A 111,598-nucleotide genomic window follows, 5' to 3' on the forward strand; every position below is an offset into this window, starting at 1 on the left:
ATATGGGGTCAACTTTCCGCGCCGATTGACAAGCAAGCGGGCGACGGTTTAGGGGGTGGTGTCGGAAACAAGCCCTTGCTCCAAGGGAGCGAGCAATGCCTGCAATTGGTCTCCTACCAGCCGACCGTCGCTCTCCAGGGCCTTCGCGAGCGCGAGAACGACATCGCGGTGGGACTCAAGTGTCTGCTTTGCCCGCTTATGTTCCGTCTTCAGCAAGAAATCGACCTCGCGCTGGAGGCCAGGATTGCGCTCGAAAAGGTGCTCGTCGGCGGGGTCGAGTAGGCGGCCCGGTATCACGCCCAGGGATCTTCCCATCCCGTACGTACCGATCATCCTTATGGCGAGTTCAGTCACTAGGGACAGGTCGCTTCTTTCCGAACCTCCGGATGTTGTTGATCTGTCTCCGAGGAACAGCTCTTCCGCGACCATGCCGCCGAGCCGCATGGCGATATCGCCACGGAGGGATGTTTCGCTTTCGAGCAATGCGTCTGGCTTCGCCAGGATCACTTGCCCATGAGCCTGATCCGGGCTTAGTTCTGTCGGATGGTCGCCGGTTACGACCTCGACGGACGCGATCACGCCGACGTTGAACAGCCGAGCGAGCACCGCGTGCCCAGCCTCATGCACGCATACACGCCATAGATCCCTTTTGCTCAAATGGACCCGAGGAGGAAGCTCTCGAAGAAGGTCGTTGCTTGAGACCGGTCGGCCTTCCGTGCGGGCGATTCTTCTAGCCCGCCGAGCGAGATATTCTATGTCCGCCCCAGTCGCACCCTGAAGGCGTCCAGCAGCTTCTCGGATTGCTTCAGGGCTGATATCGGGGAGATAGAGTTCGATAATCGCCGCTCGAGCAGCCAACGTGGGTCGTGGAAGCTCGATATGACGCTCAAGCCTGCCCGACCTCAAGAAAGCTGGATCGATCCGATCTGGATAATTGGAGGCGGCAACGACAACGACACCTTCTCGGTTCATCGTCCCATCGAGCGCTTCCAGCAGGGCATTGACGACCTCCGTACAGTATTGCGCGGATTGACCCGAAAATTTACGGCGATCGCCCAGGGCATCCATCTCGTCGATGAAAAGAACCGAGGGCGTGTCTCCACGGGCTTTGCTGAAGTCCGCGTACATGACGCGCAGGAGGTCGCCTAGGTGCCCGGCGCTTTGCCATTGCGCGAGGGAAGCCGATACCAAGGGAACACCGAGATGCGCCGCCAACGACACGGCGAATGATGTTTTGCCCGTGCCAGGCGGTCCATGCACGAGAACGCCTCGGTCGATTTCGCTCCACGGAATTGCGCCTGCTTGCCAAGCCCGGAGATCCGCTTGGAGATTCTCGGCCCAAATTCCCGCTTCCCCAAAGGTAGCGAGCGGCAAATGCTTGCCGGATTTCTTCCTCTTGTAGGTTAGCTCGCTCAATCGAGCAATCATCGGGGCGGAGGGTCGGCCGACACGGAAAACCGAGTCCATGAAGGCAGCCTGCTGTCGTCGCAGGAATTCCTTTTCATCATCATTGTTGACGCCGGTTCCAAGAAGCTTTGCAAGGGCGTCCAGGTGTTTGTTTGGCGACAGGTCCAGAGCGAGAACGGCATCCGCTGCCGCCTCAATCTCGGGATGCAGTTCCGCGCCATGCAAAGCGAAGACCAATACCTTCGGATAGGCTAGTTGCACCTGCGGGGTAATGTCCCAGAGGCCTTTCCTGTTGCGCGCCGTCGGGTGGCAGAATGCATTGAAGCGAGTGGTATTTCGATCTTCGTCTTTGAAGCACATGCCTGCAAGGTGTTCCATGTCCTCAAGCGACCAGTTCCTTGGGACCGTGACGACGACCACTGAGCTCTTTCTCGCAAGGAATTCCGGATAGGATTTTAAAAGCCGGACAAGGGCGCAGTATCCCAGGAATAGTCTGGGAGCGCTCGCAAGAACCTCGCGCGCGGCGTGCCGGTTCAGCTTCAACGGTCGCTTGGTGACAACATCGCGGTACGCATTAGTGGCGCGGCGGAACCTCTCGGTCGCTTCCCTAAGAGCCTGCGCAACAATATCGGCCTCATTCATTGGCGGGTCCCCTCGATGGGGAACATTGGTTCGCCAAGGCGGTACCATCTGTTTTGCGATCGAGCGAGGCGGTGCTCCAGACTGAAGAACATAATCTGGGTTGAGACCGCAACATCGCCATCCTTAATGCTTGGATGACCTCTCACTACTCCCAAAAGTGCGGGAACAGCTCGTTTGGCGATCGTCCAGCCAGAAATGTTGGTCTCGGCGTCCACCGCACCCGGACCAAGGTCAACATATAACTCCAGGTCGTCCGCGAGCTTTCGCAGCGACCTGATCAGCTCGACAGTGCCCGCCCTAGGCGTGTTGGGCAGCTCAAAGCTCATGTGAACCCCTAATTGATTCTTGATCCGAAGGACGAGCAAACGCGCCCGGTTGACATAAAGGAAAGGATTCTTTCCTTCATGTCAATCAAGATTGCCATTTTTGACTAATGTTGACATTTTTTAGCGGCGTGCGTTTCTCATGCCATGGCCGTCTATTATTCCCCAGATATTCTCAGAGCCGCACGGGCTCTCACCGACCTTCCAGCCGCAGATTTCGCGGCCAAGGCCAAGGTGTCTCGGCCAGCGCTTCGAAACGCGGAGACAGGGGAGAAGCATGTCACTCTTGAAACCATTGAGCGGATCCAACGAGCGTACGAAGAGTTGGGCGTCGAATTCACGTTGCCGGGGCCCGACCATGGAGCTGGCGTGAGATGGAGGACTCCGCAGGCCAAGTCGTGACTAGCTTTTAATTGTCGGGCGGCCGTCACGGCAGCGCGCTGGCATTAGCAAGAGCAAGAACGATGTTCAGTTTCCGCCGCCGCATGGGACGGCTTCGAGGTGCCGGTTCCCTGTGGACCGGGTACGGGCGTCGCGCTAGGTCAGCTTGCTGTAGCTACAGCGCAATTGGAAGCACGCGGCAACAGACTGACGCAATCGATGCAGATAGCTCCCTACCATTCCAGGCACGTACAAGCAGGTCGGCGGACTTCTTTGGCATGCCGCCGGGTGCGAATTTGCAACGTTTTCTTCCATGCGGCCAGCTCCGCCAGCAGAACTATAGCCGGTTAGGACATCCTGTTGACGTCATTGCGGCTTGGCGGTTGCCAAGGAAGAACACCCAAGTTCTAATCTGGCTTCCGCGTATTGTCCGCCACAAGACGGAGGTAGGGAGCTCGCTTGGTAAGAGCGGACAGGTCAATCAGGCCACCAGGGTTCAGTTCGCTTTCTTCCATTGCACCGGCGAGTATCTCAAACAGTTCGCAGTCCTTGGGCATTTCGGAAAACACCTTGATCGCGGTGCCGCACAGCTTAATACGGTCATCGTCGAGCAGGTCCTTACTGTCGCTTTCGAGCAGCATGTCACATACCCTCATAACCTTGTCGCGCTGCCGTTTATTCTCAAGCCCCGTGGCGGTTGCCACTGCCAGGTTGGTGTAGTGCTGGGTGGTGGTGTTGACCTTCGCATGTCCCAACGCGTCGGCAACCTCCGACAACACCGTGTTTAGAACCGCGTGAGTGAAATACCCGAAAAGTTGAAGGTTGCGTGTGAGAATTTTTGCCGCGATGTTCGTGGCATAGTTCTTACGGAGATCATGTCCGCTGCCGCTAACGTTAGCGTCGATGAATGCCTGTAGCATGATGTCGCTAACCGCGCCGTCCGTAAGTGGCTTACCAGTCTTGAATGAGAGGAACAGCGTGTCCTCGGGAATGTATCCTGGATCGGCTGCTTGCCAACGCTTGATCAAACTGTTTCGTCCTCCCCAGATGACCACGGTCAGCAGGTCATAGAGAAGATCGATGGTGAAACCCGCTCGTCGCTCCTTGCTGCCCTTGCCGACAACAGGGACACCGATATACAGCCGCTTTCGTTTGTCCGTGAAGCGTTTGAGTTCCTTTAAAACGATCTTCTGGGCCTCGGGGTCATCAGCAAGTTCGGCGACGGACCGCAAGGCGGCGGTGCGCTCCCGGTTCAGCCCTCGGAACAGTTGCTCCTCCTTCATGGCCTTGGTGAGGTCCAGCAGTGAGACCGTGGGAACCTCATGTGCACGTAGCCCTGCACCCGCCATTATGCGGCCCATTCCCCAGTCTCGCTCACACTTTATGATGCTATCTGCATCGTTCATGTCCTTTTTCCGTTTCGACGGGGAACGGAGCTCCGAAAGAACGAGATCACGATCATCGTTCACCAGAACGACCAGGTTAGGCTTCATTTGCTTCATCGGCTTCGACCCCGACCAAACTGTCAGCCAATCACCGGTTCTCGTTTTGACCTCCTTCGTCGATATCGGGAACCTAGGTGGTTCTGCCCGCTTGTTCTCGCCGACGAACTCTGGCGTCATGGTCCCATCTGTCTGATAAACCATCGCGTCCGGTATGTGGCGGTAGAAATGAAATACCCGCCGTAATTTTGTTTCGACCTGCTCCGGACTGACGCCGTTATCACGCTGATGCTGCCGCCACTGGTGCATGGTTAGATCATCAGCTTGGTCCCACGGAACGCCATTTTGCCCGAGATAAGCAAACCACTCGCGCAGGGAGTACGCCCTAGGCTCCATTGACTTGATTGCTTCGAAATTTTTTCTGCACAAATGCCCGAAGAAAAATATGAGTGGCTCGCAAAGCGCACCATTCGGCCACCTGATAATCGGCATCCCAGGTCGTCTCTCTCCGAACCACTCAAAATCGGGCCCGGCAAAAGTCATGGACAGGTCGCTGCTCGGGAGAGGTTTACCGTTTGGCATCGCTTTTCCCCATGCTCGCCAATAGCTTATATATTCTATTTAGCAGTTCCAGGTTTTGTCGCTCGAGTTCGATGATCACCCGGCTTTGCTCGTCTAGCCGCTCCCGCAGTTTGAAATTTTTGCCTTTATCGGCGGCTTCAACGGCTGCGAGGGATTCAAAGTAAAGGGCGATTAGCTCACCGTATCGACCATCAGGTTTGTCGATGAGGGGGTCTTTCCAGGGCCAAAGCCCGCGGCTGGCATCCATCCAACCTCTCAGAGCAGTCCGGTCTTTATAATAATCCCGGGAAATATCGGCACGGAGCGGTTGGTCATCGATCATGTCGATAAGCAAGCCGACCTTCCTCATAACCGATACTAGGGTGCGCTTTCCTTTGTCTGAAGGGCTGGTTTTGAAAACGTCAGCCTGGTCCATGGGGCGGTCCCATATTTCAGAGGTATCGCGGCGACTGACGCCAACCTTCGCCTCGAAAAGCTCCAATCGGCGTCGAATGTCGGCGGCAAGCTCCGAGCCGCGAGGCTTCGCCGCTAACTTGAGCCGCGTTTTCACGGCAAGTGATGGTGATCGACTTGCCATCATGCGATCTCCGCTGCTTCACGCGCCGCGCGATACGCTTCACGGCGGCGTGCAAGCGCTGCTCGGCGTCGTTCCTTCTCGCGCTCGTGCGGAGCCGTTTCAATGGCCGCCTCCTCGTTCGTCAACCGCTGTTCGACGATGCGCTGGTTCGGTTTAAAGAGAACGCCATAGATGCAGTTCAGGCACGGGTAGATGCCACTGAACGCCAGATCTACCTTGGAGTAGCGGCCTGTTCGCTCGTCCGCGCCCGGCGATTTAGCGGCTGCGGAAAGTTTGTTACATTCGGCGAGCGAGAGGTCATCTCCACCTTTAAGATTTGCCGTGCAGTGGGCCACGCCACCCGGTACAGGTTCTAGGAACCTGTTTGCCGCCTGCGTTGTCAAGCGCTTCGCGAGCGCCTCCCTGAACGTTCCCTCATCATTAGTGGCGGAGGTAATTCTGACGTCGGCGGCGGCGGCCGCGACCATCGTCTCCAAGTCGAGCTTGAGCCGGGTGACGCCCCGGCCAATAGCATGATCATCCCCTTTTTGCTGACTGATCATGCGGCGAACATATGCCCCGACGCGGACCTCATCGAATTCATCCACCACGTTCCTGAGATCAGCGATTTGTTCTTTAGTCTTGTCCGTCCAAGCCTTGAGTTCCTTCGAATACTTCTCCTTGGCTACGCTCGATCGTGCCCGCAATTCATCTTCCAGGCGTGCTACTTCCCCGGCTATTGCTTCGGTCACATAAACGCGGGTCATTTCCGGATCAAAGTGACGGAGCATGTAAGCGAGGGAGTCTAGATCCATCCATTCGAAGCCGTAGTAGTAGTAGATGGCGAACCCTCGCCGTAACTGGTGACTAGCAAGGTCCCACTCTGCTTCGGGATTGGCGGGCCGGAGTCCTGTGTATTCCACAAAGTCCTTCATGTTCTGAGTGAATTCGAACGAAACTCTGCTGGTCAACTTCAAGAAGTTGAACAAGGGGGCATAGGCTTGGTCGTATCCGCTGCCTTGTGAAAGCCTATGGAGCATTTCGACCGCCGCCGAGACCATTTTGGGCACGGGGATCTTGTCGATGCCTTGCAGCGTTTTCTCAATATATACCTTGAGATAGTAATGTGCTCCGACCTGCGTGATGCAGTTCGATCGAAGCATCTGGATCTCTCCGCCTCTTCGGGCGGAAAAGCATCCAATGATAATCGCACAGGACGCCAAGAGGAGCTTCACCGCCGAACCAAGCGATATCCGGCCTTCCGCCTCGGACCCTGGGACTTCGGGCATTGTCCAGCCATAGTGTAGTTTAGGCGCGCCCTCCGGACGCAAGGGGTCGATGCGGGCCACAAAGCGCTTGCCGTGAGCTTTTATGGGGCCACTAGTGTGAGCGCGTCGTGCCTCGACGGCCTCACAAATGTAATCGCCGTATTCAAAGACCCACTTCGAGGCTTCTTTAAGAAGCCCTACGAAGTCCTCCGGCTCAAGAGTGCTTGTCCGTTGGGCTTGTCGAAGCTGGAGACTCCTAACAACCTGTGTTGGTGTGCGCTTTTCGAAAGCATTGAATGTCAATACGCCACTGTTCAGCACTCCTTCGACCGCTAATCTGTAGAGTTTCATCCATGGATATAAACGTTTTTGGACGCTCGATTCCGCGTAATCATCGCGGTCTTCCCGATCACCTTTTCTGTTGAGGGAATCAACCAGTTTTGGAACCAAAGGATGGTCCAGTGATCCGAGGCGGTCGATCAACTCCGCAACGAACGTGCGGGACGTGGAAAGATGAATCTTGGTTGTACCCAGCAGCTCGGCCAGCTTGGGCCAGTCGAAATACTGTCGGTGATTTTTCGCGTCTTCCTTGTAGAATTCACTGATGTGAAGCTTGCCTTGAGCGATTTCTCTGAAAAGGAAGTCAAGCCGGTCCATGATGGGAAGGAAGTTTATGGGGTCGCCGGACATGTCGTCGCAAAACGTTTCAAAGTGGTGTTTCGTGAGATTGTCGTTGTGTTCGATGCCATTGCTCAGTCGCCATCTGACGAATTGGTCGTACTGGCGGGACCGGTTTATTGCCAATAGGGGTGCTGTCGGCTTTTCCCCGGTCGCGCCGAGGTTTGAAAGCACCAAGACCTTTTTGACGGTGTAGTCCAGCTTGCGACGTGGAGCCGTCAACCGCACACTTCGGACATCGACCACATTGTCGAAATCGAACCACATGATCTTTTCATCGCCTCGACCAACGATTTGACGTACACCCCAGTGGTTGTGATGAATATTCATCTGATTGCCCTCAAGGATACGACCGTCAGGAGTTTTTCTTGATGCAATCACAAGAGGCGGAAGGCGAAACTTGGAGACCGTCTCCTGGTGGAAGCGCTCCATTTCGACGATGTTCATTTCAAAACTCATCTTCAGAACTCCAGCATTTCAGGGAGGGTTACGGTTCCGGACCTCAACAAGCCGTCCGCGTGTCGCGCAGCGGCCCAGTAGTCTCGGCCGAGGCCCTTGGCGAAGACGGTTCTGCCAAGCCCTTTGATGATGGCCATGAGTGCCTGACCCTGGATAACCCATCGATGGTGTGGAAGCTCCCAGCGCTGCTTTTTCAGTCCTCTGTGGCAAAGGTAGAGATCGATAAGACCCGAGAATGTGGGCTCGAATACAAAATCATCCGTTACCTCCCCATCCAACTCAAGTGGGGTCAGCCCGGCGGCGCTCATGACACCGGTATGGAGCGCGACCATCCGAAAGTGATCGCGCGTTTCGTCGTTTATGTTCAGCCTGAGCGCGAGACGTTTGTTGAGAATGAGTTCTTGGATACATCCCTGAATCACCCTTACGGAGTCTTCGTAGGTACGGGCCGCTTGCTGGTCCACGAAGTAGTTCTTGGCCAGTACGCTTCGGGAACGGTGCCCCGCGATCTCGGCGATGAAGCTTGGTTCGAATCCTGCCGTTGACAACGTATTGAGGAACGATTTGCGCATCGCCGAGAACGTCGCGCCCTTCCGGGTTAACGGACCTTCCGGCATCAAGAGACCTGGATCGCGGTTAGCTTTGACAACGGATCCGGTACGTTGGCTTAGCACGTAGAAGAATAAGCTCTCTGTTTCGCCTTTCGCCCAGGCACGGCTCAATGACTGCAGCTTTTCAAACCGATCCAAGATCTGGATCAATGGAGCTTCGTGTGCCATGCTCGCTTGTTCGTCAGCCTTGCTCAACCGGAGTTCATTGGCCACGTCCTCCCAATGCGATTTTAGATCCAGCTCCGCTATTCCACGGACTACAGCCGTCATCTCAGTCCCAGCGTGGACCATATGTCCCGCTCGGTTTTTGAAGTTCGTCAGGACTTTTTCCGAGCCGAGGAGAACTGAAGAATCCGTGCGAAACGCATAGGGGTGTCGCGGCAATTCTTGTATAGGCTGACGGTTCCAGCCTGTATCCGCGCAGAAGATCACTTGCACTGCCTGGTTAGCACGGAACGTAGGGCCAACGCATGCAAGTACTAGGTCCGCTACGGCGGTGGGCTGCAGATTATCCCTATTGCCCCAAACGTAGAGCCCGAAGCTTCGCCATATTTCAGGATCTCTGAGCTGATCGATCCCATCACTAAGCGATACGGACCATCGGATGCTAAACTGGGATCGTCCAGTCTTTTCCCACGAGCTTATTTCATCCCCAATCAGCCTACGTAGCGTTTTGACCGCACGCTTATTTTTCACCCCTGAGCAGTCATCTCCCAGCACGCGTTGTCCAAACTGGTAGATTTTTTCGTATCGTTCAAACACCTCCAACGCCGCGCCTCGTAGTACGGAGAGCGCGACGGCGTCACGACGCTCGGGCTCTACGCCCTCGAATTCGGGCCAGTCCAATGCACTCAACGTTGTGAAATTCCCGCCGTCGTGATGAGCTCCCATGGGCATTGACCGAGGATCAATGCTTGGAAAGCTCCCGGGATCGAATTCACGAAGTTTCTCCAGCGCTTTCAGGAGATGATCACGCTGTGCGCGAATTGAACCGCTTTTCCAGATGCCGAGTTCCTGTAGGCTATCAACCCAGCGAAGGATCGCGCCACGGATCGCTCCGACGGTTGCATGCGAATCCACATCCCGGTTGTCATTGGCTACATAGCTGCGCATCCATTCGGCCTCGGATGTCTCTGAGGTCGCGACCCATCCAAAGAATCGTTTCGCCCCTGCGGTCTTGGTGCCGGTTCCCACAAGCTTCTCTAATGTAGCGATAACTGGGTGATCAAACTTTTCTCGGACCTCCTGCCAGGTCGGTACCGGATCTAACGCTGCTGCCATCGTGCTTCCTGTTGCGAAGGTATAAAGTTTGCGCCTTGGTCGTTGCCATAATATATTGAATTCATTACGGAAACGTTGTCGGCGACTCATACCTTTTGTTTGAGCAAAACGGGAAAAGGAATTCGTCTCGCAATGGGGGCATGATTTCCGCCCCGAGTACCGGGAACTCGGACACCTCGCCGACAGCTATCCGGGCGTGCCGCGCATGGCGCTGACGGCGACGGCCGATCCGCACACCCGCGAGGACATCATTGACAGGCTGGCGCTGCGTTCGGCGGAGGTCTTCACCACCTCCTTCGACCGTCCCAACATCGCCTATGAGATCGTCGAGCGCGACCAGCCGCGCCAGCAGCTCCTGCGCTTCCTCTCGCGCCACAAAGGATCGAGCGGCATCGTCTACTGCCTCTCGCGCGCCAAGGTGGAGGAGACGGCCGAATGGCTGAACGGGCAGGGCATCCGCGCGCTCGCCTATCATGCCGGCATGGATCGGTCTGTGCGCGACACCAATCAGGATGCCTTCCTCAAGGAGGAGGATCTCTGCCTCGTCGCCACCGTCGCCTTCGGCATGGGCATCGACAAGCCGAACGTGCGCTATGTCGCCCATCTGGATCTGCCGGGATCCGTGGAGGCCTACTACCAGGAAACGGGCCGCGCCGGGCGCGATGGCCTGCCGTCGGACGTCTGGATGGCCTATGGCATGGCCGACGTCATCCAGCGCGGCCGGATGATCGACAGCGGTCAGTCGAGCGAAGACATCAAGCGGGTCGAGCGCGCCAAGCTCAATGCGCTCTTGGCCATCTGCGAAACGCCCGGCTGCCGCCGCCAGTCGATCCTGGCGCATTTCGGCGAGGCGCATCCGGGCGCCTGCGGCAATTGCGATACCTGCCTGAAGCCCGTCGAGACCTGGGACGGCAGCGAGGCGGCGATCAAGGCGCTGGCGGCCATCTATCGGACCGGCGAGCGCTTCGGCACCGGCCATCTGATCGATGTGCTGCTCGGCAACGAGAACGAGAAGACCAGCCGCTTCGGTCACGTCGAGATGCCGGTGTTCGGCGCCGGCAAGGATCTGCCGTCGAAGACCTGGCAGTCCGTCTACCGGCAGTTGCTGGCGGCAGGCCTCGTAACGGTCGACCACGAAGCCTTCGGGGCGCTGAAGCTCGGACCGGAAGCACGGGCCGTCTTCCGGCGCGAGCGCGAGGTCCGGTTCCGCAAGGACCGGCCGACGTCCGCCAAGGCGTCAAGGGGCGCGTCCTCCAGTGGCGCCAATGCCAGGTCGTCGCTCGAGGGCGCCGACATGGAGCTCTTTGAAGCCCTGCGCCAGACACGCCTGGAGATCGCCAAGGGGCTGTCCGTGCCCCCCTATGTGGTCTTCCCGGACACGACGCTCGTTGCCTTCGCGACCCAACGGCCGACCAGCCCCGACGAACTGCTCGGCATTTCCGGCGTCGGACAGTCCAAGCTCGAACGCTATGGCGAGGATTTCCTGGAGGTCATCCGGGCGCATACGCGGTAGTTCAGGCGACCGTCTCGCCGATCCGCTGGGGCGGCAGTTCGACCAGCGGCGCCGGCACGTCACAGGTCTTTTCCGGCGACTTGCAGAGGTCGGCGATGACGCAGTGCTCGCATTCGGGCTTGCGCGCCTTGCAGGTGTAGCGCCCGTGCAGGATCAGCCAGTGGTGGGCGTGGTAGAGATATTGGTCGGGGATGACCTTCAGGAAGCGTTCCTCGACCTCGTCCGGTGTCTTTCCCGGCGCCATCAGCAGGCGGTTGCCGATGCGGAAGACATGTGTGTCGACGGCAAGCGTCGGAATGCCGAAGGCCATGGACATCACCACGTTGGCGGTCTTGCGACCGACGCCCGGCAACGTCACCAGTTCGTCGAGCGTCTTCGGAACCTCGCCGCCGAAATCATCGATCAGCTTCTGCGACAGGGCGATGACGTTCTTGGCCTTGTTGCGGTAGAGGCCGATCGTGCGAATATGCTGCGTGACGCCCTCCTCACCTAGGGCCAGCATCTTCTCCGGCGTGTCGGCGATCCTGAACAGCTCTCGCGTCGCCTTGTTGACGCCGGCATCGGTCGCCTGCGCCGAAAGCGCCACTGCGACGACCAGGGTGAAGGGGTTGGAGTGTTCCAGTTCCCCCTTCGGCTCGGGCCGCTGCACGGAGAAACGGCGGAAGATCTCCTCCATTTCCGCCTTGGAATAGCGGCTGCGAATATGCCGGCGGGCGCGGCCTGCGGTCGCATTTGACTTTTGTGAAGAAGCTGTGCTGGATTTGGGTTTCGAAATGGCCATATGGCTTCTATAGCCAGCCCACGCGAAGGAAAGCAACGTGGAGATGTCCGAGGATCCGACGGTCTTTGCGGCCGAGCTCACCCCCTATCGCTCGCTCGGGCGCCGGGGCTTCCACGTGCTGCTGGCGCTGTCGGGCGGTGTCTGCCTGATCTACGGCGTCTTCTTCATGGTGACCGGCGCCTGGCCGATCGGCTTCTTCCTCGGCCTCGATTTTCTCGGTCTCTACATAGCCCTGCGGCTCAGCTACCGCTCGGGCCGCGCGAAGGAAGAGGTCACGGTCTCGCGCACCAATCTTTCGATCCGCAAGGTCTCGCCGGCGGGACGGGTAGTGGAGCACCGCTTCAACCCGTTCTGGGCCCGCTTCGGGGTCAACCGCCACGAGGAGTTCGGCATCACCTCGATGTATGTGACGGGCGAGGGGCGCTCTACCGACGTCGGCTCTTTCCTCAACCCCGACGACCGGGAAAGCTTTGCCAAGGCCTTCCGCGGCGCGCTGGCGACCGTTACCCAAAGACTGTGAGGGCCGCAAGAAACGGGTGGCCCGGACGCGGGTGAGGGGGCATTGTACGGGCAAAGGAGACCGGCGATGAACGCATTTGCCCAGATCGCAGAACCCGCATTCGACGCGACGCCCGAAGGCGACGACTACGAGACCGTGCGCCGGGTGATCGAGCTCATCACCATCGACTACCGCGCTCAGCCGTCGCTCGAAAGCATCGCCGCCGAGATCGGCCAGTCACCGACGCAGCTGCAGAAGGTGTTCACCCGCTGGGCCGGGCTGTCTCCCAAGGCCTTCCTGCAGGCCGTGACGCTCGACCATGCCAAGCGGTTGCTCGGCCACGAGGGCCTGCCACTGCTGGAAACCTCCTATGAGGTCGGCCTGTCGGGACCCGGCCGGCTGCACGATCTCTTCGTCACCCACGAGGCGATGTCGCCCGGAGAGTGGAAGGCGCGCGGCGGCGGGCTTACCATCCGCTACGGCTTCCATCCGTCGCCCTTCGGCGTGGCGCTGGTGATGGCGACGGAGCGTGGACTGGCGGGGCTCGCGTTTGCCGATTTCGGCGGCGAGAAAGCCTGCCTCGACGACATGACCTGCCGCTGGCCGAATGCGGCCTACGTCGAGGACCTCGAGATGACGGCGCCCTACATCCGGCGGATCTTCGACAAGTCGCTCTGGTCGGCCGAACAGCCGCTGAAGGTCGTGCTGATCGGGTCCGACTTCCAGGTGCGCGTCTGGCAGAGCCTGTTGAAGATCCCCTTCGGCAAGGCCGTCACCTATTCGCATGTCGCCCGCGACATCGGCCAACCGACCGCCAGCCGCGCCGTCGGCGCCGCCATCGGCCGCAACCCGATCTCCTTCGTGGTGCCCTGCCACCGAGCGCTCGGCAAGAGCGGCGCATTGACCGGCTACCACTGGGGGCTGACGCGCAAGCGGGCGATCCTCGGGTGGGAAGCGGGGAACGCGTGATTTGGCTTGGCGAGCCGGCTATGGTTATGCGAAGATCAGGGCATGAAAAGCAGCATCGAGCTTTCCGACGACCTGGCACGACGGATCGACCTTCTGGCCGAGCGTACGCGGCTGACCCGCAGTCAGATCGTAGAGGATGCGCTCTCGCACGGGCGCTCGCTGGCGTGGCAGGAGAAGTGGGCTGCCGGCGTGCACGCCGGTATCCAGGATGCCGATAACGGCAACTTTGCTTCGGAAGCGGAGATTGCGGCTGTCCTGAACAAGTTCGGCGCCGCGTAGCGGTGATGCGGATCCTCTGGACGCAGCGCTATCTCAGCGAGCTCCAGACAATTGGCGACTACATCGCCGAAAGAAACCCGCGTGCCGCCTCCCGCATCGTTGGCGAGATCCATTCCAGAACCGCTGTTCTTCTCTCGGAAAACGCCTTCATCGGGCGCCCCGGCGATATCGAAGGCACGCGCGAACTCGTGGTGCCAGGGACACCCTACGTGGTTGCCTATCGGGTCGGCGTTGATCGTGTGGAGGTTCTCTTCGTCCAGCATGGAGCTCGTCTTTGGCCAGACGAAGCCTGATAGGTTCAGGTTGCCAGCCGCACCAGCTCCCGTGCCGCGCTCTCGTCGGTGATCAGCGTGTTGCAGCCGATGCGGCGGATGGTGGCGCGGATGGCTATGGCACGGTGGGCGCCGCCGGAGGAGAGGACGATGTGCTTGGCCGTCTTCAGCGTGTCGAGGTCGACGGACATCACCCTTTCGTTGATCGGATGCTTCACTGAGCGGCCTTCGGCGTCGAGGAAGTTGAACATGGTGTCGCAGACGCAGCCGGCGGCGATGAGCTCGTCGAGTTCCGTCTTGGAGATGAAGCCCTCCGACAGCGAGGTCGACTGCGGGCCGATGTCGCCGCAGCTGACGACGGCCAGGTCCATCTTCTCGGCGAGCTCATAGATCGCCTTCAGGCCGCATTCCTCGATCAGTGCCCGCTTGGTCTTGACCGAATCCACCAGCAGCGGCGCCAGGAACATGTAACATTCGGCGCCGAACTGGCTCGCCAAGCGCCAGGTGTAGTCGATCGGGTTTGTCTGGTGTACGGCGACGATGCCGCCCAGCAGCGAGACCACCTTGCAGCCCTGGCGGCGCGGCGGGCGGAAGCTTGCCAGCGACGCCGTCATCGTCCGGCCCCAGCCGACGCCGATGGTCATGTCGTCCTGGATCACCTCGGACAGGAATTGGCCGAGCGCCAGCCCCACCGCAGCGGCCAGGGCCTCGGCGCCCGCGTCCTTCGTCTCGGGCACGACGATCGCCTCGTCCAGGCCATAGGCCTCTTCCAGCTGGGTGGCGAGCGACAGGCACTCGTCGATGCCGGCATTGATCCAGATCTGCACCTCGGACCGCTTCATCGCCTCGTCCAGCATGCGGATCACCGTCGACCGGCTCACGCCCAGCCGCTCGGCAACATCCTTCTGCGTCAGGCCCTGGTTGTAATAGAGCCAGGCGGCGCGCAGCCGCAGCGACGAGGCTTCGGCTATGCTGGGATGGGTTTCGCGTCTGAGTTTGGCCAAGGGGGCTCCGGCATTGCGTGAACTGGCATAGTGTACGACATGATACTTATGTCGATCCAATTGCGCAAATGTCTTGACTTCGCCATGTTCGGCTGATGATAGTTCCTGAAGGGCGCGTCTCCAGAGGGATGCGATCGGCCAACCATTTACCACCACTGTCCAAGGGATATGCCGGGATGACCTCCAAACTCGAACAGCTCCGTTCCATGACCACGGTCGTCGCCGATACCGGCGACATCGAGGCGGTTGCCCGGCTGAAGCCGGTGGATTGCACCACCAACCCGACGATCGTCTTGAAGGCACTCGGCACGCCGATGTTTGCCGATGCCGTCAAGGAAGCGATCACCTGGGGCAAGTCGCAGAACGGCGGCTCCGACGCCGTGGTCGCGGCAGTCGCCGACCGGCTGGCGATCTCCGTCGGCGCCGCCCTCGCCAACATCGTTCCGGGCCGCGTCTCGACGGAAGTCGACGCAGATCTCTCCTTCGACACCGAGGCCTCGATCGCCAAGGCGCATGGCATCATCACCGCCTACAAGGAGCGCGGCATCGAGCGCGAGCGTATCCTGATCAAGCTGGCCTCCACCTGGGAAGGCATCAAGGCCGCGGAAGTGCTGCAGACCGAAGGCATCGACTGCAACCTGACGCTGCTCTTCTCCAAGGCCCAGGCGATTGCCTGCGCCGACGCCAAGGCCTTCCTGATCTCGCCCTTCGTCGGGCGCATCCTCGACTGGTACAAGAAGTCGACCGGCCAGGAATACACCTCGGAAACCGATCCGGGCGTCGTTTCGGTGCGCGACATCTACAACTACTACAAGGCCAACGGCATCGAGACGATCGTCATGGGCGCGTCCTTCCGCAACGTCGGCGAGATCGAAGCGCTCGCCGGCTGCGACCGCCTGACGATCAGCCCGGCGCTGCTCGACGAGCTGGACAAGGATCAGGGCACGCTGGAGCGCAAGCTCTCGCCCGACAACATCACCGAGGATGCCTTCTTCCCGATCGACGAGAAGAAGTTCCGCTGGATGCTGAACGAGGATGCGATGGCGACCGAGAAGCTGTCGGAAGGCATCCGCTCCTTCGCCAAGGATCTCGTCGGCCTGCGCGAGATGGTCAAGAAGGAACTGGCCGCGGCCTGATCTGCCAGACGCACTCCCATCGAAACGGCTCGCCTCATGGCGGGCCGTTTCTGCGTTCAGGCGAGGAATGTCAGGTGGACGCCGTCCTGCCCCTGCCGGCCAGCATCGTCTTCACGAACGCGATGATGAAGATCGCCGTCATCACGAGCACGATCGTCGGGGCGGGCGCGCTGTCGATGAGGAAGCTCGCGTAGATGCCGGTCAGCGACGAGCCGAGCGCGACGGCGATGGCGACGAGCAGCATGCTCTCGAACCGCTTCGTCAGCAGGAAGGCGATGGCGCCGGGGGCGACGACCATGGCGATCGCCAGGATGATGCCGACGGCCTTCAGCGCGCCCACCACCGTCAGAGACAGCACGGCCAGCAGCCCGTAGTGCAGAAGCCGCGTCGGCAGGCCGATCGCCTTGGCATGCTGCTCGTCGAAGGCATGCAGCAGCAGGTCCTTGCGCAGGGCCACCAGGAAGGCGAGGCTTGCCAGCGCGATCAGGCCCGTCTCCAGGAGGTCGCGCGGCAGGATGCCGAGCATGTCGCCGAACAGGATGTGGTCGAGATGCACATCGCTCTGCACCTTTACGTAGAGAACGAGACCCAGCCCGAACATGCCGGAGAAGACGATGCCGAGTACCGTGTCTTCCTTGATGCGGCTGTTTTCCTTGAGGAAGCCGGCCGCGAGCGCGCAGGTCATGCCGGCGGCGAAGGCGCCGACGGCGAGCGGGATCGACAGGATATAGGCCAGCACGATGCCGGGAAAGACCGCGTGCGAGACCGCATCCCCCATCAGCGACCAGCCCTTCAGGACGAGGAAGCAGGAGAGGATGGCCATGGGTGCCGCAATCATCAGGGTCACCAGGAAGGCGCGTTGCATGAAGTCGATCTGGAACGGCAGGATCAGCAGCTGAAGCGTCTCGTTCATGCCGTTTCCTCCAGCGTCCGCCGCAGGCGCCGGCGCGCTGCCAGCATGCCGTGCTTGGGGGCAAACACGAAGGCGGTGAGGAAGATCAGCGTCTGCATCACGACGATGATGCCACCGGTGGCGCCGTCGAGGAAGTAGCTCAGATAGGCCCCGACGAAGCTGGTTCCCGCCCCGATCAGCAGCCCGAGGACAATGACGCGCCCGAAGCGGTCGGTCAGCAGATAGCCGGTGGCGCCCGGCGTCACGACCATGGCGACGACCAGGAAGGCGCCCACCGTCTGCAGGGCGGCGACCGTGGAGGCGGCCAGCAGCGTGAAGAACAGCACCTTCAGGAGGTCGGGCTTCAGGCCGATCGAGCGGGCATGGTTCTCGTCGAAGAAGGCGACCATCAGGTCCTTCCACTTCAGCGTCAGGATCACCAGGCTGACGCCGCCGATGATGACGAGCTGCAGCGTGTCGCCGGGCGTGATGGCCAGGATGTTGCCGAGCACGATGGTCTGGATGTTCACCGAGGTCGGCGACAGCGACACCATGAACAGGCCGAGCCCGAAGAAGGACGTGAAGATCAGGCCGATGATGGCGTCTTCCTTCAGCCGCGTGCGCTGGTTGAGGAACAGCATGGCGGCGGCGGCAAGCCCGCCGGAGACGAAGGCGCCGAGCGCAAAGGGGAGGCCGAGCATGTAGGCGCCGGCAACCCCCGGCACGATCGAGTGGGAGAGGGCGTCGCCGATCAGCGACCAGCCCTTCAGCATCAGATAGGCGGAGAGAAAGCCGCATACGCCGCCGACCAGCGCGCTGACCCAGATCGCGTTCAGCATGTAGCCGTAGGTGAAGGGCTCAAGAAGCGTCTGGAGCATCCGCTGCCGGCTCCTTCTTCTTGCGGCTGCCATTGCCATAGGTCACATAGGGTCGTTCGTCGTCGGTGATGACGCGGACGTGGCGCGCATCCTCGTCATCGTGCAGTTCTGGCCCGCCCAGCACGAAGTGGCGCAGCACACCGCCGAAGGCTTTCTCGAGGTTCTCCTCGTTGAAGGTATCCTCGGTCTTGCCATAAGCGAGCACGGTACCCTTGACGAAGACGGTGCGGTCGCAGAATTCGGGAACGCTGCCGAGATTGTGGGTGGAAACCAGCATCACCCGGCCTTCGTCGCGAAGGCTGCGCAAGAGTTCGACGATCTGCTCCTCGGTCGTCACGTCGACGCCGGTGAAGGGTTCGTCGAGCAGGATGATCTGGCCTTCCTGCGCGAGCGCCCGGGCCAGGAAGACGCGCTTGCGCTGGCCGCCGGAGAGTTCGCCGATCTGGCGCTTGCGGAACTCCGTCATGCTCACCCGTTCCAGCGCCTGCGCCACCATCTCGTGGTCGCGGCGGGAGGGAATGCGCAGGAAGTTCATGTGGCCGTAGCGGCCCATCATCACGACGTCCTCGACCAGCACCGGGAAATTCCAGTCGACCTCCTCGGCCTGCGGCACGTAGGCCACCAGGTTCCGGCGCAGCGCCTCGCGCGCCGGCATGCCGAGGATCTCGACGGAGCCTTCCGTCAGCGGCACGAAGCCCATGATCGCCTTGAAGAGGGTCGACTTGCCGGCGCCGTTGACGCCGACGAGGCCGGTGATGGTTCCCTTCGGTACCTGGAAGCTCGCATGGCGCAGGGCGGTCATGCCGTTGCGATAGGCGACCGTGATGTCGTTGACGACGAGGCCTTCCGCGGCCTTCTTCACCTTTCCCATGATCATCCGGCGAGCCCTGCGGCGATCGTGCTGGCGGTGACGGCAAGAAGGTCGAGATAGGTGGGAACCGGCCCGCCGTCCTCGCTGAGGGAGTCGACATAGAGGATGCCGCCGTAGCGGGCACCCGTCTCGCGCGCCACCTGCTCTGCCGGATCGGCGGAGACGGTGCTTTCGCTGAAGATCACCTCGATGTTGTGTTCCCGGATGGCATCGATGACGGAGCGGACCTGCTGTGGCGTGCCCTGGCTGTCGGCATTGACGGGCCAGAGGAAGAGCTCCTTGAGGTCGAAGTCGCGGGCGAGATAGGAGAAGGCGCCCTCGCTCGTCACCAGCCAGCGCTTTTCCTCCGGCAGGCCGGCAAGCTTGGCCCGGATCGGGTCGATCTCGGCGCGGATCTTGTCGGCATAGGCCTTGGCGTTCGCTTCATAGGCCGCCGCATTGGCGGGATCGATCTCGCTCAGCCCCTTGCGGATGTTGTCCACGTAGAGGATGGCGTTCTCCGGCGACATCCAGGCATGCGGGTTCGGCTTGCCTTCATAGGAGCCGCCGGCGATCGACATGGGCTCCACGCCGTCGGAGACCGTGACGCTCGGGATGTCGCCGAGGTTGGCGAGGAATTTCTCGAACCAGAGCTCCAGGTTCAGTCCGTTGCGCAAGACGAGGTCCGCATCGCGGGCGCGCAGGATGTCTCGCGGGGTGGGCTGGTAGTTGTGGATCTCGGCGCCGGGCTTGGTGATGCTTTCGACCTCGGCCAGATCGCCGGCGACGTTGCGTGCCATGTCGGCGATGATGGTGAAGGTGGTGACCACCTTCGGCTTCTCCTGCGCCATGACTGCGCCGGGGAAGGCGAGCAATGCGGCACCGATGAGAACGCCCAGTCTCGAAAGAATTCCTGCCATGACCGGTCCTTGTTGCAATTCATTCGCAATCTAACTTAGCCCGGAAATGCCATCTGTCAATGCTATTGCAAATCATTCGCAAAAGATCCCGCGTTGCCGGAAACAGGAGGCCTTAAAAGTTTCTAAAGGAGAATGCGCGAGGGTGAATTCTGCATTCCATCAGGTACTGCGTGAAGTGGGGTAGGCATGTCGGAGTTTGGCGCGTGAAGGGTTTGAAGATCCGGCTGTCGCGGACACTTCTTCTGATCATCGGCGGCGTGACCATCCTGGGCGGCGGGAGCGGCGCGGCGGCGGTCTTCATCGGCACCGAACGGCTGCTGGGGCCATCCTACGCGTCGCTCAACGGGCTTGGCTGTACAACCGTCGCAACCGTCAGGATCAAGAAGGCAGACCGCTTCTGGATCCGCAAATACGTCACGACGGACGAGCCGGGAGACGGAATCTCGCGGCTGAAGACCGCGCTGCGCGTGGCTCGCAAGGTCCAGGAGGCGGAGCATTCCGACCTCGTCCAGGTGACCGTGCTCGACCCGGCGGGCCCGACCGAACGCTCGAAGATGCGGGGACGCGCCATCGGCGCGCAGGTCGTCTACATTCCCGATCTCGCCAAGGCGCCGGAAGGTGCATCGGCGCAGCCGATCAAGGCCTACTACGTCGACGGATCGGCAGATGGCAGCGGCGACTTCTGGGGCCTGCGGATCGATCTTCCCCTGGAGGATGCCGAACATCTCGCGACAAGACTGACCGATGACGCGGACTGCATGGATCCGGTCGTCGAAGGCGAAGACGCTGCGGCAGGTCATGGTGCGGCCGCCGGGCCTGGCGAAGCCAACGGCCATGATGCGCCGTCCGGCCACGGCGAGAGCGAAACGCCCGACGCTGGCGGCGACGGCCACGGCGCCGAGCCTGCCGCTGGCGCTCATGGCGAGGAAACACCTGTCGCCGAGCACGACGGCGGTGAGGAGACCGGCTGGATGGCGTCACTGATGGGTATGGTCGGCCTCGGTGGTGGAGAGGGCGAAGCCCATGACGCCGCTGCCGAATCCGGCCACGAACCACCCGCCGAAGACGAACCTGCCCAGGGCCACGACGCTGCTGGCAAGCAGGGCGCCGCGGACCATGCGCCCGCAGCGGATGCTGCAGCCCATGGAAGCGAGCCCGCGGAAGAGGGCGTCGCCGCCCATCCGCCCGAAGAGGTTGCTCCCGTCGAGGACAAAGGCTGGCTTGCGACCGTCAAGGGCATAATTGGGCTTGGCGAGACCGTCGAAGAGGAAAAAGTCGAAGCCGCCACCGGCGCGCATGAGGATGCGCCGGCTGCAGCGGAGGCTGCTCATGCCGCACCAGCGGCGGAGGCCGCTCCTGGCGTCACCGAAGCGGAAGCCCACGCCGAGGATGCGCCGCCGGCGAAGGCCGACGAGCATGGTGCCGCCTGGCTTGCCAAGATGCGTGCCCAGCCGCTGACGCCCGCGGCCGACAGTCCCGCCGCCGCGTCGAGCGAAGAGGGCCATCCGCCCGCCGCTGGCGACGATCATTCCGCGACCGAGGCGCCGGCCGACGGCGAGAGCGTGCAACATGCCGAGGCGTCGCATGCACCGGTGGTCGCCGAGGAGGACGACCCGGAGCTGCACCGCAGGAAGCCCGCCGCGCCCGCCGCGACGCATTGATCTTGGCGGTTAACGCTGTCGTCAGCGCGCGCCCGCGGGATGCTGGCCGACTGCCCGTGCCGCCGCTGCCGCCAATTGAAGGATGTTGCGGGGCTCGTCCGGAGTCAGTCGCCGCAGATCGCTGCCAGCGGCCTGCAGGAAGCCTGCCGCCGATGCGGAATAGATCGACATCAGCATGGCGGGCTGAAACGGCAGCAGAGGCGGCACCGTCAGGCGCTGCCGCGCGGCGGTGAGGCTTTCCGGCAGGTAGTCGACATCCAGTTCCCGCGCCAGATCGGCTATCGTGAACGCGTCCGTGCCGGCCAGCTCGTAGATGGCGCCGGCATGCGAGGCGGGATCGGCCAGCACCGTCACCGCGGCATCGGCGAGATCCTCGCGCGCCACGGCAGAGATCGACGCGCTGCCGAAGGGGGCGCGGATGACGCCATCCACGGGCACCGCAAGGCTGCCGATCAATTCCGCATAGAGCCCGTTGCGCAGGATGGTCCAGGCCATTCGGCTCTGCTGCAGGCGCCGCTCGGTCCACCGATGCGCCAGCGCGAAACCAAGGTGGTCGCCGGTTTCGGTGAGGCTGGTATAGACGATGTGGCGGACGCTCTGACGTTCCGCCGCGGCGATGACCGCACCATGCCGTTCGATGACGACGTCGTCTTCCGCATAGCCGGCGGAGACGAGCAACAGGGTCTCGACCTCGCTGAAATCGAGGGAGCCGGGGTCGTCGAAATCGATCCTTCGGATGTCGTGCTGTCCGCCGGCCGCGTGCCGGCTGCCGGTGGCGAAATGCAGTCCGGCGACGCTGGCCTTTTGTGCAACAAGGGTGGAGAGGTGGCCGGAGCCTCCGGTGATCAGTATCATGTCTTGTGTCCTCTTGCTTGGGGGCACATCTACCTATTGCGGCTGTCAGCCGGGCGTAAGGAGGCACATTGATGTTCGCTGAAGACGATGTTTCAGAAGAGATACTGGAGCCCTGCGGCACGCCGGATCACGAGGACTGCGGCCTGCGGCTGATCCTCGACCGCCTCGGCGAGAAATGGACGGTGATGACGGTTGCGGAGCTTGCGGGTGGTCCGCGACGCTATCGGGAGATCGAGCGTTCGCTGTCGGGCGTGACCCAGCGGATGCTGACGCTGACGCTGCGCCGGCTGGAACGGGACGGCTTCCTCAGCCGGACCGTCGAGCCCACCAATCCACCGTCGGTGACCTATGCGCTGACGGCAAGCGGGCAGAGCTTTGCCAGGATGGTGACGCATCTGGTCGACTGGTCGCGGTCGCACAAGGACACAATCCGGCTGGCGCAGCAGGATTTCGACCGGCACCACGTAGGCTAGCTCTGCTGCCGCGGGAGGGCGGCAGCAGCGGACCTCCGGCTCGTCAGTCCGCCTTGCCGCGGCGGGCCGGGAAGAGGATGACGTCGCGGATCGAGGGAGCGTTGGTCAGGAGCATGATCAGGCGGTCGACGCCGATGCCGAGGCCGCCGGCCGGAGGCATGCCCTGGTCGATGGCGTCGAGAAACTCCTCATCAAGCTGCTTTTCCTTCTCGCCGCGCGCATGCGCCTGCTCCAGCTGCTCGACCATGCGGGCGCGCTGCTCTTCCGGATCGTTCAGCTCGGAGAAGGCGTTGCCGATCTCCCAGGTGTTGCAATAGGTCTCGAAGCGTTCCACCAGGCGCGGCTCGCCGGGGACTTCCTTGGCAAACGGCGAGATGTCCTTCGGAAAATGCGTCACATGCGCCGGCTGGATCAGCGTCGCCTCGACCTTCTCCTCGAAGATGAAGGCCAGGCATTCGCCCCAGGTCCAGTCCTTCTCGACCTCGAAGCCGGCGGCCTTGGCGGCAGAGCGGGCTTCCTCGTCCGTCTTCATGGCGAGGAAGTCGATGCCGGTCGCCTCCTTGACGGCGTCGGGCATGGGCACGCGGCGGAACGGCCCCTTGAAGGAGATTTCGGTCTCGCCGTACATGAACTCGGTCGTGCCGTGGATGGCGGTGGCAAGCTCGGCGTAGAGGCGTTCCACGAGGTCCATGATGTCCTCGTAGTCGGCATAGGCCCAGTAGCACTCCATCATCGTGAATTCGGGGTTGTGCCGGGTCGAGACGCCTTCGTTGCGGAAGTTGCGGTTGATCTCGAAGACCTTGTCGGAAAGACCGGAGACCAGCGTCCGCTTCAAAAACAGTTCCGGCGCGATGCGCAGGTACATGTCGAGCTTCAGCGTGTTGTGGTGCGTCTTGAAGGGCTCGGCCGTGGCGCCGCCGTAGACGGAATGCAGCATCGGCGTCTCGACTTCCATGAAGCCGTCGTTCTCCATGAAGCGGCGGATGCCGGAGACGATCCTCGAGCGCTGCTGGAAGCGCAGCTTGGAATCCTCGTTCGTCAGGATGTCGAGATGGCGCTTGCGGTAGCGCTGCTCGATGTCGGACAGACCGTGGTACTTCTCCGGCATCGGCAGGAGCGCCTTGGTCAGCATGGTGATCTCTTGCGCATTGATCGTCAGCTCGCCGCGCTTGGTGCGGCGCACGATGCCGGTGACGCCGATGATGTCGCCGAGGTCGATCAGGGGCAGCAGCTCGCGCGCCGCTTCCGGCGTCGTGTCCTTGTGGGAAAAGATCTGGATCTTGCCCGAGGCGTCGCGCAGATCGATGAACATGCCGGAATTGCGGGACGAGAAGACGCGGCCGGCGACCGTCACCACATCCTGCGTCTCGACGTCGTCCTCGAGCCCCGCATATTTCTCGGCGAGCTCGGCATTGGTCATCGTCCGGTGGAAATGCGCCGGATAGACGTCGCCGACCTTGTCGCGCAGCAGCTTGAGCTTCTGGGCACGGACTTCCGTGACGTCGGAGGAGAGGGCGGTTTCGGTCTTCTGGTCGGTCATTTTTATCTCGCCTACTTCGGGCATGGAATACTCAGCGGTGCGGCTGGCTCGGCCTAACCCTCCCCCTTGTGGGGAGGGTCGGAGCGAAGCGACGGGGAGGGGTTTCCTCAGCTTAGGAAGAAAGACCCCTCCCTAACCCTCCCCACAAGGGGGAGGGGACCCGTCGCGTATGTCGCTACTTTCCGTCGCCCACCATGGACGCCACCACCGTTGCCGCAATCTTCAGGCGCTGGCGCACGACGGAGCGGCCGAGCAGCGCCATGCTATCAAACAGCGGCAGCGAGCGCGACGAGCCGGACATGGCCACGAAGAGCGGCGGGGTGACGACGCGCAGCTTCTTGCCGAGCTTGTCGGCAACGGCACGCAGTTCCTGGTCGATCGCCTCGACGTTCCATTCGAGGATCTTCTCGAGATCCGCCTGGACCGTGTTGATGATCTCCAGCGTCTCGGCCGGGCTCGTCTTCAGTCCGGCAAAGGAAGCAGGCGTCAGGCCGACGTCGCTGGCCAGCAGGAAGCCCGCCAGCTGCGGCAGTTCGCCGAGCTTGGAAATGCGGCTCTGCGACAGCTTCAGGCCTTCCGTCAGGCGCTGGTTCTCGGACGCCCATTCGAGGGTGCGGGCAATGAAGTCCTCCGGCGTCAGCTTCTCGCGCAGCCAGCGGCCGTTCAGCCAGTCGAGCTTCTGGATGTCGAAGATGGCGCCCGCCTTGGAGAGGTTGTCGGGATCGAACTTCTCGATCAGGTCATCCATGGTCAGCAGTTCTTCGCCCTCGGCGATCTGGATGAAGAACAGGCCGAGGAAGTTCATTAGCGCTTCCGGCAGGTAGCCGAGCGCCGAGTAGTAGGAGATCGATGTCGGGTTCTTGCGCTTCGACAGCTTCGACTTGTCGGCATTGCGCATCAGCGACAGATGCATGAACACCGGCTGCTCCCAGCCGAAATAACGGTAGAGCAGGATGTGTTTGGGCACCGAGGCCAGCCACTCTTCGCCGCGGGCGACGTGGGTGATCTTCATCAGGTGGTCGTCGATGACATTGGCCATGTGATAGGTCGGCATGCCGTCGCCCTTGATCAGGACCTGCATGTCGACCGAATCCCACGGGATCGAGACGTCGCCATAGACGCCGTCGGTGAAGTCGCAGGACCCTTCGGTCGGGATCTTCATGCGGATGACCGAGCCTTCGCCGGCAGCCATCTTTGCGGTGACTTCCTCGGCGCTGTAGCGCAGGCAGAGACCGTCGTACTTCGGCGGCTTGCCGGCAGCGCGCTGGCCCTCGCGCATCTGCTCCAGCCGTTCGGGCGTGCAGAAGCAGCGGAAGGCGTGGCCCTTGTCGAGAAGCTCCTGCGCGTAGGGCTGGTACATGTCCTTGCGGTCGGACTGGCGGTAGGGACCGTAGGGGCCGCCGACATCCGGACCTTCCGCCCAGGTGAGGCCGGTCCATTTCAGTGCGTCGAGCACCTTCTGCTCGAACTCCGGCGTGGAGCGCGTTGCGTCGGTGTCCTCGATGCGCAGGATGAACTCGCCGCCCATCTTCTTGGCGAAGAGGTAGTTGAACAGCGCGATGTAGACGGTGCCGACATGCGGTTCGCCGGTCGGCGAGGGGGCGATGCGGACGCGGGGGCCGGAAGTGCTCATGGATAATGCTCGATTTGGCGCCTTCAGTGGCGCTGACCTGCGTGTCTCGGGATAGCAGGCCTTAGCGCATATTCAGCGTCGAGCGTCAAGACTCAAGGGTCGGCGAGAGGGCGACTAGCCCACCGGCCAGACCCAGAGCAGCGTCGGCACGCTGACCAGCACGATGATGAAGGAGAGCGGCAGGCCGAGGCGCGGGTAGTCGCTGAACTTGTAGCCGCCCGGTCCCATGACCAGCGTGTTGCACTGGTGGCCGACCGGGGTCAGGAAGTCGGAGCCCGCGCCGATCGCCACCGCCATCAGGAAGGCCTCCGGCCGATAATCGAGTGCCGTCGCGAAGCTTGCCGCGATCGGCCCCATGACGAGCACGGTCGCCGCATTGTTGAGGAAGGGCGTGACGCCCATGGCGGTGACCAGGATCAGTGCCAGCGCCGCCCAGGGCGGCAGGCCGGTCGCCATATTGCCAAGCGCCCCGGCGATCAGCTCGCTTGCCCCGGAGGTTCGCAGCGTGTCGGCGACCGGGATCAGGGCTGCCAGCATGATGAGGATCGGACCGTCCACCGCCTTGTAGAGGTCGGTCAGCGGGATGGCGCGGAAGACTGCCATTCCCAGCGCCGCCGCGAAGAAGGCGATGGCGACGGGCACCCAGCCGAGCGCCGTCGAGATCATCGCCGCTGCGAGGATGACCAGCGGGATGAAGGCCTTGCGCTTGGTGCCGAGCATGACTTCCCGCTGCGCCAGCGGCAGCAGGGCGAAGTCCTGCATGACGCCGGGAAGCGCATTGCGGTTACCCTGCAGAACGATGACGTCGCCCGCCATCAGCGTCAGGTCGCGCAGGCGCTCGCTGAGGCGCTGGCCGCGCCGGCTGACCGCCAGAAGATTGACGCCACGGGTATAGGAGAGAGCGAGCTCCCGCGCCGACAGGCCGGAAAGGGGCGATTCACGCGAGATGATCGCCTCGATGGAAATCAGGTCGTCGAGCTGTTGCCCGCGCCCCTTCAAGGGCTTGCCGGAGAGCTGCAGCTTGGCACCCGAGACGACCCGGTCGATGGCCGCGGAACGGCCTTCGAGGATGATCGTGTCGTTCTCGCGCAGGTTCAGGTCAGGAAAGGGCGACATGCGCGTCGCGCCCCGCAGGATGGCGGTCGCGATGACCTCGCCGTCTCCCCGCTTCAGCAGTTCGCCGAGCGGCCTGCCGACGACGTTGGACTGGGCCGACACGGTCGCTTCCGAGGTGTAGTTGGCGATCTCGACCGCCTCCTCCAGAGAGGTATTCTGCCGGGTCCGCGACGGCACCAGCCAGTGGAAGAACAAGAGGAAGGTGATGCCGACCAGGGTCAGGATGGCGCCCACGGGCGTGAAGTCGAACATGGTGAAGGGCGTCCCGGTGAGATCGGCCCTCAGCTGCGAGACGACGATGTTGGGGGAGGTGCCGATCTGCGTCATCAGGCCGCCCAGCAGCGCGGAGAAGGCCATCGGCATCAGGTATTTCGACGGCGAAATGCCGGAGCGCTTGGAGAACTGGAAGGCCACCGGCATCATGATCGCCAGCGCGCCGATGTTCTTGATGAAGGCTGACAGCACCGCGACGACGATCATCAGCAGGGCAAGCTGCGTCCTGATCGAGGTGAGATTGGGGAAGAACTTCTTGATGGCGATGTCGACGATGCCGGAGCGCGCGACCGCGGCGCTGACCACCAGGGCACTGCCGACGATGATGACGATGTCGTCGGAAAAGCCGGAGAATGCCTCTTCGAAGGGGACGATGCCCACCGCCACCGCAGCGATCAATGCGCAGCAGGCGACCATGTCATAGCGAAACCGGTCCCAGATGAAGACGACCATCATCAAACCGATAATGGTAAAGGCGAAGATCTGCTCTGTTGTCATATGACCCCGGAAGAAACGTGAAGCGGTCCTGCTTCACCGCGCGCCTGCGCTGGAAGAGTTGCACAACGTGGCGGTCACGGAAAGGTGCCCGTGGTCCGCACAATAAAATGGCCCGCTTGCGCAGGCCATTTTCGACGTGTCCCTCAATGGACGGAGGTGCCGGATTTCCGTCGCTTGCGGGCGAACATGTTGAGCACCTCGACCAGGGCGGAGAAGGCCATCGCGGCATAGATATAGCCCTTCGGCACATGGAAGCCCATGCCTTCGGCAATCAGTGTCGTGCCGATCATCAGCAGGAAGCCGAGCGCCAGCATGACAATGGTCGGGTTCTTCTCGATGAAGTTGGCGAGCGGTGTGGCCGCGATCAGCATGACCGTGACGGCGGCGACGACGGCAATGATCATGATCGGCAGATGCGGCGTCATGCCGACCGCGGTGATGATGCTGTCGATCGAGAAGACGAGGTCGAGCAGGAGGATCTGGCCGATGGCCGCACCGAAGGTGATCGAGGCGGCGCCGCCGACCATGTCTTCCTTGTGATCGACGGGATCGACCGAATGGTGGATTTCCTTCGTCGCCTTCCAGACCAGGAAGAGGCCACCGGCGATCAGGATGAGGTCCTTCCAGGAGAAGGCGTGGCCGAAGACCTCGAAAAGCGGTTCCGTCAGCTGCACGATCCAGGCGACAGTGCCCAGAAGCGCAAGGCGCATGACCAGCGCCAGGCCGATGCCGATCTTGCGGGCACGCTCCCGACTTTCGGCAGGAAGCTTGTTGGTGAGGATCGAAATGAAGATCAGGTTGTCGATGCCGAGGATCACTTCCATGATCACAAGAGTCACCAGCGCCACCCATGCGGCTGGATCCTGAGCGAGCGTGATAATTCCCTGCATCCGATGTTTTCCCTCGAGGTAGCGGCCGATGAACCGCCGCGGTGGCGCAAGATGTAAGGGAAGTTGGCCCGATAGCAAGAGCTTCTGGCGGTGCAGCAACGACCGCGATTTTTGATTTACGTACCTCAGAATTTGATCTATCACATCCGCGGGAGGACGAATGAAGCCTACGGTCCACGATATCGCTCGTTCGGCGGGCGTCAGCCTTGCCACCGTCGACCGTGTCCTCAACGGTCGCCCGGGTGTGCGCAGCGTGACCCGGGAGAAGGTGGAGCAGGCCATCGTGGCGCTCGGCTACGTCCGCGACCTGGCCGCCGCCAATCTCGCCAAGGGCCGCACCTACAGCTTCTGCTTCGTGCTTCCGGCCAACGACAATTCCTTCATGATCCGGCTCCGCGAAGAGGTCCAGGATGCGATCCGGCGGTCGGCGCCGGAGCGCGCGCGGATAGAGATCGCCGAGGTTCCGGCCTTCGATGCCGCGGCGCTGGTAACTGCCCTGGACGCCATTCGAGACCAGGGGGCCGACGGCGTGGCGCTGGTCGCGGTCGACGCACCCGAGGTTCGCGCGGCGGTCGAGCGTCTGACGCAGGCCGGGATCGCCGTCGTCACGCTGGTCTCGGACCTCGGCGCCTCGAGCCGCGACCATTACGCGGGGATCGACAACAGCGCTGCCGGCCGGACCGCCGCCAACCTGATGGGGCGCTTCCTCAGCAAGGTCGACGGCCGGGTGGCGATCCTCGCCGGCTCCATGCTGGTTCGTGACCACCGGGAACGGCTGGAAGGGTTTCTGTCCGTGCTGGGCGAGGAGTTTCCGCGCGTGGCGATCCTGCCTGTCATCGAGGCGCGCGACGATCCGGCGCTGGTGGAGACGATGGTCCGCGAGGCGCTGCGCCGTCATCCTGAAATCGCCGGTATCTACAGTCTCGGTGCCGGCAACCGCGGCCTCATCCGCGTGCTGAAGGAAAAGGGCACGGCCAGCCGGCCGGTGGTCATTGCCCACGAACTGACGGCATCGACCCGGGAGGCGCTGCAGGGCGATCTCATCGATGCGGTCCTGAACCAGGATCCCGGCCACGAGGTCCGCAGCGCCATCCGCGTGCTGAAGGCGAAGGCCGACGGCCTGCCGGTGCTGGCCGCCCAGGAGCGCATCCGCATCGACATATTCTTGAAAGACAATCTGCCCTGAGGGCAGAAGGAAAGGAACGACATGTATCTCGGTCTCGATCTCGGAACGTCAGGCGTCAAGGCGATGCTGATCGACGGTGAGCAGAGGATCATCGGTTCGGCGAGCGGTGCACTGGATGTGTCCCGACCGCATTCCGGCTGGTCGGAGCAGGACCCGGCCCATTGGATCCGCGCCACGGAAGAGGCGGTCGGCGCGCTCGCCCAGAAGTTTCCGACGGAGATGGCGGCGGTCAAGGGCATCGGGCTCTCCGGCCACATGCACGGCGCGACGCTGATCGACAAGGACGACAGGGTGCTGCGGCCCTGCATCCTCTGGAACGACACGCGCTCCTTCAAGGAAGCGGCCGACCTCGATGCCGATCCGCGCTTTCGCGCCATCACCGGCAACATCGTCTTCCCGGGCTTTACGGCGCCGAAGCTCGTCTGGGTAAAGAACAACGAGCCGGAGATCTTCGCCAATGTCGCCAAGGTCCTGCTGCCGAAGGATTACCTGCGTCTGTGGCTGACCGGCGAGCACATCTCCGAGATGTCGGATTCGGCTGGCACCTCCTGGCTCGATACCGGCGCGCGAAAATGGTCGGCCGAGCTTCTGGCGGCAACCGATCTCTCCGAAAGCCAGATGCCGTCGCTCGTCGAGGGCACGGAGCCGGGCGGCACGCTGCGCGGCGAGCTGTCCTCGAAATGGGGCATGGGTGCAGGCGTCGTCGTGGCCGGCGGTGCCGGCGACAATGCGGCCTCTGCCTGCGGCATGGGCACGGTGGCGGAAGGCCATGCCTTCGTTTCGCTCGGCACCTCGGGCGTGCTGTTTGCCGCCAACGGTTCCTATCTGCCGAAGCCGGAAAGCGCCGTGCATGCCTTCTGCCATGCGCTGCCGAACACCTGGCACCAGATGGGCGTCATCCTGTCGGCGACCGATGCGCTGAACTGGCACGCGCATGTCACCGGCAAATCCGCCGCCGAACTGACCGGCGAACTCGGCGACGCGCTGAAGGCGCCGACCGGCGTCACCTTCCTGCCGTATCTGTCGGGTGAACGCACGCCGCACAACGATGCGCAGATCCGCGGCGCCTTCATCGGCCTCGGCCACGAATCGAGCCGCGCGGTGCTGACCCAGGCCGTGATGGAAGGCGTCACCTTCGCGATCCGCGACAATCTCGAGGCGCTGAAGTCCGCCGGCACCTCGATCTCCCGCGTCACCGCCATCGGCGGCGGCTCGCGCTCGCGCTACTGGCTGGCCTCCATTGCCACGGCGCTCGGCGTCCCGGTCGACATTCCGGCGGACGGCGACTTCGGGGCGGCCTTCGGCGCGGCGCGATTGGGACTGATCGCCGCGACCGGCGCCGATCCGCTCGCCGTTTGCTCGGCGCCTCAGACGGAGGCGACGATCGAGCCGGTGGCTGCGCTTTCGGGGGCTTACGAGGATGCCTATGCCCGCTACCGGGCGGCGTATCCGGCGATCCGGTCGCTGATGCACTAGCAGCGCTCTTTTCGAGGGGTACGAAACCCCTCCCCAACCCCTCCCCACAAGGGGGAGGGGCTTCATTGCCCCAAGCTCCGCTTTGCCGTGTGGGATGGCGGTGCCTCTGGTTCTCTCCCCCTTGTGGGGGAGATGCCGGCAGGCAGAGGGGGACTTTTCACGCGTCAAGAACCAACAGGAGGACATACCCATGACCACAGGCTTTTTCGGAGACATCCAGAAGATCAAATACGAGGGGCCGGACAGCACCAATCCGCTGGCCTTCCGCCACTACAACCCGGACGAGGTCGTTGCCGGCAAGCGGATGGAGGACCATCTGCGGTTTGCCATCGCCTATTGGCACACATTTGCCTGGGAGGGCGGCGATCCCTTCGGCGGGCGCACCTTCGACCGGCCCTGGTACGGCGACGACATGGGCAAGGCCAAGCTGAAGGCGGACGTCGCCTTCGAGATGTTCAGCCTGATCGGCGCGCCCTACTACTGCTTCCATGACGCGGACGTGCGTCCGGAGGGCAATTCCTTTGCCGAGAATACGAAGAACCTGAACGAGATCGTCGACTACTTCGCCAGGAAGCAGGAAGAGACGGGCGTCAAGCTGCTCTGGGGCACGGCAAACCTCTTCTCCAACCGCCGCTTCATGTCGGGTGCGTCGACCAATCCCGATCCGGACGTGTTTGCCTATTCGGCCGCCACCATCAAGACCTGCATGGATGCCACCATGAAGCTCGGCGGCGAGAACTATGTTCTCTGGGGCGGTCGCGAAGGCTATGAGACGCTTCTCAACACCGATCTGAAGCGCGAACTCGACCAGATGGCGCGCATGCTCACCATGGTCGTCGAGTACAAGCACAAGATCGGCTTCAAGGGCACGATCCTGGTGGAGCCGAAGCCGCAGGAGCCGACCAAGCACCAGTACGACTATGATGTCGGCACGGTTTACGGCTTCCTGAAGAAGTACGGCCTCGAAAACGAGGTGAAGATGAACATCGAGCAGGGTCATGCGATCCTGGCCGGTCACACCTTCGAGCACGAGCTGGCGCTCGCCGGCGCGCTCGGCATCCTCGGCTCCATCGACATGAACCGCAACGACTACCAGTCCGGCTGGGATACCGACCAGTTCCCCAACAACGTCCCGGAAATGGCGCTGGCCTACTACCAGGTCCTGCAGAACGGGGGCTTCACCACCGGCGGCACCAACTTCGACGCCAAGCTGCGCCGCCAGTCGCTCGATCCGGAAGACCTGCTGCACGGCCACATCGGCGGCATGGACTGCTGCGCCCGGGGCCTGAAGGCTGCGGCGAAGATGATCGAGGACAAGGCCCTGTCGGCGCCGCTCGCCGAGCGCTATGCCGGCTGGGACAGCGCCGAGGCGCAGAAGATGCTGCGCGGCGAATACACGCTGGAGGACATCACCGCCCGCGTCGAGCGCGACAACGTCAACCCGGAGCCGCGCTCCGGTCGCCAGGAGTACCTGGAGAACGTCGTCAACCGCTACGTCTGAGGTGCCTTGAGACACAAGAGCCGGGGTGCCACGGCGCTCCGGCTGTCTCTGTGATCAATCTCACGCCATGTCCGGCGGCGTACTGCCGGGCGGTGGCGGCATCTGGTAGAGCGGTCCCGTCGCCCAGTCCGGCGGCAGGTCGAGGTCGGCCTGGCCCCAGAGCGTCAGGCGTCCGGCCTTGTATCCTGCGCTTTCGAGAAGCTCGTGATGCGCCGACTGCATGGCAAGCATCAGCGCCTGGATACCATCCTCGCCAGGGGTATCGCCCCGAAACTCTCCGTCCGGCCAGCCGATCGACCACCGGCAGCGGAATTCACCGCCGGGCGCCTTTTCGGGACGCTGGAAGCGGACGACCAGCGGCAATCCATCGAGATCGAAGCTTCGTTCGACAAAAATTGACTGATCCATCCGGCTCTCCATCATCGCACCTCAGGCAGCGGCTGCGCCTGCCGGAAGTGTTCGACGATCGTGTCGCCCGATGCAAGGGCCGCCTGATGCGGCCCTGCTTCCATCAGGCGGCCGCTGCAACGCCGTCGAGCGCCGTCATCACCTCGGGGGAAAGCTCCAGCTCGGCCGCCGCCAGGTTTTCCCGCAGGTGCGCCACCGAAGACGTGCCCGGGATCAGCAGGATGTTGGGCGCCCGCTGCAGCAGCCAGGCCAGTGCCACCTGCATCGGCGTTGCGTCCAGCCCGGCCGCGACATCCGAGAGGGTCGCCGATTGCAACGGCGAGAAACCGCCGAGCGGGAAGAAGGGCACATAGGCGATCCCGTCTGCCGCCAGCGCATAGATCAGGGCATCATCGGCGCGGTGCGCGATGTTGTACATGTTCTGGACGCAGACGATTTCGACGATCTCTTTGGCATCTGCGACTTGTTTTGCCGTCACGTTGCTGAGGCCGATATGGCGGATCAGGCCCTGCCGCTGGAGGTCTGCCAGAACGGTCAGCGGCTCTTCCAGCGAGCCTTCGGCCGGACCGTGGATGTCAAACATGGCGCGCAGATTGACGACATCGATCGCCTCGAGCCCGAGGTTGCGCAGATTGTCGTGGACCGCCTCCGTCAGCTGCTCTTTCGAGAAGGCCGGGTTCCAGGAGCCGTCCTCGCCGCGCGTGGCGCCGATCTTGGTGACGATCACGAGATCGTCCGCATAGGGGTGCAGCGCCTCGCGGATCAGCTGGTTGGTCACGTGCGGGCCGTAGAAGTCGCTGGTGTCGATGTGGTTGACGCCCTGCGCAACGGCGTCCCGCAGCACGGCGAGGGCCGCGTCATGATCTTTCGGTGGGCCGAAGACGCCCGGGCCAGCGAGCTGCATGGCCCCGTAACCGAGGCGCTTCACTGTCTTGCTGCCGAGCTGGAAGGTCCCGGATTTGTCGATGTCGGTCATGATGTCTCTCCTTGTCGGTCGGCGTCATTTTGTGCCGGCACCTCAGATAGAGACTGGGAGCTTATCCGATAATCCGCTACGATCGGCACGGGCTGTGCGGAAAGGCGAACAATGGCTGTGGATCTTGGGGACTTGGGCGCCTTCGTGACGGTCGCCCGTGCGCGGGGTTTTCGCGAAGGCGCGCGAGCGAGCGGTGCCAGCGCTTCGGCGCTCAGCGAGGCGGTTCGCCGGTTGGAGGCGCAACTTGGTGTGCGGCTCCTGAACCGCACGACGAGGAGCGTGGCGCCGACCGAGGCAGGGATCAGTCTGCTTTCCCGGCTTGCACCGGCGCTCACCGAAATGGAGGCCGCGCTCGATGTGGTGAATGGCTTTCGCGACCGGCCGGCCGGCACGCTGAAGCTCAACGTTCCCGTCAGCGCGGCGCGTCTCGTCCTGCCGCACATCGTGCCGGCGTTTCTGGCCGCCTATCCGGACATCCAGCTGGAGATCATGACCGACGAGAGCTTCGTCGATGTGCTCGCCGCCGGCTGCGACGCCGGCATCCGCTACGGCGAGCGGCTGGAGCAGGATATGATCGCCGTGCCGATCGGCCCGCGGATGCAGACCTACGCCTTCGCAGCCGCTCCCGGCTATCTCGATCGCCAGGGCCGCCCGGAGCACCCACGCGACCTCTTGAACCATGCCTGCCTGCGCCACCGCTTTCCGAGCGGCAATCTTCCCAACTGGGAGTTCGAACGGGACGGCGAGGTGGTGGTGGTCGATCCCAAGGGGCCGCTGATCGTCCAGGCGGGCGGTGCAATTGATCTCGCCGTGGAGGCGGCGCTCGCCGGCATCGGCGTCATCGGCCTGTTCGAGGACTGGCTGCGGCCCCATTTCGACAGCGGCCGGCTGGAGCCGGTGCTGATGCCGTGGTGGCAGAGCTTTCCCGGCCCTTTCCTCTATTATCCGGGACGGCGGCTGGTGCCGACGCCGCTGCGGGCCTTCGTCGATTTCGTCAAATCCAGACCGGTCCGGATGACGGCTTCGTGAACCGCGGCCGTTCACGGCATTCCACGTGCAAAGCTGCTTTACGTACCTCAAATTCTTCGCTAGCCTGAAATCGGGAGGAAGTTCAGGTGCATCGATCACAGACAAGGGAGACCTGCGTCTATGGCGCGGGCGTGGGGTCAACAGCGTCGTTAGACGTCGTGACGGGCGGCTGTCGATGATGGCGGCGCCTTCGGAAAAAGTGCCTGCGATCCTCGAGGCCCGCAGCCTCTCCAAGAGTTTCGGCCCCGTCGAGGTCCTGCATGAGGTCGGCCTCACCCTGCGGCCGGGCGAGGTGCATGCCATCATCGGCGAGAACGGCGCCGGCAAGTCGACGCTGATGAAGATCCTCGCCGGTACCCATGCGCCGACCCGCGGAGAGATCCGGATCGACGGGCAGGCGGTACAGTTCTCCGGCCCGGTGGATGCCGAGCATCGCGGCATCGTCCTCGTCCACCAGGAAATCCTGCTCGCCCCGGACCTGACGGTGGCGCAGAACATCTATCTCGGCCGCGAGCTCCCGAAGGGGCTGACGGTGGACGATCGGGCGATGAACGCGGGGGCGGCGCGGGCGCTTGCCGACCTCGGCTCCGAGATCGATCCGAAGGCGACCGTCGGGCGGCTGTCGATCGCGCAGCGCCAGCTGGTGCAGATTGCCCGCGTGCTGCTGGTACCGCACCGCGTCGTCATCTTCGACGAGCCGACAGCCTCCCTGACGCCGTTCGAGACCGAGGCGCTGCTGAAGGTCATCACCGACATCCGCGCCAAGGGCGTCGGCATCCTCTATATCTCCCACCGTCTGCCGGAGGTGAAGGAGATCGCCGACCGGGTGACCGTGCTGCGCGACGGGCATGTCGTCGCCACCCACGACGTGTCCGAACTGGAGCCGGCCGACATGGCGCGGCTGATGGTCGGCCGCGACGTCAGCAAGCTCTATCCGGACCGGCAGGCCGCGTCGGTGCAGGAGACGGTCCTGGAGGTCGAGGATTTCAATGTTCCGGGCTATGCGAGGCATGCAAGCTTTCACCTGAACAAGGGCGAGATCCTCGGCTTTGCCGGGCTCGTTGGGGCAGGGCGCACGGAGCTGATGGAGGGCGTGGTGGGGCTTCGCCGCGGCAGCGGGACGATCCGCCACCTCGGCCAGCCGGCGAGCTTTGCCGACGCTCAGGCCAGCCTGAAGGCCGGCATCGCCTATCTTTCGGAGGATCGCAAGGGCAAGGGCCTTCTGCTCCTGAAGGATCTCGCGACGAACCTGACGCTCGCCTCGATCGGCAAGTTCGTGCGCGGCCTGCAGATCGACCGCAAACGCGAGAGCGAGGCGCTCGACGCGGCCATCGCGGAATTCGACATCCGCACCGGCCGCAAGGATCTGCTGGCCGGCCAGCTGTCGGGCGGCAACCAGCAGAAGCTTTTGATCGCCAAGATGATGCTGCTCGATCCGTCGATCGTCATCATCGACGAGCCGACGCGCGGGATCGACATCGGCACCAAGGAACAGATCTACAAATTCATTGCCCGGCTGGCGGAGGAGGGACGGTCGATCATCGTCGTCTCCTCCGAAATGCCGGAGCTGATCGGCATCTGCGACCGCATCCTGGTGATGCGCTCGGGCGAGATTGTCGGCGAGGTGACGGGAGAACGCATGACCGAGAATGACATCGTGGTGCTGGCGACCGGGGTGAACCCCGGAATGACGTCCGGGGAGGCGGCCTGAGCCATGAACACTGCCGCATCCGATACGGCCAAGCCGAAGACGTCGCGCGACTGGGACCTGCGGGCCGTGGCGCCCTTCATCGCGCTTGCACTGCTGCTGGTGCTCGGCGCGCTGGCCAACGACAACTTCATCTCCGTCGCCAACCTCTCGAACGTCATCACCCGCAGCGCCTTCATTGCCATCATCGCGCTGGGTGCGACCTATGTGATTTCCTCGGGCGGGCTCGACCTGTCGGTCGGGGCCATGGTCGCCTTCGTCGCCAGCCTGATGATCCTCTTCATGAACTCCGGGGTGATTGCCGATCCGCTGCTGATGCTGGTTGCCGGCATGGCGCTGGCGCTGGCGATCGGAGCGGCCTGTGGGCTCTTCAACGGCCTGATCACCACCGTCGGCCAGATCGAGCCCTTCATCGCCACCCTCGGCACCATGGGCATCTACCGCGGTCTCACCACCTGGCTCAGCCAGGGCGGGGCGATCACGCTGCGCGACCGCGAGCTGCAGGCGCTCTACCGGCCGGTCTATTTCGGCGAGGTGCTTGGCGTGCCCGTGCCGATCATCGCGATCTTCGTGACGGCCGCGATCGCCGCCTTCGTGCTCTACCGCACCCGCTACGGCCGCCACCTGATCGCCGTCGGCTCCAACGAGGACGTGGCGCGCTATTCCGGCATTTCCGTCAAGCGCGTGCGCACCATCGCCTACGTCGTGCAGGGGCTTTGCGTCGCGATCGCCGTGCTCCTCTACGTGCCGCGCCTCGGTTCGACCTCGGCCACCACCGGCATCCTCTGGGAGCTGCAGGCGATCACCGCCGTCGTCGTCGGCGGCACGGCGCTCAGGGGTGGCGTCGGGCGCATCTGGGGCACGGTCTGCGGCGCCTTCATCCTCGAAATCGTCGGCAACATCATGATCCTGTCGAACTTCGTCAGCGAATATCTCATCGGCGCCATCCAGGGTGCCATCATCATCATCGCCATGCTCGTGCAGCGGTCGCTGTCACGGCGGTCATGAGAACCTTCCGGGCGTCAAGGGTCGCGCCCGGGCGGACGACAAGACCCGAACTTGGGAGAGAGAAACATGCGTAGAAGAACATTTGGCCTGACCGTTGCGGCGCTTGCGGCTTCGGTCGCCATGGGTCCCAGCCTCGGCTGGGCGCAGGAGGAAAAGAAGGTCACCATCGGGGTCTCGATCCCCGCTGCCGACCACGGCTGGACGGCCGGCGTCGTCTATCACGCCGAGCGCGTCGCCAAGCTTCTGATGGAGGAGCATCCGGGGCTGACCGTGCTGGTGAAGACATCCGCTGATCCGGCAACCCAGGCGAACGCCGTGCAGGACCTTGCGGTGCAGGGCATCGACGCGCTGGTGATCCTGCCGACCGATCCGGATCCGCTCGTCAACGCCATCCAGCAGGTCAAGGATGCCGGCACGTTCGTCGCGCTCGTCGACCGCGCGCCGTCCAACAACGACAACGGCGTGCGCGACCTCTATGTCGCCGGCAACAACCCGGCGCTCGGCCGCGTTGCGGGCGAATACATCGCCGCGACGACGCCGGACGCAAAGGTCGCCGTGATCCGCGGCCTGCCGATCCCGATCGACCAGCAGCGCCAGGACGGCTTCGACCAGGGCATCGAAGGCTCCAACGTCGAGATCCTGGAGCGCCAGTACGGCAACTGGAACCGCGACGACGCCTTCCGCGTCACCCAGGACTATCTGACCAAATATCCGGAGATCGACGTGATCTGGGCGCAGGACGACGACATGGTCGTCGGCGTTCTGGAAGCCATCGAACAGGCCGGCCGCACGGACATCCAGTATGTCGTCGGCGGTGCCGGTTCCAAGGACATGGTCAAGCGCGTCATGGACGGCGACAAGATGGTGCCGGTCGACGTGCTCTATCCGCCGGCGATGATCGCCACCGCAATGCAGCTGACGGCCGACAGCCTCTACGACCAGGTGCCGGTCAGCGGCGAGTACATCCTCGACGCGACGCTCGTCACCAAGGAAAACGCCGAGCAGTTCTACTTCCCGGATTCACCGTTCTGATCAACAACCGGCGCGCGCGGGAGATCGCGCGCGCCTTTTCCATGTCCGCGCGACACGCAGCCAATTTCAAGGAGCAAGCTCATGAAGACGATCAAGGGACCGGCCATTTTTCTTGGCCAGTTCGCGGGCGACGAAGCGCCGTTCGATTCCTGGGACGGGATCACCAAATGGGCCGCCGAGAAGGGTTACATCGGCGTGCAGGTCCCGACCTGGGCCTCGCAGCTCATCGACCTGAAGAAGGCCTCGGAGTCCAAGGATTACTGCGACGAGTTCGCGGGCGTCGCGCGCCAGAACGGCATCGAGGTCACCGAGCTTTCCACCCATCTTCAAGGCCAGCTGGTCGCCGTCCATCCGGCCTATGACGAAGCCTTCGACGGCTTTGCGGTGCCGGAAGTGCGCGGCAACCCGAAGGCCCGCCAGGCATGGGCCGTCGAACAGGTGAAGATGGCGCTGTCGGCGTCGAAGCACCTCGGCATCAAGGCGCATGCGACCTTCTCCGGCGCACTGGCCTGGCCCTATATCTATCCCTGGCCGCAGCGTCCGGCCGGCCTCGTGGAGACCGCATTCGACGAGCTGGCGCGCCGCTGGACGCCGATCCTCGACCACGCCGACTCCTGCGGCGTCGACGTCTGCTACGAGATCCATCCGGGCGAGGACCTGCACGACGGCGTCACCTTCGAGATGTTCCTGGAGCGGGTGAAGAACCACCCGCGCGCCAACATGCTCTACGATCCGTCGCACTATGTGCTGCAGTGCCTCGACTATCTGGAGAACATCGACATCTACAAGGACCGGATCAAGATGTTCCACGTCAAGGACGCGGAGTTCAATCCGACCGGCCGGCAGGGCGTCTATGGCGGCTATCAGGGCTGGGTCGGCCGCGCCGGCCGCTTCCGCTCACTCGGCGACGGCCAGGTGGATTTCGGTGCCCTCTTCTCCAAGCTCACCGCCAATGATTTCGACGGCTGGGCCGTGGTCGAATGGGAATGCGCGCTGAAGAATTCCGAGGACGGCGCGCGCGAAGGCGCCGAGTTCGTCAAGCACCACATCATCCGCGTGACGGAAAAGGCGTTCGACGACTTTGCCGCCGGCGGCACGGACGATGCGGCCAACCGGCGTATGCTGGGGCTTTAGGGAGTAAGACCCCTCCCCAACCCCTTCCCACAAGTGGGAGGGGCTCAACCTGCCGCTCTCCTTTTCGACCCGGATCGAGGGGGGCAGCGGGTTCTCTCCCTCCTTGTGGGGGAGACGGCCGGCAGGCCAGAGGGGGCTTTTTTCTCGCAGTGATTTTTTCAAGGAGACACGACAATGGCGATCGAAGGCAAGGACGAACAGGCGCGCGAGCCGCGCATCCGGCTCGGCATGGTGGGGGGTGGCGCGGGCGCCTTTATCGGCGCGGTGCACCGCATGGCGGCACGGCTGGACGATCAGTTCGATCTGGTGGCCGGGGCGCTGTCCTCGACGCCGGAAAAGGCGATGGCCTCGGGCCGTGACCTCGGGCTCGACCCGGAGCGCTGCTATGGCTCATTCCAGGAGATGGCGGAGAAGGAATCGGCCCGTCCGGATGGTATCGAGGCGGTGTCGATCGTGACGCCGAACCACGTGCACTTCGAGGCCGCCAAGGCCTTTCTCGAAAAGGGCATTCATGTCATCTGCGACAAGCCGCTGACCTCCAATCTGGACGATGCAAAGGCCCTGAAAGAGGTTGCCGACAAGGCGAAGGCACTCTTCATCCTGACCCACAATTACACCGGCTACCCGATGGTGCGGCAGGCGCGCGAGATGGTTGAGAACGGCGATCTCGGTACGCTGCGCCTCGTGCAGGTGGAATATCCGCAGGACTGGCTGACGGAGGCGGTCGAGCAGACCGGCGCCAAGCAGGCGGTCTGGCGCACCGATCCGGCACAATCCGGCGCCGGCGGTTCGACCGGCGATATCGGCACCCACGCCTACAATCTCGCCTGCTTCATCACCGGCCTGACGCTCGACAGTCTCGCAGCCGATCTCGACAGCTTCGTCGAAGGCCGCCGGCTGGACGACAATGCGCATGTGATGCTGCGCTTTGCCGCCAAGGGAAGTGAAAAGCCGGCCAAGGGCATGCTCTGGTGCAGCCAGGTGGCGCCCGGCCACGAGAACGGCCTGAAAATCCGCGTCTACGGCACCAAGGGGGGCATCGAATGGGTGCAGGCCGACCCCAATTACCTGTGGTTCACGCCCTTCGGTGAATCGAAGCGTCTGATCACCCGCAACGGCGCCGGCGCCGGCGCTGCTGCGGGCCGCGTCAGCCGCATCCCGTCGGGTCATCCGGAAGGCTATCTGGAAGCCTTCGCGACGATCTACACGGAAGCGGCGCATGCCATCAACGCCAGGAAGAAGGGCGTGTCGCTCGACAAGGCGGTGATCTACCCGAGCGTCGACGACGGCGTGAAGGGCGTCGCCTTCGTCGAGGCCTGCGTCGCGTCGTCGAAGAAAAACGGTGCCTGGGTGAAGCTGTAAACTCCGCCTTTAGCCTGTGAGGAGCCCGATCCGGGCTCCTCATGTCTTCCTTTGCGCTTCCGGTGAAATCTCGCTATTGCCGAACGAATGACGGAGCACTAGCTAGCCGTCGATTTCATCGCATCAAGGGCGGCAGGGAATGAACAACAGAAGTGGCCTCTACATGATCATCGGGGCGCTCATCGTCGCCGTGATCGGGCTTGGCATCTACGTGTATCAGGAAGAGTCCGAGCCTTCGGGCGTCGAGATCAAGATTGGCGAAGGCGGCGTCTCCGTCGAAGAAAACTAGGGTTTTGCGCAGGCCGTCATCGGATCGCCGATGCCGGCCTGATTGCCTCGCGGTCGGCTGAACGGCCGTAGACGACAGCTCGTCCATATTCCAACGACACGGGTCCACCATGACCGACACCAAGATGCTCGCCAGCCGCTTTCCCGCCGACTTCACCTTCGGAGTCGCGACCGCCTCCTTCCAGATCGAAGGGGCGACGAAGGAGGACGGCCGCAAGCCGTCCATCTGGGATGCCTTCTCCAACATGCCGGGACGGGTCTTCGGTCGCCACAACGGCGATGTCGCCTGCGATCATTACCACCGCCTGGAGGAGGACCTCGATCTCATCAAGGAGATGGGTGTCTCCGCCTACCGCTTTTCCGTCGCGTGGCCCCGGATCATCCCGGAGGGTGTCGGGCGGGTGAACGAGCCGGGGCTCGACTTCTACGACCGCCTGGTCGACGGCTGCAAGGCGCGCGGCATCCGGACCTTTGCCACGCTCTACCACTGGGACCTGCCGCTGGCGCTGATGGGCGACGGCGGCTGGACGGCGCGCTCGACGGCCTATGCCTTCCAGCGCTACGCCAAGGTGGTGATGGACCGGTTGGGCGACCGGCTGGATGCGGTGGCGACCTTCAACGAGCCCTGGTGCTCCGTCTGGCTGTCGCATCTCTACGGCGTCCATGCGCCGGGCGAGCGCAACATGGAGGCGGCGCTCCACGCCATGCATTACACCAATCTCGCCCACGGGCTGGGCGTCGAGGCGATCCGCGACGTCAGCCCCAAGGTGCCGGTCGGCCTGGTGCTGAACGCCCATTCGGTGATCCCGGCCTCCGACAGTGAAAAGGACACGGCCGCTGCCGAGCGCGCCTTCGATTTCCACAATGGCGCCTTCTTCGGCCCCGTCTTCAAGGGCGAATATCCCGCCTCGCTGCTCAACGCGCTCGGCGACCGCATGCCGAAGGTGGAGGAGGGCGATCTTGCCACCATCAGCCAGAAGCTCGACTGGTGGGGCCTCAACTACTACACGCCGATGCGCGTTGCCGACGATGTCGCGCAAGGCGCCGAGTTTCCGGCCACGCAGCCGGCGCCCTTCGTCGGCGAGACGGTCACCGACATCGGCTGGGAAGTCTGGCCCGCCGCCATGACCTCGCTGGTCGAAGACCTCTATCGCCGCTACGATCTGCCGGAAATGTACGTGACGGAAAACGGCGCCTGCTACAACATGGGCATCGGCGCCGACGGCGAGGTGGATGACCAGCCTCGCCTCGACTACTACGCCGACCATCTTTCCGTCTGCGCCGACCTCGTCGCCAGTGGTTATCCTCTGCGCGGCTATTTCGCCTGGAGCCTGATGGACAATTTCGAATGGGCGGAAGGCTATCGCATGCGGTTCGGGCTGGTGCATGTGGACTACGAGACGCAGGTGCGGACGGTGAAGAAAAGCGGCAAGTGGTACCGCGATCTGGCGCTCGAATTTCCGAGAGGAAATCAGTAAACTTTGTATTAGAGCGTTATTTTTTAACGCATCGCGGCTAGTTTGGTCTCTTTCAATGGAGAGATCTACCCATGAGCTGCGCAGGGTGCCGGGATGGCGAGGCCTTCGATCTTCCCTTCTCCATGGCCTTTCAGCCGATCGTCGACATGGGCACCGGACAGGCTTTCGCGTATGAGGCGTTGGTGCGCGGCCTGAACGGGGAGGGCGCCGGGACCATTCTGTCCCAGGTCACAGATGCCAACCGCTATGCCTTCGACCAGCGCTGCCGGACCAAGGCCATCGAGCTCGCGGCAGGGCTGCGCCGGGACCCGGCGACGAACCTGTCGATCAACTTCATGCCCAATGCCGTCTACGAGCCGCGCGCCTGCATCCGCATGACGCTGGCTGCCGCAGCGCGTGTCGGCTTCCCGCTCGACCGCATCATCTTCGAGTTTACCGAAAGCGAGAGGGTGGACATCGACCACCTGCTGAACATCCTGCGCACCTACAAGGACATGGGGTTCAAGACGGCGATCGACGATTTCGGTGCCGGATACTCAGGGCTGGACCTGCTGGCCCATTTCCAGCCGGATATCGTCAAGCTGGACATGGATCTGATCCGCGGCATCGACACCAATTCCGCAAAGCAGATCGTGGTCAAGCACACGCTGGCGATGCTGAGCGACTTCGGGATCAAGGCCGTCTGCGAAGGCGTCGAAACACCCGCCGAAATGGCGCTCCTGCAGGACATGGGCGTCACCCTCATCCAGGGCTATCTACTCGGTCGGCCGACTTTCGAGGCGTTCGCGCCACCTCGATTGCTGGCTGTCGCCTAGCGGACCGCGCATAGTTTTTCCCGGTTTGCCGAGAAAAGTGGAAACTGATGCCTCGGCATGGTGCCAGGACCGGTGCCATAAGCAGACCATCAGCGAACGCGGTTCGCGCCAATGGGATTTGAAAAGTTGAAAGCAAAGATGCTAGAGCGGTGCCGCACCGTCCGAATGTGTATGTGGGCCTGAAGCCTCACCCCACGTTCCGTCATCCGCAGCTTGCGGACTTTCACTGAAGAGAATTCCATGAGCCAACTGTCCAGAGCCTTTGACGCCTTCTCCGGGAGGCCCCCGATGGACCGTGCGGAGACACCTCTGGCGCAGACATCGGACAGCATGGTTGCGTTCGAATCCGTCACCAAGCGTTTCGGCGGCAGCAATGGCCAGCCGGCCTTCACCGCGCTCGACGGCGTCGACCTGACGGTCGCCCGTGGCGGCATCACCGGGATCATCGGCCGCTCCGGCGCCGGCAAGTCGACGCTGATCCGCCTCGTCAACGGACTGGAGAAGGCAAGCTCCGGCCGCGTCGTCGTCGACGGCATCGAGGTCGGCACGCTTGCCGAGACCGGACTGCGGGACCTGCGCCGCCAGGTCGGCATGATCTTCCAGCACTTCAACCTCCTGTCCTCGCGCACCGCCTTCGACAATATCGCGCTGCCGCTCGAGATCGCCGGCATGGACCGCAAGGCGATCCGCGACCGGATTGCGCCGCTCGTCGATCTGGTCGGTCTCGGCGACAAGGCCGACCGCTATCCGGCCGAGCTTTCCGGCGGCCAGAAGCAGCGCATCGGCATCGCCCGCGCGCTCGCCACCGAGCCGAAGCTGCTGCTCTCCGACGAGGCCACTTCTGCGCTCGACCCGGAAACGACGCAGTCGATCCTCGAATTGCTGAAAGACATCAACCGCGATCTCGGCCTGACCGTCCTCCTCATCACCCACGAGATGGAGGTGGTGAAGACCATCGCCTCGCAGGTGGCGGTGATCGACAAGGGCAGGATCGTCGAGAGCGGCCGGACCTTCGATATCTTCACCGCACCGCAGCACGAGACGACCCAGTCGCTCCTGTCGGCCGCCATCGGCGCCAAGCTGCCGGAATGGATCCGTGCGGACCTGAAGCCGCAGCCGGCGCCGGGCGATCGCGCCCTGGTGCGGCTGGTCTTCTTCGGCGAGACTGCCTTCCAGCCGCTGACGGCCCGGCTTGTCGCGGAGATCGGCCCGGACCTCAACATCCTGGCCGGCGCGATCGACGAGATTGCCGGTGAACCTTTCGGATCGCTCGTCGTGTCCTATGCGGCCGATCCACAAACCCTGGAGCGGGCTGCCCGCTTCTATCAGCAGACCGGCCTGACGACGGAGGTGCTCGGCTATGGCGCCTGACATGCTCATTTCGCTTCTCTGGACGGCGCTGCTGCAGACCGTCCACATGGTGGCCGTCGCCGGCGTCATCGGCTCGCTGATCGGCCTGCCGATCGGCATCTTCCTGGCCACCAGCGGCCGGGGCGAACTCTTCCCGGCGCCGACCGTCAACAAGATCGTCGGCGCCATCGTCAACGCCACCCGCTCGACGCCGTTCATCATCCTCGTCGTCGCCATCATCCCATTCACGCGGCTGGTGGCGGGAACGTCGATCGGAACCTCGGCGGCCATCGTGCCGCTGACGATCGCGACCATTCCCTTCGTCGCGCGGCTGGCGGAATCGGCCATCCGCGAGGTCGACAAGGGGCTGATCGAGGCTGCCCGGGCCATGGGTGCAACGCCGCTGCAGATCGTCTTCAAGGTGCTGCTCGCCGAGGCCAAGCCTGGCCTGACGCTGGCACTGACCCTGACGCTCGTCAGCCTCGTCGGCTATTCCGCCATGGTCGGTGCCGTCGGCGGCGGCGGGCTTGGCGATCTCGGCATCCGCTACGGCTACCAGCGCTTCATGCCGGAGGTGATGCTGGCCGTCGTCGTCGTGCTGATCGTGCTGGTGCAGGCCGTCCAGAGCAGCGGCGATGCCCTGGCGCGCCGTTTCGACAAGAAAACCCGCAAGAACTAGAAGACCAAACACCTGAAAGGGAGATACCCATGAAGAAGTTCATCCTGGCGGCTGCCATCGCCGCCTTCGCCGCAGGCTCCGCGGCTGCCGAAACCATCAAGGTCGGCGTTACCCCTGGCCCGCACGCCCAGATCATGGAGAAGGTCAAGGAAGTGGCCGCGACCAAGGGCCTCGACATCGAGATCCTCGAGTTCTCCGATTACGTTGTGCCGAACCAGGCGCTGAACGACGGCGAGCTGAACGCCAATTCGTTCCAGCACCAGCCCTATCTCGACAACCAGGTCGCCGACCGTGGCTTCGACCTCGTCAGCGTTGCCAAGAACGTCAACTTCCCGATGGGTGTCTATTCCAACAAGGTGAAGACGCTTGAAGAGCTGGAAGACGGCGCCACCGTCTCGATCCCGAACGACCCGACCAACGGCGGTCGCGCACTGCTGGTTCTCGCCGACAAGGGCGTGATCTCCGTCGATGAAGCCAAGGGCGTGAAGGTCGGCATTGCCGACGTCACCGAGAACCCGAAGAACATCCGGATCGTCGAGCTGGATGCCGCGCAGTTGCCCCGTTCGCTGGACGACGTCGACGCCTCGGTCATCAACACCAACTACGCCATCGAGGCCGGCCTCAACCCGAAGACGGATTCGATCGCCATCGAAGGCGAGAAGGCTCCCTACGTGAACGTCATCGCCGTCCGCTCCGCCGACAAGGATGCGCCGTGGGTGAAGACGCTGGTGGAATCCTACCAGAACGACGAGATCAAGGCCTTCATCGCCGACGAGTTCAAGGGCGCCGTCGTCACCGGCTGGTAAGCAAGACAGGGGGAGCCCTTCCGTTGCGGCGGGCTCTCCCGAACTGTTTCTGTTCCCCGGCCTGCGTGATATGAAGGTTCCACGAAAGCCTTGCGAGGAACAACCGCATGAAGCACTCCTCCATCATCGTCCGCGCCCTCTGGGATGAGGATGCGGGCGTCTGGGTCGCGAGCAGTCGAGACATCGATGGCCTTGCGGTGGAAGCCGAAACGATCGAAATGCTGGAGCCGAAGGTGCTTGCCGCGATCGGCGATCTGCTGGAACTGAACGGGCAGGTGTTCGAGCTTCCGGAAATCCCGGTCCACATCATGTCGGAACATCTGGCCAAAGTGCCGAACCCGCGTTTTTAGCGCATGGGCGGCTATCTGCGCGAGCTGAAGGATCTGCTCCTGGCCGCAGGCTGTACATTCGTGCGGCCAGGCAAGGGTGATCACGAGATCTGGTACAGCCCTCTCACCAAGCGGCACTTCACCGTCGACCATGGCGTCAAGTCGCGCCACTCGGCCAACGAAACGCTGAAACAGGCGGGTCTGCCGAAAGCCTTCTGATCAGCTGCCGATGTGCTTCACGCCACGCTTCTTCGCCAGCGCGATCTGGTGCTGCCTTTGGCGGTAGCGGTCGCGGTCGGCCTCGGTGCGGGTGTCGTAGCAGTGGCTGCAGGAGACGCCCTCCTCGTAGAAGGGGGAGGTGACTTCCTCGGCGGTGATCGGGTTGCGGCAGGCGTGGCAGAGCTTGTGGTTGCCTTCCTTCAGGCCGTGCTCGACGGAGACGCGCTCGTCGAAGACGAAGCAGGCGCCCTCCCAGAGGCTTTCCTCCGCCGGCACTTCCTCCAGGTACTTCAGGATGCCGCCCTTGAGGTGGTAGACCTCGTCGAAGCCCTGCTCCTTCATGAAAGCGGTGGCCTTCTCGCAGCGGATGCCGCCGGTGCAGTACATGGCGATCTTCGGCTTGTTGTGCAGGCCGGTGTTGTTCTTCACCCAGTCGGGAAACTCCCGGAAGGTCTTCGTCTGCGGGTCGACGGCGCCCTTGAAGATGCCGATCGCCGTCTCGTAATCGTTGCGGGTGTCGATGACGATCGTGTCGGGGTCGGAGATAAGCGCGTTCCAGTCCTTCGGCGCCACATAGGTGCCGACGATCTTGTTGGGGTCGATGTCTTCGACGCCCATGGTGACGATCTCCTTCTTCAGGCGCACCTTCATGCGCAGGAAGGGCATCTTCGAGGCCCGGCTTTCCTTGTGCTCCAGCCCGGCGAATTCCGGCTGCGCGCGCAGGTGGGCGAGCACGGCGGCGATGCCGGCATCGGGGCCGGCGATCGTGCCGTTGATGCCTTCGCGGGCCAGCAGCAGCGTGCCCTTGACGCCATTGTCCTCGCAGAGCGCCTGCAGCGGCTCGCGGAACTCGGCGCAGCGCGGGAAGGTGGCGAAGTGGTAGAGCGCCGCCACGCAAGTGGAGCCGGAAGCAGCCGGCGTCTGGGTCAGAGGGTTGTCGGTCATGGCGGGGAAATACAACCAGACGGGCGCCGGCGCAACGCGCTTTCTGTCGCTGGGCTTTCGGCCCGGTTGCAACCTACTTGCGCGACGCCGCTTCCTTCCAGAGAAGCGCGATGCGCGCGGCTTCCGTGTCGGCATCGTCGGCGAAGACGAGCTTGGCCTGGGCGACCGCCTTCAGCCGCAGGTCCTGCTGGCGGGCGATGATCGCGCCGATGACGCGGGCGAGCGTCTCGCTGTCGCCGAAGAGATCCGGGTTCTCGTCCACGACCTGGGTCAGCACCGAGAGGTCGTGCTCGTGGCCGAGCATGTCGACCAGTGTCTTTGCCTCCCGCTGCTTGGCGCGCATGGCCGAGGACCAGAGGTCGGACAAGAGCGCCAGGTGCATCCAGTAGGTCTGCCCGACCTTGCGCAGGTCGTGGAAGTGCTCCGCATCGCCACCCTCCTCGCAGGCGACCAGATCTGCTGCCGCACGCGACAGCTGCTTGCGCCAGGCCTTGGCAAGCCTGCGGGCGGTCCGGCGCGGGCCGTCGTCGAGGTCGAGGTCCTGCAGCGCGTCGATCGCCTCGCGGCAGGTCTGCGCCGCGGCCGCCATCTTGGCCGGCAGGTCGCTTTCCTCGTGGGCGATCCGGTCGCGGCGCTCGATCAGCGCCTTCGAGGCGAAATGGAGTGCCGCCAGTTCCTCCGGCGGCCCGGCCTCGGAGGCCAGGTAGTCGACGGTCTCCACCAGCGCCGTCGCGTCGCGGACCGCGGACAGGGACCGGGCCATGTCGCGGATACGCTCGTTCTCGCGCTTGCGGAACTCCTTGGCGTCCGGCTGAACCAGGCGATAGAGGGCGCGCACCCGCTTGAACTTCTTGCGCGCGTCGTGGACAGCCTCGTGCGGGCCCTCCGGCTGTTCTTCCAGAAAGTGGATGGCCTGCCGCAGCTGGTGTTCGGCGACGGAGCGGAACTCCGCGGTAAACGGACGGTCAGGCCGTATGCGAAACGCCATCGCAAAGCTCCATGCTCATGTCCGTTGCTGCCATCATCTGGTTGGAGTAGCGGCGGTCGCCCGTCACTTCCTCGCCGACCCAGGCGGGCAGGGCCGGATCCTGCTCCTCGTCTTCCATTTCCACCTCGGCCACCACCAATCCGGCATAGGTGCCGTGGTAGACATCGATCTCCCAGGTGAAGCCCTCGTGATCGACGTTATAGCGGGTCTTCTCGAGAACGATGCCGACGGCCGCCGCGATCATCTCCCGGGCATCCGCTACGGGAATTGCGTATTCGAATTCGTCGCGGCTGATCATGTCCGTGCCGATCTTCAGCGTCAGCGTGGCGCGCTCTTCGTCCATCAACCGCACCCGCAGCGAGCGGTCGTCCATGGTCACGACATAGGCCTGGATGAAATCGGATGATGAGGCGACCTCATCGCGCCAGCCGTCACCCGCTACCAAAAACTTGCGTTCAATTTCCTTGGCCATGGAGGCTCCGCCCGTCAACGCCCAGAACCTATGGCAAGGGCAGCGTTTGGCAAAGGTGTGATCAACCGAAAAGGTTGATTTTTCCTCGACAACCAGGGGCAGGGGCGGTATTTGCGAGCAATCTTCAATCGTTTGAAAAACGGGAGCGCCCCATGGCCGGCAAGACTGACAACCTCCTCGCGATCCTCCGGGCGCAGCCGGTCGTTCCGGTCCTGATCGTCGACGATGCCAAGTCGGCCGTTCTCCTGGCACGCGCCCTGGTGGCCGGCGGCCTGACGGCCATCGAGATCACCATGCGCACCCCGGCCGCGCTCGACGCCGTCAAGGCGGTGGCCGCAGAGGTCGAGGGCGCCAATGTGGGCGCCGGCACGATCCTGAATGCGCGCGACTTCGATGCCGCCGTCAAGGCCGGCTCGACCTTCATCGTCAGCCCCGGCGCAACGCGCGGCATCCTGGACGCCGCCAAGGGCTCCGACGTGCCGCTTCTGCCGGGTGCCGCCACCGCCAGCGAAGTCATGGCGCTGCGCGAGGAAGGCTTGGAGATCCTGAAGTTCTTCCCCGCCGAACAGGCCGGCGGCGCGCCCTACCTGAAGTCGCTGTCCTCGCCGCTCGCCGGCACGCTGTTCTGCCCGACCGGCGGGATCTCGCTGAAGAACGCCCGCGACTACCTGTCGCTGCCGAACGTCATCTGCGTCGGCGGCTCCTGGGTGGCACCGAAGGATCTGGTCGCCGCCGGTGACTGGGCCGGCATCACGACGCTCGCCCGCGAGGCGGCAGCCCTGAAGGGCTGACATTTTCGTCAACGGCCCGGTGCGGCGTTCAAAGACATTGGTTTTCCGCCGCAGGCTCCCTATCTCCTGACTGAATTTCATCAGCAGGAGATAGCGATGTTCGACGCCAAAAAGCTTCTTGACCAGTTCCTCGGCCCGCAGATGGGCAGCAAGGCCGAAGGCATGCTCGGGTCCGGAGGTCTGCTGGGCAAGGCCGGGCAGTTCGGCGACATGGCGAAGAACAACCCGCTGAAGTCGGCGGGCATTGCCGCAGCCCTCCTCGGCACGAAGACCGGCCGCAAGCTCGTCGGCAATGTCGCCACCGTCGGCGGCATCGCGGCCATCGCCGGCCTCGGCTACATGGCCTACAAGAACTATCAGTCGGGCCAGGCGCCGCAAAGCGCGCCCGTTCCCCAGAGGGAGCCGGAGATCCTGCCGCCGCCGGCAAGCTCGCCGTTCAGCCTGCAGTCGCCCGCGCTCACCAATGATTTCGCCCTGACCCTGGTGCGGGCGATGATCGCTGCCGCCAAGGCCGACGGTCATATCGACGCCAACGAGCGCGCCAACATCATGGACAAGGTGCATGCCGTCGACCTCGGTTCGGAAGCGGAAGCCTTCATCGCCAACGAGCTCGCCAATCCCGTCGACATCGACGAACTGGTCGCTGCGGCGCGCACCGAGGAGCAGAAGGTGGAACTCTACACCGCCACCCGCATCACCATCGATCCGGACACCCGCGCCGAACGCGGCTACCTCGACCTGCTCGCCGGCCGCCTCGGCCTGCCGGACGCGCTGATCGACCACATCGACGCCACCGTCTCAGCGGCGAAGGTGCAGGCGTAAGTCGCCCTGGGCCAGTTGCCTTTGCCGGGTGGCTGGCCTAAGCCTCGATTGAAATACACGAGGCGGAATTGATGCGCGATCTCAGGAACTACAAGGTGAAAGCTCCAGGCCCCGTCATGCTTACGGGACGCTTCGTGACGCTTGAGCCGTACCAGCGGGACGCGCATCTGAACGCGCTCTGGACGGCGCTGGGTGGCGTTGATGCCATCAACGAACTGCTTCGCTACTTTCCGCAGGATGCATTTGTTGAGCCCGGCGCTTTCGGCGACTGGCTCGAGGCAACCGCGCGGGATTTCGGCTGGGTCACCCTCGCCTTTCGCGAGAATGCCAGCGGCCGCATCGTCGGCATGGCCAGCTACATGCGGCCCGACCCGAAGAACGGCGTCGTCGAGGTCGGCTCGGTCGCGCACGGACCGGACGTGAAGCGTTCGCCGCTGACCACCGAGGTGCATTACCTGATGGCGCGGCATGTCTTCGAGGACCTCGGCTATCGCCGCTACGAGTGGAAGTGCCACAACGAGAACGAGCCGAGCAAGCGCGCAGCCGTCCGCTACGGTTTCAGCTTCGAGGGCATCTTCCGCCAGCACATGATCTCCAAGGGCGCCAACCGCGACACGGCCTGGTTCTCGATGATCGATAGTGAGTGGCCACTCCTGAAGCAGGCCTTCGAGGCCTGGCTTGCGCCGGAAAACTTCGGCCCGGACGGCACCCAGCGCCGACGGCTGGAGGACATACGTACAGAGATTTCGGAAGGAACGGCAGCATGAGCGGCAACAACGTGAAAAGCCCGGCGATCGCTGCGGCGGTCATCCTTCTCGGCTTCTTCGGACTGTTCTTCGTGATGCCGCCGATCATGCTGTGGCTGGCGGACGAATTCTCGCCCTGGGCCGCCGCCGTCTTCGCGGTGCTGGCCGTGCTGTCGTTCTTCCTGGTCTTCTGGCTGCGGGCCCGCTACCAGCGCAAGCGTGACACGCAGGCCTGAACTCAGGCCTGCAGCGAGGCGCCCAGCAGGGAAAGCCCGATCAGGAGAATGAAGAGCGCTCCGGCGATCTCGAAACCCGCCGCGATGCGTCCGGCGCGCGCCGAACCCGGTCCGGCGAAGCGCATGGCCAGATCCTTTGCCGAGACGGCAAGCACGGCAAGCAGCGATACGGTGATGGCGGTGCCGAGCGACATGGCGAGCACGGAGAGCATGCCGCCCACATAGAGACCGTTCAGCAGCGAAAAACTCATGACCAGAATCGCCCCGGAGCAGGGGCGCAGGCCGACGGCGACGATCGCCGACCAGGCTTCGCGGGCGCGGAACCGGCTGCCGCCGAGAAGGCGCGGGTCGGGCGCATGGCTGTTGCCGCAGGTTTCGCAGTAGCCGCCGCTGCCGGTGTAATCGTGGTCGGTCACCTCGACGGCCTGGAACCGCAGGCCGGTGGAGGAAGAGCCGCCGCCAAAGGTCGCCGTCGAGCCGAGTGCGCCCGCAGGGGAAGCCATCGGCACCGGGCGCGACCGCAGGGATGCGAGCTTGCGCACCAGCAGCCAGGCGCCGAAGAGGGCGACCAGCGCGAAGCTCGCCACTTCCATGGCCCAGGTGGCCGCCGTCATGGTGATGCCGCTGCCGCGCAGCGCAAAGAAGGCGACGCCGACGAGCAGGATGGCCGTCAGCCCCTGGAGCAGGGCGGAGATGAAGGAGATCACCACCCCGCGCCGCAGTTCGACCTCATTGGCGATCATGTAGGAGGAGATCACCGCCTTGCCGTGGCCGGGGCCGGCGGCATGGAAGATGCCGTAGGCGAAGGACAGGCTTACCAGGCCGGCGAGCGCGTAGGGATCTTCGCGCATGGCCTTCAGTGCGCTTGTCAGCGAGCGGTAGAAGGTCTGCTGGTAGCTGTTGATCCAGGCGAAGAAACCGCCGAGCGGGCCGCCGATGCTGAAGGCGGGTTCGGCGGAGCCGACGCCGAGCGACGACTGGGCGTGCGCGGCCCCGGTCATGGCGACCGCTGCCAGAAGCAGGGTGACTGCGACGGTCCTGCCCCGCATCAGCAGGTCAGCTCCAGCCGCGTTGCAAACAGTTTCGACATGTCGGTGCCGGATGGGTCGTCGAAGAAGGCTTCCGTCAGCGTGGCGCTGTTCTGGGCGATGATCTCGTCGGGGTCGGGGCGGACCACCTGGTGCTGGCAGGCATCCGCCGCCTTGCCCTGAACCACCAGGTCACCGTCGGTCGGAAAGTCGATCGCCGTGTACATGGAAGGGTCGTAGACGCCGAAGGCGAGCTTTCCCTTCAGCGGCGTCGCCTTTTCCGGTTTTACCGCAAAGAACACCATCACCTGGCTGTCTTCATAGGAGACATGGATGACGTCGGGCTTCTGGATCTTTTCGCTGGTGCCGTCGACCGAGATGGTCGTGAAGTAGTCGAAGTCGGCCAGCGACGCATGCATCACCTCGCCGAGTGCCGCCAGTTCGGTCTCGTCGAGCTTGAGATCGGTGTTCGTGTCGAAGTCCAGGAGCACGCTGGAGGAGAAGACCTCGTCGAATCGCCAGACGTTGCGCAGTTCCTGCACCGTCCCGTCATCGGCGGCGATCACTTCCAGCCGCGCCTCGGCGAAGATATGCGGGTGGGCCAGCGCAATACCGGGTGCCGAGACGGCCAGTGCGGTCAGGAACGGAAGGGCGTGCTTCATGGTCGGGGCGCGTCTTTCATGGGAACTTATGGCTTTCTGCGGCGCAAATGGGTCGGAATTTCGACCTCGCCTCAGGCACGGCGGCGGAACCAGACGGCCAGATAGTCCACGAAGCTGCGCACCTTGGCCGGCAGGTAGCGGCGGTGCGGATAGACCGCATAGATGCCGCGGTCCTTGGCGATGTAGTCATCCAGCAGCGTCACGAGGTCGCCGGACAGGATCGAGGGGCCGGCGACGAAATCCGGGATGATGGCGACCCCGAGGCCCGCCTTTGCAGCGCGCAGCGTCGCCTGGGGGCTGTTGACCTCGAGCGGTCCGCTCACCGGCACGGAGATGGTGGCCCCTTCCGGGCTCGAGAAGCGGACGTTGTTGTGCCAGCGCGAATTGGTGTCAATGATGAAGGGGACGCGGGCGAGATCCTGCGGCGTGTCGATCGGACCATGGCGCACCAGGAAATCGGCTGAGGCACAGGCATAGACCCGGAAGTCGGCGATCTTGCGGGCGATCAGGCCGGAATCTTCCAGCTTGGTGATTCGGATGGCGAGATCGAAGCTCTCCTCGATCAGGTCCACGAAGCGGTCCTCGGCGACGATTTCCAGCGAGACGTCGGGATGCTCCTTGGCGAAATCGATCAGCGACTGACCCACCTCGGCATCGACGAAGGTGCGCGGCACGGACAGCCGGAGCTTGCCCTTGAGGTCGGCATTGTTCTCCCGCACCAGGTCGGAGAGGTTGTCGATCTCTTTCAGGATGTCGGCCGCCGTCCGGTAGTAGGTATGACCGGCCTCGGTCATGGAGAACTGGCGCGTGGTGCGGTTGAGGAGGAGGGCGCCCAGATCGTCCTCCAGTTCCTTCACATATTTGGAGAGCAGCGCCTTGGAGCGCCCGGTGCGCCGCGCCGCCGCCGAAAAGCCCTCGGCCTCGACGACGTCGATGAAGGCGCGCATGCGGGTAAGTGTGTCCATGATGTTCTTTCTGGCGCCGGTTCAGTTCGACAAGCCGAGCGCGAATGCCAATGCCGAGTTGAGGCGGTGGATTTCCGCTTCGTTCAGTCGGCCGATGACCGAGCCGATTCGCCGCCGCGAGACGGCAACGGGTTTGTCGACCATGATATCGGATCGCAGTTTCAACCCGTTGTCGCGAGCGGGATCGATTGCGACGCGGAAGTCGGCGAGGTCGTTGATGGTTGACGTCAGCTGGCAGAGCACGATGGCATCGTGCCCCTCACTGATGAGAGTATCGGACGTGATCACAACGGCGGGACGCGGTTTGCCGTAGTCGCCGGAGATGGCCACCGTCACCAGATCCCCCCGCCTCATTCGGTGTCCCGGTCTTCGTTGTCGAAGAGAGAAACGCTTTCGATCCATTGCATCGATTCACGCTCGTCTTCAGCATCCAGAGTTGCGATCGCAGCCTTCAGTCGTGCCCGCACCTCAGGGTCCCCTGCATCGGGAACAAGCAGACGCACTTCGCGAAGCGGTAAGCCCGTGCGCTCGTCCCTCAAAACGCTCTGCTTATTTACTGTGGTCATGCCAAACCCTCTCGGCCTTCGCCTGCCAATGTAGGCTGGCGATATCGTTTCTGCAAATGGGCGCTCTGGGCGGCCACTGCATATCCTCGATGGCGAGGCAAGTATTTTTGTTCGAGGTCAAAAAACCTCTTGATTGTGAAGGCGAATGTTCTTATCTCCGGTGCTGCCCAAAGTCGCACGTGCCTGTGGGTGTCCGCCGACCCTCGAACTGGGATTTATCCCTAAGGTGAGGTCATCGGTAAGGTACCTGGAACTAACCCCTCCAGTCGCTATTCCGGCCAACCGGGAAATGCGAGGACATCTTGAAGCAACGACGGTGCGGGCCTTTCTAGTCTCTGCCGGCTTTCCAACAGCCGGCAATACTGCAGAGGCACACCATCATTGCCGGAAGTGCGGTCGGGTACCCCCCTCCAATCCATGGCAGACAAAGCCGAATCTTCGCTCTTGGCAGGGCGCTGATTCAAAATTCGCGCGCTTGAGCGTATTGCGGTACCGGGTCTCCACCGGCTGGTGCCTTTGCATATTCTCATTCGCCCTTTGTCCTCCGGTCCGCCGGAGCCACGATCATGAGGGACTGCAAGATGACCACCGCTCGGATTCTCGACTTCATCAAGACCCAACGTCCCGATGGCCCTTGCCTCGTCGTTGACCTCGATGTCGTGCGCGACAATTACCATGCCTTCCGCCACGCCCTGCCGGACAGCGCGATCTATTACGCCGTCAAGGCGAACCCGGCGCCGGAGATCCTGAAGCTTCTCGCCTCGCTCGGTTCGAACTTCGACTGCGCATCGGTCGCCGAAATCCAGATGGCGCTCGACGCCGGCGCGTCGCCGGAGCGTATCTCCTACGGCAACACCATCAAGAAGGAACGGGACATCGCCCGCGCCCATGCGCTCGGCATCGCGCTCTTTGCCGTCGACAGCCACGAGGAAGTCGAGAAGATCGCCCGTGCCGCTCCCGGCGCAAAGGTGTTCTGCCGCGTGCTGACCGATGGTGATGGCGCCGAATGGCCGCTTTCCCGCAAGTTCGGCTGCGTGCCGCAGATGGCCGTCGACGTCCTCGTCTACGCTCACCAGCTCGGCCTGGAGTCCTATGGCGTATCGTTCCACGTCGGCTCGCAGATGATGAAGGTCGACGCCTGGGATTCGGCGCTCGCCGATGCCAAGCGCGTCTTTGCATCGCTGGCCAAGCAGGGCATCCACCTGCAGATGGTCAACATGGGCGGGGGCTTCCCGACGAAGTACCTGCGCGACGTCCCGTCGGCGGAAGCCTACGGCCAGGCCATCTTCGCGGCGCTGCGTTCGCACTTCGGCAACAACCTGCCGAAGACGATCATCGAGCCGGGTCGCGGCATGGTCGGCAATGCCGGCGTGATCAAGGCGGAAGTCATTCTCGTGTCGAAGAAGTCCGACAATGACAACCACCGCTGGGTCTTCCTCGACATCGGCAAGTTCGGCGGTCTCGCCGAGACGATGGACGAGGCAATCCGTTACCCGATCCGCACCGAGCGCGACGGCGACGAGATGGAGCCCTGCGTGCTGGCCGGCCCGACCTGCGATTCGGCCGACGTGATGTACGAGAAGAACATGTACCCGCTGCCCGTCTCGTTGACGATTGGCGACGAGGTTCTGATCGAAGGCACCGGCGCCTATACGACGACTTATTCGGCCGTCGCCTTCAACGGCTTCGACCCGCTGAAAAGCTACGTCATCTGAAGTCCGACAACGCCGTCCCCGTAACCAGCCGGGGCGGCACCTTCACAATTTTCGTCTGACACCGTCTGAAACGGGTTTGGGTACGGGAGGCCGGGATGGCCGCTGTTCTTGATTCTGTGCGTGCATTCTTCGCACCATCCACCACTTTTACCATCGGCGCCGAGACGCCGGCGGATGTCGTTGCGCGCGAAAATCTTCTCGACCACGCGATGGGGCCGGAGCGCCGCATGAAGTCGTCGGAGAAGATCCGCCGCGGCCGCCTGCCGGCCGAGGGGCTGGCGCTGGTTGCGCGCGATGGCGCAGGTCACGTTATCGGCACGGTCCGGCTCTGGAACATCGAGGCTGGCATCAGCCAGGACGGCACGGCCGTCGACGCGCTGCTGCTCGGGCCGCTCGCGGTGGACGATGCGCATGCCGGCAAGGGTATCGGCGGGGCGCTGATGCGCGCTGCCGTCACCGAGGCGGCCCACCGCGGCCATGGCGCCGTGCTCCTGGTCGGCGACGCGGCCTATTACGAACGATTCGGCTTCTTCGCCGACAAGACCCGGCATCTGGTCATGCCCGGCCCCTTCGAGCGCGCGCGTTTCCTGGCGCTCGAGCTGAAGGCCGGCTGGCTCGAGGGTGCCGCGGGCATGATCGTGGCGAGCGGCCGCAAGCTCGCCTGACCGTTCGGCACCGGGTGCTGCTCCATTTACGATCCTGGAGCGCCCCGACTGCCCGAAACACCGCCTTCCCGATGAGGGGAGGCGGTTTTTCTTTGGGAGGCGGCTGAACGGGCAGTTTCCCTGACATCCGTCAAGGCCGTTTGATCTGGCTCAAGCCGTTGTTGCGCCAGCGTATTAAGTCACTCTCCGTCATATCATCCAGTGATTTCAGGAGAGTCTCAATGAACAGGAAATGCCCACGCATCAGCGGGCTGGCTGCGGGTCTGGCCATGCTCGGAGCCACGGCTGCGGGAGCGGCGGATCTGGCGCCGATCGTCGAGGCGCCGGTCGCGGAGGTGCCGGCGGCATCCAGCCCCTGGCAGATCCGCGTGCGCGGCGTCGGCGTCATCACGGAGGACAGCGGCTCGGTCAACGGCGTCGCCGGTTCGGACCTCTCCTATTCGGACTCGGTCATTCCCGAACTCGACATCAGCTACTATTTCACCGACAACATCGCCGCCGAGCTGATCCTCGGCACCACGTTTGCCGACATCGACGAAGACGGTGCGGTCGGCGTGCCGGTCGGTCGCGCCTGGCTGCTGCCGCCGACGCTGACGCTGCAGTATCACTTCACTGATTTCGGCGCGTTCAAGCCCTATGTCGGCGCCGGCGTGAACTATTCGATGTTCTATAACCAGAGCGAGCGCGGCGGCTTCCACAACCTCGATGTCGAGAACGCCTTCGGCGTCGCGCTGCAGGTCGGCTTCGACTACATGCTCGACGAGCACTGGGGCGTGAACTTCGACGTGAAGAAGATCTTCCTGGAAACCGACTGGTCGGCGGACCACGACAGCCTGGGTGCGTTGAGCGGCAAGGCCAAGATCGATCCCTGGCTGATCGGCGGCGGCATCACCTACCGCTTCTGAGATAGCTCGGCCCGCCCTCTTTCGAAGAGAGCGGGCCGGCATTCTTAAGCCCGCTGCCCGGAAAATGCCGTCTGCGGCGGGGAGAGCACCTTGACCGGCTTTTCATCGGCGTCTTCCGCCTGACCGCGGGCCGCCTGGACGCCGTGGGGGAATCCGCTCCGGTCGCTGTAATCGCGCTCATCGTGGGGATCGCGCGCATTGTTGCGGCTGACGCCGAGCGCTGCCGCGACGTCGAGCAGCGTCACGCCGGCGACCATGGCAAGCGCCATGGCGGCATTGCCGCGCTTCGGATTGTCCTCCTTCACCGCCGTGCTCAGCACCGCCAGATCCAGCGCATCGCCGGCAATCCTGCTGTAGAGCCCAGCCTTCTTCTCGAGCGACAGCGTCAGCATGCCGCTGGCGATTTCGCGGGCGCCGAAGGCCCGGATGAGGTTTTCCGATTCCGGTATCCCCAGCGTCCGGCTGAGGCTGCGGGCGGCGACGATCTGGGTGATCCCCAGGCCGATGCTGAACCATCCGAGGTTGCGGGCCAGGCGATCCGACGAGTCGAGTGAACTTGGCCCGGTCGACTGGACCCGCGGGTTGTCGCTGCGTTGAACGGCATTTGCAATGAACGTCATCATCGCTCTCCTATGTTCATGGTTTCAGCACGACCTTGATGCAGCCGTCCTGCTTGTTGCGGAAGACCTTGTACATTTCCGGTCCATCCTCGAGCTTCGCCGTATGGGTAATGACGAAGGACGGGTCGATCTGGCCTTCCTCGATCCGGCGCAGCAGGTCGTCGGTCCAGCGGTTGACGTGCGTCTGGCCCATCCGGAAAGTCAGGCTCTTGTTCATGGCCGGGCCCATCGGGATCTTGTCGACGAGACCGCCATAGACGCCGGCAATCGAGATGATGCCGGCGGGACGGCAGACATAGATCATCTCGCGCAGCACATGCGGACGGTCGCTTTCCATCATGACCATCTGCTTGGCGCGGTCGAGGATCGTGTCCGGCTGGCCCATGGAGACATGCGATTCCAGTCCCACGGCATCGATGCACTTGTCGGGCCCCTTGCCGGAGGTGAGGTCGTTGAGACGCTCCACGACGCTTTCGGTCTCGAAGTTGATGGTGATCGCGCCGCCCGCCTCGGCCATCGACAGCCGCTCCGGAATGCAGTCGATGGCCACCACCTGCTTGGCGCCGAGAAGGACGGCGCTGCGGATAGCCATCTGACCCACCGGTCCACAGCCCCAGATGGCCACCGTGTCGGTCGGTTCGATCTCGCAATTGACGGCGGCCTGCCAGCCGGTCGGGAAGATGTCGCCGAGGAAGAGCACCTGTTCGTCGCTGAGGGTATCCGGCACCTTGATGTGCGTCTTGTCGGCAAAGGGCACGCGCATGTATTCCGCCTGTCCGCCGGGATAGCCACCGGTCAGGTGCGTATAGCCGAAGAGGCCGGCGGTGGTGTGGCCGAAGACCTTGTCGGCCATGGCCTTGTTGCGGTTCGACCGTTCGCAGACGGAAAAATTGCCGCGCTTGCACTGGTCGCATTCGCCGCAGAAGATGGTGAAGGGCACGACGATGCGGTCGCCCTTCTTCAGCGCGCCCTTGGCGCCCGAGCCGACTTCGACGACCTCGCCCATCATCTCGTGACCGACGATGTCGCCCGGCTCCATGGCCGGAATGTAGTTGTGGAAGAGGTGGAGGTCGGAGCCGCAGATGGCGCAGCTCGAGACCTTGATGATCGCGTCGCGGGCGTCTTCGATCTCGGGATCCGAGACCGTGTCGCAGCGAATATCCTCTTTTCCGTGCCAAACCAGCGCTTTCAAGGCCATCTCCTTTTGGTGGTCGTTCTGGATGTCGCGCCCTTTCGGGCGCCTGTTCGGCCTCCAGAACCGCCAAGACGGCCCGATGTTTCAAAGTGTTTTGCTTTTCATGCGCTATCGCCCGGATCTGCACCGGGCGATAGCGCAACAACCAGCACCGGATGGTGCCGGCCGAAGGTCTTAATGCAGCGCAGAGATCACGCTGTTTCCCCAGCACGATAGGCGTCGGGGACGACGAAGACTTCGTCGGCGCGGCCGTAACCGCCGTCCTTCACCTCCTCGATCAGCACCATCGTGTGCGGGCGGGCCGCCTCGGTGAAGTAGTCGGCCAGCATGTCGGTCGTACGATGCACGATCTCCTCTTTCTGCGCCTTTGTGAGCGCACCCTCGGGTGTCTTGATGTTGACGAATGGCATGGTTGGTTCTCCTTTTAGCTCGCCATACACGCGGACTGGCTGCCAAGAGATACGTTGATCTCTGTGCGGAACAATGCTTGTTGATCGGCAAGATAATTTGCGTGAGATGAACAGCGCTATGGACCGTCTGACGCGCATGGAACTCTTCCTCCGCGTGGTGGAGCGCGGAAGCTTCACCGCAGCGGCTGCCGACCTCGGTCTGGCGCGTTCCACCGCAACCCAGGCGATCAAGGCACTGGAAGCGGATATCGGTGCGCGGCTTCTGGAAAGGACGACCCGCCATGTCGCCGCAACCCTGGACGGCCACGCCTTTTACCAGCGCTGCCTTTCGGTGCTGGCGGAGATGGCGGAGGCGGAGACCATCTTTCGCGATGCGAAACCACAGGGCGTGTTGCGGATCGATGCGCATCCGCGGCTCACCCAGATCTTTCTCCTGCCGCACCTGCACGAATTTCTCGAGCGGTATCCGCTTCTCGACCTGCAGATCGGTCAGAGCGACCGTTATGTCGATCTGCTGCGCGAAGGAGTTGACTGCGTCATCCGCGCCGGCGAGGTCGCCGACAGTTCGCTGATCATGCGAAAGCTCGGGTCGATCAGTGAAATCACCTGCGCCAGCCCCGGTTACCTCCAGACGCATGGGATGCCTGAGACGCCCGATAGCCTGGATGGGCATCTGGCGATCGGCTTCATCTCCTCGCGCACCGGGCAGGTCATGCCGCTGGAGTTCACCGTCGGCGGGGAGATCCGCAACGTGACGCTGCCGCCGCGGATCAGGGTCAACAACTCCGATACGACCGTGGACCTCGCGCTGCGGGGCTTCGGGCTCATCCAGGCGCCGCGCTACCGGCTGAGGCCCTATGTCGAGGCAGGCGACCTGGTGGAGGTGCTGGCGGATTTCCCGCCGGCGCCGACGCCGCTGGCAGCCCTCTACCCGCAGAACCGGCAGCTTTCGCCGCGGGTACGGGTCTTCCTCGACTGGATCACCGATATCTTTGCCAAGGCAGAGCTCTAGTTGCCGTCCGGACCAAACCTCACGGGCCATCACCTTGACGTGAATCCGCGCCTTCTGCCATGGTTCGGCACTCGATGGCGCCCTAGCTTGTACTCATGATCACACGCCGCACCGCACTCGCCGCCCTTCCTCTCCTCTTCACCGCCAGCCATCTGCGGGCGCAGGATGTGCCGCAGGCTCCGCCTCGCGGGGCGTCCTTGGATGCCGTCCTCGACGGGGTCCGTGACCTCGATGCGCTGAAGGTCGTGCTGGTCTCGCGGGACGGGGAGATGCTCGCCGAGCGCGCCTTCAACGGCCGCGGAATCGGCGATTCCACCAACATCAAGTCGGCCTCGAAATCGATCATCTCGGGCATGGTCGGGATCGCCATCGACAGGGGGTTGCTACAGGGCGTCGACCAGAAGATCGCACCGCTCCTGGAGAGCGAGCTGCCGCGCAATCCGGACCCGCGGATGAGCGAGATCACCATCGGCAACCTTCTTTCCATGCAGGCGGGTCTCGCCCGCATGTCGGGACCGAACTACGGGCGCTGGGTATCGAGCGGCAACTGGGTGCGGTTTGCGCTGTCGGAGCCCTTCGACGGGGAGCCGGGCGGACAGATGCTCTATTCCACCGCTTCCACCCATCTTCTCTCCGCCATCCTGACCCGCGTCGGGGAGAAGTCGACGCTGGCGCTGTCGCGCGAGTGGTTCGAGCCGGTCGAGGGCTTCCGGATCGGCTCCTGGGAACGCGACCCGCAGGGGATCTATCTCGGCGGCAACCAGATGGCGATGACCGCCTCGTCGCTGCTGGCTTTCGGCCAGCTCTACCAGAACGGCGGCAGGACCGCCGACGGCGTGCAGGTCATCCCGCAGCAGTGGATCGAGCAGTCCTGGACGCCGCGCACCAATTCCCGTTTTTCCGGCGACGGTTACGGCTACGGCTGGTTCCTGCGCCGGATCGGTGGTGAGGACGTGCGCTTCGGCTGGGGTTATGGCGGCCAGATGCTCTACGTCGTGCCGTCGCTCGGTCTGACCGTGGTGATGACCTCGGACGCGACCTCGCCGTCGGCCCGCACAGGCTATCGCGACGAGCTTCACGGTCTGCTTGCCGAGATCATCGGTGCCGTCCGCTCGGCGTGAGCAAGGATATTGCGCGGCTCTGAAAAATCGCAGCCGTTTCAATGCCCGGCCATTTTTCTGCGTCCACTTTCGTCCCCACCCGATCAGGGCTTGCGACAATGGCTGCGTCATCGGACAGGGGCCGGGTTCGCGAACCGGTTGCCTCCCCGGCAAGCGCCCGGCGTCCGGTGATGGTTGCAGACGGTGGCAGACCGGCGTCAGGCCGGTCGCCACCCGAAGCTCCGGTTGTCGGGAACTGACACGTCCCGCTCCGGACTTCGGGAACAGCCGGAAGCGATCGGGCAGGCGGAATGCCTGACATTCACATACAAACTGCAAACACTGCCTGCCCACCCACTGGAGTCAGGCCGTGGCGGAGAGATCCGCCGCGGTTCTCCGTGCTGTCTTGATGTCAAACCTGTCGGCCTGGATCAGCGCTTGTCCTTGACCGCCACCCAGATCATGTGGCGGGCACCGCCGCGCTTGCCGTTGGCGCGCGTGGGCACTTCATCGGTGGTGAAGCCTGCCGTCTTCAGGCGCCGGGTAAACTGGCTGTCGGGTGCCGACGACCAGACGGAGAGAACGCCGCCGGGGCGCAGTGCCCGTTTGGCGGCGCCGAGGCCGCCCAGATCGTAGATGCGATCGTTTTCGTCCCGGGTCAGCGCCTCCGGGCCGTTGTCGACGTCGAGCAGGATCGCATCATAGGCATCCTTCTCGGCGGCGATCAGCACGCCGACATCGGCTTCCATGATGGTGACACGCGGGTCGTCCAGGCAGCCACGGAAGACCTCCGCCATCGGCCCTCTGGCCCAGCGGATGACAGCGGGTACGAGTTCGGCCACGACGACCTCTGCGCCCTCCGGCACTTCGGCGAGGGCGGCACGCAGCGTAAAGCCCATGCCAAGGCCGCCGATCAGGATCCTCGGGCGAGGGCGGTCGCGGATCTTGTCGCAGGAGAGCCTGGCCAGCGCCTCTTCCGAACCGCTGAGCCGGCTGTTCATCAGCTCGTTGGTGCCGAGCATGATCGAGAATTCGGTGCCGCGCTGCTTGAGCCTCAGCTCGTCGCTGCCACCCGGCACGGATGCGGTATCAATGAGGGTCCAGGGGATCATGCCGGGCTTCCGTTGTCGGCGGGCTCAGGCCGCGATGTCGATCACGCCGCAGTCACCGGCATCGGAGGCGAAGGCGAGAAGCTTGCCGGTCGCGCTCCAGCCCATGCCGGTGATGGCGCCCTTGCCAGGGCGGCGCAGCAGCGCCTCCTTGCCGTCGGCAATGCGCACGCCGAGGATCATGCCGTCGATGAAGCCGATCGCCAGAACTTCCTCCGCCGGATGGAAGGAGACGCTGGTGACCATGATGTCGGCACGGGTGCCGAGTTCCAGCGGTGCCTTGCCCATCGGGCCGTCCTTGGCCGAGAAGGGCCAGACGATGGCGGCCGGTGCGCCCGAGGAGGCAAGCCACTTGCCCTTGACCGACCAGGACAGCGATTTGACCTTGGCGGGATAGCCGGTCATGCGCATATGGCGGGCATCGCCAGGCTTGCCGTCGAGCTTCCAGCCGTGCAGCGCGTTTTCCTGCATCATGGTGACGAGGAAACGGCCGTCCGGCGAGAAGGTGACGCCGGTATGGGCGCCCTTCCACTCCAGATCGGCGGCCGGCGCATTGGTGCCGACCCAGTGCAGCGAGACGCCGTTGTAGCGGGCGGCCGCGATCCGCAGGCCCTTCGGCGCAAAGGCGATGCCTTCGACGCTGCGTTGCTCTGCAAATTCCTTGGTGCTGCCGTCGGCGAGCCGCACGAAACTCGATCGGCCTTGGGCGTAGGCGACGGCACCCTGCGGTCCGCCGGCAACGACGCTGATCCACTTGCGGGGAACGTGGGCAAGTTCGGTGACGCCGCCGTCCTGGCCGATCCGCAGAACCTTGCCGTCCTCGCCGCCGGTGATGAGCGTGGCGCTGTGGGGATCACGGATGCAGATCAGCAGACCCTCGTGCGCTTCCGTGACCTTCTCGCCGTTGTCGAGGCGATGGATGGTGCCGGCGGCGGTGGCGAAGAAGGGCGTGTCGCCGAGGAAATGCGCGGCGACGACGTGACCTTCGATATCAAGCGGAGCGACGGTCGGCATCAGGCGGACGTCGCCTCGCAGGCCTTGAAGCTGCGTTCGATCTTTTCGACGTCGAGATCGCGGCCGATGAAGACAAGGCGCGATTCATGCTTCTCGCCGTCCTTCCAGGGACGCTGGTGGTCGCCCTCGACGATCATGTGGACGCCCTGGATGACGTAGCGCTCGGCGTCGTCCTTGAAGGCGATGATGCCCTTGAGGCGCAGGATGTTCGGCCCGTCGGTCTGGGTGATCTTCTGGATCCAGGGGAAGAAGCGCTCCGGGTTCATCTCGCCGCCGCGCAGCGAGATCGACTTTACCGTGACATCGTGGATGGCGGAGGGCGCATGATGATGATGGTCATGGCCGTGATCGTGCCCATGGTCATGGCCGTGGTGATCGTGGTCGTGGTGATGATGGTCATGACCGCAGTCGGGGCCGCAGATATGATCCTCGTGGCCATGCTCGTGGTCGAGGAAGTGCGGATCGTTTTCCAGCGCCCGCTCCAGGTTGAAGGCACCCTGGTCGAGAACGCGGGCGAGGTCGACGCCGGAGCGGCTCGTCTTGTAGACGCGGGCCGACGGGTTGATGGCGCGCACGACCTCCTCGACCACCGCCAGTTCCTGGGGCGTGACGAGGTCGGTCTTGTTGATGATCACGACGTCGGCGAAGGCGATCTGGTCCTCGGCCTCGCGGCTGTCCTTGAGGCGCAGCGGCAGGTGCTTGGCATCGACGAGTGCCACGACGGCGTCGAGCTCGGTCTTGGCGCGCACGTCGTCGTCCATGAAGAAGGTCTGGGCGACCGGGACCGGATCGGCAAGACCGGTGGTCTCGACGATGATGCCGTCGAAGCGGCCGGGACGGCGCATCAGGCCTTCCACGACGCGGATCAGGTCGCCACGCACGGTGCAGCAGACGCAGCCGTTGTTCATTTCGTAGATCTCTTCGTCGGATTCGACGATCAGGTCGTTGTCGATGCCGATCTCGCCGAACTCGTTGACGATGACGGCATATTTCTTGCCGTGGCTCTCGGAGAGGATGCGGTTCAGGAGCGTCGTCTTGCCGGACCCGAGGTAGCCGGTGAGTACGGTCACGGGAATGGGCTTCAGGGCGGCGGTGTCGGTGGTCTTTTCGGCCATGGGAAACCTCGAAGGAGCTGCGGGCGCCAAAGGGCGCGGAAGATGTCGGCCCCATATAAGACCAGCGCCCTGCGACTTCAAAGGGTTTATATGTTATAAGATCACATCGGGTTGGATGGGCTGGCAAGTGCTGCGCGGACATCGGTCTGCGCGAAGTCATTGCCGACGTAGAGCAGCGGGCAATCGAACTCCTTGGCCGTGGCATAGGCGAAGCAGTCGCCGAAGTTGAGTGCGGCTGTGTGGAAACCCTTGCCCCACAGGGCGTAGGCGGCAGCGGCACGCTCTGCACGGATCTCATCCAGATCGATGACCGAAAGCGGAAGCTGACCAAGCAGCTTCGTCAGCCCGGGCAATACCTTCTTTCTACGGGCAACGATGAGGGCTTCTGTCAAAGTCCCGGCGCAGATGAGCGCCTCGGATTCCGCGACCAAAACGTCACTGCACAGCGATGCCATCGCTTCGTTATTCACCACAGCAATCAGCGCCGACGTATCGACGACGATCATCCGGGCATGCCGTCTTCATCGTAAAGGAAGTCCTGGCTCCGTTCTGCGGGCACGTCATCGACAGGAGGGTTCGGTGCCATTGCCCGGATTTCATTGAGGAGAGCTCTTCGTCTGTCCTGCGAAAGCGGGTTTGTTTCACTCGCCAGCCTCAGTGGCTTTCGCATGTCCGCCCCAGCGGCGTTCCTGTCCTCGGCGCTTACGGCGATAACAGGCTCCAGCCGTGCCGAGGGTTGGCCATCCTGCATCAGCACGATTTCCTGTCCCTGGTTCGCCAGCTCGATCAACTCGGTGAGTTGCCCTTCTGCTTCCTCGATGGATATGCGCATCTTCGCCTCCTTCAGGCGCGATTGCGATCCAGTGAATATGAGACGCCACCGCCGGGCAGGCAAGTGGTCCCTCAGGTCGGCGCAGCTACCCCAGCTCCCCCGCATCGAACGCCGCCACATCCTGCAGCAGTTCCACGATGCCGCCGACCGCGTGCGCCAGGATCGCCTCGCCCTTCTCCGCCGTGGCGGCCGCAGCATTTCCCGCGACGCCCTGCCGGTTGAGGTCGGACATCCTCCAGCCGAAGGCATGCGGGCCATAGGCGCGCAGATGCTTGAAGCGGGCGGCGAAGTCGCTCTGGCGCGAGGGGAAATCCGCGGCCTTCGCCATGTCCACCCGCTCCGGGCAGAGCGCCAGCATGACGGATGTCTCGATGTCGCCGCCATGGATGTCGATTGCCTTTTCCTCCGGCGTGATCAGCCCCGGCGGCAGGCCGAACCGGGTCCAGCTCGTCGCCACCGCCAGCATGGAGAATCGCACCCGTGCCTCGGTCGCCACGATCGTCATCAGCGGCGCATTGCCCCCATGGGCATTCAGCATCACCAACTTGCGGATGCCCTGGCGGTGCAGGCCTTCGGCGATGCCCAGCCAGCGCTCCACGGCCTCGTCAAAGCGCACCGACCGGGTGCCGGCGACGTCCATGTGTTCGATGGAATAGCCGACCGGCTCGACCGGCAGGAAGCTCGCCGGCAGGTCTGCGGGGAGCTTGGCGATGACCCGCTCCACGATGCCCGCTGCAATCAGCGTGTCCGTTTCGAAGGGCAGGTGCGGGCCGTGCTGCTCGTGTGCGCCAAGCGGCAGCACGGCGATCCAGTCCGCCCGCGCGGACGGCGGCAGTGACGGATCGTTATCTTCGAAATGCGGAAGAAGATGCGGCACTGGTGATTATTTTCTCGCTTCTATATGAATAGGTCTGGTGTTTTACACAGCCAGGGCACGAACCGATATAAGACGGGAAGGCGACGGCATGGGCAAGAAGAAGGACGGCAAAAAGAGCAAGTCGGGCAAGAAGAAGGACCTCGACGGTCTTTCGACGAACGACCTTGCAAGCGCGGTGACGCAGGCGGCCCGGGCGATGCGCACGGCGCTCAGCCGCAGCCTTTCCGAAAGCGGGCTTTACGCCGGCCAGGACGGCGTGATCCTTGCGCTGTCTGGCGAAGACGGGCTGACGGCAGGGGATCTGGCGAGCCGCCTTGGCGTCAAGGCGCCGACCATGACCCGGACCATCAGCCGGATGGAGGCGCAGGGCTTCCTGGAACGCCGCAACGACGGTGAAGACGGACGGCTGACGGTGGTGTTCCTGACCGAACAGGGGCGGGCGACGGTGGAGCAGATCGGCCGGAGCGTTGCCGACTGCAGTGCCGCGGCCGTGCAGGATTTCTCCGACAAGGAGATCAAGTCCCTGCTGCGCCTGCTGAAAGCCATGGACGCCAACCTGCAGGGCGCCGCGGCAGACGACTAGTTGCGCCGCAATCTTTAGAACCGGTTGCGAAATCCCCTTAAAGAATTTAAACGGGTTTAAAGCCGACGAAAAGTCGGCGCTTGCCTGGTCGGAGGGGACGTGGCGCAAAAGATCAAGCTGTCGACGATTGCCGAAAGCCTCGGCCTTTCCACCGCGACCATCTCGCTGGCGCTGCGCGACAGTCCGCTGGTGGCCGCCGATACGCGCGAGAAGATCAAGGAACAGGCCCGGGCCCTGGGCTATATCTACAACCGCCGCGCCGCCAGCCTCAGAACCTCGCGCTCCGGCATCATCGGGGTCGTCGTGCACGACATCATGAACCCCTTCTACGGCGAAATCCTGAAAGCGATCGAAAGCGAACTCGACCGCAGCCGCCAGACCTTCATCCTCTCCAACCACTATGATTCGGTCGAAAAACAGCGGACCTTCATCGAGACGCTGCTGCAGCTCGGCGGCGACGGTGTCATCATGTCGCCGGCCATCGGCACGCCGGTGGAAGACGTCAAGCTTGCCGAGGCGAACGGCATGCCGGCGATCCTCGTCGCGCGCTCCATGGAAGGCGTCAACCTGCCGACCTATCGCGGCGACGACAGCTACGGGATCTCGCTTGCCACCAATCACCTGATCGGTCTGGGGCACCGGACGATTGCGATGATCGGCGGTACCGACCAGACCTCGACCGGGCGCGACCGCTACCAGGGCTACGTCAATGCGCTGCGCAAGGCGGGCATCGAGGTCGATCCGAACCTGCGCATCCCCGGACCGCGCTCCAAGCAGGGCGGCTTCGAGGCGGCCGTGCATTTCCTGTCGCTGCCGCAGAAGCCGACCGCGGCCGTCTGCTGGAATGACCTCGTGGCAATCGGCCTGATGAACGGCATCGGCCGCGCCGGCCTCGTTCCGGGCGTCGACATTGCCGTCACCGGCTACGACGACCTGGAGGAGGCGTCGATCGCCACGCCGGCGCTGACCACCGTCTGGAACGGCCAGAGCGAAGTCGGTCGCCTGGCGGCGCGGGCGCTGCTCGACAGGCTCGACGGGAGCCATGACCCTGACGGCATCCATCTCATCAAGCCGGAAATGCGCATCCGGCAGTCCACCGGCCTCTACCGGCCCCGAAGCTAACATCCTGCGAGGAGACACTCATGTCCGATCAAACCGTTGCCGTACTCGTTCCCGGCCGCATCCATCCGCGCGTTCTCGAGCGCCTCAACCAGGCCTGCGAGGTCGTGCAGGTACCGGCAGGGCCGGTCACCGAGATCGATCCGGCGGTGCGTGAGCGCATCCGTGGCATCGCCATCTCCGGCGCGCTCGACAACGGCTGGATCGAGAGCCTGCCCAACCTGCAGATCGTCTCGAACTTCGGCGTCGGTTATGACGGCGTCGACACGAAGAAGGCCCTGGAACACGACATCATCGTCACCCATACCCCGGACGTGCTGAACGACGAAGTGGCCGACACGACGATCGCGCTGCTGCTCAACACGGTGCGCCAGTTCCCGCGCGCCGAAATCTACCTGCGCGAAGGGCGCTGGAAGAGCGAAGGCCCGTACCCGCTGACGCCGCTCTCTCTGAAGGGCCGCAAGGTCGGCATTCTGGGGCTCGGCCGCATCGGTATCGAGATCGCCAAGCGCCTGGAGCCCTTCAAGGTGGAGATCGGCTATCACACCCGCAGCCGTCGCGACGACGTGTCCTACACCTACTACGGGTCGCTGAAAGAGATGGCGGAAGCCGTCGATACGCTGATTTCCATCGTTCCCGGCACGGCGGCAACGCACAAGATCTTCACCTCGGAGATCTTTGCGGCGCTCGGCGCCAATGGCGTCTTCATCAACGTCGGCCGTGGCACCAGCGTCGACGAGGATGCGCTGGCTGCAGCACTTCGCGACGGTACGATCGCGGCGGCCGGCCTCGACGTGTTCTATGACGAGCCGAATGTTCCGGCCGCACTCCTGGAGTTCCCCAACGCCTGCCTGCTGCCGCATGTCGCCTCGGCCTCGATCCCGACCCGCAACGCCATGGCGGATCTGGTCGTCGACAACCTGATCGGCTGGTTCCGCGACAAGACAGTGATCAGCCCGGTGCCGGAAACCCCGGTCAAGGGCTGAGGCAAGAGTTCAAGGAGAGGGCGGCGCGGTGCCGCCCTCGATCCTGTCGTTTCAGCGAACGGCGGCGAGCGGCTTCGGCGCCGTGTCCGCCGACGCCTTGCCGGCGGCGTAATCGCGCACGGCATCGCCAAAGGCTTGAAACAACGCCCGCGACGGCGTGTCGGTCTCCGCCCAGTATTCCGGATGCCATTGCACGCCCACCGCGAAGTTCTTCGCATCGATCACCGATACCGCCTCGATCGTGCCGTCCTCGGCCTTCGCCTCGACCTTGAGCCGCGGCGCCGTCTCGGCGATCGCCTGGCGATGCAGCGAGTTCACCTGCACCTCGCCGGAGAGACCGAGATACCTGGCGATGCAGGACCCTTCCTCGACGAAGACGGGCTGGCGGATCGCAAACATGTGGTCGCGCTCCGGCACGTTCGGCTTGCGGTGATCCCAGATGCCGGGCTGCTCGTGGATTTCGGTCGCCAGCGTGCCGCCCAGCGCGACGTTCAGTTCCTGAATTCCGCGGCAGATCGCCAGCATCGGAATTCCGCGCTCCAGAGCTCGGCGGATCAGCGGCAGGGAGGTCGCGTCACGGGCGGGATCGAAGGGACCGTCGGCCTCCGTCGCAGGCCGGCCGTAGAGCGAGGGATGGACATTGGTCGCCGATCCGGTGACCAGCAATCCGTCGACGCGGTCGAGGATGGCATCGACCTCGTTGCCGTCCTCGAAGGCAGGAACGATGAAGCTCATGACGCCCGCCACCTTGAGCGCGGCCTTGAGGTACTGGTTGGGGCTCGCATGCCAGACCGCACCTTCCACTTCGCGGATGTCGGCAGGCACGGCAACGATGGGTTTGGGCATTTCAGAGTCTCCGCAGGTCGAGCCCGTTTGTCGCGCCGGATCGGACGCAGGTCAAGCGCCCTTGCCCGGGGCTTTTCCGCCTAATGTTTGAGCATCGTCCGCAGGGCTCGCGCCGACTGGCTATTCTTCGCGCAGGTTGCGGAATTCCTTGAAGAATTTGCAAGGCCACCACTAAGGAATTAGTCGCAGGATGCTTGCCAGCCTCAAGGGGACATGGTTACTTCGCGGCATGCCGGGGGAAGGGGAGAAAAGCTACCCCGCGGTTTGTCTTCACGGGAGGTAACTTTATGGATCGTCGTTCGTTCTTCAAGAAAGCTGCAGTGACGGGGGCGGGCGCTGCCGCGGCCACTACGCTTGCGGCCCCAGCCATCGCGCAGGAAAACCCCAAGATCACCTGGCGTCTCACGTCTTCATTCCCGAAGTCGCTCGACACCATCTACGGCGGCGCCGAAGACATCGCTGCCCGCGTGTCGGAAGCCACCGGCGGCAATTTCACCATCCAGACCTTCGCGGCCGGTGAAATCGTGCCCGGCCTGCAGGCGGCGGACGCCGTCAGCGCCGGCACGGTCGAAATGTGCCACACCTGCTCCTATTACTACGTCGGCAAGGATCCGACCTTCGCCATCGGCACGGCGATTCCCTTCGGCCTCAATGCGCGGCTGACCAATTCCTGGTTCTACCAGGGCAATGGCAACACGCTGCTGAACGAGTTCTACGCGACCCATAATCTCTACGGCATGATCGCCGGCAATACCGGTGCCCAGATGGGCGGCTGGTTCCGCAAGGAGATCAACACCGTCGAGGACTTCAAGGGCGTCAAGATGCGCATCGCGGGTCTCGCCGGCAAGGTGGTCGAGAAGCTTGGCGTGGTGCCGCAGCAGATTGCCGGCGGTGACATCTATGCCTCTCTCGAAAAAGGCACGATCGATGCCGCCGAATGGGTCGGTCCCTACGACGACCAGAAGCTCGGCTTCTACAAGGTCGCCAAGTACTACTACTATCCGGCCTTCTGGGAAGGCGGCCCGGTCATCCACGCCTTCGCCAACCTCGAGAAGTTCAACAGCCTGCCGAAGAGCTACCAGGCGGCCCTCATCGATGCATGCGCCTACGCCAACACCAACATGATGGCGAAATACGACATGAAGAACCCGGGTGCGGTCAAGCAGCTCGTCGCCGACGGCACGATCCTGCGTCCGTTCAGCCAGGAGATCCTCGAAGCCTGCTTCAACGCGGCGCAGGAGGTCTACGCCGAGATCTCGGGTTCGAACGAGTGGTTCAAGCGGATCTACGAAGATCAGGTCGCGTTCAAGCGCGAGGGCTATCTCTGGATGCAGCTGTCGGAATACACCTTCGACACCTTCATGATGATCCAGCAGCGCAACGGCAAGCTCTGATCCGCATCCTTGCAGACAACACAACAGCGAGCCCGGGTTGCAAGACCCGGGCTTTTCTGCGGGTTGGTTATTCCTGCGCGGCTTCGGCCTTGCCGCGATCGGCTTTCGGGCGCCCGGTAAGGATCGCGCTCGTGATGATGTCGAACAGATTGTCCGCGCGCGGCACGAGCGGCGGCTGGTCGGCGAGCCAGGCCAGGGCGCTGATCAGCGCAAACAGGTCGTTGCCGTCCATGTCCCGGCGCGCCACGCCTTCCGCCTGAGCGCGGAGGAGAAGCCGCGTTCCGGCGGTGCGCAGTGTGGTGCAAGAGGCGTGAAGCGCCGAGTCTTCGTCTGAAATCGCAGCCACCATCAATGCGATCGTGCCACTGTAATGGTGCGTCATGGTGATCGCTTCCCGCAGCCAGGTGACAAGAGCGCTGCCAGCGTCGTCCCATGATTCAAGCCCGTTGGCCCGATCCGCCAGTTCGCCGAACCGGGTGCGGAGCAAGGCTTCCAGAAGCGCCTCCCGCGTCGGGAAATGACGGTAGAGCGTGCCAAGCCCAACACCTGCCCTGCGGGCAACATCCCGCAGCGATGCCTCGGCTCCGTGCTCGGCGACGACATCGCGGGCAATGGCAATGAGGTGGTCGTAGTTTTTTCTGGCGTCAGCGCGCATCAATCTCTCTTGACAATAGGAGCAGTGCTCCGGATATATGGAGCAGTGCTCCAGAAGGAGTATATGGCTTCCAGAAAGGATAACACAATGTCGGCACAGACGATGAAGGCCGTTTTGCAATACGCATTCGGTGGCCCCGAGGTGCTGCGTTACGAGGACGTCGCAATCCCGGAGGCGAAGGCAGGCGAAGTGCTCGTTCGCGTCCACGCCGTCGGTGTCAATCCGCCCGACTGGTACCTGCGCGACGGCTACAGGACGCTCCCGCCGGAGTGGCAGCCGCAGGTGGATTTTCCGCTGATCCTGGGAACGGACATATCGGGCGTCGTCGAGGCGGTCGGTGACGATGTTTCGGACTTCTCCAGGGGCGACGAGGTCTACTCCATGGTGCGCTTCTTCAGCGTCGGCGAGAGCCGGGCCTATGCCGAATATGTCAGCGTGCCGACCGCGCACCTCGCACTCAAGCCCGCCGGGATCGACCATGTGCATGCCGCCGGCGCGCCGATGTCGCTGCTGACCGCCTGGCAATTCATGGTCGAGCTGGGGCACGACGAACCGAACCCGCTTCAGCCGCATCGGCATGCGCCGGTGCCGCTTGCGGGCAGGACCGTGCTCGTCAACGGGGCAGCCGGCGGCGTAGGGCATTTTGCGGTGCAGGTGGCAAAGCGGATGGGTGCGCATGTCATCGCCGTCGCATCGGGCCGGCATGAGGCGCTCCTGCGCGAGCTCGGCGCCGACCAGTTCATCGATTACACGAAGACGCCGCCCGAAGGCGTCGTGCAGGGCCTCGATCTTGTCGTCGATGCCCTCGGCGGTCCGACCTCCGGCCGCTTCCTGCGGACGCTGAAGCCCGGCGGGGCACTGTTTCCGGTCTATCCCCTGGGCTTTGCCGATGCCGAGGAGGCCGCGAAACGGGACGTGACGGTGTCGGCGACCCAGGTTCGCTCCAGCGGTGCGCAATTGGCGCAGCTCGCACCCCTGCTCGACGACGGCAAGATCCGTGTGGTGATCGACAGCACCTATCCTCTGGCCGAGGCCCGCAAGGCTCATGAACGGGCGGCCGAAGGACACATCCAGGGCAAGATCGTTCTGACGGTCGCGTGAGGGATGGACAGGAGGGAGGAAGCGCGATGATCATCGTCCTCGGCCATATCGAGATCGACCCGTCGGAGGTGGATGATTTTCTCGGCGACGTCGACGTCATCAATCCGAAGAAGAGGGCAGGAAGCGGTTGCCTTTCCTATTCCACCACAGGCGACAGCCAGAAGACCGGGCATATTGCGGTCGCCGAACGCTGGCCGGATCAGCAATCGCTGACGGCCCATCTCCAACATGAGGCAACCCAAGCGTTCATCGAGAAGTGGTCTGGCAGGATGCGAGCCGAGGTGATGAAGTACGACGCGTTCAACGAGCGCTCGCTGGTGGAATAGGGGAGAGGCGCAAGTCTTGCCCCGACAGACAACGGAGACGGCCTGGAGCGGAATGCTGCAGGCCGTCTCGGGTGTTTCTAGGGATTGAACGCCGGTGGCTGGCTCAGGTCCGGTTGCGCCGGCTGCGGTTGACCCGCCGGTGTCCCCGGTGACGGTGCCGGTGTCCCGGGTGCCGCTGGCGGGTCGCCGCCGAGGTTCAGTGGCGGCAGGCCGAAGGCCGGCGGGGCGGCCGGCGCGGCCGGTGCCGGCTGGCCGGGGGCCGCAGGCTGTTCCGCACCGAAGTTGAGCGGTGGCAGGCCGAAGGCCGGCGGGGCTGCCGGAGGAGCGGCGCTGCCGCTCCCGTCCGATCCGGTCTGGCCGCCGATCGGCGGCAGGCCGAAGTTCGGCATCGTATCGCTCTGCCCGCCGAAGCCGGGGATATCGATGCGGATCTCGCCCGGATCAACAGTCGGCGTATCGGTCTTGTAGTGCATCACCAGGCCGGGGAAGAAGATGACCACCAGGATCATCGCGAACTGGATGACGATATAGGGGAAGACGCCCTTGTAGATGTCGGTCGTCTTCATCGCCGGCATCCTCCTGTTGGTCACCTTGTCCAGCCATGGCGAGGCGGGCGCGATGGAGCGCAGGAAGAACAGCGAGAAGCCGAAGGGCGGCGTCAGGAACGAGGTCTGCAGGTTGATGCTGAGGATGATCCCGAACCAGACAAGGTCGATGCCATGGGCCTCGGCGACCGGCGCCAGCAGCGGCACCATGATGAAGGCGATCTCGAAGAAATCGAGGAAGCAGCCGAGGATGAAGACGATGATCGTGACGACGATCAGGAAGCCGTAGTCTCCGCCCGGAAGCGCCAGCAGCAGTTCCTCGATCCAGACATTGCCGTTGATGCCGTAGAAGGTGAGGCCGAAGACGCGGGCGCCGATCAGGATCATCATCACGAAGGCAGAGAGCTTGGTGGTGGCGTCCAGCGCGTTCTTGATGATGCCGAAGCTCAGGCGGCGCTTGGCCAGGGCGAGGATCAGCGCGCCCGTCGCGCCCATTGCGCCCCCTTCCGTCGGCGTTGCAATGCCGAGGAAGATCGTGCCGAGCACGAGGAAGATCAGCGCCAGCGGCGGCACCAGGACGATGATGACCTGTTCGGCGAGCCGGGAGATGATCTTCTTCTCAATCCGGCTGTTGATCAGGGCGACGACATAGGCCGTTCCCACGGCAAACGCCATGGCCGTGACCAGCTGCCATTCCGGGCTCCCGATGCCCGTAAACAGCACGTGCATGCCGAGATAGTAGAGGGCGATCGCCAGGAGCAGCATGACGCCGAGCGATGTCACGCCATTGCCGAGCGTCCGGGCTTCCATCGGCAGCGCGGGTGCCCATTGCGGCTTCACCATCGAGACGGCGAAGATGTAGAGGCAGTAGGCCGCGACGATCATCAGCGCCGGATAGAGGGCCCCGACATACATGTCGCCGACGGAGCGGCCGAGCTGGTCGGCCATGACGATCAGGACGAGCGAGGGCGGCACGATCTGCGCCAGCGTGCCGGAGGCGGCGATGGTGCCGGCCACCAGCGGCCGCTGGTAGCCGTAGCGCATCATGATCGGCAGCGAGATCAGGCCCATGGCCATGACCGATGCGGCAACCACACCGGTGGTGGCGCCGAGCAGCGCGCCGACGAGGATGACGGCGTAGGCGAGGCCGCCGCGGACCGGGCCGAACAGCTGGCCGATCGTGTCGAGCAGGTCCTCGGCCATGCGCGACCGCTCCAGGATGATCCCCATGAAGGTGAAGAAGGGGATGGCCAGCAGCGTGTCATTGTACATGATGCCGTAGATGCGCTCCGGATGGGATTGCAGCAGCGGCCAGAAGAGCCGGATCTCCGGCGAGATGGCCGAGAGTTCCACGCCGATGACGAAATAGAGCAGACCTCCGGCGGCCAGCGTGAAGGCGACCGGATATCCCAGCAGCAGCATCAGCATCACGCTGGAGAACATCACCAGCGGCAGATTATGGGCAATGAAGTCGATCACGCTCATACCTCCGTCGCAGCCGGCGGCATTTCGCCGGCCGTGTCATGGCGCGGATCCTCGATCCGTCCCGTGATCACCGCGAAGCGCTTGATGATCTCGGAGAAGGCCTGCAGCAGCAGCAGGCTGAAGCCCAGCAGCACCACCAGCTTGGCCGGCCAGATGATCAGGCCGCCGGCGTTGGACGAAATTTCGCCGGAGTTGAAGGACAGCCAGAACCACGGCCAGGCCAGATAGGCCATCAGCGCTGCGAAGGGCACCAGGAAGATGACGTGCAGTACGAGGTCGATGATGTCGCGTGTCCGTTTGCTCCACATCGACGACAGGATGTCGATGCGAACATGTTCGTTCTTCAGCAGCGTATAGGCCGCGGCCAGCATGAACACGGTGCCGAACAGGTACCACTGCACCTCGAGCCAGGCGTTGGACGACATGTCCAGCGTCTTGCGCAGGATGGCATTGCCGGTGCTGATGAGGACGGCGGCCAGAAGCAGCCATGAGACGGATTTTCCGATTGCCGTGGTCACGGCATCGATCACGCGACTAAGCGCGAGCAGCGCAGCCATTCTTGTCCCCTCCTGCAGTAACTCGCGGCGATCCTGCCGCCCACAAGGATCAGGATCTGTGAGGGGGCGCCACATTGGTTCTTGGTCGGCGACCTGTATTGGCTGGCGTGGTAAAAATCAATCGGGCCATTAGGACAATGTACTTGATTTGCAGGCGCTGCGGCCTTTTGGACCGCCGGGGCTCCCGCCAGGCCCAACGGGCGCACGTCGAACCGGCGCCTCCCCTCCGCACCCTATTTCCGCTCAATCGCCGCACTATGGTTTTTTACGATGTCTTGTTTGACAGTTGTTAAGTAAGGCATGAAAAACCCCTATGGTCTCAGGGGGGAAGATTCGGGTAATCACTGAATTTTAAGAGGTCCGGCGAAGGGTGGCGCTGGATTCAAGGGGCGAAGCTATGAAGGCGCGCGAGCCGAGCAGGCTGCCGACAGATGTCTATCTGTCGTTTGTCAGTTCGCTGTTTGGAAATCGTGGAACGTTGATTACCGGCGTGGTCGTTCACGTTATCTGGTGCGCTATCGTTTTCAGCTATACCGGTTCTGAGTTCTATCTCTTCGCCGCTGCCGGCTTTGCGCTCGTCTTTGCACTTCGTTTCTACGAATTCCTGCGCTTCGACAGGGTCGACAAGCATCCGCTGACCGATGCCCAGATCGCGCAGTGGGAGCGACGATATGTTGCCGGCGCCACGCTGACTGCCCTTCTGCTCGGCACCACGAGCGGACATGCAATGCTGGTGCTGAGAGACAGCTTTGTGGCCTTTACCTGCGTGGCCATGACGATGGGTTCCATGATGTCCATTGTCGGCCGCAACTATGGCTCGCGCTGGGCAGTCGACTACCAGACGCTCGGATGCTGCATTCCCATCATTCTCGCCTGTGTCAGCAGTGGCGACCAGTATCTCGCGCTCATGTCGCTGTTGCTCATACCCTTCGGGCTGACCACCCGATCGATGGCAAACGGCGTCCGCGAGTTCCTCTATGAAAACGTCCTGGCGGCGCGAAAAATCCGTCTGATCGCCAATCAGTTCGATCTTGCGCTGACCACCATCGCCCATGGCCTCGTGATGCTGGACAGCGGCGGGCGCATTGAAGTGATCAATCGCCGTGGATGCGATCTTCTCGGTTTGCCCAATGCCTCGTCCATCGCCGGGCTGCCCTTGATCAACGTCCTGAGACGAAGGTTCGAGGGGCGCAACGAAGGCATCCAGCAGATTCAGCAGCTGGTGGTGGGAGAGCTCGCTCGCACGCTCCTCAATCTCGGGGACGGTCGCCATATCGAGTGCTCGGCCAGTCGGCGTGATGATGACGGCGTCGTGTTGATCCTCGAGGACGTCAGTGAACGGGTCGCGGCCGAGATAAAGATGCTGCGGATGGTGCAGCTCGATTCGCTTACGGGCTTGCCGAACAGGGCGCACTTCACGACACTTGCCGCAGCCAGGCTGGAAGGGTGCCCGCCGGGCGCGCTGGCAGCCATGGTCATCATGGACATCGAGGGTTTCAAGCACGTCAATGACCTTCGCGGCCATGTGGTCGGAGACCAGCTGCTTTGTGCCGTCGCATCAAGGCTTCTCGTCGACGTTGGCGATGAACTGCTGGCTGGAAGGCTTGTCGGAAACGAGTTCGTCGCGCTGGTAACGGCGAAGGACCGCGCCGACCTCGAAGCCCGGATGGAACAGTTGCTCCGGAAAATGCAGCACACCTACGAGTTTTGCGACATCAAGATGAGTGTCGCCTTCAACGCCGGATGCGTGATCGCCCCGGTCGATGAATTCGACATGGAACAATGGCACATCAGGGCCGATCTGGCGCTCAACGATGCAAAGACAAAGGGCAACGGAACGCTGGTCTTCTTCCAGCCCGAGATGGATGCACGCTACATAGAGGAGCAGAAGCTCAAGCAAGACCTGCGTCGGGCTGTCGATGAGCGTGCGCTGCGGGTTGTCTATCAGCCCATGTATTCCGCGGATGGAACGAGAATCGAGTGCATGGAGGCGCTGGTTCGCTGGAACCATCCCGAAAAGGGCATGATCGCGCCGAACATCTTCATCCCGATGGCCGAGGACATGGGGATCATCGCAGGGATCTCCCAGTTTGTTCTGGACCGCGCCTGCCGGGAATGTTCCGGGTGGGAGCAGCCGGTGTCAGTGTCGGTGAACCTCTCCGTGCATGACCTGATGAGCCCGTCGATCGTGAGCGAAGTGTTCGAAATCCTGACGCGCAACAACCTGCCGCCGACGCGGCTCCATCTGGAGGTGACGGAGAACTGCTTCATCGACGATCCCGTCGCCGTCGGCAACATCCTCCAGCAACTGCGCGCGAAGGGCGTCACGATCTCGATCGACGACTTCGGAACCGGCTTCTCCAGCCTGAGCTACCTGACAACCCTGCCTCTGGACATCGTCAAGGTCGATCGCGCGTTCGTCCGTGACCTCAACGTCGATCCGAGGCGCATCAAGCTTCTGCGGGGCATTACCCAACTCTCCCGGGATCTTGGTCTGAGAATCGTGATCGAGGGTGTCGAGACGCCCGACCAGCTTCGGCTCATCAACGAGAATCGTTTCGCCGACATCATCCAGGGGTATGTGTTCTCTCCCCCTGTGGAAGCCGACGTCGCCGGCCAGATGCTGCAAAACCGGGGCAAGATCTCGGTCCTCAAGACGTCGCGCAAGCGGGGCAAGCCGGCGACCTGAGGTTGCGCGCGCCGACTCCCCGTCAGGACGGCCATTAACCATATTCTCTGAAATTCCAACGGATTGTCACGTTTGGCGCACGCATTGCGGAATCTCGGGTTAACCTCTCGTTAACCCTCAGGAGATCGCCCGCGAATGCGCCATATCCAGAATAGCCTCACTCTCGCACAAGGATTTCCAGAAAAGTTGCTTTCGGTCCTCGATACAGTCGAGTACCGACGTATTGAAGACCAGGAGGACTTCGAAGACATTGCTCGTCTTCGCTACAAGTCCTACCGCGAGCGGGGGGTTCTTCCGCGTTCAGCAGGCAATATGCTGGACGAAGCCGATTTCGACGATCACGCCTATGTCTTCGGCGTCTATCTCTACGAAGAACTTGTGAGCACGGTGAGGGTTCACCATGTGACGCCCGAACATCGGTTGAGCCAGTCCGGCGGCGTCTTCCCGGATGCCCTGAATGCCTTTCTTGACGCGGGCCTGACGTTGATCGATCCGGCGCGGCTGGCGATTGATCCGGATCTGAACGGGGAGCGTTCCGCGCTTCCATATCTGACCGTGCGGCCGACGATCATGGCGGCCATTCATTTCAATGCGGACCGGATGCTCCAGCATATTCGGCCCGCACATTCTGCTTTCTACCGTCGCTACTTCTATGCCGATACAGTCGTGCCGCCGACATTCACCAGCCTCTATGGCTTCGAACTCACTCTGCTGGCATCACGAACCCGCGAGATCCGCAACAAGCTTCTCGCGCGGTTTCCGATCTACGATTCGCAGCCCTACGAGCGCCGCCTGATGTTCGACCGGTCGCCGCCGAGCGGCATGCCGCCGCTGACGATCCTGCCGACGGCGCGGTCTGCGCAGGCGCTTGCCCGCCAGCCCATCCGCCCCAGCTGAAGTCAGGTCGAAAGCCGGCGGGGAGGTCGCCTGCGCCATAAGGTGCCATTGCGCTTCGAGGTGGCTTTGTGTAAGGCCTGAAGTAGGGTTCGGCCCGCCGCTTTGGGGCGGTTCGGGACGGACAAGATCAGGTTTTCGAGGGCCGTTGCTGCGCTTGATCGGCGCATGCGCGCGCTGCGCAAGGGAGACGACAGATGGACAACCACAGCACCGGGCCGATCGAAACGGGCGCCCAGATGGATTACGCCGAACACGAGAGAACTTACGAGAAGTTCCTCACCATTTCCAAGTGGACCACGATGCACCTCGTCGTGCTGATGATCGCCATGGCCGCCGGCTTCTTCGGCGGCGCCGGCTTCTTCGGCGGCCTGATCATCTTCATCGTCCTCAACGCCGCCGGCTTCTACCTGCTTCGCTGACATCTGCGCCAGCTGAAGTCGGGGAGGGCGGGCGCGACTTTGTCGGGTCCGCAAGTTGAGACTGAGAGGGGCGTATTTTGGCGAACATGATCTTTATTCCCCGGGAGGGGGAAGGTGAGCGGCGGGTCGCGGCATCCGCCGACACGGTGAAGCGTCTGACCGGCCTGGGCTTTGACCTCGTGGTCGAAGCGGGCGCCGGAGCAAGATCGGGCATTCTCGACAGCGATTACGAGACGGCGGGCGCGCGGATCGGCACGGTCGCCGATGCCGCATCGGCCGACATCGTGCTGAAGGTGAACCGTCCCGGCGCCGACGAGATTTCCCGCTACAAATCGGGTGCTGCGGTTTTCGCCAGCATGGACCCCTATGGCAACGAGGCGGCGCTTGCCGCCATGGCGCGTGCCGGCCTGACCACCTTTGCCATGGAACTGATGCCGCGCATCACCCGCGCCCAGTCGATGGACGTGCTGTCGTCGCAAGCAAACCTTGCCGGCTACCGCGCCGTCATCGATGCCGCGCATGAATACGGCCGCGCCCTGCCGATGATGATGACGGCGGCCGGCACCGTGCCCGCTGCCAAGGTCTTCGTCATGGGCGCCGGCGTTGCCGGCCTGCAGGCGATCGCCACGGCGCGCCGCCTCGGTGCCGTCGTGACCGCAACCGACGTGCGTCCCGCCGCCAAGGAACAGGTCGCCTCGCTCGGCGCCAAGTTCATCGCCGTCGAGGACGACGAGTTCAAGGCTGCCGAGACCGCCGGCGGCTACGCCAAGCAGATGTCGGAGGCCTATCAGGCCAAGCAGGCGGCGCTGGTTGCCGAGCACATCGCCAAGCAGGACATCGTCATCACCACCGCGCTCATCCCCGGCCGTCCGGCGCCGCGTCTGGTGACGCGTGCCATGCTCGCCGCCATGAAGCCCGGCTCCGTCGCCGTGGATCTCGCCGTCGAACGCGGCGGCAATATCGAGGGTTCGGTGAAGGGCTCCGTCGCCACGGTCGAGGGCGTCACGGTGATCGGCTACGACAATGTCCCGGGCCGCGTCGCGGCATCGGCCTCGGCGCTCTACGCCAAGAACCTCTTCGCCTTTCTGGAGACCATGGTCGACAAGGAGACGAAATCGTTTTCGATCAATACCGAGGACGAACTGGTCAAGGCGACCATGCTGACCCACGGCGGCAAGGTGGTGCATCCCAATTTTGCCGCGGCAGCGCTTGTGGTTGATGGCGCTCCTGCCGCAGCGGCGGCGGAACCTGCTGCAGCCGAGCCTTCGCCTGCGGACGACGCCGGCAAGCCGAAGCGGACACGCAAGGCACCGGCGAAGGCTGGAACGGACAAGAAGGAGGAGCTGTGATGGCGAGCGACCTGATGAATTCCGCGCTGGAGCAGCTCGATCAGGCGGTGCAGTCCGTGAGAATCGCAGCCGAGCAGGCGCCGGATGCGGTGGCCATGGCGGCGCATGGCGTCTCCGGCGGCGCCATCGATCCCTTCGTCTTCCGGCTGGCGATCTTCGTGCTGTCGATCTTCGTCGGCTACTACGTCGTCTGGTCGGTGACGCCGGCATTGCACACGCCGCTGATGGCCGTCACCAATGCAATCTCCTCGGTCATCGTCGTCGGGGCACTGCTGGCGGTGGGCATTTCCGCCAGCGGCTATGCCACGGGCTTCGGCTTCGTGGCGCTGGTGCTCGTCTCGGTCAACATCTTCGGCGGCTTCCTGGTGACCAGCCGGATGCTGGCCATGTACAAGAAAAAAGAACGCTGAGGGTCCTGGAAAAATGTCACAGAACCTTGCAGCCTTCCTCTACCTCGTCTCCGGCGTCCTGTTCATCATGGCGCTGCGCGGGCTCTCCCATCCGACCACCAGCCGCCAGGGCAATGTCTACGGCATGGTTGGCATGGGGATTGCCATCGGCACGACCCTGCTTTTGGCCACGCCGAGCTTCGGCGGCCTCGTCCTGATCGTCGTGGCGCTCGCCATCGGTGGCGGTGCCGGCGCCTATATCGCCCGCACCATCCCGATGACGGCCATGCCGCAGCTCGTCGCCGGCTTCCATTCGCTGGTCGGGCTCGCCGCCGTCATGGTGGCGGCCGCCGCACTCTACGATCCGGTGTCCTTCGGCATCGGCGCAATCGGCGAGATCCACGGCCAGGCACTGGTCGAGATGGCGCTGGGAGCCGCGATCGGCGCCATCACCTTCACCGGATCGATCATCGCCTACCTAAAGCTCGACGGGCGGATGTCCGGCAAGCCGATCCTGCTGCCCTACCGGCACTGGATCAACATCGGCCTGCTTGTGGCGATCGTCCTCTTCATGGTCGGCCTGACGCTGTCGGAGAGCCATTTCGACTTCTGGCTGATCGTGGCGCTGGCGCTGGCGCTCGGCGTGCTGCTGATCGTGCCGATCGGCGGCGCCGACATGCCGGTGGTCGTCTCGATGCTGAACTCCTATTCCGGTTGGGCAGCCGCCGGTATCGGTTTCACGCTAGGCAATCTGGCGCTGATCATCACCGGCGCGCTGGTCGGCTCGTCCGGGGCGATCCTCTCCTACATCATGTGCAAAGGGATGAACCGCTCCTTCGTCTCGGTCATTCTCGGCGGCTTCGGCGGCGAGGCGGCGGCAGCCGGTGCGGACGACGGCGTGCAGCGGTCGGTCAAGCAGGGCTCTGCCGAGGACGCCGCCTTCCTGATGCAGAACGCCCAGAAGGTGATCATCGTGCCGGGCTACGGCATGGCGGTCGCCCAAGCACAGCACGCACTGCGGGAACTGGCCGATACGCTGAAGGAACACGGCGTCGAGGTGAAATATGCGATCCACCCGGTGGCGGGTCGCATGCCGGGCCACATGAACGTGCTGCTCGCCGAAGCCAATGTCCCCTATGACGAGGTCTTCGAGCTGGAAGACATCAACGGCGAGTTCGCGCAGGCGGATGTCGCCTATGTCATCGGCGCCAACGACGTCACCAATCCGGCGGCGCGCGACGACAAGTCCTCACCGATCTACGGCATGCCGATCCTCGACGTCGACAAGGCCCGGACCTGCCTCTTCGTCAAGCGCTCGCTCGGCTCCGGCTATGCCGGCATCGACAACACGCTGTTCTACAAGGACGGCACGATGATGCTGCTCGGCGACGCCAAGAAGATGACCGACGACATCGTCAAGGCGATGAAGCACTGAGGCGTGATGCCATGGATGCGAGGAAAAGCCCGGCCATGCCGGGCTTTTCTGTCGGCGGAGATCATGCGACACTGTCAGCAACGGAGGTCAGCATGGCAAGCTTGACGATATCACTTCCAGATGCGGCCAAAGACTGGATCGATGAACAGGTCCGCAGCGGCCGCTACGCCAGCGCGGGCGAGTATCTGAGCGAACTCATCGTTCAGGAGCGGGTTCGGCGCGGGGAAGAGCTTTCGGTCGATGAACTGCGCGATCTTCTGGCTGCCTCCCGCGGCAGCGGCGTGAGTACCCGCAGCATCGCGGAGATCCTGGACGAAGCGAAATCCATCGTCTCGCAACGGAAGGTCGGTCGTGCCTGAGTTCAGGCTGACGCAGCAGGCTGACAGGGATCTGCTGGATATCTTTATCTACGGCCTGGAAGTTTTCGGCATCCGTCAGGCCGAGCATTACGGCGATGATCTGCACTCCTGCTTCCAGCTTCTGGCCGACAATCCGCGAATGGGGCGTCTGGCACCGGCGCTCGGGGAGCAGGTGCGTCGACATGAGCACCACAGCCATGTCATCCTCTATGAAGAGGCAAGCTTCGGTATCCTTATCCTTGCGATCATTCACAGCCGCGTTGTCCAGCGCATGAAAGCTCTGTGAGACAACGGCGGAGCGAACATTACGAGATGTTCGGGCGCCGTTCAGCATCCGTGAACGATCCGTCTCATCCCGTCCACTGACGGAATACAGCACGGCGTGCCATATACCGGGGCAGACATTCCGCGTCCCTGCAAGGAGCACCCCATGAAGAAGATCGGTTTCCTCTCGTTCGGCCACTGGTCGCCGTCGCCGCAGTCGGGCACGCGCTCGGCCGGCGATGCGCTGTTGCAGTCGATCGATCTTGCCGTCGCCGCCGAGGAACTGGGCGCCGACGGCGCCTATTTCCGCGTCCACCATTTCGCCCGGCAGCTTGCCTCGCCGTTCCCGCTGCTCGCGGCGGTGGGTGCGAAGACGCGCAAGATCGAGATCGGCACGGGCGTCATCGACATGCGCTACGAGAACCCGCTCTACATGGCGGAAGACGCCGGCGCCGCCGACCTGATTTCCGGCGAACGGCTGCAGCTGGGCATCAGCCGCGGTTCTCCGGAGCAGGTGATCGATGGCTGGCGCTATTTCGGCTATGAACCGCAGGAAGGCCAGAGCGATGCCGACATGGGCCGCCGCCATGCGGAGGTGTTCCTCGACGTGCTGAAGGGCGAGGGCTTCGCCAAGCCCAACCCGCGGCCGATGTTCCCGAACCCGCCGGGCATGCTGCGCCTGGAGCCCTTCTCCGAAGGGCTGCGCGACCGCATCTGGTGGGGTGCCGGCTCGAATGCGACGGCCGTCTGGGCGGCAAAGCTCGGCATGAACCTGCAGTCGTCGACGCTGAAGGACGACGAGACGGGCGAGGCCTTCCACATCCAGCAGGCCAAGCAGATCCGCGCCTATCGCGATGCCTGGAAGGAGGCCGGCCATGCGCGCACGCCGCGCGTCTCGGTGTCACGCTCGATCTTTGCGATCGTCAACGACATGGACCGCACCTATTTCGGCCGCAGCAAGGATCAGGATTCGATCGGCTATCTCGACGCCAGCACGCGCGCCATCTTCGGTCGGTCCTATGCGGCGGAGCCCGACGTGCTGATCGAGGAACTGCGGCAGGACGAGGCGGTGGCGGAGGCCGATACGCTGCTGTTGACCGTGCCGAACCAGCTGGGCGTGGACTACAATGCCCATGTGATCGAGGCGATCCTCAAGCATGTTGCGCCAGCGCTCGGCTGGCGGTGAGGCGGGTCAGCCGTCTCGCGGTAGCTCGGGCTGCCAAGAGGCCTGACGCTGAGAGGTGGGACGCCTCTCAGCTTCCGCGGGTGCGCGAAAGGCCATCCTTGGCCGGTTGGTAGTTCGGGTCGAGGCCGACGGCATGCGAGTAGGAGCGGGCGGCGCGCTGGGTGTCGCCGCGACGCTCGTAGACGAGGCCCTGGTTTGTCCAGGATTCGGCCAGCTTGTCGTTCAGCTCGATCGCATGGTTGATGTCGGCGAAGGCGTTCTCGTCGTCGCCGAGCGCCAGGTAGGAGACGGCGCGGCCGTTGTAGGGTTCGGCGGCCGTTGACGACAGCGAGATCGCCTTGGAGAAATCCTCGATCGCCTGGGCGTGCTGGCCACGCAGCTGGTAGATCAGGCCGCGGTTGTGGTAGGCGCGGCCATCGGTGGTGTCGAGCTCGATGGCGCGGTTGAAGTCGTTGAAGGCTTCGTCGTTGCGGCCGGCCTGGCGGTAGATATTGCCGCGGCCGATGTAGGCGACGTCATAGTTCGAATTGATCTGCAGCGAACGGTTGTAGTCGCTGGCGGCTTCGACCGGCTTGCCCATGTTGCGATAGACGAGGGCGCGGTTCGCATAGGCCTGGTAGAACTGCGGGTTCAGCTGGATCGCCTGGTTGAAGTCGTCGAGCGCACGACGGAATTCGCCGGCGCGACCGTAGGCGGAGCCGCGAACGTTGTACCCTTCCGGATCCTGAGGATTGGCGGCGATGACGGCGGTCAGTGAGGCGATGTTCTGCTCCGATCCCTGGGCGCGGTCGACGGTGATCAGGTCGGTCGTCTGGGAGGTCGTGGAGCAGCTGGCGAGGAGCACGGTCGACGCCAGCGCCAGGGCCGAGAAAGTGGTCCTGCTACGGGTCGCCGCGGTGAGAGCCGAAATGCCGAATGTTGCGGAAGAAGCAGCAGCAGTCTTGAAGGCCATCAGGCGCGGTTCCTCGAGGTTGGGCGAAGCGGACAAGTCTATCCGGAAAAAGTAAGGACGGCGGCGACCAAGTCGCCCCCGCCCCATAAGCACTCAAATAACGTCGAAAAAACGACCGATTAACGGCTCGCGCTCGGGGCCGGACGCGCCGGAGCAGCGATCAGGCCTTCGCGCTGCATGCGCTTGCGGGCCAGCTTGCGAACGCGACGAACGGCCTCGGCCTTTTCGCGAGCACGCTTTTCAGAAGGCTTTTCGTAGTAATCGCGCATCTTCATTTCCCGGAAGATGCCTTCACGCTGCATCTTCTTCTTGAGAGCGCGGAGAGCCTGATCAACGTTGTTGTCGCGGACAAGTACCTGCACGTGTAATCCCGTTCCTTTGGTTTGTTGCTCGCCTGGCTGATTCCAGGCGAAAGAATACGTTTGCCCGGCGCGCAGCCCGGCAATTGGGTCAGGCAAATATCAGAAAGCAGGCCTGAAGTCCATATGGCATAGGGGTTCTGGACTTTAAAATCTTCCGGACGGGCGCCCCGCCTTTCAAGGTATCCGAGGCACACTATATCGGATCACAAAGACGGTGGCGCATCTGCCGTCGTCTTGTGAGAAAAGGAGATCTCGATGCTCACTGCAATCCATTCCCGATTCGGCAATCCGGCAGATGTGCTGGAGGTTCGCGAGGCGGATCTGCCAGAGCCGGCGGCCGGACAGATCCGGGTGAAGATGGTGATGGCCTCAATCCACAATCATGACCTTCTGACGGTCAGCGGCGACTACGGCTACAAGCCGGAGCTGCCGGCATCGGCGGGAACGGAAGCCATGGGCGTCGTCGATGCGCTCGGCGATGGCGTCACGCATCTGAAGGTCGGCCAGCGCGTGGCGGTCTCGGGAGCGGGAACCTGGGCGGAGTATTATCTCGCCGCCGCGGCCATGGCCGTTCCGCTGCCCGACGGGATCTCGGACGAAGAAGGTGCGCAGCTCATCTCGATGCCGCTGAGCGCGCTGGTCCTTCTCGACTTTGCCGGAGTGGAGCGCGGCGGCTGGATCGTCCAGAATGCCGCCAATGGCGCCGTCGGCAAAGCGCTGGCGCTGTTTGCCAAGCCGCGCGGCATCAACGTCATCAACCTTGTCCGGCGGGAGGAGGCGGTGTCGGAGTTGCAGGCGCTGGGGATCGACCACGCCGTTTCGACCTCGGAAGACGGCTGGCGGGAGAAGGTGTCAACGCTCACCGGCGGCGCGCGCATCGTGGCGGCGATCGACGGCGTGGGAGGATCTTCGGCCGGCGACCTATTGTCGCTGCTGGGCGAGAAGGGGCTGCTGGTGTCCTTCGGCCTGATGTCCGGACGGCCTCTGGAGCTGTCCGCCAGCGATCTCATCTTCAAGGAGGCGGTGGTGAAGGGCTTCTGGCTGTCGAAGATTGCACCGAGGCTGGGACCCGAGAAGCTGATGGCGCTGATTGGCGAGATCATCCAGGGCGTGACGGCAGGCGAGATCAAGCTGACGGTCTCGGAAGTCTTCGCGCTTGCCGACATCAAGCAGGCGGTTGCCGCGGCCGCCGAATCCGCCCGAAAGGGCAAGGTCCTGCTCAGAGCATAGGCTGGGAAGAGACGCCCCGCCGCTTGCGGCGACGGGGCGTGTCGAAACAAATCGGCGCGGCGTCGCAAAACAGCTATTGCGGGCCAAGTTGATTTGCGATGGGTATGTCTCTAACAGACCTCCGATATTCGAGGGAGATGAAGGCGACATGCGCAAATACTCGGTCTTCGCCGTGGCCCGCGAGGCGCTTCGGGGCCACAAGGGCTGGCAACCGCAATGGTCGTCGCCGGAGCCGCGGTCGAGCTATGACGTCATCATCATCGGCGGTGGCGGGCACGGGCTGGGGGCCGCCTATTACCTGGCCAAGGAGCACGGTATCAACAATGTCGCCGTCCTGGAAAAGGGCTGGATCGGCGGCGGCAACACCGGCCGCAACACGACGATCATCCGCTCCAACTATCTCTACGAAGAGAGCATGGACATCTACGAGCACTCGCTGAAGCTCTGGGAGGGCTTGAGCCAGGATCTCAACTACAACGTCATGTATTCGCCGCGCGGCGTGATGATGCTGTCGCACAACACCCACGACCAGCAGAGCTTCAAGCGCCACATCAACGCCAATAGGCTCTACGGGATCGACAACGAGTGGCTGACGCCGGAGCAGGCGAAGGCCTATTGCCCGCCGCTCGATATCTCCAAGACCGCCCGCTATGCCATCAATGGTGCCGCCCTGCAGCGGCGCGGCGGCACGGCCCGCCATGATGCGGTGGCCTGGGGCTATGCGCGTGCCGCTTCGGACCGCGGCGTCCATATCATCCAGAACACCGAGGTGACCGGCATCCGCCGCGGAGCCAACGGCGAAGTGACCGGCGTCGAGACCAACCGCGGCTTCATCGGCGCGAAAAAGATCGGCGTGTCGGCGGCCGGGCATTCGTCGGTGGTGATGCAGATGGCAGGCGTGCGCGTGCCGCTGGCGTCGAACCCGCTGCAGGCGCTGGTCTCGGAGCCGCTGAAGCCGATCTTCCCCTGCGTGGTGATGTCCAACACGGTGCATGCCTATATCTCGCAGTCCGACAAGGGGGAGCTCGTCATCGGCGCCGGCACCGACCAGTATAATTCCTACAGCCAGACCGGCGGGTTGCAGATCATCACCCATACGCTCGATGCCATCTGCGAGCTCTTTCCGATGTTCCGGCGGGTGAAGATGATGCGCCAGTGGGGCGGCATCACCGACAACACCCCGGACCGCTCGGCCATCCAGAGCGTGACGCCGGTGAAGAACCTCTTCGTCAACTGCGGCTGGGGCACCGGCGGCTTCAAGGCGACGCCGGGCTCTGCGGATCTCTTCGCGCATCTGATCGCCAAGGGCGAACCGCACCGGCTGGCGTCGGGCCTCACCCTCGACCGCTTCCGCACCGGTCGGCTGATCGACGAAGCGGCCGCCGCCGCGGTTGCGCATTGAGGTCGACATGACGCGAAAAGCTAATCGACGCTTTTTCATCCTAGGATTGACTGCTGTCGTTTTGACAGTCCTGGCTGCAAGGCTGCATCAGCAGACGGGCTCCGAGTGGTCCAGTGTTCTTTCCCTGCTATTTATGTTTACCGCCTTCGTACTGGTAATCGTTCTCGGCGTCGCGCCGTGGGCTGCGACCTTTGTGCTGAGATATCCTCTCCACAACACCCGAGGCTACCGCCCCGATTATGCCCCCGAACCGAACCGGGAGATTGGGGGGTATGGCTCCGATGGGTGGAACCGCAAGCACGAGCGTGTTTTCCTGCAAAACATAAAGGCGCTGGGTCTCTACATCGAGCCCAAAGAGAAGAGTTGATCCATGCTGCTGATCCATTGCCCCTATTGCGAAGACGACCGCTCGGAGCTCGAATTCCGCTGGGCCGGTGAGGCGCACATTGCCAGGCCGGACAATATTGCCGAGATCACCGACGAGGCCTTCGCCGACTACTTCTTCCTGCGCGACAACGACAAGGGTGTCACCTATGAGCGCTGGCGCCACATCCATGGCTGCGGAAGGTTCTTCAATGCGGCGCGCGATACCGTCAGCGACCGGTTCCTGACGACCTACAGGGCGGGTCTGGCAAAACAGCCGGTAGCCGACGTGGCAGCGACCGAGCAGACCATCGAGACCTATGAGCAGACGGAAGGGGACGCGCGATGAGCGGCTCTCCGAACAATCTCGGCGCCTTCCGCATCAAGGGTGCCGGCCGGCTGACGCCGGCGCGTACGGCGCGTTTCACCTTCGACGGAAAGAGCTATACGGCGATGGAAGGCGATACGGTCGCCTCCGCGCTGCTGGCGCATGGCGTGCATCTCGTCGGCCGCTCGTTCAAGTATCACCGCCCACGCGGCATCCTGTCGGCCGGGCCGGAGGAGCCGAATGCGCTGCTCGATGTCGCACGCGACAGTGCCCGCCGGCAGCCGAACGTGCGCGCGACCGTGCAGGAAGTCTTCGACGGCGCGAAGATCGCCTCGCAGAACCGCTGGCCGTCGCTGGCCTTCGACGTCGGTGCCGTCAACAACCTGCTGTCGCCCTTCTTTGCAGCAGGCTTCTACTACAAGACCTTCATGTGGCCGCGCGAGGCCTGGTCGAAGCTCTACGAGCCGATCATCCGCCGGGCCGCAGGCCTCGGCGTGGCGCCGAAGGAAGAGGATCCCGACCACTACGCCAACCGGTTCGCCCATTGCGACGTGCTGATCGCCGGCGCCGGTGTCGCCGGACTGACGGCGGCATTGTCGGCAGCGGCCACCGGTGCGGAGGTCATCCTGGTCGACGAGCAGCCGGAGGTCGGCGGCGCGCTGCATTTCGACGCGTCCACCATGATCGACGGGCAGAACGGCTATGACTGGGCGCAGGCGACGGCGGCGAAGCTTGCCGCCATGCCGAACGTGCGCATCCTCGCCCGCACCACCGTCTTCGGCTATTACAACCACGGCTTCCTCGGACTGGCGGAGCGGGTGACCGATCATCTGGCGCGCCCCGGTCGCGATCTGCCGCGCGAGCGCCTCTGGCAGGTGCGCGCCAAGCGGGTCATCCTCGCCACCGGCGCCATCGAGCGGCACATGGTGTTTGCCAACAACGACCGGCCCGGCATCATGCTGGCGTCGGCGGCGCGCACCTTCCTCAACCACCACGGCGTCACGGTCGGCCGCAAGGTCGGGGTCTACACGGCCCATGATAGCGCCTATGAGGCGGCCTTCGACCTGAAGCGCGCGGGCGTGACCATCGCCGCCATCGTCGACAGCCGGGCCAGACCCGGCGATGCGGTTGTGGCGGAGGCGAAGCGGCTAGGGATCGAGGTGCTGGCCGGACATGCGGTGCTCGACACCTCGGGCCGGCTGCGGATCTCCTCGATGAAGGTCGCCCGCGTGGGCAGCACCGAAAGCCGCAAGATCGCCGTCGACGCGCTGATCGTCTCGGCCGGCTGGACGCCGTCGGTGCATCTCTTCTCGCAGTCGCGCGGCAAGCTGCGCTACGACGAAGCCAACCAGCGCTTCCTGCCGGATATCTATGCGCAGGACTGCGTTTCCGTCGGCGCCTGCAACGGCACGGACGAGATTGCAGCCCTGATCGACGAGGCGGGTGCGGCGGGCGGCGGCACGGTGGCCACCGGCGGCGAAAGCAGATTTGCCTGGACCGGCGGCATGATCGGCGCTGCCGAAGGCGCCGGCCCGGACACGACGGTCAAGGCCTTCGTCGATTTCCAGCACGACGTGACCGCCAAGGACATCCGGCTTGCGGTGCGCGAGGGCATGCATTCGATCGAGCACATCAAGCGCTTCACCACGAACGGCATGGCCTCCGACCAGGGCAAGCTGTCGAACATGCACGGGCTGGCGATTGCCGCCGAAATGCTCGACCGGCCGCTGCCGACGGTGGGGCTCACCACCTTCCGGGCACCCTATACGCCGGTCACCTACGGCACGCTCGTCAGCCATTCCCGCGGCGACCTGTTCGACCCGGCGCGGCAGACGCCGATGCACGCGCTGCAGGCGGCAGCCGGCGCCGCGTTCGAGGATGTCGGCAACTGGAAGCGCGCCTGGTATTTCCCGCGGCGCGGCGAGGACATGGCGGCGGCCGTCAACCGCGAGTGCCGCACGGTGCGCGAGGTGGCGGGCGTCTTCGATGCCTCGACGCTCGGCAAGATCGAGGTGGTCGGGCCGGATGCGGCAAAATTCCTGAACCTTCTCTATACCAATGCCTGGGACACCCTGAAGCCGGGCAAGAGCCGCTACGGGATCATGACGCGCGAGGACGGCTTCGTCTATGACGATGGTGTCGTCGGGCGGCTGGCGGAAGACCGCTTCCACGTCACGACGACCACCGGCGGCGCGCCGCGGGTGCTGCACCATATGGAAGACTATCTGCAGACGGAGTTCCCGGACCTGAAGGTCTGGCTGACCTCGACCACCGAGCAGTGGGCGGTGATCGCGGTGCAGGGGCCGAAGGCACGCGAAATCATCGCGCCGCTGGTCGAGGGGCTGGATCTCTCCAACGAGGCCTTCCCGCACATGAGCGTTGCCGAATGCAGCGTGATGGGCGTGCCGGCACGCCTGTTCCGGATGTCGTTCACCGGCGAACTCGGCTTCGAGGTCAACGTCCCGGCCGACTACGGTGCGGCCGTCTGGACGGCGATCCGGGAGCGGACGGAGGCGCTGGGAGGCTGCCTCTACGGCACCGAGACCATGCACGTGCTGCGCGCCGAGAAGGGCTATATCATCGTCGGCCAGGACACCGATGGCACGGTGACGCCGGACGACGCCGGGCTCGGCTGGGCGGTCTCCAAGAAGAAAACGGACTTCGTCGGCATCCGCGGTCTGAAGCGCCCCGATCTGATGCGCGACGGCCGCAAGCAGCTGGTCGGGCTGCTCACCAACCGGCCGAGCGACGTGCTGGAGGAGGGCGCGCAGATCGTCGCCGATCCGAACCAGCCGAAGCCGATGACCATGCTCGGCCATGTCACCTCCGCCTACTGGTCGGAGAACTGCGGCCGCTCGATTGCCATGGCGCTGGTCGCCGGCGGACGGGCGCGCATCGGCCAGACGCTCTACGTGCCGATGCAGGACAGGACGATCGCGGTCGAGGTGACCGACCCCATGTTCTTCGACAAGGAAGGAGGCCGGATCCATGGCTGATGTGGCAACCCGAACCACGCCGCTTGGCGGCGTCCATGGCGGCTCCGCCTCCGTCCAACTGACGCCGGCCGCACCGGCCGAGCGTCTGTCACTGCGAGCGGCTTCCGGCGATGTGGCGGCGCTTTCGCGCGCCCTCGGCCTCGAGTTGCCCGAGCGCCCGAAGACATCCGCTTCGGCCGGCGGGCGCACGGCGCTCTGGCTGGGTCCTGACGAATGGCTGGTGATCGGCGAGGGGCAGGGCGGGCTGATGGCCGCCTGCGCCGCATCCGGCGCGCTGCACTCGGCCGTCGACGTCTCGCACCGGAACACGGCGATCCTCGTCGAGGGACCGGGAGCTGCGGCGACAATCAATGCAGGCTGCCCGCTCGATCTGTCGCTGAAGGCTTTCCCGGTCGGCGCCTGCACGCGCACGATCTTCGGCAAGGTCGAGATCGTGGTGCTCAGGACCGGCGAAGAAGCCTTCCGGGTCGAGGTGTGGCGGTCGTTTTCGGAGTATGCGTTCGGCCTGCTGGCGGAAGGGGCGACGGACGCGGCACTCTAGGGCGTGTTCGCCGCGCTACTCGCCGGGTTGGCGATGCTTGTGCTTGCGGTCGAGATCCCACTCGTGCAGGCGCACAGCCGTGTAGGCCACGACGGCGATGATCGCGGGCATTCCGAATGAAACAAAGAGCCATTCTGCAGTCATCGGAGTTTCCTCAATACGCGTCTTGCCATGTAATGTAGGAAGACAGCGATCATAAGCCAACCGAGAAAATAGCCTAGCACAGCCAGGCCGAGCTGAACAGCGGTCGGACCTATGCCATACAGCAGTGCAGCGATCGGCGTGACCACACCGACCGTCACGCATGCCGTCGACGTCCGATCCAGTGCATTGGCCAACAGCTTCGTCTGCTCCACTTCCGCGATGTTCAGATCGGTCATGACCAGCCCTTCCACTTGACCCAGCGGCCATGGAAATCGGCGCGGCCGAGGTCCTGGTGTTCGCCGCCCGGCCAGATCTGCAGGCGGATCGCGGCGCCGTCGGCTTCCATCGCCAGCCGGGCGAGCGGCGCCTCCGGCGTTGCGCGACTGCCGGCCTCGGCGATTATGGTCTCACCTTCGGCTTGATCGTCAGGCGGCAGATATTGCCATGCGATCGAGTGGTAGAGGACACGCACCGCACCTTCGGCCGGCCGTGCCAGCACCCGCGGCAGCCAGGAGAGGGCGTCGGCGCGTTCGACGGTCGGCGGTGCGGGAGCGGCGATTGCCAGGGCTGCGGTCAGCCGATCCATGCGGTCCCGCTGGTCAGCCCAGACATAGGACATCAGCCGCAGCCGGTCGTCCGGCGAGGTCGGATCGAGCGGGTTGAGGTCGCAGCCGAGGCGGTGCCGGACACGGACGTCGGCAAGCGGCGGGTTCGGGCCCTGCCAGTCGGGCGCCAGATGAACCGCCGAGGCCAGGTCGCCCCATTCGCTCCCGCCGAGACGGTAATGGTATCTGTCCCACTGCAGGTTGAGGCCGGCACTGGCGCCGATCTCGAGCACGTCGAGCGGTAGGCCGAACCGCGCGGCAATCGTCAGGAAGCCCGGAAGCAGGACGGCGGCGCGGCGGATCTCGTTGGTCTGCGGCGCAGACGTGAGGCGGTCGAGGATGAAAGGTGCGTGACGGCTGGTGGCCGCGGCGATCGCCGTCCAAAGCGCGTCATCGGCGACGGCATGCTGCGGATAGGCCGCCTTCAGCTGTTCATCCCGGTCGGACAGCACGAGCGCATGCAGGGCACCGGCAAAGCGCAAGGGAAGCGCATCGCTGCCGCCGGAGGCGTCGCCCGGCCATGCGAGGATGGTGCGGAAGACCGCGCCGGATGTATCAAGCCTTGCCGCCGCCATCCGGCAGAGCCTTGCGGTGAAGGGCGAGCCGAGGGCCGTGCAGGCGCGCGCCTGCCGCTCGAAGGCCGCGCGAACGCTATCCTCGCTCATGCCTGCACCTTCACAGCGACAGAGCGAGAGACTTTTCCCGCTCGATGTACTCGCGCTGCCTGTCGGTGATGTAGTCGCGGGTGATGGGGGCTGCGTCGCGGGTGCGCGAGAGCTGCATGTGGAAGACCAGCTGGCTGCCGGTGCGGAACATCATCTCGGCGCTGATCAGGTAGAATTCCCACATGCGCGCGAAGCGGTCGTCATAGAGGGCAATGACCTGCTCGCGATTGGCCTCGAAGCGCTCGCCCCAGTGAGCCAGCGTCGTGGCGTAGTGCACACGCAGGAATTCCAGGTCGGAGACCCAGAGGCTGTTCCTCTCGACACTGTCGAAGACCTCCGAGAGCGCCGGCGAATAGGCGCCGGGGAAGATGTATTTCCTGAGCCAGGGGCTCGCCATGCCGGGCGGGCTCATGTGGCCGATGGAGTGCAGCACAGCAATGCCGTCGTCCGGCATCAGGGTGTTGAGGTGCGAGAAGAACTCGTCGTAGTGCTGAACGCCGACATGCTCGAACATTCCAACGGAGACGATGCGGTCGAAGCGGTCGTCCACGTCGCGGTAGTCGCGCAGCTCGAGTTTTACCCGGTCGGATAGCCCCTCCTTCTGCGCGCGCTGCGAGGCCAGCTTCTGCTGTTCCCGCGACAGCGTGACGCCGGTCACCTGCACGTTTTCCAGCTTCGCCAGGTAGAGCGCGAGGTCTCCCCAGCCGCAGCCGATGTCGAGGACGCGCATGCCCTCCTTCAGGCAGAGCTTGGAGGCGAGCAGCCGCAGCTTGTTGCGCTGTGCCTGTTCCAGCGTCTCCGTCGGTTCGCGGAAGTAGGCGCAGGAATAGAGCATGTTGTCGTCGAGGAAGAGCTTGTAGAAGGCATTGCCGAGGTCATAGTGGTGGGCGACGTTCTGCTGCGCCTCGCCTTTCTGGTTCGACTGCTGGCGATTGCGAAAGCGCATCTTCACCGCCCGGATCGCCTTCTGCAGCGGGTAGGAGCCGAGCGAGAGGCGGTTGATGGAGAAGAGGGTCAGGAAGTCGCGGAGCGACGAGCCCTCCTCGAAGCGCATGGTTCCGTCCATATAGGCTTCGCCTGCGGCCAGTTCCGGATTGAAGACCAGCGTCCGATAGAGCCGTTTGTCCGTCAGCCTCATCGTCACCTCGGGGCCGGGCGTGCCGGCGAAGACGTGGCGTTTGCCGTTTGCGTCGATGACGGTGAGCTGTCCTTTGCGGATGAAGGACTTCATCATGTGGGAAAGCGGAAACATCAGACCTCGCGTATCGTTTACTGTCGATAGGGACGGGATGCGCATGCTGTCTGCGGCCTAGACCTCCGGCGGCCGGTCCTTGGGGTCGAATTGCACGATGGTGATCCAGCTGGCGGTCAGCGCCGGCTTCTTTTCGTTCTCGATCTCCACCGAGACGTCATAGGTGGTCATCAGCATGCCGGCGCCGCGAAATCGCGCATCGCTCAGGGTGAAGTGGCCCCTGACCCGCCTGCCGGACTTCACCGGTGACATGAAGCGGATCTTGTCGAAGCCGTAGTTCAGCCCCATGGTCTGCTCGCGGATCGTCGGCAGGCAGGCGAAATTCATCGCCGACATCAGCGACAGCGTCAGGAAGCCGTGAGCGATCGTGCCGCCGAAGGGGCTTTCCGCCGCCGCCCGTGCCGGATCGACGTGGATGAACTGGTGGTCAAGCGTGGCGTCCGCGAAGCGGTCGATCATCTGCTGGTCGACGAGGATCCACTCCGAGACCCCGAGGACCTGCCCGATCAGACCCGGCACATCCGCCAGCGATATTTCTCGTGCCATCGTCCCTCACTGATTCCGCTTCGCCGAGAGAGCAATGTACAGAGTTTGCGCCGCTTGGGTAGGAGGCGCGTGCAGTGCAGCGTGACCGGCCTCAGGTCGCGATGCAGAAGGTGACCGAACGGGCAAGGGCGGCGCCGTCCCAGCTTGCCTCGTCGGGCAGGCTGCGCCAGCCGCTTCCCGGCAGGACGAAGGGCCAGGTCTTTCGGCTGCGGTTGAAGATGGCGGCAAGGCGCACGGTCCTGTCGGTGCGGCGATCGAGCGTCTTCAGGACAACGGCCACCACGGAAGCGTCGGGATCCTGCCAGTCCTCGGGCGTCATCGGATCGCCCGACGCCTTGAGCCAGTCGATGTCGTCGCCGGCGTCGACGAAGAAGCCGCATTCGGAGAAGACGGAGAAGCGCTTGCGGAGGCCGGAGAGCATGGCCGTGTGTGCGATCAGTTCGTCGTCGAGTGCGGCCCAGTCGACCCAGGTGATGGCGTTGTCCTGGCAGTAGGCGTTGTTGTTGCCGCCCTGGCTGCGGCCGGCCTCGTCGCCGGCGGTCAGCATGATGGCGCCGCGGGTCAAAAACAGCGTCGAGAGCAGCGCCATGACGTCGCGGCGGCGCGCCGAGAGGATCGACGGGTCGTTGGTCTTGCCTTCGGTGCCGTTGTTCCAGGAGAAGTTGTCGTGGTGGCCGTCGCGGTTCTCCTCGCCATTGGCGTGGTTGTGGCGGTTCTCGTAGGAGACCATGTCCATCAGGGTGAAGCCGTCGTGGGCGGCGACGAAGTTGACGCTGCGGGTGTGGTGGTGGCCGTGGCGGGCGAAGATGTCGGAGGAGCCCGCCAGCCGGGTGGCGAGATCGCCCATCGTCCAGCGGTCGCCGCGCCAGAAGCGGCGCATGTCGTCGCGGGCGCGGTCGTTCCATTCCAGGAAGGGCGGCGGGAAGTTGCCGAGCTGGTAGCCGCCGGGGCCGATGTCCCAGGGTTCGGCGATGAGCAGCCGGTCGGAGAGGATCGGGTCCTCGATCATCGCCCGCAGCGTCTCGCTGTCGGCGGAAAATCCGTGCCCGGTGCGGCCAAGGATTGGCGCAAGGTCAAAGCGGAAGCCGTCGATCCCGGCGTGAACCACGAAGTGGCGCAGGCTGTCGAGGATCAGGCGGCGCACGAAGGGGTGGTCGCAGGCGACCGTATTGCCGGTGCCGGTGTCGTTCACCAGCGTGCCGGGATGCCCGTCGACATGGCGGAAGCAGGCGAGGTTGTCGAGGCCGCGCAGCGAGAGCGTCGGGCCGGCGCGGTCGCTTTCGCCGGTGTGGTTGAAGACGAGGTCGAGGACGACGCCGATGCCGGCCGCGTGCAGGGCCGCCACCGTCTGGCGCAGTTCGGCGATGCCGCCCGGCACGAGCCGCGGATCGAGCGCCATGAAGCCGACCGGGTTGTAGCCCCAGCCGTTGGTCAGCCCGAGCGGCGGCAGGTGGCGCTCGTCGATCCAGGCGGTGATCGGCATCAGTTCCACCGCATCGACGCCGATGCGTTTCAGGTGGGCGATGACGGAAGGATGGGAGAGGGCGGCGACCGTCCCGCGCTGGTCTTCGGGAACCTCCGGATGGAGCATGGTGAAGGGGCGGACGGCCACCTCGTAGACCAGGCCGCCGGTGCGGAAGCGGGGCGCCTCTTTTGAGAGAGGTTGATGCCGGCGAACGATCGCCTTCGGCATCAGGTCGGCAGTGTCGACGCCGAACTGGCTAAGACGGCTGTCGTAGACGAAGGGCCGGTCTATCTCGGTGGCATAGGGGTCTAGCAGCAGCTTGGACGGATCGAACCAGAGGCCGCGGTCGGGATCGTAGGTGCCGTGGGCGCGGTAGCCGTAGCGGGTGCCGTCGCCGGCGCTCGGCACGGACAGGCGGTGGATGTCGTCGCTGCCTCGTTGCATCGGCAGGCGGGCCGTCTCGCGGGCGCCGGTGGCGTCGAAGAGGCAGAGCTCGATGGTATCGGCGTGCCCGGACCAGACGGCGAAGTCGGTGCCTGTGGATGTGAGGGTTGCGCCGAGGGCTTGCGCTGTCACGACCAATGTCTCCCCGTCTCGTGTTGCTGCTTGAATGAGACCGACCCGGTGCGGCCAGGCTCCCCCGATCTCCCTCCTTGTGGGGAAGATGTCACCGAAGGTGACAGAGGGGGGGCGCAACAGCGCGGCAGACGGGTTCTTGAACCTGGGGCGACGAGGCTACATCCCTCTGCCCTGCCGGGCATCTCCCCCACAAGGGGGGAGATCGATCCGTGGTAATGCCGGCGTTCTTCCCTGCGTGTCACGTGATGACCGTCGGTCCGTCGCGGCCGGTGCGCTTGGCGATCTCGGCGATCTCGTCGGCGACGGAGATGAGGTCGGCGAGTGCCGCCTGGGTTTCGACATCATGGCGGGCGGCGTCCGGCTCGTAGCGCTCGACGTAAAGGCGCAGAGTCGCGCCGGAGGTGCCGGTGCCCGACAGGCGGAAGACGACGCGGCTGCCGCCTTCGAAGAGGACGCGGATGCCCTGTTTCGTGCTGACGGAACCGTCGATCGGGTCGGTGTAGGCGAAGTCGTCGGCCGCCTCGACCTTCAGGTCGCCGAAGGCCTGGCCGGGCAGTGACGCGAGCTTTTCGCGGAGCGCGTCCATCAGGCCATTGGCCGCGTCGGTGTCGACCTCCTCGTAGTCGTGGCGGGAATAATAGTTGCGGCCGTATTCCGCCCAGTGCTTGCGGACGATCTCGGCGACGCTCTCCTTGCGGACGGCGACGATGTTCAGCCAGAAGAGGATCGCCCAGAGGCCATCCTTCTCGCGCACATGCGAAGAGCCGGTGCCGAAGCTTTCCTCGCCGCAGACGGTGACCTTGCCGGCATCCATCAGGTTGCCGAAGTATTTCCAGCCGGTCGGCGTCTCGTACATGCCAAGCCCCAGCTTCTCGGCGACGCGGTCGGCGGCGGCACTCGTCGGCATGGAGCGGGCTATGCCGGCGATCCCGTCGGCATAGCCCGGTGCGCATCTGGCGTTGGCGGCGATGATGGCGAGGCTGTCGGAGGGGGTGACGAACATGCCCTTGCCGACCACCATGTTGCGGTCGCCGTCGCCATCGGAGGCGGCGCCGAAGTCGGGGCCGTCGGCGCTCATCACGTCGTCATACAGTTCCTTGGCGTGGACGAGGTTGGGGTCCGGGTGGTGTCCGCCGAAATCCGGCAGGGGCGTTGCATTGCGCACGGAACCCGCCGGCGCGCCGAGGCGCTTCTCCAGGATCTCCGTGGCATAGGGGCCGGTGACGGCGCCCATGGAATCGATGACGACGCGGAAGCCGCCGGAGATCAGGTCTTGGATGGCGGCGAAATCGAAGAGTTCCTCCATCAGCGCGGCGTAATCGGTAACCGGGTCGATGACCTCCACCGTCATGCCGGCGAGGTCGAAGCTACCGACCGTGTCGAGGTCGATATCGGCGGCGTCGGCAATCCGGTATTCCTCGATGATCCTGGACCGCTCGAAGATCGCCTCGGTGATCTTCTCCGGCGCCGGACCGCCGTTGCCGATGTTGTACTTGATGCCGAAGTCCTCGGTCGGGCCGCCGGGGTTGTGGCTGGCCGACAGGATGATGCCGCCGAAGGCCTTGTACTTGCGAATCACGTGGGAGGCGGCGGGCGTTGACAGGATGCCGCCCCGGCCGACCATGACCTTGCCGAAGCCGGCAGCCGCCGCCATCTTCAGCACCTTCTGGATGACCTCGCGGTTGTAGTAGCGGCCGTCGCCGCCCACCACCAGCGTCTGTCCGGCAAAGCCTTCCAGCGAATCGAAGATCGACTGGATGAAGTTCTCCGCATAGTTCTCCTGGGCAAAGACAGGGACCTTCTTGCGCAGGCCGGATGTGCCGGGCTTCTGGTCCTTGTAGGGAGCGGTCGGAACAGTCCTGATCATCGTCTTATCGGCCTTTCGTTGTCAGTCGGGCGTAGAGCGCGGCATAGACGCCGGCGCTCTTGTCCCAGGATACGTCGGATTTCATGCCCTGCTTCTGCATGCCGAGCCAGGCCTTCTGATCGCCGTAGAGGCGGAAGGTGCGGCGCAAGGCACGGCGCAGGCCGTCTGCGGTCGTCGGGCCGAAGCTGATGCCGGTCGCGACCTTCGCGGCGAGGGCTGCGGGATTGGCGTCGATCACCGTATCGTTGAGGCCACCGGTGCGGGTGACCACGGGCACGCAACCATAGCGCAGGCCGTAGAGCTGTGTCAGCCCGCAGGGCTCGAAGCGGGAAGGGATGAGGATGGCGTCGGCGCCCGCCTGCATCAGATGCGACAGCGGCTCGTCATAGCCGGTGATGATCGCAACACGGCCGGGATGCCGTGTTGCCGTGTGGCGGAAGGCGTCTTCAAGCCAGGGCTCGCCGGAACCGAGGACAGCAAGGCGACCGCCCTGGGCCACGAGGTCGCCGACGCATTCGGCGAGCAGGTCCATGCCCTTCTGCCCCGTCAGCCGCGACACGACGCAGAACAGCGGGCCATCGTCGTGCTCGAGGCCGAAGCGCTCGGCGACGGCGCGCTTGTTCGTTCCACGGTTCTTGAGGTTGGCTGCACCATAATTGGCCTTGAGCAGCGGGTCGCGCTCCGGGTTCCAGACATCGGCATCGATGCCGTTGACGATGCCGTGCAGGTCGCTGGCGCGGGAGGCGAGCACGCCTTCCATGCCCATGCCGAATTCGGCGGTGAGGATCTCCTCGGCATAGGTGGGGCTGACGGTGCTGATCGCCGCTGCCGCCTGGACGCCTGCCTTCAGGTAGCCGACGCCGCCCCAATACTCGATGCCTTCGACATCGTAGGCATCCGGCGGCAGGCCGAGATGGGGGAAGATGTCGACGCCGTAGCGGCCCTGGAAGGCGATGTTGTGGATCGTCATCAGGCTCGGCGGTGCGGGTCTTCCGGCATAGCGCAGATAGGCCGGCAGCAGTCCGGTCTGCCAGTCGTGCACATGCACGAGATCGGGCCGCCAGCCTTCGATCTTTCCGAGCGCGATATCGGCTCCGGCGCGCGAAAGGGCGGCAAAGCGGCGCCAGTTGTCGGGATGATCCTGGCCGTCCGTGCCGAGGTAGGGGCCGCCCGGCCGGTCGAACAGCGCGGGGGCGTCGAGGACGAGCAGGTCGAGCCCGTCGTGCTCACCCTCCAGGACGGTTGCCGGGTGGCCCAGCAGGTCGTCGAAACGGAGGCAGGGCTTGAGGCCCTTCACCGCCGTCATCACGGCAGGGTAGCCCGGAACCAGGGTGCGGGTGCGAATGCCGTGCTGGCGAAGCGCCAGCGGCAGGGCGCCCGCGACGTCGGCGAGCCCCCCGGTCTTGACCAGCGGATAGATTTCGGATGCGACCGAGAGGACGTTCATGCGGCGTTACAGATCCAGTTTGTCGATCATCGGCTGGGTGATCAGGCAGATGCCGCTTTCGGTGCGGCGGAAGCGCTTTGCATCGAGTTCCGGATCCTCGCCGACGACGAGGCCCTCGGGAATGGTTACATTGGAATCGATGACGACATTGCGAAGCTGCGCCCGGCGCCCGACCCTGACGTTGGGAAGCACCACCGCACCGTCGAGCCGCGAATAGGAATTGGCGCGGACCCCGGTGAAGAGCAGGCTGCGGTGCAGGCTGGAGCCGGAGATGATGCAGTCGCCCGAGACGACGGAGGAGATGGCCGAACCGCGGCGGTCCTCGTCGTCGTGGACGAATTTGGCCGGCGGGGTGATTTCCGCATAGGTCCAGATCGGCCAGGACTTGTCGTAGATGTCGAGCTCCGGCAGCACCGCCGTCAGGTCGATGTTGGCCTGCCAGTAGGCCTCGATGGTGCCGACGTCGCGCCAGTAGGACTCGCGCTCGAAATCGGAACGGACGCAGGAATTGGCGAAGCGATGGGCGACCGCCGTGCCGTTCTTGACGATCCAGGGAATGATGTCCTTGCCGAAGTCGCGATTGGACGACGGATCGGCGGCGTCGCGCCTCAGCGCCTCGAACAGGAACTTCGTGTGGAAGACGTAGATGCCCATCGACGCCAGGGCGAAATCCGGCTTGTCGGGCATGCCCGGCGGGTCGGCGGGCTTCTCGACGAAATCGATGATCTCGTCCTTTTCGTTGACGTGCATGACGCCGAAGCCGGTCGCCTCCATGCGGGGAACTTCCAGGCAGCCGACCGTCACGTCGGCGCCGGAATCCACGTGCTGCTGGAGCATGAACTCATAGTCCATCTTATAGACGTGGTCGCCGGCCAGGATGACCATGTATTCGGGGTTGTAGGCTTCGATGATGTCGATGTTCTGGTAGACGGCGTCGGCCGTGCCTTCGTACCACTGCGTCTCGGAGACGCGCTGCGAGGCGGGCAGGATGTCGAAGCTCTCGTTGCGCTCCGGCCGCAGGAAGCCCCAGCCGTGCTGCATGTGCCTGATCAGCGAATGGGCCTTGTACTGGGTGGCGACGCCGATGCGGCGGATGCCGGAGTTCAGCGCATTGGAGAGCGCAAAGTCGATGATGCGCGCCTTGCCGCCGAAATAGACGGCGGGCTTGGCGCGCCGGTCGGTCAGTTCCTTCAGACGGCTGCCGCGGCCGCCTGCCAGGACATAGGCCATGGCATCGCGTGCCAGCGGCTGGTATCTCTTGTCGTCCATCGTCGTCCTCCCCCCTTGTTATGCCTGTTCCAGTTCGAGCATGATTGTCGCCAACGGCGGTAAAGTCATGGTCGCGCTTATGGTTCCTCCCGCATCGACGGCCTGCACGCGGCCGCCGTTGCCCTTGCCGCTGCCGCCGTAGATTTCCGCATCGGTGTTGAGAATTTCACGCCACCGGCCCGCAGTCGGCAAGGGGATGCGGTGGTTTTCGCGGTAGACGGGCGTGAAGTTGGTGATCACCGCCACCGGCTTTTCGCCGGGCGCCAGCCGCAGCCAGGCGAAGACGGAATTCTCGTCGTCATCAGCGACCAGCCACTGGAAGCCCTCCGGCTCGCAGTCGCGGGCGTGCAGGGCAGGCTTGGAGCGGTAGGCGATGTTCAGATCGCGCACGAGACGCCGCATGCCTTCGTGCTGGTGGTAGTGCAGGAGGTTCCAGTCGAGCGCCTTTGCCTCGCTCCATTCGCTCCACTGCGCGAATTCCTGTCCCATGAACAGCAGCTTCTTGCCCGGATAGCCCCACATGAAGGCGTAGTAGGCGCGCAGGTTGGCGAACTTCTGCCAGTCGTCGCCGGTCATCTTGGCGATCAGCGAACCCTTGCCATGGACCACCTCGTCGTGGCTCAGCGGCAGCACGAAGTTTTCGGAAAAGGCGTAGACGAGGCCGAAGGTGATCTCGTGGTGGTGGTGCTTGCGGTGGATCGGCTCGCGGCTCATGTAGCTCAGCGTGTCGTGCATGAAGCCCATGTTCCACTTGAAGCCGAAGCCGAGACCGCCTTCGTGGACCGGATGCGAGACCTTCGGCCAGGAGGTGGATTCCTCGGCGATGGTCATGACGCCCGGATGGTTGCCGTAGGAGAGCGTGTTGAGCTTCTGCAGGAAGCGCACGGCCTCCAGGTTTTCGCGGCCACCGTATTCGTTGGGGATCCATTCGCCGTGCTTGCGCGAGTAGTCGAGGTAGAGCATCGAGGCCACGGCGTCGACGCGAAGACCATCGAGATGGAATTTTTCGGCCCAGTAGAGCGCGTTGTTGATCAGATAGGACAGCACCTCGAGGCGACCGAAGTTGTAGATCGCCGTGTTCCAGTCCGGGTGGAAGCCCTTGCGCGGATCCTCGTGCTCGTAGAGCGCGGTGCCGTCGAAGTGGCTGAGGCCGTGCGCGTCCGTCGGGAAATGCGCCGGCACCCAGTCGAGGATGACGCCGATGCCGACCTTGTGGCAGCCGTTGACGAAGCGGGCAAAGCCTTCCGGATCGCCGAAGCGGGCGGTGGGCGCGTAGAGCCCGGTCGTCTGGTAGCCCCAGGACGGATCATAGGGGTGTTCGGTGATCGGCAGGAACTCGATGTGGGTGAAGCCCATGTCGGTGACATAGGGGATCAGCCTTGAGGCGAGCTCGTCCCAGCTCAGGAAGCTGCCATCGTCGCGGCGCTGCCAGGAGCCGGCGTGGACCTCGTAGATGGAGACCGGCTGGCGGCGGTGATCGGCCTTCTCCCAGTGGCGCCGGTGCGCCTCGTCGTCCCAGTCCTGCTTCAGTTCTGGCGTCGTCACGGAGGCGTTCTTCGGCCGGAATTCGGCGCGGCGGGCGTAGGGATCCGCCTTCAACGGCAGCAGGTTGCCGTCCTTGCCGACGATCTCGAACTTGTAGGAGGAACCGACCGGCACGTCCGGGGCGAAGATCTCCCAGATGCCGGTATCGACGCGCAGGCGCATCACATGCAGCCGGCCATCCCAGTTGTTGAATTCCCCGACGACCGAGACGCGCCGCGCATTGGGGGCCCAGACGGCGAAATGGAAACCGTCGATGCCTTCATGACGGATCGGGTGGGCGCCCATCTTGTCGAAGAGGCGCAGATGCGACCCTTCGCGCACGAAATAGTCGTCCATCGGCCCCAGCACCGGACCGAAGCTGTAGGCATCGGTGACGGCCCATTCGTCGTCGCCGCGGCGGGCGCGGTAGCGGATCGGTCGCAGGTTCTCGGCGGTGACGGGGCCTTCGAAGAAGCCGGCCTCATGGCGCTGCTTCAGTTCGCCGATCGACGTGCCGTCGAGGGCGAAGACGTCGACGGCCTCGGCACCGGGAATGAAGCAGCGGACATGGTAGCCGCCCGCCAGCTGATGGATGCCGAGCACGGCGAAGGGGTTTGCATGCCGTCCTTCCAGGATCGCCTCTATCTCCGACGACGGGATTTCGCCAGGGGCTCTTCCGTCGTCAACAGCCAGTGGCGATCTTGTCATCAGGCTCTCCAGATCTCCGACGCGTACTGGCGAATAGTTCTGTCAGAGGAGAACCATCCCATCCGGGCGGTATTGCGAATCGTCTTTGAATACCAGGATTTAGGGTCGGTCCAGATTTGGTCAACGGTCCGCTGTGCGGCGGCGTAGGCATCGAAGTCGGCGGCGACCATGAACCAGTCGTGATTGTAGATGCCGTCGATCAGGCCGGCGAAACGCGACCGGTCGTCGGGAGAAAAGACGCCGGTGGCGATGGCGTCCAGCGCCTGCGCCAGCTCGCGGGAGCCTTCGATGATCTGCCGTGGCTCGTGGCCGGCGGCGCGGACATTGGCGACCTCTTCGGCGGTCATGCCGAAGATGACGATGTTGTCCTCGCCGACGTGATCGCGCATCTCGACATTGGCGCCGTCCAGCGTGCCGATGGTCAGCGCGCCGTTCAGCGCGAACTTCATGTTGCCGGTGCCGGAGGCTTCCATGCCGGCAGTCGAGATCTGCTCGGAGAGATCGGCGGCGGGCACCATCACCTCGGCCAGGGAGACGTTGTAGTTGGGAATGAAGACGATCTTCAGCAGGCCGCGCACGGCCGGGTCGTTGTTGATGACGCGGGCGACATCGTTGGCGAGCTTGATGATCAGCTTGGCGTTGTGATAGCTCGGCGCCGCCTTGCCGGCGAAGAGCTTGACGCGCGGCACCCAGTCGAGCTCGGGATGCGAGCGGATCTGGTCGTAGAGGGCGACCGCCTCGATGATGTTGAGGAGCTGGCGCTTGTATTCGTGGATGCGCTTGATCTGGATGTCGAACATGGCCGACGGATCGAGGCGCACGCCCATACGGCTGCCGACGAGATTGGCGAGCTGCACCTTGTTGGCCCGCTTGATGGTGGCGAACTTCTCCTGGAACGACGCGTCATCCGCATAGGCGTCGAGATCGCGCAGGGCCTCGGTGTCGTCGAGGAACTTCTCGCCGATCGTGTCGCGGATCAGCGCGGTCAGGTCCGGGTTGCACTGCATCAGCCAGCGGCGCGGGGTGATGCCGTTGGTCTTGTTGTTGATGCGGGTGGGATAGAGGGTGTGGAGGTCGGAGAAGACCGTGACCTTCATCAGGTCCGTGTGCAGCGCCGAGACGCCGTTCGTCGAATGTGAGCCGACGAAGGCGAGGTTGCCCATGCGCACGCGCCGGTCGCCGTTCTCGTCGATCAGCGAGATGGAGCGGATCTGCGTTTCGGTGAAGCGCTTCTCCTTGCGGGCCTCCAGCAGGATCTTGGCGTTGATGGCGTACACGAGCTGCATGTGGCGCGGCAAGAGCCGTTCGAACAGCGGCACCGGCCAGCTTTCCAGCGCCTCGGGCAGAAGCGTGTGGTTGGTATAGGAGAAGGTGTTGCGGGTGATCTCCCAGGCATCGTCGAAATCGACGCCGTGGACGTCGATCAGCAGGCGCAGCATCTCGCCGATCGACACCGCCGGATGGGTATCGTTCAGCTGGATGGCGACCTTGTCGGCCAGATTGGTGAAATCGGGATACTGCTGCAGGTGGCGGCGCAGGATGTCCTGGAGCGAGGCGGAGGAGAAGAAATACTCCTGGCGCAGGCGCAGTTCCTGGCCGGCGGCGGTGGCGTCGGCCGGATAGAGGACGCGGGTGAGGCTTTCGGCCTTGTTGCTTTCGCGCAGCGCGCCGATGTGATCGCCGGCGTTGAAGGCGTCGAGCAGGATCGGGTCGATCGGCTGCGCCGACCAGAGCCGCAGGGTGTTGACGCGGTGGGCGCGCCAGCCGACGACCGGCGTGTCGTAGGCGGTGGCGATGACGCGCTCGGCCGGCTTCCAGACGTAGCGCGGCGGCTCGTCGTAGCCGCCGATCGTTTCCACCGAGCCGCCGAAGCCGATCTCGTAGGAGCTTTCGCGGCGTTCGAACTCCCAGGGGTTGCCGTGGGCGAGCCAGGTTTCCGGCAGTTCCACCTGCCAGCCGTCGGCCATCTGCTGGCGGAAGAGGCCGTGGACGTAGCGGATGCCGTAGCCATAGGCAGGGATGTCGACGGTCGCCATGGATTCCATGAAGCAGGCGGCAAGCCGCCCGAGGCCGCCGTTGCCAAGAGCCGCATCGGGTTCGAGGCCGGCGATGACGTTGAGGTCGACGCCGAGCGAGGCGAGCGCTTCCTTCAGCTCCGCCATGACGCCGAGATTGGAGACGGCATCGCGCAGGAGGCGGCCGATCAGGAACTCCAGCGACAGATAATAGACCCGCTTGTCGCCCGTGCGGTAGACGCGACGGGTGGATTCCATCCAGCGGTCGATGATGCGGTCGCGCACCACGAGGATCGCCGCCGTCAGCCAGTCATGCGGCTTGGCGACCTGCGCATCCTTGCCGATGCGGTAGGTCAGGCGCTCGATGATCTCTGCGGCGAGAATTTCCGGCTGCGTGCTGCGCGGCGTCGGCTGGGGTATGTCGACGTTAGGGCGGGTGTTTTCCATGGGCGTGCCAACTCTTCTGGTGGGGCAGGATGGGAGGTCCTGTCGGGTCCATCAGTCCTGATTTGCGTCGCCGTCAGTGTACGCATCCTTGCGGGATGCTTGCAACCAAGCGATTGAGGCGGCGGAAAAAAGGTGAGCGGTGAAGAGAGCCGGCGGCTGGCGGGGGAGCGGGGAGAACCCGCCGGTGGGGCGGGTTCTCCGGGAGTTGAATTAGCTGGAGAGGCGCGTGGCGGACTTCGCTGCCTTCTGGCCAATGGCCTTGAAGGCTTCGGTTAGAGCCGTCGCATCTTCTGGCTCAAAATAGTGGGCCGGACTGGAGGCACATGCCGACAATAGTTCCTGCCCCGCGTCGGGCGCCATAAAGGCGATGGCGTACACCTCCATCCCAGCTTTCTTGGCGTTATCGCAAGCATTCAATGTCTTGCTGTCAGCGCCGTTCACGTTGTTTTCCCCGTCGGTCATGAAGACGATATACTTAGACGGTTCTTCGTCACCGTTCATATTGTCATGGTAGGAGTTTTCCATGGGATCGGCGAGCAACGCATATGCCTTTTGCATCGCCTCTCCCGAGTTGGTGCGTCCGTCGGCTTCCAGACCGTTCACGGCCAAGAGAGCATTGGCAGTCCCCCAGTCCAGCGCGTAAGCCTTCTGCATCTTTTCATTGTAGGATACGGCTCCCGTTCGGACGAATTTTTGATCTGGATCGACCTTGTCCAATTCCCCCAGAAGATTGGCGGTTGCTTCTTTGAGTGCTTCCATCTTGGTTTGATAACCCATCCAGCAGCTCTTGAAGCCGAATATCACATAGCATTTCTCGATTTTGGTATTCGTGTTTTCGGCCATTGAACCGGACTGGTCGAGCACGAGATAAAGAGAAAGCGCGTCCGTCTTCTTCTCAGTTCCACTCGTGGAAACGCTATTCGTCGCGATATTCATCGTCTGGTAGCCCAGCATGCCCATCAGCGGTGTGAGCGCGAGATTATAGCTGGTGCCGACCGAAACCGTGAACTTCTTGCCGGCCGTGCTGGTCGTCGTGTTGATGTCCACATCCGTGCTGGCGGCCAATGCACTGGCGGCGTCGGCGCCCATATAGTTGCCCATCTGACCCAGGAAAAATTGCTTGGCCAAAGCTTCGGCAGCAGCTTCGTCGGCGACGTCGCCGTTCGCGAGGGCGGTGGCGGCGGCCAGGGCGGCGGAGTCGGAGGCTTCCTGAAGCTGGGTCTTCGACATCATCATGTTGGTCAGATCGAGGGCGACACCGCCGACGCCGAGCAGGACGGGGAGCAGGATCGCCGTCATCATGCCGAAATTGCCGCTGCGGTCGTGCAGCAGCCGCGCCATCTGTTGCCAGGTCGTCATCGCGTCTTCCCGTCCATGCATCTGAACCATGGGGAAGCTTTAGCAACAACTCGTGTAAGAAGGCCTAAACCGGTGCGTCGCGTTTTAGCAATTTCAGCGACAGGCCCGGAAGGGTAGGGTTATTGCAGCGGGATGACGTCGACGCCCTGTTCGATCTTCTGGCTTCCAGACCCCTTCAGGACACCGACCACCGGGGCGATGTCGGCATAGTCGCGGCCACAGGCGACGACAATGTGATCGGTGCCGGCCGGGATGTTGTTGGTGGGGTCGAGCTCGATGTAGCCGACGTCGTCGCCGCACCAGACGCGCACCCAGGCGTGCATGGCGTCGGCGCCCTCCAGCCGCTCCTTGCCCGGCGGCGGAATGGTGCGAATGAAGCCGCTGACGTAGCCGGCGGGAATGCCGAGGCTGCGCAGCGCGACGATCATCACATGGGCAAAATCCTGGCAGACGCCCCGCTTCAGCCGGAAGGCCTGCTGCGGCGTGGTGTCGACGTGGGTGGCGTTTCCGTCATAGGAAAACTCGTGATAGATCCGCTCGCAGAGGGCAGTCGCGATGTCCCGGACCGTCTCGTCCGGCCGCGCGAAGTCCTTGGCGAAATCGGCGATTTCCGAGGTGTCGGGAGCTCGGGGGCTCGGACCTGCAAGATGATGGGGCGAGGCGGCCCCGAGCGACCAGAGCGCTGCCAGTTCCTGCGGCAGACGCTTCAGCAGGGTGGATGTGCCGGTGACGGGACGATCCTCGACGCTCACCCGCGCCTGCATGCGGATGTCGAGGCGTCGATGCGGCGCGCGCAGCATCACCGATGTGGT

110 protein-coding genes and 1 pseudogene (1 of these 111 cut by a window edge) are annotated in these 111,598 nt (G+C 63.8%); 56 read left to right on the plus strand and 55 right to left on the minus strand.

Annotated features, from left to right (window positions below):
- Positions 1 to 48 precede the first annotated feature (48 nt).
- Together EO99_RS0100005 and EO99_RS27805 are read right to left on the minus strand one after the other, a co-directional pair.
- Positions 49 to 2,049 carry an AAA family ATPase gene (locus tag EO99_RS0100005; protein WP_051679622.1) on the minus strand — a complete coding sequence of 667 codons (2,001 nt, stop codon included), beginning with the start codon at positions 2,047 to 2,049 and terminating at the stop codon, positions 49 to 51.
- Entirely contained in the window at positions 2,046 to 2,375 is a 330-nt protein-coding gene (locus EO99_RS27805; RefSeq protein WP_162179292.1) for a hypothetical protein, read from the minus strand. The genes EO99_RS0100005 and EO99_RS27805 overlap by 4 nt, the downstream gene beginning before the upstream one ends.
- Before the next feature lie 144 nt (positions 2,376 to 2,519).
- On the opposite strand from EO99_RS27805, the gene EO99_RS28615 reads away from it, so the two are divergent.
- Positions 2,520 to 2,774, plus strand: a complete 255-nt coding sequence (locus EO99_RS28615) for a helix-turn-helix domain-containing protein (protein WP_029616598.1) — start codon at positions 2,520 to 2,522, stop codon at positions 2,772 to 2,774.
- A gap of 386 nt (positions 2,775 to 3,160) precedes the next feature.
- On the opposite strand, the gene EO99_RS0100020 is transcribed toward EO99_RS28615, so the two are convergent.
- Genes EO99_RS0100020 through EO99_RS0100035 form a run of 4 tightly spaced genes read right to left on the minus strand, consistent with a single transcriptional unit; the run spans position 3,161 to position 9,630 of the window.
- The gene (locus EO99_RS0100020) at positions 3,161 to 4,777 is read right to left on the minus strand and encodes a site-specific integrase (protein ID WP_156034589.1); all 1,617 of its coding nucleotides are present in this window, start codon (positions 4,775 to 4,777) and stop codon (positions 3,161 to 3,163) included.
- Positions 4,764 to 5,357, minus strand: a complete 594-nt coding sequence (locus EO99_RS0100025) for a hypothetical protein (protein ID WP_029616600.1) — start codon at positions 5,355 to 5,357, stop codon at positions 4,764 to 4,766. The genes EO99_RS0100020 and EO99_RS0100025 overlap by 14 nt, the downstream gene beginning before the upstream one ends.
- Positions 5,354 to 7,738 (minus strand): site-specific integrase, encoded by a 2,385-nt coding sequence (locus tag EO99_RS0100030; RefSeq protein ID WP_029616601.1) that lies wholly within the window; start codon positions 7,736 to 7,738, stop codon positions 5,354 to 5,356. Before EO99_RS0100030 ends, EO99_RS0100025 begins: the two co-directional genes overlap by 4 nt.
- A 2-nt stretch (positions 7,739 to 7,740) precedes the next feature.
- A complete protein-coding gene (locus EO99_RS0100035) occupies positions 7,741 to 9,630 on the minus strand; it encodes a site-specific integrase (protein WP_029616602.1) in 1,890 nt (629 codons plus the stop codon).
- 112 nt (positions 9,631 to 9,742) lie between these two features.
- Between EO99_RS0100035 and EO99_RS0100040 the strand changes: the two are divergent.
- A pseudogene (locus tag EO99_RS0100040) lies at positions 9,743 to 11,143 on the plus strand (RecQ family ATP-dependent DNA helicase); the annotation flags it as partial.
- A gap of 1 nt (position 11,144) precedes the next feature.
- Here EO99_RS0100040 and nth read toward each other — a convergent pair.
- Positions 11,145 to 11,924, minus strand: coding sequence for an endonuclease III (gene nth, locus EO99_RS0100045; protein WP_029616604.1), 780 nt, complete (start codon positions 11,922 to 11,924; stop codon positions 11,145 to 11,147).
- Between the two features lie 43 nt (positions 11,925 to 11,967).
- Between nth and EO99_RS0100050 the strand changes: the two genes are divergently transcribed.
- From EO99_RS0100050 to EO99_RS0100065, 4 genes are all read left to right on the plus strand, one after another.
- Positions 11,968 to 12,444, plus strand: a complete 477-nt coding sequence (locus EO99_RS0100050; protein WP_029616605.1) for a DUF2244 domain-containing protein — start codon at positions 11,968 to 11,970, stop codon at positions 12,442 to 12,444.
- 66 nt (positions 12,445 to 12,510) lie between these two features.
- The gene (locus EO99_RS0100055; RefSeq protein ID WP_029616606.1) at positions 12,511 to 13,392 is read left to right on the plus strand and encodes a methylated-DNA--[protein]-cysteine S-methyltransferase; all 882 of its coding nucleotides are present in this window, start codon (positions 12,511 to 12,513) and stop codon (positions 13,390 to 13,392) included.
- A gap of 42 nt (positions 13,393 to 13,434) precedes the next feature.
- On the plus strand, positions 13,435 to 13,671 hold the full coding sequence (locus EO99_RS0100060; protein WP_029616607.1) for a CopG family ribbon-helix-helix protein: 237 nt from the start codon (positions 13,435 to 13,437) through the stop codon (positions 13,669 to 13,671).
- A 5-nt stretch (positions 13,672 to 13,676) separates the two neighbouring features.
- Positions 13,677 to 13,964 (plus strand): type II toxin-antitoxin system RelE/ParE family toxin, encoded by a 288-nt coding sequence (locus EO99_RS0100065; protein WP_029616608.1) that lies wholly within the window; start codon positions 13,677 to 13,679, stop codon positions 13,962 to 13,964.
- Between the two features lie 5 nt (positions 13,965 to 13,969).
- Here the strand turns inward: EO99_RS0100065 and EO99_RS0100070 are convergent, their stop codons facing one another.
- Positions 13,970 to 14,947 carry a sugar-binding transcriptional regulator gene (locus EO99_RS0100070; protein WP_029616609.1) on the minus strand — a complete coding sequence of 326 codons (978 nt, stop codon included), beginning with the start codon at positions 14,945 to 14,947 and terminating at the stop codon, positions 13,970 to 13,972.
- A 176-nt stretch (positions 14,948 to 15,123) separates the two neighbouring features.
- On the opposite strand from EO99_RS0100070, the gene tal reads away from it, so the two are divergent.
- A complete protein-coding gene (gene tal, locus EO99_RS0100075) occupies positions 15,124 to 16,083 on the plus strand; it encodes a transaldolase (RefSeq protein WP_029616610.1) in 960 nt (319 codons plus the stop codon).
- Between the two features lie 70 nt (positions 16,084 to 16,153).
- On the opposite strand, the gene EO99_RS0100080 is transcribed toward tal, so the two are convergent.
- The 4 genes from EO99_RS0100080 to EO99_RS0100095 are packed head-to-tail and all read right to left on the minus strand — an operon-like array spanning position 16,154 to position 19,623.
- Positions 16,154 to 16,996 carry a metal ABC transporter permease gene (locus EO99_RS0100080; RefSeq protein WP_029616611.1) on the minus strand — a complete coding sequence of 281 codons (843 nt, stop codon included), beginning with the start codon at positions 16,994 to 16,996 and terminating at the stop codon, positions 16,154 to 16,156.
- Positions 16,993 to 17,853 carry a metal ABC transporter permease gene (locus tag EO99_RS0100085; RefSeq protein ID WP_029616612.1) on the minus strand — a complete coding sequence of 287 codons (861 nt, stop codon included), beginning with the start codon at positions 17,851 to 17,853 and terminating at the stop codon, positions 16,993 to 16,995. Before EO99_RS0100085 ends, EO99_RS0100080 begins: the two co-directional genes overlap by 4 nt.
- On the minus strand, positions 17,834 to 18,730 hold the full coding sequence (locus EO99_RS0100090) for a manganese/iron ABC transporter ATP-binding protein (RefSeq protein WP_029616613.1): 897 nt from the start codon (positions 18,728 to 18,730) through the stop codon (positions 17,834 to 17,836). The genes EO99_RS0100085 and EO99_RS0100090 overlap by 20 nt, the downstream gene beginning before the upstream one ends.
- Positions 18,727 to 19,623, minus strand: coding sequence for a metal ABC transporter substrate-binding protein (locus tag EO99_RS0100095; RefSeq protein WP_029616614.1), 897 nt, complete (start codon positions 19,621 to 19,623; stop codon positions 18,727 to 18,729). Before EO99_RS0100095 ends, EO99_RS0100090 begins: the two co-directional genes overlap by 4 nt.
- Positions 19,624 to 19,826: 203 nt before the next feature.
- On the opposite strand from EO99_RS0100095, the gene EO99_RS28560 reads away from it, so the two are divergent.
- On the plus strand, positions 19,827 to 21,284 hold the full coding sequence (locus tag EO99_RS28560) for a hypothetical protein (protein ID WP_328286573.1): 1,458 nt from the start codon (positions 19,827 to 19,829) through the stop codon (positions 21,282 to 21,284).
- A 21-nt stretch (positions 21,285 to 21,305) separates the two neighbouring features.
- On the opposite strand, the gene EO99_RS0100105 is transcribed toward EO99_RS28560, so the two are convergent.
- On the minus strand, positions 21,306 to 22,139 hold the full coding sequence (locus EO99_RS0100105; protein WP_037110795.1) for a Rossmann-fold NAD(P)-binding domain-containing protein: 834 nt from the start codon (positions 22,137 to 22,139) through the stop codon (positions 21,306 to 21,308).
- A 71-nt stretch (positions 22,140 to 22,210) separates the two neighbouring features.
- On the opposite strand from EO99_RS0100105, the gene EO99_RS0100110 reads away from it, so the two are divergent.
- On the plus strand, positions 22,211 to 22,612 hold the full coding sequence (locus tag EO99_RS0100110) for a winged helix-turn-helix transcriptional regulator (protein WP_029616617.1): 402 nt from the start codon (positions 22,211 to 22,213) through the stop codon (positions 22,610 to 22,612).
- A gap of 43 nt (positions 22,613 to 22,655) precedes the next feature.
- On the opposite strand, the gene lysS is transcribed toward EO99_RS0100110, so the two are convergent.
- From lysS to EO99_RS0100130, 4 genes are all read right to left on the minus strand, one after another.
- A complete protein-coding gene (gene lysS / locus EO99_RS0100115) occupies positions 22,656 to 24,152 on the minus strand; it encodes a lysine--tRNA ligase (RefSeq protein ID WP_029616618.1) in 1,497 nt (498 codons plus the stop codon).
- 175 nt (positions 24,153 to 24,327) lie between these two features.
- Entirely contained in the window at positions 24,328 to 25,785 is a 1,458-nt protein-coding gene (gene gltX / locus EO99_RS0100120; RefSeq protein ID WP_029616619.1) for a glutamate--tRNA ligase, read from the minus strand.
- Between the two features lie 114 nt (positions 25,786 to 25,899).
- On the minus strand, positions 25,900 to 27,672 hold the full coding sequence (locus EO99_RS0100125) for an SLC13 family permease (RefSeq protein ID WP_029616620.1): 1,773 nt from the start codon (positions 27,670 to 27,672) through the stop codon (positions 25,900 to 25,902).
- A 143-nt stretch (positions 27,673 to 27,815) separates the two neighbouring features.
- Positions 27,816 to 28,562, minus strand: a complete 747-nt coding sequence (locus EO99_RS0100130) for a TerC family protein (protein WP_029616621.1) — start codon at positions 28,560 to 28,562, stop codon at positions 27,816 to 27,818.
- 160 nt (positions 28,563 to 28,722) lie between these two features.
- Here EO99_RS0100130 and EO99_RS0100135 point away from each other — a divergent pair, with 160 nt between their 5' ends.
- The 3 genes from EO99_RS0100135 to xylA all read left to right on the plus strand — a co-directional run bounded on the left by EO99_RS0100135 (position 28,723) and on the right by xylA (position 32,725).
- Positions 28,723 to 29,748, plus strand: a complete 1,026-nt coding sequence (locus EO99_RS0100135; RefSeq protein ID WP_029616622.1) for a LacI family DNA-binding transcriptional regulator — start codon at positions 28,723 to 28,725, stop codon at positions 29,746 to 29,748.
- Positions 29,749 to 29,769: 21 nt separating this feature from the next.
- Positions 29,770 to 31,224, plus strand: coding sequence for a xylulokinase (gene xylB, locus EO99_RS0100140; RefSeq protein ID WP_029616623.1), 1,455 nt, complete (start codon positions 29,770 to 29,772; stop codon positions 31,222 to 31,224).
- Between the two features lie 190 nt (positions 31,225 to 31,414).
- Positions 31,415 to 32,725, plus strand: coding sequence for a xylose isomerase (gene xylA, locus EO99_RS0100145; RefSeq protein WP_029616624.1), 1,311 nt, complete (start codon positions 31,415 to 31,417; stop codon positions 32,723 to 32,725).
- Between the two features lie 60 nt (positions 32,726 to 32,785).
- Here xylA and EO99_RS0100150 read toward each other — a convergent pair whose 3' ends face one another.
- Positions 32,786 to 33,133: a DUF6968 family protein gene (locus EO99_RS0100150; protein WP_029616625.1), complete on the minus strand. Its 348-nt coding sequence runs from the start codon at positions 33,131 to 33,133 to the stop codon at positions 32,786 to 32,788.
- A 103-nt stretch (positions 33,134 to 33,236) separates the two neighbouring features.
- The gene (locus EO99_RS0100160; RefSeq protein WP_029616626.1) at positions 33,237 to 34,109 is read right to left on the minus strand and encodes an aldo/keto reductase family oxidoreductase; all 873 of its coding nucleotides are present in this window, start codon (positions 34,107 to 34,109) and stop codon (positions 33,237 to 33,239) included.
- A gap of 111 nt (positions 34,110 to 34,220) precedes the next feature.
- Here EO99_RS0100160 and EO99_RS0100165 point away from each other — a divergent pair, with 111 nt between their 5' ends.
- The 14 genes from EO99_RS0100165 to EO99_RS0100230 all read left to right on the plus strand — a co-directional run bounded on the left by EO99_RS0100165 (position 34,221) and on the right by EO99_RS0100230 (position 47,346).
- The gene (locus EO99_RS0100165) at positions 34,221 to 35,138 is read left to right on the plus strand and encodes a LysR family transcriptional regulator (RefSeq protein WP_029616627.1); all 918 of its coding nucleotides are present in this window, start codon (positions 34,221 to 34,223) and stop codon (positions 35,136 to 35,138) included.
- Between the two features lie 175 nt (positions 35,139 to 35,313).
- Entirely contained in the window at positions 35,314 to 36,849 is a 1,536-nt protein-coding gene (locus EO99_RS0100170; protein ID WP_029616628.1) for a sugar ABC transporter ATP-binding protein, read from the plus strand.
- A 3-nt stretch (positions 36,850 to 36,852) separates the two neighbouring features.
- Positions 36,853 to 37,854, plus strand: a complete 1,002-nt coding sequence (locus EO99_RS0100175) for an ABC transporter permease (RefSeq protein ID WP_029616629.1) — start codon at positions 36,853 to 36,855, stop codon at positions 37,852 to 37,854.
- 66 nt (positions 37,855 to 37,920) lie between these two features.
- Complete coding sequence (locus tag EO99_RS0100180; RefSeq protein ID WP_029616630.1) at positions 37,921 to 38,886, plus strand: substrate-binding domain-containing protein; 966 nt, start codon at positions 37,921 to 37,923, stop codon at positions 38,884 to 38,886.
- An 81-nt stretch (positions 38,887 to 38,967) separates the two neighbouring features.
- Entirely contained in the window at positions 38,968 to 40,020 is a 1,053-nt protein-coding gene (locus EO99_RS0100185) for a sugar phosphate isomerase/epimerase family protein (RefSeq protein WP_029616631.1), read from the plus strand.
- Between the two features lie 174 nt (positions 40,021 to 40,194).
- The gene (locus EO99_RS0100190) at positions 40,195 to 41,382 is read left to right on the plus strand and encodes a Gfo/Idh/MocA family protein (protein WP_029616632.1); all 1,188 of its coding nucleotides are present in this window, start codon (positions 40,195 to 40,197) and stop codon (positions 41,380 to 41,382) included.
- A 139-nt stretch (positions 41,383 to 41,521) separates the two neighbouring features.
- The gene (locus EO99_RS27960; protein ID WP_029616633.1) at positions 41,522 to 41,671 is read left to right on the plus strand and encodes a hypothetical protein; all 150 of its coding nucleotides are present in this window, start codon (positions 41,522 to 41,524) and stop codon (positions 41,669 to 41,671) included.
- Positions 41,672 to 41,780: 109 nt separating this feature from the next.
- On the plus strand, positions 41,781 to 43,148 hold the full coding sequence (locus EO99_RS0100200) for a GH1 family beta-glucosidase (protein WP_029616634.1): 1,368 nt from the start codon (positions 41,781 to 41,783) through the stop codon (positions 43,146 to 43,148).
- Positions 43,149 to 43,219: 71 nt separating this feature from the next.
- On the plus strand, positions 43,220 to 43,963 hold the full coding sequence (locus EO99_RS0100205; RefSeq protein ID WP_029616635.1) for an EAL domain-containing protein: 744 nt from the start codon (positions 43,220 to 43,222) through the stop codon (positions 43,961 to 43,963).
- Positions 43,964 to 44,293: 330 nt separating this feature from the next.
- Positions 44,294 to 45,334: a methionine ABC transporter ATP-binding protein gene (locus EO99_RS0100210; RefSeq protein ID WP_029616636.1), complete on the plus strand. Its 1,041-nt coding sequence runs from the start codon at positions 44,294 to 44,296 to the stop codon at positions 45,332 to 45,334.
- Positions 45,324 to 45,992 carry a methionine ABC transporter permease gene (locus EO99_RS0100215; RefSeq protein WP_029616637.1) on the plus strand — a complete coding sequence of 223 codons (669 nt, stop codon included), beginning with the start codon at positions 45,324 to 45,326 and terminating at the stop codon, positions 45,990 to 45,992. The genes EO99_RS0100210 and EO99_RS0100215 overlap by 11 nt, the downstream gene beginning before the upstream one ends.
- A gap of 29 nt (positions 45,993 to 46,021) precedes the next feature.
- On the plus strand, positions 46,022 to 46,798 hold the full coding sequence (locus tag EO99_RS0100220; RefSeq protein ID WP_029616638.1) for a MetQ/NlpA family ABC transporter substrate-binding protein: 777 nt from the start codon (positions 46,022 to 46,024) through the stop codon (positions 46,796 to 46,798).
- A gap of 107 nt (positions 46,799 to 46,905) precedes the next feature.
- Positions 46,906 to 47,148 carry a DUF1902 domain-containing protein gene (locus EO99_RS0100225; protein ID WP_029616639.1) on the plus strand — a complete coding sequence of 81 codons (243 nt, stop codon included), beginning with the start codon at positions 46,906 to 46,908 and terminating at the stop codon, positions 47,146 to 47,148.
- A gap of 3 nt (positions 47,149 to 47,151) precedes the next feature.
- Complete coding sequence (locus tag EO99_RS0100230; protein ID WP_029616640.1) at positions 47,152 to 47,346, plus strand: type II toxin-antitoxin system HicA family toxin; 195 nt, start codon at positions 47,152 to 47,154, stop codon at positions 47,344 to 47,346.
- On the opposite strand, the gene trhO is transcribed toward EO99_RS0100230, so the two are convergent.
- The 3 genes from trhO to EO99_RS0100245 all read right to left on the minus strand — a co-directional run bounded on the left by trhO (position 47,347) and on the right by EO99_RS0100245 (position 49,751).
- On the minus strand, positions 47,347 to 48,291 hold the full coding sequence (gene trhO, locus EO99_RS0100235; RefSeq protein ID WP_029616641.1) for an oxygen-dependent tRNA uridine(34) hydroxylase TrhO: 945 nt from the start codon (positions 48,289 to 48,291) through the stop codon (positions 47,347 to 47,349).
- A 73-nt stretch (positions 48,292 to 48,364) separates the two neighbouring features.
- Positions 48,365 to 49,279 (minus strand): CHAD domain-containing protein, encoded by a 915-nt coding sequence (locus tag EO99_RS0100240; protein WP_029616642.1) that lies wholly within the window; start codon positions 49,277 to 49,279, stop codon positions 48,365 to 48,367.
- The gene (locus EO99_RS0100245; RefSeq protein ID WP_029616643.1) at positions 49,257 to 49,751 is read right to left on the minus strand and encodes a CYTH domain-containing protein; all 495 of its coding nucleotides are present in this window, start codon (positions 49,749 to 49,751) and stop codon (positions 49,257 to 49,259) included. Before EO99_RS0100245 ends, EO99_RS0100240 begins: the two co-directional genes overlap by 23 nt.
- A gap of 152 nt (positions 49,752 to 49,903) precedes the next feature.
- Between EO99_RS0100245 and EO99_RS0100250 the strand changes: the two genes are divergently transcribed.
- The 4 genes from EO99_RS0100250 (at position 49,904) to EO99_RS0100265 (ending at position 52,346) form a co-directional block, all read left to right on the plus strand.
- On the plus strand, positions 49,904 to 50,542 hold the full coding sequence (locus EO99_RS0100250) for a 2-dehydro-3-deoxy-phosphogluconate aldolase (protein ID WP_029616644.1): 639 nt from the start codon (positions 49,904 to 49,906) through the stop codon (positions 50,540 to 50,542).
- Between the two features lie 96 nt (positions 50,543 to 50,638).
- A complete protein-coding gene (locus EO99_RS0100255; RefSeq protein ID WP_029616645.1) occupies positions 50,639 to 51,364 on the plus strand; it encodes a tellurite resistance TerB family protein in 726 nt (241 codons plus the stop codon).
- Positions 51,365 to 51,435: 71 nt separating this feature from the next.
- Positions 51,436 to 52,131 carry a GNAT family N-acetyltransferase gene (locus EO99_RS0100260; RefSeq protein WP_029616646.1) on the plus strand — a complete coding sequence of 232 codons (696 nt, stop codon included), beginning with the start codon at positions 51,436 to 51,438 and terminating at the stop codon, positions 52,129 to 52,131.
- The gene (locus EO99_RS0100265) at positions 52,128 to 52,346 is read left to right on the plus strand and encodes a hypothetical protein (protein WP_029616647.1); all 219 of its coding nucleotides are present in this window, start codon (positions 52,128 to 52,130) and stop codon (positions 52,344 to 52,346) included. The genes EO99_RS0100260 and EO99_RS0100265 overlap by 4 nt, the downstream gene beginning before the upstream one ends.
- 2 nt (positions 52,347 to 52,348) lie before the next feature.
- On the opposite strand, the gene EO99_RS0100270 is transcribed toward EO99_RS0100265, so the two are convergent.
- The 5 genes from EO99_RS0100270 to EO99_RS0100290 all read right to left on the minus strand — a co-directional run bounded on the left by EO99_RS0100270 (position 52,349) and on the right by EO99_RS0100290 (position 55,567).
- Positions 52,349 to 53,395, minus strand: a complete 1,047-nt coding sequence (locus EO99_RS0100270) for a nickel/cobalt transporter (protein ID WP_029616648.1) — start codon at positions 53,393 to 53,395, stop codon at positions 52,349 to 52,351.
- Entirely contained in the window at positions 53,395 to 54,036 is a 642-nt protein-coding gene (locus EO99_RS0100275; protein ID WP_029616649.1) for a DUF1007 family protein, read from the minus strand. Before EO99_RS0100275 ends, EO99_RS0100270 begins: the two co-directional genes overlap by 1 nt.
- Before the next feature lie 71 nt (positions 54,037 to 54,107).
- Complete coding sequence (locus tag EO99_RS0100280; RefSeq protein ID WP_029616650.1) at positions 54,108 to 55,001, minus strand: LysR family transcriptional regulator; 894 nt, start codon at positions 54,999 to 55,001, stop codon at positions 54,108 to 54,110.
- 21 nt (positions 55,002 to 55,022) lie between these two features.
- Entirely contained in the window at positions 55,023 to 55,403 is a 381-nt protein-coding gene (locus EO99_RS0100285; RefSeq protein ID WP_268871270.1) for a type II toxin-antitoxin system PemK/MazF family toxin, read from the minus strand.
- Positions 55,352 to 55,567, minus strand: coding sequence for a hypothetical protein (locus EO99_RS0100290; RefSeq protein ID WP_029616652.1), 216 nt, complete (start codon positions 55,565 to 55,567; stop codon positions 55,352 to 55,354). Before EO99_RS0100290 ends, EO99_RS0100285 begins: the two co-directional genes overlap by 52 nt.
- A 581-nt stretch (positions 55,568 to 56,148) precedes the next feature.
- On the opposite strand from EO99_RS0100290, the gene odc2 reads away from it, so the two are divergent.
- From odc2 to EO99_RS0100305, 3 genes are all read left to right on the plus strand, one after another.
- Positions 56,149 to 57,282: an ornithine/lysine decarboxylase gene (gene odc2, locus EO99_RS0100295; RefSeq protein WP_029616653.1), complete on the plus strand. Its 1,134-nt coding sequence runs from the start codon at positions 56,149 to 56,151 to the stop codon at positions 57,280 to 57,282.
- A 95-nt stretch (positions 57,283 to 57,377) separates the two neighbouring features.
- Positions 57,378 to 57,947, plus strand: a complete 570-nt coding sequence (locus EO99_RS0100300) for a GNAT family N-acetyltransferase (protein ID WP_029616654.1) — start codon at positions 57,378 to 57,380, stop codon at positions 57,945 to 57,947.
- A gap of 221 nt (positions 57,948 to 58,168) precedes the next feature.
- Positions 58,169 to 58,852, plus strand: a complete 684-nt coding sequence (locus EO99_RS0100305) for an OmpW/AlkL family protein (RefSeq protein ID WP_029616655.1) — start codon at positions 58,169 to 58,171, stop codon at positions 58,850 to 58,852.
- 44 nt (positions 58,853 to 58,896) lie between these two features.
- Here EO99_RS0100305 and EO99_RS0100310 read toward each other — a convergent pair whose 3' ends face one another.
- From EO99_RS0100310 to EO99_RS0100320, 3 genes are all read right to left on the minus strand, one after another.
- Positions 58,897 to 59,472, minus strand: coding sequence for a hypothetical protein (locus EO99_RS0100310; protein ID WP_037110840.1), 576 nt, complete (start codon positions 59,470 to 59,472; stop codon positions 58,897 to 58,899).
- 16 nt (positions 59,473 to 59,488) lie between these two features.
- Positions 59,489 to 60,664 carry a zinc-dependent alcohol dehydrogenase gene (locus tag EO99_RS0100315; protein ID WP_029616657.1) on the minus strand — a complete coding sequence of 392 codons (1,176 nt, stop codon included), beginning with the start codon at positions 60,662 to 60,664 and terminating at the stop codon, positions 59,489 to 59,491.
- A gap of 194 nt (positions 60,665 to 60,858) precedes the next feature.
- Positions 60,859 to 61,077 carry a tautomerase family protein gene (locus tag EO99_RS0100320; RefSeq protein WP_029616658.1) on the minus strand — a complete coding sequence of 73 codons (219 nt, stop codon included), beginning with the start codon at positions 61,075 to 61,077 and terminating at the stop codon, positions 60,859 to 60,861.
- A 118-nt stretch (positions 61,078 to 61,195) separates the two neighbouring features.
- On the opposite strand from EO99_RS0100320, the gene EO99_RS0100325 reads away from it, so the two are divergent.
- Positions 61,196 to 62,089 (plus strand): LysR family transcriptional regulator, encoded by an 894-nt coding sequence (locus EO99_RS0100325; RefSeq protein ID WP_029616659.1) that lies wholly within the window; start codon positions 61,196 to 61,198, stop codon positions 62,087 to 62,089.
- 95 nt (positions 62,090 to 62,184) lie between these two features.
- On the plus strand, positions 62,185 to 63,210 hold the full coding sequence (locus EO99_RS0100330; RefSeq protein ID WP_029616660.1) for a serine hydrolase domain-containing protein: 1,026 nt from the start codon (positions 62,185 to 62,187) through the stop codon (positions 63,208 to 63,210).
- Between the two features lie 410 nt (positions 63,211 to 63,620).
- Here the strand turns inward: EO99_RS0100330 and EO99_RS0100335 are convergent, their stop codons facing one another.
- From EO99_RS0100335 to EO99_RS0100360, 6 genes are all read right to left on the minus strand, one after another.
- The gene (locus EO99_RS0100335) at positions 63,621 to 64,301 is read right to left on the minus strand and encodes a spermidine synthase (RefSeq protein ID WP_029616661.1); all 681 of its coding nucleotides are present in this window, start codon (positions 64,299 to 64,301) and stop codon (positions 63,621 to 63,623) included.
- Between the two features lie 24 nt (positions 64,302 to 64,325).
- Complete coding sequence (locus EO99_RS0100340) at positions 64,326 to 65,312, minus strand: WD40 repeat domain-containing protein (RefSeq protein WP_029616662.1); 987 nt, start codon at positions 65,310 to 65,312, stop codon at positions 64,326 to 64,328.
- A complete protein-coding gene (locus EO99_RS0100345; RefSeq protein WP_029616663.1) occupies positions 65,312 to 66,427 on the minus strand; it encodes a CobW family GTP-binding protein in 1,116 nt (371 codons plus the stop codon). The genes EO99_RS0100340 and EO99_RS0100345 overlap by 1 nt, the downstream gene beginning before the upstream one ends.
- Positions 66,428 to 66,528: 101 nt before the next feature.
- Positions 66,529 to 66,933 carry a type II toxin-antitoxin system VapC family toxin gene (locus EO99_RS0100350; protein WP_029616664.1) on the minus strand — a complete coding sequence of 135 codons (405 nt, stop codon included), beginning with the start codon at positions 66,931 to 66,933 and terminating at the stop codon, positions 66,529 to 66,531.
- A complete protein-coding gene (locus EO99_RS0100355; protein WP_029616665.1) occupies positions 66,930 to 67,259 on the minus strand; it encodes a type II toxin-antitoxin system Phd/YefM family antitoxin in 330 nt (109 codons plus the stop codon). The genes EO99_RS0100350 and EO99_RS0100355 overlap by 4 nt, the downstream gene beginning before the upstream one ends.
- 85 nt (positions 67,260 to 67,344) lie before the next feature.
- A complete protein-coding gene (locus EO99_RS0100360) occupies positions 67,345 to 68,136 on the minus strand; it encodes a creatininase family protein (RefSeq protein ID WP_029616666.1) in 792 nt (263 codons plus the stop codon).
- Between the two features lie 88 nt (positions 68,137 to 68,224).
- Here EO99_RS0100360 and EO99_RS0100365 point away from each other — a divergent pair, with 88 nt between their 5' ends.
- The 3 genes from EO99_RS0100365 to EO99_RS0100375 all read left to right on the plus strand — a co-directional run bounded on the left by EO99_RS0100365 (position 68,225) and on the right by EO99_RS0100375 (position 70,824).
- Entirely contained in the window at positions 68,225 to 68,719 is a 495-nt protein-coding gene (locus EO99_RS0100365) for a MarR family winged helix-turn-helix transcriptional regulator (RefSeq protein ID WP_029616667.1), read from the plus strand.
- Between the two features lie 99 nt (positions 68,720 to 68,818).
- Positions 68,819 to 69,841, plus strand: a complete 1,023-nt coding sequence (locus tag EO99_RS0100370) for a LacI family DNA-binding transcriptional regulator (RefSeq protein ID WP_029616668.1) — start codon at positions 68,819 to 68,821, stop codon at positions 69,839 to 69,841.
- Positions 69,842 to 69,861: 20 nt separating this feature from the next.
- Positions 69,862 to 70,824, plus strand: coding sequence for a 2-hydroxyacid dehydrogenase (locus tag EO99_RS0100375; RefSeq protein WP_029616669.1), 963 nt, complete (start codon positions 69,862 to 69,864; stop codon positions 70,822 to 70,824).
- A gap of 51 nt (positions 70,825 to 70,875) precedes the next feature.
- Here the strand turns inward: EO99_RS0100375 and EO99_RS0100380 are convergent, their stop codons facing one another.
- Positions 70,876 to 71,670: a gamma-glutamyl-gamma-aminobutyrate hydrolase family protein gene (locus tag EO99_RS0100380; protein ID WP_029616670.1), complete on the minus strand. Its 795-nt coding sequence runs from the start codon at positions 71,668 to 71,670 to the stop codon at positions 70,876 to 70,878.
- Positions 71,671 to 71,957: 287 nt separating this feature from the next.
- On the opposite strand from EO99_RS0100380, the gene EO99_RS0100385 reads away from it, so the two are divergent.
- Entirely contained in the window at positions 71,958 to 73,064 is a 1,107-nt protein-coding gene (locus EO99_RS0100385) for a TRAP transporter substrate-binding protein (protein WP_029616671.1), read from the plus strand.
- Between the two features lie 67 nt (positions 73,065 to 73,131).
- Here the strand turns inward: EO99_RS0100385 and EO99_RS0100390 are convergent, their stop codons facing one another.
- Positions 73,132 to 73,719 carry a TetR/AcrR family transcriptional regulator gene (locus EO99_RS0100390; protein WP_029616672.1) on the minus strand — a complete coding sequence of 196 codons (588 nt, stop codon included), beginning with the start codon at positions 73,717 to 73,719 and terminating at the stop codon, positions 73,132 to 73,134.
- 87 nt (positions 73,720 to 73,806) lie between these two features.
- Between EO99_RS0100390 and EO99_RS0100395 the strand changes: the two genes are divergently transcribed.
- Together EO99_RS0100395 and EO99_RS0100400 are read left to right on the plus strand one after the other, a co-directional pair.
- Positions 73,807 to 74,820: an NADP-dependent oxidoreductase gene (locus tag EO99_RS0100395; RefSeq protein ID WP_029616673.1), complete on the plus strand. Its 1,014-nt coding sequence runs from the start codon at positions 73,807 to 73,809 to the stop codon at positions 74,818 to 74,820.
- Positions 74,821 to 74,846: 26 nt separating this feature from the next.
- Complete coding sequence (locus EO99_RS0100400; protein ID WP_029616674.1) at positions 74,847 to 75,146, plus strand: putative quinol monooxygenase; 300 nt, start codon at positions 74,847 to 74,849, stop codon at positions 75,144 to 75,146.
- A gap of 77 nt (positions 75,147 to 75,223) precedes the next feature.
- Here the strand turns inward: EO99_RS0100400 and EO99_RS0100405 are convergent, their stop codons facing one another.
- Positions 75,224 to 77,170, minus strand: coding sequence for a TRAP transporter large permease (locus EO99_RS0100405; RefSeq protein WP_029616675.1), 1,947 nt, complete (start codon positions 77,168 to 77,170; stop codon positions 75,224 to 75,226).
- Positions 77,171 to 77,172: 2 nt separating this feature from the next.
- On the minus strand, positions 77,173 to 77,733 hold the full coding sequence (locus EO99_RS0100410; protein WP_037110798.1) for a TRAP transporter small permease subunit: 561 nt from the start codon (positions 77,731 to 77,733) through the stop codon (positions 77,173 to 77,175).
- A 397-nt stretch (positions 77,734 to 78,130) separates the two neighbouring features.
- On the opposite strand from EO99_RS0100410, the gene EO99_RS0100415 reads away from it, so the two are divergent.
- From EO99_RS0100415 to EO99_RS0100455, 9 genes are all read left to right on the plus strand, one after another.
- Complete coding sequence (locus EO99_RS0100415; RefSeq protein WP_051679626.1) at positions 78,131 to 80,422, plus strand: putative bifunctional diguanylate cyclase/phosphodiesterase; 2,292 nt, start codon at positions 78,131 to 78,133, stop codon at positions 80,420 to 80,422.
- A 144-nt stretch (positions 80,423 to 80,566) separates the two neighbouring features.
- Positions 80,567 to 81,319: an N-acyl amino acid synthase FeeM domain-containing protein gene (locus tag EO99_RS0100420; protein ID WP_404820867.1), complete on the plus strand. Its 753-nt coding sequence runs from the start codon at positions 80,567 to 80,569 to the stop codon at positions 81,317 to 81,319.
- A gap of 194 nt (positions 81,320 to 81,513) precedes the next feature.
- Positions 81,514 to 81,738, plus strand: coding sequence for an aa3-type cytochrome c oxidase subunit IV (locus tag EO99_RS0100425; protein WP_029616679.1), 225 nt, complete (start codon positions 81,514 to 81,516; stop codon positions 81,736 to 81,738).
- A gap of 77 nt (positions 81,739 to 81,815) precedes the next feature.
- Complete coding sequence (locus EO99_RS0100430; protein ID WP_029616680.1) at positions 81,816 to 83,087, plus strand: Re/Si-specific NAD(P)(+) transhydrogenase subunit alpha; 1,272 nt, start codon at positions 81,816 to 81,818, stop codon at positions 83,085 to 83,087.
- Positions 83,087 to 83,497 (plus strand): NAD(P) transhydrogenase subunit alpha, encoded by a 411-nt coding sequence (locus EO99_RS0100435; protein WP_029616681.1) that lies wholly within the window; start codon positions 83,087 to 83,089, stop codon positions 83,495 to 83,497. Before EO99_RS0100430 ends, EO99_RS0100435 begins: the two co-directional genes overlap by 1 nt.
- 13 nt (positions 83,498 to 83,510) lie before the next feature.
- Positions 83,511 to 84,911: an NAD(P)(+) transhydrogenase (Re/Si-specific) subunit beta gene (locus EO99_RS0100440; protein WP_029616682.1), complete on the plus strand. Its 1,401-nt coding sequence runs from the start codon at positions 83,511 to 83,513 to the stop codon at positions 84,909 to 84,911.
- A gap of 92 nt (positions 84,912 to 85,003) precedes the next feature.
- Positions 85,004 to 85,270, plus strand: a complete 267-nt coding sequence (locus EO99_RS0100445; RefSeq protein WP_029616683.1) for a ribbon-helix-helix domain-containing protein — start codon at positions 85,004 to 85,006, stop codon at positions 85,268 to 85,270.
- A complete protein-coding gene (locus EO99_RS0100450; RefSeq protein ID WP_029616684.1) occupies positions 85,263 to 85,556 on the plus strand; it encodes a type II toxin-antitoxin system RelE/ParE family toxin in 294 nt (97 codons plus the stop codon). Before EO99_RS0100445 ends, EO99_RS0100450 begins: the two co-directional genes overlap by 8 nt.
- 144 nt (positions 85,557 to 85,700) lie before the next feature.
- Complete coding sequence (locus tag EO99_RS0100455; RefSeq protein WP_029616685.1) at positions 85,701 to 86,720, plus strand: LLM class flavin-dependent oxidoreductase; 1,020 nt, start codon at positions 85,701 to 85,703, stop codon at positions 86,718 to 86,720.
- A 67-nt stretch (positions 86,721 to 86,787) separates the two neighbouring features.
- On the opposite strand, the gene EO99_RS0100460 is transcribed toward EO99_RS0100455, so the two are convergent.
- Together EO99_RS0100460 and rpsU are read right to left on the minus strand one after the other, a co-directional pair.
- Positions 86,788 to 87,672: a tetratricopeptide repeat protein gene (locus EO99_RS0100460; RefSeq protein WP_081851958.1), complete on the minus strand. Its 885-nt coding sequence runs from the start codon at positions 87,670 to 87,672 to the stop codon at positions 86,788 to 86,790.
- 119 nt (positions 87,673 to 87,791) lie between these two features.
- Positions 87,792 to 88,034 (minus strand): 30S ribosomal protein S21, encoded by a 243-nt coding sequence (gene rpsU / locus EO99_RS0100465; RefSeq protein WP_029616687.1) that lies wholly within the window; start codon positions 88,032 to 88,034, stop codon positions 87,792 to 87,794.
- 255 nt (positions 88,035 to 88,289) lie between these two features.
- Between rpsU and EO99_RS0100470 the strand changes: the two genes are divergently transcribed.
- From EO99_RS0100470 to EO99_RS0100495, 6 genes are all read left to right on the plus strand, one after another.
- Positions 88,290 to 89,264, plus strand: a complete 975-nt coding sequence (locus tag EO99_RS0100470; protein WP_029616688.1) for a zinc-binding dehydrogenase — start codon at positions 88,290 to 88,292, stop codon at positions 89,262 to 89,264.
- 148 nt (positions 89,265 to 89,412) lie between these two features.
- Positions 89,413 to 90,666: a sarcosine oxidase subunit beta family protein gene (locus EO99_RS0100475; RefSeq protein WP_029616689.1), complete on the plus strand. Its 1,254-nt coding sequence runs from the start codon at positions 89,413 to 89,415 to the stop codon at positions 90,664 to 90,666.
- Between the two features lie 7 nt (positions 90,667 to 90,673).
- Positions 90,674 to 91,033 (plus strand): hypothetical protein, encoded by a 360-nt coding sequence (locus tag EO99_RS0100480; RefSeq protein WP_029616690.1) that lies wholly within the window; start codon positions 90,674 to 90,676, stop codon positions 91,031 to 91,033.
- A 3-nt stretch (positions 91,034 to 91,036) separates the two neighbouring features.
- Positions 91,037 to 91,378 carry a sarcosine oxidase subunit delta gene (locus EO99_RS0100485; protein WP_029616691.1) on the plus strand — a complete coding sequence of 114 codons (342 nt, stop codon included), beginning with the start codon at positions 91,037 to 91,039 and terminating at the stop codon, positions 91,376 to 91,378.
- A complete protein-coding gene (locus tag EO99_RS0100490; RefSeq protein ID WP_029616692.1) occupies positions 91,375 to 94,353 on the plus strand; it encodes a sarcosine oxidase subunit alpha in 2,979 nt (992 codons plus the stop codon). Before EO99_RS0100485 ends, EO99_RS0100490 begins: the two co-directional genes overlap by 4 nt.
- The gene (locus tag EO99_RS0100495) at positions 94,346 to 94,894 is read left to right on the plus strand and encodes a sarcosine oxidase subunit gamma (RefSeq protein WP_029616693.1); all 549 of its coding nucleotides are present in this window, start codon (positions 94,346 to 94,348) and stop codon (positions 94,892 to 94,894) included. Before EO99_RS0100490 ends, EO99_RS0100495 begins: the two co-directional genes overlap by 8 nt.
- A 15-nt stretch (positions 94,895 to 94,909) precedes the next feature.
- Here the strand turns inward: EO99_RS0100495 and EO99_RS28410 are convergent, their stop codons facing one another.
- The 13 genes from EO99_RS28410 to EO99_RS0100560 all read right to left on the minus strand — a co-directional run.
- Positions 94,910 to 95,038, minus strand: a complete 129-nt coding sequence (locus EO99_RS28410; protein ID WP_268871271.1) for a hypothetical protein — start codon at positions 95,036 to 95,038, stop codon at positions 94,910 to 94,912.
- A complete protein-coding gene (locus EO99_RS0100505; RefSeq protein ID WP_029616694.1) occupies positions 95,035 to 95,274 on the minus strand; it encodes a hypothetical protein in 240 nt (79 codons plus the stop codon). Before EO99_RS0100505 ends, EO99_RS28410 begins: the two co-directional genes overlap by 4 nt.
- Positions 95,271 to 96,308 carry a DUF2332 domain-containing protein gene (locus EO99_RS0100510; RefSeq protein WP_029616695.1) on the minus strand — a complete coding sequence of 346 codons (1,038 nt, stop codon included), beginning with the start codon at positions 96,306 to 96,308 and terminating at the stop codon, positions 95,271 to 95,273. Before EO99_RS0100510 ends, EO99_RS0100505 begins: the two co-directional genes overlap by 4 nt.
- 10 nt (positions 96,309 to 96,318) lie before the next feature.
- Entirely contained in the window at positions 96,319 to 97,560 is a 1,242-nt protein-coding gene (locus EO99_RS0100515; RefSeq protein WP_029616696.1) for an SAM-dependent methyltransferase, read from the minus strand.
- Positions 97,561 to 97,617: 57 nt separating this feature from the next.
- Complete coding sequence (locus EO99_RS0100520; protein WP_029616697.1) at positions 97,618 to 98,106, minus strand: MaoC family dehydratase; 489 nt, start codon at positions 98,104 to 98,106, stop codon at positions 97,618 to 97,620.
- A gap of 91 nt (positions 98,107 to 98,197) precedes the next feature.
- A complete protein-coding gene (gene glgX / locus EO99_RS0100525; protein ID WP_029616698.1) occupies positions 98,198 to 100,153 on the minus strand; it encodes a glycogen debranching protein GlgX in 1,956 nt (651 codons plus the stop codon).
- Between the two features lie 235 nt (positions 100,154 to 100,388).
- Positions 100,389 to 102,017, minus strand: a complete 1,629-nt coding sequence (locus EO99_RS0100530) for an alpha-D-glucose phosphate-specific phosphoglucomutase (RefSeq protein WP_029616699.1) — start codon at positions 102,015 to 102,017, stop codon at positions 100,389 to 100,391.
- A 4-nt stretch (positions 102,018 to 102,021) separates the two neighbouring features.
- Entirely contained in the window at positions 102,022 to 103,464 is a 1,443-nt protein-coding gene (gene glgA / locus EO99_RS0100535; protein WP_029616700.1) for a glycogen synthase GlgA, read from the minus strand.
- Between the two features lie 6 nt (positions 103,465 to 103,470).
- Positions 103,471 to 104,733, minus strand: a complete 1,263-nt coding sequence (gene glgC / locus EO99_RS0100540) for a glucose-1-phosphate adenylyltransferase (protein WP_029616701.1) — start codon at positions 104,731 to 104,733, stop codon at positions 103,471 to 103,473.
- 18 nt (positions 104,734 to 104,751) lie between these two features.
- Positions 104,752 to 106,965 carry a 1,4-alpha-glucan branching protein GlgB gene (gene glgB, locus EO99_RS0100545; protein ID WP_029616702.1) on the minus strand — a complete coding sequence of 738 codons (2,214 nt, stop codon included), beginning with the start codon at positions 106,963 to 106,965 and terminating at the stop codon, positions 104,752 to 104,754.
- Positions 106,965 to 109,427, minus strand: a complete 2,463-nt coding sequence (locus EO99_RS0100550; RefSeq protein ID WP_029616703.1) for a glycogen/starch/alpha-glucan phosphorylase — start codon at positions 109,425 to 109,427, stop codon at positions 106,965 to 106,967. The genes glgB and EO99_RS0100550 overlap by 1 nt, the downstream gene beginning before the upstream one ends.
- Before the next feature lie 210 nt (positions 109,428 to 109,637).
- Positions 109,638 to 110,786: a vWA domain-containing protein gene (locus EO99_RS0100555; protein ID WP_029616704.1), complete on the minus strand. Its 1,149-nt coding sequence runs from the start codon at positions 110,784 to 110,786 to the stop codon at positions 109,638 to 109,640.
- Between the two features lie 119 nt (positions 110,787 to 110,905).
- Positions 110,906 to 111,598 carry the 3' portion of a transglutaminase family protein gene (locus EO99_RS0100560; RefSeq protein ID WP_029616705.1) on the minus strand. 183 nt of this gene lie beyond the right edge of the window, so only the last 693 of its 876 coding nucleotides appear in the window; its start codon lies beyond the right edge, outside the window; the stop codon is at positions 110,906 to 110,908.

Origin of the sequence: Pseudorhizobium marinum, assembly GCF_000705355.1 — a bacterium.
Lineage (GTDB): Bacteria > Pseudomonadota > Alphaproteobacteria > Rhizobiales > Rhizobiaceae > Neorhizobium > Neorhizobium pelagicum.

Coding starts and splice junctions, on each gene's coding strand:
- EO99_RS0100355 (WP_029616665.1), bottom strand. CDS start 67,259: ATGCGCATATCCATCGAGGAAGCAGAAGGGCAACTCACCGAGTTGATC.
- EO99_RS0100365 (WP_029616667.1), top strand. CDS start 68,225: ATGGGCAAGAAGAAGGACGGCAAAAAGAGCAAGTCGGGCAAGAAGAAG.
- glgA (WP_029616700.1), bottom strand. CDS start 103,464: ATGAACGTCCTCTCGGTCGCATCCGAAATCTATCCGCTGGTCAAGACC.
- EO99_RS0100320 (WP_029616658.1), bottom strand. CDS start 61,077: ATGCCATTCGTCAACATCAAGACACCCGAGGGTGCGCTCACAAAGGCG.
- EO99_RS0100470 (WP_029616688.1), top strand. CDS start 88,290: ATGCTCACTGCAATCCATTCCCGATTCGGCAATCCGGCAGATGTGCTG.
- EO99_RS0100395 (WP_029616673.1), top strand. CDS start 73,807: ATGTCGGCACAGACGATGAAGGCCGTTTTGCAATACGCATTCGGTGGC.
- EO99_RS0100550 (WP_029616703.1), bottom strand. CDS start 109,427: ATGGAAAACACCCGCCCTAACGTCGACATACCCCAGCCGACGCCGCGC.
- EO99_RS0100325 (WP_029616659.1), top strand. CDS start 61,196: ATGGACCGTCTGACGCGCATGGAACTCTTCCTCCGCGTGGTGGAGCGC.
- EO99_RS0100180 (WP_029616630.1), top strand. CDS start 37,921: ATGCGTAGAAGAACATTTGGCCTGACCGTTGCGGCGCTTGCGGCTTCG.
- EO99_RS0100220 (WP_029616638.1), top strand. CDS start 46,022: ATGAAGAAGTTCATCCTGGCGGCTGCCATCGCCGCCTTCGCCGCAGGC.
- EO99_RS0100415 (WP_051679626.1), top strand. CDS start 78,131: ATGAAGGCGCGCGAGCCGAGCAGGCTGCCGACAGATGTCTATCTGTCG.
- EO99_RS0100340 (WP_029616662.1), bottom strand. CDS start 65,312: ATGCCGACCGTCGCTCCGCTTGATATCGAAGGTCACGTCGTCGCCGCG.
- EO99_RS27960 (WP_029616633.1), top strand. CDS start 41,522: ATGAACAACAGAAGTGGCCTCTACATGATCATCGGGGCGCTCATCGTC.
- EO99_RS0100055 (WP_029616606.1), top strand. CDS start 12,511: ATGAACGCATTTGCCCAGATCGCAGAACCCGCATTCGACGCGACGCCC.
- EO99_RS0100425 (WP_029616679.1), top strand. CDS start 81,514: ATGGACAACCACAGCACCGGGCCGATCGAAACGGGCGCCCAGATGGAT.
- glgB (WP_029616702.1), bottom strand. CDS start 106,965: ATGACAAGATCGCCACTGGCTGTTGACGACGGAAGAGCCCCTGGCGAA.
- EO99_RS0100435 (WP_029616681.1), top strand. CDS start 83,087: ATGGCGAGCGACCTGATGAATTCCGCGCTGGAGCAGCTCGATCAGGCG.
- EO99_RS0100245 (WP_029616643.1), bottom strand. CDS start 49,751: ATGGCCAAGGAAATTGAACGCAAGTTTTTGGTAGCGGGTGACGGCTGG.
- EO99_RS0100265 (WP_029616647.1), top strand. CDS start 52,128: ATGAGCGGCAACAACGTGAAAAGCCCGGCGATCGCTGCGGCGGTCATC.
- EO99_RS0100410 (WP_037110798.1), bottom strand. CDS start 77,733: ATGGCTGCGCTGCTCGCGCTTAGTCGCGTGATCGATGCCGTGACCACG.
- EO99_RS27805 (WP_162179292.1), bottom strand. CDS start 2,375: ATGAGCTTTGAGCTGCCCAACACGCCTAGGGCGGGCACTGTCGAGCTG.
- EO99_RS0100215 (WP_029616637.1), top strand. CDS start 45,324: ATGGCGCCTGACATGCTCATTTCGCTTCTCTGGACGGCGCTGCTGCAG.
- EO99_RS28410 (WP_268871271.1), bottom strand. CDS start 95,038: ATGACTGCAGAATGGCTCTTTGTTTCATTCGGAATGCCCGCGATCATC.
- EO99_RS0100350 (WP_029616664.1), bottom strand. CDS start 66,933: ATGATCGTCGTCGATACGTCGGCGCTGATTGCTGTGGTGAATAACGAA.
- EO99_RS0100335 (WP_029616661.1), bottom strand. CDS start 64,301: ATGATCCCCTGGACCCTCATTGATACCGCATCCGTGCCGGGTGGCAGC.
- EO99_RS0100110 (WP_029616617.1), top strand. CDS start 22,211: ATGTTCGCTGAAGACGATGTTTCAGAAGAGATACTGGAGCCCTGCGGC.
- EO99_RS0100530 (WP_029616699.1), bottom strand. CDS start 102,017: ATGATCAGGACTGTTCCGACCGCTCCCTACAAGGACCAGAAGCCCGGC.
- EO99_RS0100495 (WP_029616693.1), top strand. CDS start 94,346: ATGGCTGATGTGGCAACCCGAACCACGCCGCTTGGCGGCGTCCATGGC.
- EO99_RS0100455 (WP_029616685.1), top strand. CDS start 85,701: ATGAAGAAGATCGGTTTCCTCTCGTTCGGCCACTGGTCGCCGTCGCCG.
- EO99_RS0100520 (WP_029616697.1), bottom strand. CDS start 98,106: ATGGCACGAGAAATATCGCTGGCGGATGTGCCGGGTCTGATCGGGCAG.
- EO99_RS0100260 (WP_029616646.1), top strand. CDS start 51,436: ATGCGCGATCTCAGGAACTACAAGGTGAAAGCTCCAGGCCCCGTCATG.
- EO99_RS0100135 (WP_029616622.1), top strand. CDS start 28,723: ATGAAGCCTACGGTCCACGATATCGCTCGTTCGGCGGGCGTCAGCCTT.
- odc2 (WP_029616653.1), top strand. CDS start 56,149: ATGACCACCGCTCGGATTCTCGACTTCATCAAGACCCAACGTCCCGAT.
- lysS (WP_029616618.1), bottom strand. CDS start 24,152: ATGACCGACCAGAAGACCGAAACCGCCCTCTCCTCCGACGTCACGGAA.
- EO99_RS0100460 (WP_081851958.1), bottom strand. CDS start 87,672: ATGGCCTTCAAGACTGCTGCTGCTTCTTCCGCAACATTCGGCATTTCG.
- EO99_RS0100090 (WP_029616613.1), bottom strand. CDS start 18,730: ATGATCATGGGAAAGGTGAAGAAGGCCGCGGAAGGCCTCGTCGTCAAC.
- EO99_RS0100310 (WP_037110840.1), bottom strand. CDS start 59,472: ATGACGTTCATTGCAAATGCCGTTCAACGCAGCGACAACCCGCGGGTC.
- EO99_RS0100505 (WP_029616694.1), bottom strand. CDS start 95,274: ATGACCGATCTGAACATCGCGGAAGTGGAGCAGACGAAGCTGTTGGCC.
- EO99_RS0100005 (WP_051679622.1), bottom strand. CDS start 2,049: ATGAATGAGGCCGATATTGTTGCGCAGGCTCTTAGGGAAGCGACCGAG.
- EO99_RS0100020 (WP_156034589.1), bottom strand. CDS start 4,777: ATGCCAAACGGTAAACCTCTCCCGAGCAGCGACCTGTCCATGACTTTT.
- EO99_RS0100170 (WP_029616628.1), top strand. CDS start 35,314: ATGATGGCGGCGCCTTCGGAAAAAGTGCCTGCGATCCTCGAGGCCCGC.
- EO99_RS0100205 (WP_029616635.1), top strand. CDS start 43,220: ATGAGCTGCGCAGGGTGCCGGGATGGCGAGGCCTTCGATCTTCCCTTC.
- EO99_RS0100480 (WP_029616690.1), top strand. CDS start 90,674: ATGACGCGAAAAGCTAATCGACGCTTTTTCATCCTAGGATTGACTGCT.
- EO99_RS0100490 (WP_029616692.1), top strand. CDS start 91,375: ATGAGCGGCTCTCCGAACAATCTCGGCGCCTTCCGCATCAAGGGTGCC.
- EO99_RS0100210 (WP_029616636.1), top strand. CDS start 44,294: ATGGTTGCGTTCGAATCCGTCACCAAGCGTTTCGGCGGCAGCAATGGC.
- EO99_RS0100255 (WP_029616645.1), top strand. CDS start 50,639: ATGTTCGACGCCAAAAAGCTTCTTGACCAGTTCCTCGGCCCGCAGATG.
- EO99_RS0100240 (WP_029616642.1), bottom strand. CDS start 49,279: ATGGCGTTTCGCATACGGCCTGACCGTCCGTTTACCGCGGAGTTCCGC.
- EO99_RS0100095 (WP_029616614.1), bottom strand. CDS start 19,623: ATGGCAGGAATTCTTTCGAGACTGGGCGTTCTCATCGGTGCCGCATTG.
- EO99_RS0100080 (WP_029616611.1), bottom strand. CDS start 16,996: ATGAACGAGACGCTTCAGCTGCTGATCCTGCCGTTCCAGATCGACTTC.
- tal (WP_029616610.1), top strand. CDS start 15,124: ATGACCTCCAAACTCGAACAGCTCCGTTCCATGACCACGGTCGTCGCC.
- xylA (WP_029616624.1), top strand. CDS start 31,415: ATGACCACAGGCTTTTTCGGAGACATCCAGAAGATCAAATACGAGGGG.
- EO99_RS0100050 (WP_029616605.1), top strand. CDS start 11,968: ATGTCCGAGGATCCGACGGTCTTTGCGGCCGAGCTCACCCCCTATCGC.
- glgC (WP_029616701.1), bottom strand. CDS start 104,733: ATGGACGACAAGAGATACCAGCCGCTGGCACGCGATGCCATGGCCTAT.
- EO99_RS0100125 (WP_029616620.1), bottom strand. CDS start 27,672: ATGACAACAGAGCAGATCTTCGCCTTTACCATTATCGGTTTGATGATG.
- gltX (WP_029616619.1), bottom strand. CDS start 25,785: ATGAGCACTTCCGGCCCCCGCGTCCGCATCGCCCCCTCGCCGACCGGC.
- EO99_RS0100515 (WP_029616696.1), bottom strand. CDS start 97,560: ATGTTTCCGCTTTCCCACATGATGAAGTCCTTCATCCGCAAAGGACAG.
- EO99_RS0100380 (WP_029616670.1), bottom strand. CDS start 71,670: ATGCCCAAACCCATCGTTGCCGTGCCTGCCGACATCCGCGAAGTGGAA.
- EO99_RS0100300 (WP_029616654.1), top strand. CDS start 57,378: ATGGCCGCTGTTCTTGATTCTGTGCGTGCATTCTTCGCACCATCCACC.
- EO99_RS0100165 (WP_029616627.1), top strand. CDS start 34,221: ATGGCTGTGGATCTTGGGGACTTGGGCGCCTTCGTGACGGTCGCCCGT.
- EO99_RS0100510 (WP_029616695.1), bottom strand. CDS start 96,308: ATGAGCGAGGATAGCGTTCGCGCGGCCTTCGAGCGGCAGGCGCGCGCC.
- EO99_RS0100305 (WP_029616655.1), top strand. CDS start 58,169: ATGAACAGGAAATGCCCACGCATCAGCGGGCTGGCTGCGGGTCTGGCC.
- EO99_RS0100060 (WP_029616607.1), top strand. CDS start 13,435: ATGAAAAGCAGCATCGAGCTTTCCGACGACCTGGCACGACGGATCGAC.
- EO99_RS0100280 (WP_029616650.1), bottom strand. CDS start 55,001: ATGGACACACTTACCCGCATGCGCGCCTTCATCGACGTCGTCGAGGCC.
- EO99_RS0100150 (WP_029616625.1), bottom strand. CDS start 33,133: ATGGATCAGTCAATTTTTGTCGAACGAAGCTTCGATCTCGATGGATTG.
- EO99_RS0100130 (WP_029616621.1), bottom strand. CDS start 28,562: ATGCAGGGAATTATCACGCTCGCTCAGGATCCAGCCGCATGGGTGGCG.
- EO99_RS0100065 (WP_029616608.1), top strand. CDS start 13,677: ATGCGGATCCTCTGGACGCAGCGCTATCTCAGCGAGCTCCAGACAATT.
- EO99_RS0100275 (WP_029616649.1), bottom strand. CDS start 54,036: ATGAAGCACGCCCTTCCGTTCCTGACCGCACTGGCCGTCTCGGCACCC.
- EO99_RS0100345 (WP_029616663.1), bottom strand. CDS start 66,427: ATGGCCGAAAAGACCACCGACACCGCCGCCCTGAAGCCCATTCCCGTG.
- EO99_RS0100185 (WP_029616631.1), top strand. CDS start 38,968: ATGAAGACGATCAAGGGACCGGCCATTTTTCTTGGCCAGTTCGCGGGC.
- trhO (WP_029616641.1), bottom strand. CDS start 48,291: ATGACCGACAACCCTCTGACCCAGACGCCGGCTGCTTCCGGCTCCACT.
- EO99_RS0100030 (WP_029616601.1), bottom strand. CDS start 7,738: ATGAGTTTTGAAATGAACATCGTCGAAATGGAGCGCTTCCACCAGGAG.
- EO99_RS0100035 (WP_029616602.1), bottom strand. CDS start 9,630: ATGGCAGCAGCGTTAGATCCGGTACCGACCTGGCAGGAGGTCCGAGAA.
- EO99_RS0100385 (WP_029616671.1), top strand. CDS start 71,958: ATGGATCGTCGTTCGTTCTTCAAGAAAGCTGCAGTGACGGGGGCGGGC.
- EO99_RS0100440 (WP_029616682.1), top strand. CDS start 83,511: ATGTCACAGAACCTTGCAGCCTTCCTCTACCTCGTCTCCGGCGTCCTG.
- nth (WP_029616604.1), bottom strand. CDS start 11,924: ATGGCCATTTCGAAACCCAAATCCAGCACAGCTTCTTCACAAAAGTCA.
- EO99_RS0100190 (WP_029616632.1), top strand. CDS start 40,195: ATGGCGATCGAAGGCAAGGACGAACAGGCGCGCGAGCCGCGCATCCGG.
- EO99_RS0100160 (WP_029616626.1), bottom strand. CDS start 34,109: ATGACCGACATCGACAAATCCGGGACCTTCCAGCTCGGCAGCAAGACA.
- EO99_RS0100175 (WP_029616629.1), top strand. CDS start 36,853: ATGAACACTGCCGCATCCGATACGGCCAAGCCGAAGACGTCGCGCGAC.
- EO99_RS0100105 (WP_037110795.1), bottom strand. CDS start 22,139: ATGATACTGATCACCGGAGGCTCCGGCCACCTCTCCACCCTTGTTGCA.
- EO99_RS0100290 (WP_029616652.1), bottom strand. CDS start 55,567: ATGACCACAGTAAATAAGCAGAGCGTTTTGAGGGACGAGCGCACGGGC.
- EO99_RS0100475 (WP_029616689.1), top strand. CDS start 89,413: ATGCGCAAATACTCGGTCTTCGCCGTGGCCCGCGAGGCGCTTCGGGGC.
- EO99_RS0100200 (WP_029616634.1), top strand. CDS start 41,781: ATGACCGACACCAAGATGCTCGCCAGCCGCTTTCCCGCCGACTTCACC.
- EO99_RS28615 (WP_029616598.1), top strand. CDS start 2,520: ATGGCCGTCTATTATTCCCCAGATATTCTCAGAGCCGCACGGGCTCTC.
- EO99_RS0100025 (WP_029616600.1), bottom strand. CDS start 5,357: ATGATGGCAAGTCGATCACCATCACTTGCCGTGAAAACGCGGCTCAAG.
- EO99_RS0100400 (WP_029616674.1), top strand. CDS start 74,847: ATGATCATCGTCCTCGGCCATATCGAGATCGACCCGTCGGAGGTGGAT.
- EO99_RS0100445 (WP_029616683.1), top strand. CDS start 85,004: ATGGCAAGCTTGACGATATCACTTCCAGATGCGGCCAAAGACTGGATC.
- EO99_RS0100375 (WP_029616669.1), top strand. CDS start 69,862: ATGTCCGATCAAACCGTTGCCGTACTCGTTCCCGGCCGCATCCATCCG.
- EO99_RS0100285 (WP_268871270.1), bottom strand. CDS start 55,403: ATGGATCGAAAGCGTTTCTCTCTTCGACAACGAAGACCGGGACACCGA.
- EO99_RS0100330 (WP_029616660.1), top strand. CDS start 62,185: ATGATCACACGCCGCACCGCACTCGCCGCCCTTCCTCTCCTCTTCACC.
- EO99_RS0100085 (WP_029616612.1), bottom strand. CDS start 17,853: ATGCTCCAGACGCTTCTTGAGCCCTTCACCTACGGCTACATGCTGAAC.
- EO99_RS0100250 (WP_029616644.1), top strand. CDS start 49,904: ATGGCCGGCAAGACTGACAACCTCCTCGCGATCCTCCGGGCGCAGCCG.
- xylB (WP_029616623.1), top strand. CDS start 29,770: ATGTATCTCGGTCTCGATCTCGGAACGTCAGGCGTCAAGGCGATGCTG.
- EO99_RS0100230 (WP_029616640.1), top strand. CDS start 47,152: ATGGGCGGCTATCTGCGCGAGCTGAAGGATCTGCTCCTGGCCGCAGGC.
- EO99_RS0100270 (WP_029616648.1), bottom strand. CDS start 53,395: ATGCGGGGCAGGACCGTCGCAGTCACCCTGCTTCTGGCAGCGGTCGCC.
- EO99_RS0100390 (WP_029616672.1), bottom strand. CDS start 73,719: ATGCGCGCTGACGCCAGAAAAAACTACGACCACCTCATTGCCATTGCC.
- EO99_RS0100225 (WP_029616639.1), top strand. CDS start 46,906: ATGAAGCACTCCTCCATCATCGTCCGCGCCCTCTGGGATGAGGATGCG.
- EO99_RS0100485 (WP_029616691.1), top strand. CDS start 91,037: ATGCTGCTGATCCATTGCCCCTATTGCGAAGACGACCGCTCGGAGCTC.
- EO99_RS0100555 (WP_029616704.1), bottom strand. CDS start 110,786: ATGACGACCTGGCAACAGATGGCGCGGCTGCTGCACGACCGCAGCGGC.